The organism is Sphingobacterium sp. 40-24 (assembly GCF_001899705.1).
Classification (GTDB): Bacteria; Bacteroidota; Bacteroidia; order Sphingobacteriales; family Sphingobacteriaceae; genus Sphingobacterium; species Sphingobacterium multivorum.
Genome location: NZ_MKWH01000025.1, coordinates 57,672 through 164,539, shown reverse-complemented (window position 1 = coordinate 164,539; position 106,868 = coordinate 57,672). Strand labels below are relative to the sequence as shown.

Sequence of the window (106,868 nt, the reverse complement as noted above, 5' to 3'; positions counted from 1 at the left end):
TAATAATGAATAGAATAATGGTTTTTTTTGTGAAATTAGTGGGGGCATTCTGATGCGAACTAGTGGAGGCATTCTAATGCGAAGTGACAATATTTAAATCCTCTATTAAAAATCAGTAATTCATTATAAGTCTTTCTTGTATGAAGACGGCCTCCAACTTTGCAATGTCTTGAAATAGTTTTAATTTCAATATGCGGAATGTTTTGATACAATTCGCGAATTGAATCGTGGCTTGCATTAGTAAGCAAAAAATGCACTTTTCTTTCAACTAAATAGATAATTAAATCTCGAAGGACTATTTGATCTTCCCAAGAAAATAACTTCTGATTATATTCTATAAAGCCATTATTTTCATGGCTTACCGTATACGGTGGATCCAAGAATACAAAGTCATTTTCTTTTATATTTTTAATTATGTCATTAAATGGCATACATTCTATAGAAGTATCCTGTAGATGAGTACAAACGCTCTCCAAAAGGTCTTTTGCGACTATGTCGACATTATGCCTCTTACCATATGGTACATTATATTCTCCCTTACTATTAACTCGATAAATCCCATTAAATGATGTCCTATTCAAATAAATAAATTTAGCAGCTTGATTAACAGGTTTCCTTGGCTTATGATCTCTAACTTTATAATAGTAATCCGATGTATTTTTAAATTTCTTAAGTTTACTTATTAATGGTTCTAGATTACCCTTAATTTGATTATAAGCGTTTACTAAATCTTTATTTATGTCTGATAGATAGAAATTCCTATCATCTAATCCCAAATTTTTGATATAAAAATATACAGAACCACCACCTAAAAATGGCTCATGATAATTGTTAAATGCTTTAGGTATATAGTCATCAATTTCTTTCAATAACCATTTTTTTGATCCGGTCCATCTTAAAAAAGTGTAAACCTTAAACTTATCCTCTTTAGAAATTACTGTACCTATACTACTTGATTCTAAAACTTCAATTTCATTCATTTCTCTACGCTAGGGAAGTTGGTATATGGGTGCAAATTAAATATATTTTATGCCTAAAACAATACATGGCTTAAATTAGAGGGTTATATTTTCTGTCCAATTTTAAATTTGTAGTCTACCTATTTTGAATAGTCACATTTAATTTGAACCAAAAAAACATTAATATAGTATCGGTAAAAGTAGAATTCCGATATCTTAATTTGTATAAATATTAGTATGACTATTATAACATTTAATTCCTTCTGGCTCTAATTATATGTAAAAAAGATGAATTCTATCCTTTTTTAATGACCTTTAACTGTAATAATTTGTTTATGTGTCGTTGGAGAGCCTATTACAACGACTAATTCCCAATTCAATGGAAAATTTTTTGAATTCCAAGAAGTTTGAATTTGTTTTGTAGTAGCTAAAGAGCTGTCCTCAAGGTAAATGACTGCTATAAAGTTTTCATACGACCTATCTCCGACGTAATTATTAGCGTCAGTACGAACCTGGTCAATGAAATTATCTATATTGTCTGAAGCTTTACTTATAAATTTGTATTCGATGGCAGTTTTTAATTCCGGGATAAGAATATCCGGCTCATATGTTTTGAACTCTTGAATGAATGATGCCTTATTTTTTAGTCGACAAGTGGGATAGTATAGTCCTAGAACCCATTTGACTTGATTGTAAATATCCGCTTCTCTCACAACTTCGATATTGCAGTTTTTAATAATAAAATCAGTATTTTTTAAAATAGAAGTAAGTTTAACTACATTTTCTTCGTTTATACGCATGTGATCGAAATATTTGAAAGGGCTAAGAAAACTGCGAAATTCATTTGTAATTATTAGCTCATCATCTCCTTCAGGATGGAGAATTCCAGACAACAATATTTTTTTATCATTTGTTATGCTGTCTAGAAATTTCTTTTGGAAATTATTTAATAAAATTGGCATTTGCTTAGCTTCTAGATAAGCAGAAATCATGACGTATAATTCTTGAATACTTTTTTTTAACCACTCTGTTGTCCAGCCCGGATAGTCTTCGACATAATCCTCTTCTAATTCTTGCTGTTTAAAATGATTGTAATGGGTTTGTTCAATTATATTAAGTCTATTTTTTATTTTTTCAGACAAATAATTGATTTCCTCTTTTTCTAAAATTGACATTTTTTGTACCCTTTTAACATTTTATAAATAATTGACAATCAAAAACGATAAAGCAATATAATACTTAATTTAAATATTGCGAAGTTTGAATATTTGAAATATCTTTAAGAAATACTGATTATTAATTAAAATTTTATGAGTGGAGTAATGGAAGAGGCAGAAGAGCTATATGGTTATGGTCTTTTATTTGGACCTGACAAACAGGTCTGTAGCTTACATATCAATGATATCGCAGTTCGATCACACATAAGAAAATTCGGCAAAAAAGGATCCTGTAATTATTGTGGTAAAGATAAAATAATACTTCATTTGGAAGATCTCATGAAGTTTTTAATGCAAACCGTTGCCTATTTTTATAGTGATCCTGTGGAATTTTCAAGTTATAGTTCAGCAGAAGGGGGGTATCTCGTCCCATACTTAGACGCTTGGGAAATACTTCAGGACAACTTCGATTTGGAAATTGATTCTAATAAGCTTTTTGAAGATATGGAAAGTTGGATTGATTTCGGAAAGGTTTGGGCAGATGAAAAGATGATGCATGATTCCGGTCATTACTCCCGACCTTCATCATGGTCCCACTTCTGTTACCTTGTAAAACACAAAGCAAGGTATCTTTTTCACGCTTATAAAAATGAATATGATTTTGAGGCTGAGCGTGCGATAACTATACTCAAAGAAGCGGAAAAAATGATTATGAGATATGGATTAATCAGAACTTTGGATGAAGGAACTTCTCTTTTAAGGTGCAGGCAACACGATAAGAGCGAAATTATCGTGAACATAACGCAAATGTGCGCTCCTGAAATACAATACTGTAATAATCCAAATAGAATGAGTCCTGCCGGAATATCAATGTTTTATTGCGCATTTGAACCTGAAACGGCACTTAGAGAAACGCTAGATGTCAACTGGCGAGGATCGAAATATACGATTGCGAATTTCGTTACTAAAGATAAATTAAAAATTGTTGACCTAAGTAAATTACCATTGCTCCCCAGTTTATTTGACATAAATAAGCGAAGAAAGTATGAAGATCTAATATTCCTAAAGGATTTTATAAATGACCTTGCTAAGCCCATTGAAAGAGATGGAAAAGTTCATATAAACTATGTTCCTACGCAAATCGTAACCGAATATTTTAGATATATGGGAAAACAAAAAGTTGATGGTATAATTTACCCATCGTCTAAAAACCTAGGGTATAGTGCAATGGTGCTATTTTTTGATCATTATGCCAGCCAAGAAAAATTGCAATTTTTACCGAAATCCATTGAAACAAATAAAATTCAAACCTTTATAAAAAAATAATATTATATCGATATTACTGTTCGAAATTTCTCATCATAATAAACCTGATTATTTTGAAAATATGTATGTAATAAAAAATAAGGTAACGGATTAAGAACTCTATCTTTTTAGCAAAATATTGGAAAGTCAATTAAAAATGCTTTAAGCTGAACTGCAGTTAAGATCGTCCGGAGAGACGGTGAAGTTAAGCATTTGTTATATGTAATTTCAAAATACTCAAAAAAAATGCACAATTCATATATGAAAGAACTGAAAATTTAGAAAGTGAAATTCCAATTCTCTGTTGAGAAAGTTTATTCCATTTAAGAAAAGTATGAAGTTAAATTTCTTAGTATTTATTTTCATATACATCATGATTCCACAGCGAGATATGGTACATAAATTTTAGGACGCCAACATTATGGAAAGACAGATCGCGTAGCATTAGAAAAATTTGTATTTTGGTTTTGTATAGCAAATTGCAATGGATTTAAAAATTATACCGTACACCTCACAAAAAAGTAAGTCTGATACTCATCTGGTATTAAAGTTAACAAAGGCTGATTTCGAAAATATTCCTTTTCAAGATGGAAAAAGTACATTATCTTTTTTTAATTGTCTTTATGAAAAGGTGACAATTATTAATGAAGAAGAGATTCCCTTTCAACATATTTCTATCGCTTTTTTTAATTGTTTACTTCCTGAAATTGAAGTAGAGGTAATTAAATCTGAAAATATATCTATTGGATTTTACGGCTCCTTCATTTCGGGGGAAATTAATACCTCCAAATTACAAAGTGTTGATATAAATAATTGTATAACTAGTACGAGCCTATTTTTAATAGATATTCCTAAAGTACAAATTAACTTCACAAAGGAGAATTTTAGACCAGATCTATGGCAGGGTCTTTTTATTCAACATTACATTGAAAATAGCCAAATTCTTTTAGAAAATCCTATCAAGTTTTACATTTACAATCCCCAAACTATTAATCTGAGTTCCAATTTTGTACCGGAAGAGGAGTTTTTTTATCCGGAAATAGTTATTTCGTATAAAGATGGAGAACATCACACAGAAACAATATTTAAAGGTTTGTCTTTAAATGTATTGTCCATTACTGGAAATCCTGCAGGTAATGTATCGCTAGAAAATTCAAAAGTAAGAAGCTGGTATATCTCGGATTTTATACCAACAGGAACGGTTTCTATTTATTCAATCGAACCTATATCATTATCTGATCCTGACAATAGGATCGGCATTCATAACAGTAAGTTGGATGGGGTAGAGTTCGACAATGTATCTTTTAACAAATACCCAATTATTTCTTTTTATCGAACAAAATTCTCAAAGGCAATATTCACCTCCTGTGATTTCCCTGATGATTATAATACTTTCTCCAGTTTTGTACCCATAGAAAATGTACATTATCCAAATAGTAGGCCAAGTAATTATGCTAAAGCTCAGTATGAAATATTTCTTCAATTGAAAAAGGCACTTGAAGACCGTGGTAATTACTACGAGGCACAAAAGCTTCAAGCTATTTCTCATGAGGCATTAAGACAAATAAAAACTATCTCCCGTTATGATAGAGCAATATTGAATATTAACAACTTATCTAATAACCATGGCTTATCTATCAAAAGACCTTTGCTAGGATTTTTGATTATCTCAATACCGCTTTATATAATTTATCTACTGAGCGTTGGCCGGGTTTTTAATTCTTCGGATTTTGACCTATCATTAATCGGATATTACTTTTCCTTTATTGATATAACCCACAGGGCTGACTTTTTAGTGGACAAAAATGAGTTCTCCTGGTGGACGCTAATTATAGATTATATTGGCAAGATATCAGTAGGGTTTTTTATTTATCAGTTCATTGCTGCATTTAGGAAATATGGAAAACGTTAAGAGTATAAATTTTACTTTATACTCTTACTCCAATCTAGCTATTTAGATCTGATAGAACGATTATGCTATTGAATGTTTCTTCATTGACCGGTCGAACGCCATCGCGCCAATAATTTTGAAATTTTGAAGTAGGAATCTTCTCAATAAATTGACTATTTTGTTTAGCAAGTACAGGATAGGAGAAAGGCTTAAAATTTATAATTTCAGCATAGTAATCATTTTTCTCAGAATCATTATCCTGCTTAACTTCTCCAATTTCCGCGATCCCAAAATAATGAGGATCACGAGTCATTCGCTTTGAAGCGAATGAGGAATCCTTTATTCGACCTTTATAGTAAACGATAAAAGTTCCTTTTGTTAAATATTTTAAATAGCGTTTTGGGAAGTGATACTCTCTTCCTGTGTTATCCTTCAATTGGGAAACGTCATTTTCAGTAATGACAACGTAATTCATTAAATATTAAATAAACTTAAATAGTAGTGGGAGGAGTATTGTCGTCGCTAGGCTTAACGGATTTTATAATATCTCTTAAAATATCATTTTGCTCGCGTAAAGCCGCGGTGTGATCTCGTTTGGCGACGAGATATCTATCAAGAAGACTTGAAAGAACGAAGTACAGCCCGTAAAGACAAATTGCAATAAATCCTCCATATATGAGGTACATGAATAATCCGAATGAGAACATAATTTATAAGTTTAGTGGTTTAGAATTGTAAAAAATTATTACTAGGTAAAATCTATAGTACAGGTGTTACCATCGATTTTTACAACATTGTAAGGATCGTTATGTCTTAATCCAGCTGCGTAGGGAATTGCCATTTCTCTTAGCTTGAAAGGATCTATATGCTTTAAAACAATTGTTTTTTTCTCCCCCAATTCCATTTTTGATAACAATTCAAGAATGTCATCGCTCTCTTGCCAACTTGCAGGCTTATAAGCAATTTTAACAGGGCTTTTATTCTTATTGAACAAAAGTAGATCACCGCTTTCTACCTCAATGCCGCCGATACAAACACCCTGACTTGTATTGTAAAGGTAAATGGACTCAATCTTTTGACCTTCAAATGCTTCTTTTACCCAGTCGATCGCTTTTTTCATATTTGTACTTTTTTAGACTATATCCGTTAACCTAATTATCTTACCATCGTCAGAAAACTCAAAGATCGACTTCCCATCCAAGCTTATTTCTTCACCTTTTTTCAATCCATTTGGAAAATCCATCGCCGCGATTGCTCTATAGGTGATTGAGATATCGGTAGTACTATAATTATGAGTTATTGACTCAATGACTTGTTCTCTCTCGCTGAAATAGGAGAGCGCCTCAATAGCCTGTTTTTTAAATTCTTCAATACCTTGCAATTCCATCGTTTTCTCACCATTCATAACATTCTTGAAAATAATATCATCAGAAAATTCTGCTATCATATTTTTCGCATCCATCTGATTATAGGCCTCGACATATTTGAAAATCTTTTCCGTCCTTTTATTTAAGACGGATACGCTCATAAGTTTTGGTAGTTGGTTTCCCATTTATTTGCTAGTAGGTGTTTACACTTTTTCCGTATGCGCTTTTCTATTCTAAATCTGAAAATATAGATCCAAAGCGAGTATTAGCTCATCTCGCTGCCATCAAGGATTACACTTTTTTTTATTTGACTTTTCAATTTTGGCTCAATTTCATTCTGTATCATACCTATTCTGGATAAACCTACATGTCTCACCGAAAATGTTTGCTATACGTGCATAAATGATTCCTTTAAGCATATCAGGCCTATTCATTTCTTGGTGAATTTTATTGAATTCATATTGCACTATATCGAATTCATCATTGGTTAGCTTTATAACTGGAAATTGTTTCAAGAGATTAATGGAGGAAGAAGGCAGAAACGGTATCTGATTAATAATGCTTTTCCCAATTATCAATAATGCACAATAGTATTTTTCTTGAATTTCCATTGATGGGACTGTCCGGTAGAAGCAAAACAAAGCTGAAATTCAGATACTACGGAACCAGAAGAACGATCCTCTTTCTCTGAAGAAAATAGAAGAACATAACAAAAGTTGTCGATTTCATTATCTTCAACTACTATTTCGTCGGTTTCCCAAGTAACACTTGAAAATCCCTCTATTTGTCTATTTCCGAAAGCAATATGTCTAATACTTACGTCAGATATTTTCTTTGTCATTATTCTCAATTAGTTTGCTCGGAATTTTCATAGTAAAACATCACCATCTCCTTTACCTCCGTAAATTGTAGCGCGTTTGTTAGTTATTTCTTTTTTGTTTTTCAATTAAAGGCTCGAACAGTGCTAAGTCAACTTTTTTTAAAGCTTTATCAATAATTTCTGTAGGGATTGGTCCATTTAATGTGTAAAACACTTCTCCATGGTAGCGTTTGTCAGTTATATTAGGGTTTTTCTTATATTTTTTTGTATTAGTGACCAATCCTTTCAATAGCCCGCTTGTCCAATCAATAGATGTTAATTTGTTTAGAGGAGATGGTAAATGAGGTAATATATCTGAATTGGCAAACGACTTTTTGCTATTAAAATATTTAAGGTATATAATAACATAAGCGGCAAGGCTAAATTTTTTATTTAAGGAATCTTTTGGACTTGTCAGATTTGGTAATTGATTGTTTAAAAACTCTTGCAACTCTTTTGGGATAGCTTCTTTACTTACTAAAACACAATCTTTGTCGAGAAAATATTCAATGTCTTTTCCAAAAAGATTAGAAATTCGCTTAGCTAGATCTAGAGAAATAGTTTTATTAAGTTGGCTCTCTGTTCCGCTATAAACTAAATTATATTTTTGAAGCAAGATATCCATTACTGCCTCAGTAATTTTAAGCGATACTCTTAATTCTTTAATATTTGATATAAATATATTGCTAAAGTATTTATCCATAAAAATATCGTTTCTTATTTTATTGTACTTTTGTTTGAAAAAACGGAATCGATTGTTTATCTTTGTTTAATCGATGCGACAAATAGGGTAGAGAGATAAAACTCTACCTAAACGATGTCCTCTCGTTTTGGAAAAACGGTCAAATTTGCCCACGAGAGTCACCGTAAGGTCGCCCATTAATGCTGGATTATTATATCTTTGTAGATATTACCCAGTAGGGCGTGCCTTATGTCAGACTTTCTAGGGGCAACCCGAAAAACTCGAGTAGTTTTTTGGTTAGGTTTACTTGACCGTTTTCCTCAACTAGAAAGCATTAAGGTTCGCCTTATTGGTTTTTTGACCAATTCGCCTTCCCCAAGCTTTGAAAGGTTCATCGTTTAATAACCAACATGAATGATTATGAAACGATTAGAAAACACCCACCAAAAAACCACAGGTTACCTCCAGGAGGTAAGCCATCGGTTTGCACACACTATTCCCATAAAGAACGCTATCCGCGCGCCTGAATAGTTTATTAAATCATTAAAAACCGAAATAGGAGAGGGCTGCTATCGCCAATTTGTAATGAGCCGATAGGATACAAATAAGTACTCCCTTATTCAAGGTTTTCCGATCTGTCTGTTTTTACAACATTCCCTTTAGATCAGTTTAATAATAAATTTAAATGCTCTATTCAAGCGTCAACAACTTAAAATTAGCATTTAAAATTTATTGTTCCAAACAAAATAAAGGAATTTAAGCATAGATTTCTATTGCTTACAGATCGGTTTTTTATCTTTCCCGACAGTAAGCGCCATAATGTCCCCCTAATCAATGCTTTGTAATCGTCTCGGGGCGCTTTGCGGGATTTTGTTAATTCTTAATTTGTGAAACCTGCAAGGATCTAAAATTCCCTGCAATGACACCTCTTTGGAATGCAATTTTTTTGCTATGGGGGAAGCTATGCCTAATAAAAAGGAAAGGCCATAGCTAAGTCATCTTTATGAACCTTAAAAATGAATCAAAAATATTCAAGTGTGCTAGCTCTAGAACTGGCCATATATCAAGCACATGAACCTGCTTATGATCCGATTAAAAAGATCATCGAATTTTGGAACAAGTATGACATCAATACCATTCAGAATACGATCAATATACTATTAAAAAAATCAGCCGAGAGATCTTCTGGCGAGAATGTTCTGGACATCTGCCACAAGCAGGTATTTGCTGTGGAGGTGATGGCGCTGCTAATTGCCTACTTCCATATACACAAAGACTTTATGGACATTAGTAAAATTGATATTTCAGAAGCTGAAACAACATTATCCAGCTTGGATGAGCTCGAAATAACAAAACGGATCCATGAGTTTTTTGGACGAATTACAGACTAACCTTAACAATAAGCAGATGAAACACAGATCAAATCTGATGGCTGCCTTATTGGATAAGGTAGCATATCTTGCAGCGACAAAGTATGCCGCAAATTATAATTTAAAAAAAGTACCATTTACGTGGGGTAAAAAGCACCCCTTCGATTGTTTAGTATATAGCTTGAGGCAGATGAAGTCGGCATGTACCCTTATTCCGACGCCAAAGAGTGTAAAGGGAATGTTTAGCATAAGGACAATTCTAATCCTGTTCCTTATGATGTTCAGTTTTCATATGTTTAGTTTATCAGCTCAGACGCCCCGCAAGGACAGCGGGGCGGAAGGGCTGTTGTCTATCAGCGGTACTGTCATATCCTCCAGTGATGGAAAACCCATCCAAGGGGTGTCCATCCAGTTGCAAGGTGAAAAGGGTAAGGCTTCGTCCAAAAATGACGGTTCCTTTTCGTTAGCAGTTTCCAATCCTAAAGGTACAGTTTCATTCTCCCACATGGGATTCAAGCGATTAGAACTTCCTTATGTTGCTGGGGTATCATTGCAAGTGAAATTGATACCATTGGAGAATCAATTGGATGAGGTGGAAGTAGTCTCTACAGGGTACCAAAAGATTCCAAAAGAACGGGCGACGGGGAGTTTTGAACTGATCAATAATAAGATATTAAATAAGCGCGTTGGGGGTAATATATTAGACCGTCTAGAAAACGCTAGTGTCAGCCTCCGGATTGATAAAGATTATCAGTTTTCTGACCGATCACCATATAATGCTACACCGCCCAACAACCTTTTAATGCGTGGTAGATCTGCAATATCAGGTACATTTAAGCAGACAGTCGTATTGGACAATGCGATTTATGAAGGCGATGTACGTGATATCAATCCAAATGATATTGAGAGTGTCACGATCTTAAAAGATGCGGTAGCTTCGTCCATATGGGGTACGGCCGGCGGCGGTGGTGTCATCGTGCTGACAAGTAAAAGTGGAAGCTACAGCCAACCTAGAAGGGTAAATTTTACGTCTAATCTGACATTTGCAAGTAAGCCTGACATTTATAAGCTTCCATTTATGTCGAGTACTAATTTTATAGATTACGAAAGATATCTATTTGATAAAGGCTACTATGATTACTTTCTGAATGACAGGAATAGCTACAGTACAGTTAGTCCGGTTATTGAATTGCTTGGTGCGTTGAGAAGTGGAAATGCGGTACAAAAGGATGTCGACAACGCCATCGAAAATTTTAAGCGATATGACGTCCGTGATGATTACAGCAACTATTTTTATAGAAACTCATTTCTCCAACAGTATAATTTGGATGTATCAGGTGGTAATCAAAAAATCACTTATTTATTCTCTTTGGGAACTGATGTCAACAAAAATCAAAATATCGCCTCTAAAAATAATCGGTACACCTTCAGGTCCTCAGTAAAAGCCAAACCTATTGCTAACCTAGAGATCAATACGGATATAAGATATACAAAAGTACATGCTCGAGATCAAAGTATTTTACAGACTATTTCATACGGTGCATCGGATGCAAATGGAAGTGAGTGGCCTTACCTCAAGCTGGTAGATGATAATGGTCAGCCAGTAGATGTGGATATTGTGCCGATACGAAAGGTTTATAGGGACACGGCTGGAAACGGGAAGTTATTGGACTGGCATTTTAACCCACTAAAGGAAATAGACGCGAACCATCAATTGGCCAATCCAAAAGATCTACTGATCAATTTTTCGGCAAGCTACAGATTGATCGATAACCTCAATCTTAACCTGGCTTATATTTATCAGAATTTTCAAAATCCGGTAGAAGACTGGGTAGGAATTGACTCCTATGCGGCAAGAAATATGATCAATTTTTATTCCCAGTGGAATGATAATAGTGTATTAAAAAGACCAATTCCCATTGGCGATCGTATGAACTACATCAATGATAATACAGAAAGTCATACGCTACGTTTTCAGGGGAACTACAGCTGGCATTCACCTAACCAGTTGCATCGCATACAATTGTTGGGTGGCAGTGAGATAAGGGATAAGAAATACACTAGAAATGCAAATATCCTATATGGTTACAACCGCGAAAATCTCAATCACCTACCTGTAGATTATACTTCGGTTTTTCCGATTTTAAATAAAGGTTATGGTGGCAGTACGATTGAGGATGGGGTAGATCTGATGTTGCAGCAAAATCGCTTTGTATCTTTCTTTGCTAATGCTAATTACGAATTTAAAGAAAAGTATATCGTATCAGGTAGCCTGCGTCAGGATGCCTCCAACATATTTGGAATAGGAGCCAATAACAAATGGCAGCCACTATGGTCAGCAGGTGTTTCATGGCGAATGGATAAAGAATGGTTTGAGAAAAATGATCACATTGATCAGTTGAAACTTCGATTTACCTATGGATTCGCTGGTAGGGCCAATACATCGTATAGTGCCTATCCAATTATTTATTATAATGGAGCAGACTCTTATACAAATTTGCCGTATGGATCGCTAAGTTCGGCGCCTAATCCAAGTTTGACCTGGGAAAAGATACAGACCATGAACTTGGCCTTGGATTTTGGTCTTTTTCGGAACCGAATTTCTGGAACATTCGAATACTACAACAAGAATTCAAAAGATCTGATCACAAATGTTCCTATTGACCCTACCATGGGGTATGAATCGGTTACAAAGAACGGTGGTGAATTACGGGGGAAAGGTTTTGAGCTCACAATGATGAGCCAAAACATACGTCATGGAAATTTCAGCTGGAATAATAAGCTGCTATTGAGTAAAAATAGGACTAAAGTTGCCAGATATCCCTATAAATGGTCAAGCCCGGCGACATACGTCACTACCTCGGGTTCGGCAGGCGGTTTCCTGCGCGAAGGATTTGAAGAGGGTGCAGTTTTCGCTTTTGCTTCCGCAGGTCTTGATCCGCAGAACGGTGATCCGCGTGGATATCTTAATGGTGAAGTGTCTACAGACTATAACGGTATTTTATACGGTTCGCTAGACAACATGAAATATGTCGGACCTGGACGCCCCGTTTTTTACGGCTCGCTGGAAAACGAGTTTTCAATCGGCAACTTCTCCTTCGCTTTTAATATGCAGGCACGATGGGGGCACTATATGTTTCGCAAATCTTTTTTTGAAATGGACTTTGCGCTTAATCGTGTGGGGCACGATGATTATTTGAAAAGATGGCAGAACCCTGGTGACGAATTGGCAACGGTAGTTCCATCATTACAATATCCATTGAATTCGCTGCGAGATGAATTTTACAAAAAATCTGAAGTATTGGTCATCAAAGGAGATAATTTGCGTCTGCAGGACCTTTACTTATCCTATAGATTACCAAAGCCGGGTTTTTGTAAATCGCTTGCACTGACAGCCTTTGCTAAAAATATTAATTGGATTATTTGGAAAGCCAACAAACTCAACATAGATCCTGAATATAGGGATGCTATTCCGCTACCATTTACATTATCACTAGGTGCTAAGGTTGAATTGTAAGGTAACATTTTAAGAAGAGTTATGATGAAATTAAATAAGATTATTTTTATGCTAGCCTGCACTTTATTAACACTTGCAGGCTGTGATAAATATCTGGATATGAAACCAGATCAAAAGATGCTCGTACCGAAGACATTGGCAGACTGTGATGCCTTGCTCGATAATAGAAGTACGATGAACTCAAGTTTTTCTCCGATTCCGGATATTGCTTCTGATCACTATTACCTTAACGCGGCCAATTTTAACGCAATAGCAAATAGTGAAGATCGAAATGCTCATGTATGGAATCCAATGACTGAATTGGCCACAAATCATTGGCAGGCTCCATATAAAGTTGTCCTCATTGCTAATCAGGTACTGACCTTATTGAAAGATATAGATCGCAATGCCAACCCTACAGATTATGATCGCATTAAAGGCGAAGGTCTGTTTTTTAGGGCTTATTCCTGGATGCAGCTCCTGAATGTATTTACAGTGGGGTATGATGCCGCCAAAGCAAAGGATATCCTTGGCTTGGTATTACGGTTAAATCCGGACATCGACTATATTGAATCTCGGTCTTCGCTCGAGGATAGCTATCAGCAGATAAAAAAAGATCTAGAAGAGGCGGTACCATTACTTCCAGAAAAAAGTGTAATCAAAACGAGGCCAACAAAGGCCGCTGCTTTAGCAACCTTAGCCCGCTTGGGGTTAATGATGGGCGACTATGGGGTAGCTGAAAAGAGAGCAAGAGAAGCACTGGATCTTTATGCGGTTCTGATAGATTATAATACACTGAGTAAGACGGCATCCGCACCCTTTGTACGTTTTAACGATGAAGTGATTTTTCATGCAGTCACTTTTACAAATGCCTGTATTAATCCGACTATAGCAAAAATCGATTCCAATCTAATCAAATCCTATAAGAATAATGATCTGCGAAGGACGCTATATTTTAAAAGCAATAATAATGGTACATATGCCTTTAAGGGAAGATATGATGGCGCTGTTAACGCCTCGACATTTTGCGGGATAGCTACGGATGAGCTCTACTTAACCTTGTCGGAAGCGTTAGTGAGAAATAATAAGGTCACCGATGCTATTGGATACTTGAATAAATTATTAAGATCCAGATATGTCAAAAATACGTATCTGGATTTCAGTTCAGGTGATAGGGAATTAGTCTTGAAAGAAGTGCTGGACGAGCGTAATAAATCTTTGATCATGCGAAACTTAAGGTGGATGGATATGAAAAGATTAAATCACGATATAAGGTTTCAACAGACCTTTCGGCGACTAATCGACAATGTTGTCTATTCGATAGAACCAAATGATTTGCGCGATGCATTTCTAATCCCTAAAAAGGTAATAGAATTTAATCCATTAATACAACAAAATCAACGGTAGATGAAAATGAAAATAAATTTGCTTTCTCTAATAATCCTGTGTTTTTTTAATACTATATGCTTATATGCACAGGATCAAGACAATAACGCACTTCAAATTGGTGATAAATTTGAAGTTCAACACAAGGTGAAAACGATAACAGGTGAAATCAACTTTACAAGCTTGAAACCTGATTTGGTTATTCTAGATTTTTTTATGACCAACTGTACGGCCTGTATTGAAGCCTTTCCGAAAAATAATAGGCTGCAAGTAGCGTTTGGCAAAACAATAAAGATACTTCCGATATCACCGGAGAGTAGAGCTGTAGTAAGTAATTTCTTCAAAAAGAATGCATACACAAAAACTAACAAATTGGATGTCGTAGTTGAAGACAATACTTTTAAAAATTTATTTCCACATAAGGGTTATCCTCATGTGGTATGGATTTACAAAGGAAAAGTTATAGCTATTACTGCTGGCGATATGGTTACCAAAACGTCAATACAGGAGATTTTGGCGGGTAAAACCACAAAGCAATGGCCAATTAAGAATGATTTTGAGGAGCTCCAATTTTTTGATGGTAACGCAGATTTAACCTCTACATTGTCGGCTTACAAGAATGGCCTGCCGAGTACTTATCAAAGAGATACGATAGGAGAAAAGATCCGGTACAAAATGACTAATGTATCGCTTCTTCCGGCTTTGTACTACGCTTATTCCAGTGTGAGAAAGTTGCCCCTAATGAAAAAAGAAAGAGTGAAACTTATTGGTTTAGATGAAGCAGATTTTTTGGATTACCAAGCCGAATCAAAATCACAATGGTTAAAAGATCACGGATTTTGCTATGAATCTTTTTGGCCACTATCGTGGACTGAAGAACAGCGTATCAATGCGCTGGTAGCCGATATGACTAACAGGATGAGATTGAACGTGTCATTTGCTTTGGAAAGCAGTGAAATATGGTTGGTAACAAAACGGTCGGCAAATAATAGTAATAAACCTAGTGACGGAATGAGTATAAAAATGGCCTGTACATTGTTAGAAATAAACAATCTTGATTTTCCTCCTATTATTTTGGATGTCAAAGATACGAGTGAAAAAGTGAAGCTCGGTGCGGTTACAGACTATGTTTCTTTTAAAAACAGTATGCAGGCAATTGGATTTACAGTGTCACAAGAGGATCGAACGATTGAAAAAATTGTTGTTAAAAACTTAGCTAAATAAATGCAGAAAGGCCGAAGATATTTACTTCGGCCTTTAGAATATTAAACTTGGGAGCTTAAGCTTTCAGTTTAACGTTTGTCGTATTACTGTGCGTATTCAAAGCGGTAACCATTTCGCTTAATAGATTTTCATCTATTTCTGGTTGTCCCGCACCATTGTCATTTGCAGTAATTGTACAAATGCGTTGGTCGCCGACACAACTAGGAGTACCGGAAGCTAATGAATAGCTACTTTCGTCTGCTGGTGCGCTTTGATTGTTTAATTGAAATAGTGCCATGTTGCAAAATTTAATTAGTCAAATCTTGTTAATTAATCAGATACATCGTCAATATATCAGGTTTCACAGATTCTGCCGGGCTGACCGAAACACCGTACTGGGCCAGTCCTTTTTAAGTAATTGCTATACCGTACCGACACACGGGAATGTCGCAAACCGGCGTCCATGCCGGTCACGTACAGGGCCGGCACAGCAGCAGGTTGCTTGACGCAAAAGCTTTATCTTGGCCAAACCAGTATACGTTCCCTGCACCAGTTGTGAAGGCCATTGCCGATGCGGGGTTCTCAAATCCGCGGCAAATGGTTGCTCGTTTAAAGAATGCATCCTGACTCGTTCCGTACGTTGTATATGCTCTTGCTTGATCATACTTTTCTGTTTATAAATTCACCCAGTCCTAGGGGTATTTGGTTCACTGATTCAAAGCTAGATATAGCCGGAGTGCATAATTTGACACAAACCGTATCAGCATTTGACAAAATCCGTGAATCTACTCCCTAATTGCTGTCTTTTGCAGGGCGCATTTGATATTGGAACTTTTTTGGAGACAGTCCGCTCTCACTTTTGAAAAACCGGCTGAAACTTGAAATTTGGCCAAAGCCACATAAGTCTGACACAAGATGTACGCGTAAACCCTGACAAAGTAAGTGTTTTGCCTTTTTTAGCAATTCTCGATTACGGTGTTGCAACAGGGTTTCTCCATAGCGTTGCATATGGTATCTATTGAGTTGATCTTCTTGTATATGCAGGCTGTCAGCGATATCTTTTATCCATGTCATTTCCTCGGTTTCTGCAATGCGCTTACTGATCAGTTCCCTTGCCTGTTCGACCAAAAGATCTTGGTGGCTCAGCAACCCTGCGGCTTTCAATAGCTTATTTTTGCTCAAAAGGAGCAGATCCTGAATCGTATGGAGGATAATGCTTTTAGGGATCAGGGGCTTTTTATTGAGCTCTTCCGTAAGTTCGGAGAATATCCGTCGTGTTTGCTCCATAGCTGCAAAGTCAAGACTGACACGGTACTGTGCGAGTTTGCCTTTGTGTGCAGCGATCAGGCTGGAGAGATACTCAAAACCAGTTATACCACCGATGTGCAGCAGATCTAGCGGGAGGGTAAATCCTTGAATATGATACTTTCCCGGTTCGAATTTTAGCGCAATTATCGTCTCAGGGGCATAAAAAAATGCGCCATGTTGGGGGCGGAAAATAAATTCGGCATTGACCTGCGGCTGGCTGTAATGGATCGACGCACGCCCGGCGAGATGGTAGAGCAGATGGGTCTGTGGGCTGCATATTTCAAAGCGGATAGTTATTGGGCTGCTCACCTCCAGTTGGTAGCAATAGCTCGCCAGATTTCCTGTCTCCAGATACTCCTCAAAGATGCTAATTTGTTGATTGCAAAGCAGTCGGGTTCGGCTACCGGGTAACCGTTGATGAAAGGATTTTGTGAGCGTACTCTTGCTCACAAAATCCATTTCTGCTTCTACCAACTTGAATGATGCGGTTTGCATGTGGCTGTTGATTTTGGGGAATACTCCACGTTTGTTTCGGAGAAACGCGGATCAGCTTCCTGTCGCATTCCGGTAAACAATGCGGATAGAAAAATAACCTGTCGGCAACAAACTGTTTGCAACAGGTAGTTCACTGGATGAATTATATCGGGATAGGATGATATCCTTTGGTGTGTCTTCTTCTTCATCGACCGAACTGCTGTTCTTTTGGAAGGCAACGGCCAGTCCGTTGTTCCAGCTGTCGGCAATTCCAATGCTAAGCTCGGTTTTGAGTGCCGTAGACATATTGTTCAGATATTGGATCTGGCTGGGGCGCAGATCAAAATAGGCCAGCATAAAGCCAGCGAGGTCACTCATGACAAAGTTGATCATCGCAAGACGGTCGGCATGGGGTGTGGCCAATACAAACTGTTGCAGGTCGTTAACACCCGCTTGGTCAAATGTTCTTTTCATATTTTTGTTATTTCGTAAAACCACAAATAAATCGGCTAAAACCACGGAAAGCAAGTGTTTGGAACAGATATGACAGCTTTCCGTAAATTTTGACGGAATGTTTCAGAGAGAAAATAAGTGTTATTTAAAAGAAATTTTGTAAATTTGAGATAAGTATTTTTTTAAGCCAATCGCCTAACCAATTTGTAACCATTATGCCATCGGGTAAATTAAATAAAAATAAAAGGTTGTTTTCGTATTTATTAAAAATTGTGAGCGTCCGATGGATCCGAATATTCTATTATCCGCTTTACATTTTCTTTTGCTTTATCATTGCTTTGATCATAAATCTGGGTTCTGCTGGTAGTAAAGTGGTTGAACGTGTCCATAACAAACGCTTTATGGCTGTATGGATAGGTACGGTTTTGCTGCTGCTGGTCTACGCCTTGCTGATCAGCTATATGCATACAGTTCTGGTCCTTCGGAAACGGTTCAGTAGGAACGGTAAGCTTAATTTTATGATTTATCTGCTGTGCTCAATTTGCGTTGTACTGGCTCTTCACGGAGTTGTACTCGAAGTATTGCTACCGGATAGGCCGGGATTAATCGTGCTTTCGAGATGGTATCTGACAACCGATTTTTTGTTTTTCTTTCCGATAGTGATCGCATATATACTTTTTGTGTACCGTTTTCCGAAATGGGTATTGCTGGATTGGCAATCCCTTGCCCTGCTGACGGTTCATCTACCGGAGTCTAAAACTCGGCTCGATAGACGTCCATCACCACTTCTGTTAGACATCGGATCCGGAATGCGTGAAAATCTAGCTGTCCGTGAAAATACGACTGACCAGCTGGAAAAGAGCACACGGCAGCTCTCCTGGAATAACGCCCAAACAGCAACGATGGATCTCTCGTCTTTGACAAAAGCGGAATCACAGGCTGTGCTGCTCAGCCTATGGCAACGCAATCGGGATCGGTTGGCACTGATGGTATATCTCTTGCGCAAATGGGAGGGTGAAGAAACGATAGGAGGTAAAACGATAAAATGTCTGCACGCGGTAATCATCTGTAAAGAACAACGTACGGCAGATGTGTATCTGCATGATGGCAAGTTTTGTCGGATAGACGTGACGACCAAAGTGCTGCGGGAAAATCCATGGTTGGTCAAAATACGGGCAAAAGTGTATGTTAATATGCTCTTTTTTCGCGTGCCCGTAAATCGGCCCACCATGTTGGAGCTTAATGCTGAAATAAAACAGAAACTACATAGATTGTTGCCGGAGGAAAAACTCAAAATTCTGGTTACGCCTTCGCGTGAACTACGCAACAACATCAATAATTTTTGGGGAATAATAGATACGCTAGATGAAAATAAATTGGAAGAGGAATTTAATCTGGCTTAAAATGGATGTATTGTTTAAAGCTGTGGTGATGGAGCCCCTGCACAATGCCCATTGTGCAAAGCGGCTTGTTTCGGCGACCAGCATGTCTAATTGCATGGTTATGTTAAATTTACTGAATCGCATATGTGACCTTTTGGAGGTCATAACCTCCTTACTGAGAGCGATATTGAAGCATATAACGGAAGAAATGAATAAGATTCCCGCTGAAACATTGGATACAGCCGACGAACTGGATCATATGCTCGATATCGCTCATGTGCTCGATAAATTGGGTATTTCAGAATCGAAGTATTACCGGCTGGTCCGTGAAGGAAAGCTCAGGCCGAGGAAGCTGGGCAAGCGGCACTATTATTACCTGTCGGATTTACACCAGCAACTGGAAGAAAGCAGGCGGAAGGGGCGGATATAGCGAGTTGTCAAAGAGGGGCCTTTCGGCTCCTTTTTAATTTTCAGAGAGCCGGCAAACACAAGGTCTTTCACGTCGGTATGGTTCGGCAGAGGTTCGGGAACTTTGTGGCTGGCCTTCGGCTCTGCTCCGATACAGCTAGGGGACATGTTCGACGCTCCTTCGGGCGAGCTTCGGCAACTCTTCGACTGGGCTTCGACTCCCAGCCGAGCAGCACCCGAACAATACCCGAACAGCAGCCGAGGCTGTGTCGAAGCTGTCTGCAATCTGTGCCGAATACCTCCCGAAGGCAATCCCATAACTACCCAAAGGACAGCCGAGCATCTGCCTATTTGTTAAAGTTGACAGGCAATGACAGCACTGCCTGCCGTATAATATCATTCCCTGTACTTGTTCGCCTACAAAAAAAAGTCGCCTTAATTTAGCTCTCGCTAGCAAAACAAAGACTGCTCATGACAGTCGTAATTATTTATTAATCAAACATGTATAAACATGGCAAGATTCTTAAAAGGTATACACGGTGCCTACTCTGGGAAAGTGGGAAGTGTAATAGGAAGCAGTTGGAGAGGTGTGGATTATGTCCGCTCGCTCTCCAAGATTACAAACAAAAAAGCGAGTGAAGGACAGGTCGCACAGCGTACAAAATTCGCAACGGCGGTAGCTTTTCTTTCGCCCATCAAGGATTTACTCAACCTGGGCTATTCGGATAAATTGCAGGGCAAAGCAACGGGGTACAACAAGGCGCTGCAATATCTCATGAACTATGGTGGCATCAAAGGCACTTACCCAGCATGGGAAATAGATTATGGGAAGGTGCTTATATCCAAGGGCTCGTTGGCCAATCTGATGGGTGCCGAATGGTCAGAAGCTTTTCCGCAGGAGATCACGTTGACATGGGAGGCGGAGCTCAACAAGTTTAACGCTTTCGCTGGTGATTCGGTTATTCTGTTGATGTACAACAGCAACAAGAATTTCTTCAGTATCCTAGAGTCTGCGACTCGCGAAGAAGCAAGCCTGAGTTTCAAGCTACCTGCCAGCTACTCGGGTGACACGCTGGAAGGCTGGGTATTTACCGGTCATGAGGATGGTGTCAAGACCTCTCCGAGTTTCTATCTGGGCAAACTATCCATTAGCTAAATATGGCTATTCAACACACTCTGCTGCTCCAACGCAAATATGGAGCACAGGGAACCAACGGTACCATTACGTATCAGGGTGAAGAAATCTGTCATACCATCGAGCTGCCCGACAGAAATAACATTCCGCGGATAAGCTGTATTCCAGTAGGTCGGTACAAGCTGGAAAAACGGCGTTACCCCAAGCATGGTGAGCAGATCGGTATTCCGATGGTGCTCGGCCGTGAAGCAATTCTGATCCATGCGGCCAACGATGCGCTCCGAGAATTGCAGGGCTGCATTGCTCCGGTCAACACCTTAACGGGTGAAGGTCGAGGGGATTACAGCGGTAAAGCTTTAGCAAAACTTAAAGCGCTAGTGTATAGCCTGTGGGATATGGGGGATGAAGTGTATTTGAATATTCGATAAATGAAAAAAATCTTAAACAAAATAGGAAAGGTGCTGCAGGTGGTTCTTGCGGCTCCCGTTAAATGGCCCGGAAAGGCGGGTAACATTTTGAAATATATCGCTGTGGGACTGGGTATATTGGAAACAGTTATGGAAGAGGAAAAGCCTCCACCTGAAAATAATTCCGACCTGCCGATGTTGCCCAAGGAAAGGAGTGATGCTGATGAAAATCAATGATATCCGCATTTCTGCCCTCGGGGGAACGATCTGTTCCATCTGGGCCAGTATCTCCCTGGGCGATTTGCTGCAAACGGTGTTGACAGCTGCGCTGGGCACGGCTGTTAGCTTTGCGACGAGCAGGCTCTTAGGGCGTATGAATAAAAAGGCAGGTCATAGGAAACCTTAGCCAGCTTATTGAAGACGTCTCCCTTAACGGGGAGACGTTTTTTAGTCAAATCCCGAACTGCTTCGGTCATTCTGCTGATCATCTCCTGCGTTTCCAGTAGATCTCATCGGCTTGGCATCGGGATTTCATCGGGATAATCCCATCAGGTCCCGATGAAAATACGATCAAAAGCAGGTATTTGCCAGTAATGAATAGCCCGTTGTAGGTAATCAAGTGAATGATTTTATTTGACAGCTGTAACCTCTAGTTCAACCAGAAGTGTTTCGAAAAGATGTTTTACTTCCATCACAGTGGAGGCTTGCTGTAGCTGGTTCTTTTGAACCCATGTTTGAAATAGATCAAAATTTTGAAATAATTCGGCAGAAGATGTCGTGTAGATGTTCAAGCGTACGATATGGCGAATTTCATATCCTGCTTCTAAAATGACACGCTCCACATTGGCGATGGCGAGCGATAGCTGCGTACGCATATCAGCGTCACTTGAGATGCCGTTTTCGTCAATTGCGGTTTGTCCTGAAACATATAATGTTCCACTTACATCTTTTACCTCTACCGCTTGCACATAATTTCGTTGCTCTTGCCACTTCCAGGGATTGATTGTTCTCTTTTGCATAGTCATTGTTTTTTTAATGCCTACAAAGTTCGAGAGATACCTAAAAATAAACCTGTGACTGAAATCACTATTTGTAAATTCGGCTGAGCGTTTCTCTTGATACACCCAAATACTGCGCAAGAACCGTTTTGGAGATGCGCTGTACCAAAGCAGGATAAGAGCTTATAAAAAGTTCATAACGGGATTTTGGGCTGTCTGTCAACAAGGACAGGATTCTATGCTGATTGGCGATATGCCCATTGATTGATTTTTGTAAAAAGTAGTTCGACAGACTATACTGCTGAACGATACGCTGGTAGTCCGCATAAGATAAAGCATATAAGGCTGTAGGCTCTAAGCATTGTAAATAAAGTTTTGACCGGGTTTGGTGATAAAATGCCGAAAAATCCGTTTCCCACCAATCTTCGAAGGCAAATGATAAGATATGCTCCCTGCAATTTTCATCTTCGTAGGAGAGTTTGACCAATCCGGATTGTATCCAATACAGATTTTTTACCAGATCATTCGGTTGAATAATAAAAGCGGCTTTTCTGTAGGTTTTGTATTTAAAGTATTGTTGAATCGCTATGTGCTGCTCTAGCGGAATATGTCGAAAAATATCGTTTTCAAGGCTGATGTTATGATCCATAATCAATGAAGTTTAACCGGGTCTTTTTATCGATCCAGCTAATGGAATGCTATAAAATCCCGAGTTAATTGCTGCTGTATTTGCTATTATTTAGCAGTCAAATGTAGGCAATTTTGTGGTCAAAAAAAACTTCAGGTGAAATCAAATCAGGTCTGTAATCGGTCAGTTTTCCGATGCCTTTCGGTCAGCTGTCGGTCTAATATGTTTTGTGTATTTGTTGTTGATTTAAAGTGATTTATGTTTGTTGTGTCAATCAAAAATTCCGGTGTGAAAAAGGGTTGATTTTGGAACAATAGGGATCGAAAGTGATACTTGATGGCATGAATGATAAAAGCGCACTCCTGCAGTGCGCTTTTATCATGCGTATGGCTTTGGGATGAAACCAGGATAGTACGATTATCCTTCAGACATGGCTAAAGTGAGACTAGCCGTAAATTCTAGCCCTGTCGTTGTCAAGGCCTTTATGGTTATCTTGTAGCTGCCAGCTTTTAAACTGTCGCTCTTTTTCACGGAAACAACGCCTGTTTCGGCATTTACACTAAACAGCTTTTCGCTATTTGTAAATGCGAGTCCATCTTTTTGTATGGAAACCAGTTCAAAAGCAGATTTATATTTTTCAGGATACAGTGTTGGCGCTGCAGAGACATAACCATTTGAGAGTCCGATATGGATTAGACTAAAGTCTATGGTCAAGTTTAGATCGGGATAATATTGCCCAAACAAAAATTTAATTTGTGGAATCAGAATGACCCTGAAAGTCGTGGCGGCGACAGGAAAGCCATCTTTTATAAGCTCGGGAGTCAACTCGAAAGATTTTTCAGCTTTTTTTTCCGGATCTCCCACATCCTTTGCTAATTTGATATGCGTACCTGTTATTGAAGCAATGTTTTCTTGTCCATCCTTTTTAACCAACTGAAAGCTCGCGCCAGCAGTTGGCAGGCCCAGCGGATCGATTTCAAAATCAGTAGATTGGTCGCCATAAAGTACATATGAATAAGGCAACTCGTTGCCATTTTTTAAACCTTTGATGGCAATAGATCCAGCCGTTATCTTGAGCGAAAAACTTTCTTTCCCTACAACTTTGTCCTGAGATTCTTTGGCTATGACAGTGACTTTATAATCATCGGGAATCCGTGCGCTGCTCGATTGAGCTCCGTTTGGATAGAGTAGGGAGCTGTTGATCAGTATGCTTTGTTTTTCATTGTCAAATTTGATGGCCTGGTTCAATTTATCACTGAGTTTAATCCCGTTGCCTAAATTGATGTCTGTAATCTGGGAAAAGTCAAAGCTGAACGTAAGTCCTGCTTTTGCAGCTAGGTCTTTCGGCAGCTTAATTTCCTGTGTTTCGCCGTAGCGAAGGCTGACCTGCGATGGTAACGAAAGCGAGATCTCAGTGGGCGTAGGCGCTGTTTCCTTTTTACAGGATGATGCAGCTCCGAGCATCAGAATCAGTGCCGCCGCAACGGCGATTTTTGTGTTGATGTATTTCATGTGCTGTAAATTTTTGACGAAGGTAGCGATTGTAAATTATTAATGCAACCATATTGCATTTGTAATTTTCTTTTTTAATTTTGCAGCTCAAACAGGAATAGGCTACACGATGTTGAGGTATCAGAAAGAAGTTTTTTTAGCATCTCTAATGCTATTATCTATCGCACAAACAGTGCGATCACAGCGTAAACCAGCAATGGATACATTGCGAAGCTATACGCTTCCCACCGCGGAGACCACTGGCCTTGTACCGGCCCATGGGCAAAAGACGAGGCTGGATCGAAAGCAGCTCGATCGTATACAGGCACAAACGCTTGGTGAAACATTGAGCCATATCCCTGGGATACAAAATGCTTCTTTTGGCCCCAATTCTGGTATGCCGATGATACGGAGTCTAAGTGGTAGCAGGGTAAGTGTGCTATCCAACGGGCTTTCGATCAATGATTTGTCGGGGATCAGTCCAAACCTAAACCCCAATTTCGATATGGACAATCTACGCGAAATAGAATTGTACAAGGGTGCTGCGACTGTATTATTCGGAGGAAAGGCCATTGGTGGAGCGGTCAATGTGAAAGACAACACCATTCCGATGAATCGGCTGCCCAAGAAGATTGCAGGTCAGGCCAATGCGGAGTTAGGAACGAATAATGGCAACAGCCAATCGATGGCTTTCAATGCAAACATCGGAAAGTACTGGGTGGGACATATTGGCGCAATGAGGCTCAGGCACGGAAATCTCAAGATCCCGGGCAATACAAAAGCAGCCATTGCTTATGATCCAAAGATCGATCATTTGACCGCCGCAATGGCACAGGTAAATGTCGATCGGGAGACCATTCGAAATCTGACGCTATATCCCTATTTGAGCCAGTTCGTGATCGAGCATATGGGCGATCCAAAGTGGGGCTTATCGGAAGCCGATCTGTATACCTTTGAAAATTATTCCTTTATCAATGGATCAAAGGTGCTAAACCCTCAAAATGACAAATATGTCGCTGGGCAGGATCCCAACACGCCACTTTACACTGAAGTCGTTCATGGGATTACAGATTACGCACCGGTCAAGCCTGGCGTGATGCCCAATAGCCATGCCGAGCGAAATGCTGTCAATGCAGGTGTCAGCTATATCAGAGACAACTTTCAGCTAGGTCTGGGTCTTTACGCGCTTGAAAGCTATTATGGTATTCCCGGTTTTGCGCAGCGCAATAAGCCTGTCCATAGTCACACGACAGTTTGGACCCCGATATATGAACCGATCAATACGCGCAGCTATTCATATGTCTGGCAGGTAGAATCTGCTTTTAAGCCAAAAACACAGTTGATCTCGGCGGTTAAATTTAACTACCGCGGTGAGGTTTCGGACGATCGGGAGCTCTTGGGCAGGTACCGTGTCAATAAGTTCGATAGTGAGCGTCATGCACTTCGATCGGAGATAACGCAGCAGTTTAACCCTTTTTGGTCTGGGACGAGTGGGGTTGATTTTTCATTTGTGGCCTTAAGGGGAGAAGGCGATCGGCGTTATATCCCCAATAATCTGAGTCGGGAAGGAGGTATCTTTACCTTGCAGACAATAGAACTTAATCCAGTTGCCCTTCATGTAGGTTATCGGCATGACTGGGTTGCGCGGCGTACATTGAGCGATCCCACTTATCAGCGCAGCAGGGGGATGGCCGGAGGTAATCTTTCAGCCCGAGATTTTAGCTTAAACCATTTTTCGGGAGATATCAAGTATTCAATTTTTGACATGGCCTATGGACAAGCTACATTTTCACACGCAGAACGCGCACCAGGGGTCAATGAACTTTATGCCGGAAATGATCATTTTGCCATCCTGGTAGAAGAAAATGGAGATGATCGACTGAACAAGGAAAGCTCAAATTCTTATGAGTTATCTGCAGGGCTAAAATATGGTGGATTCAAATGGTCGGCGACACATTACCGCAGTTTTTTTAAAGATTACCTCTATTTGGCCCATACAGGCATTTCTCGTTCTGGAGGTTTTTTGGTCAAGGAATGGCGTGCTTCAGATACCGAAATTCAGGGCTGGGAGCTAGAGGGAGCCTATACCGATGCATGGGCAGCAGATTGTCATGTAGCGTTAAATGTTTTCGCTGATCTCGTCAAAAATATAAATACTTCGGATGACAACATGCGCAAATGGGCAGAAGGTGACTTTATGCCCAACCTACCAACCAGTAGGTATGGAATGTCGGTTGCACTTCAATATAAAAAGTTTTTTGGGAACGCCAATTTTGATCAGTATCTGAAACAGCGTTATTTGGGTAAAAACATCAATATTGAGCCGCCGATACCAGCTTATTCTTTGTTATCAGGACAATTAGGTTATAAGGTAAATATAAAGAGATATGAGTTTGTCTATTTTATTTCAGGCAATAATCTATTGAATGTAGAAGCACGTCCGCAAAATTCCATACTCAAATATCTTGCCCCCCTTCCGGGACGGAATATTTCCATTGGATTGAAGCTATTGCTCTGAAGAATTTGGTTTAATCGTCAAGCGTATGACATCTCTTCCCTCGGGAGCACGATCTGTTCCATCTGGGGCAGTAGCTCGCTGGGCGATTTGCTGCAGACGGTATGGACAGTTGCGCCGGGTATCCTCGTCAGTTTTCTGACAGGCCGCATCATCGGTAGATGGCACTGTCCGCCACCAGCTATTTTTTTATTCAAAAAAAATAAACGACATTTGGACATTTATTATTTAAGTCCAATTCGCCTTTCAATTCCGTCTATGATATTAAGAGAAGTCACACCACTATCCGATAAAGATTGTTTCATGGTATTTGCCAGAAAGAAGTCACGTTTTGATTTTCCAATTCATGTACATTCAGAATTTGAACTCAACTTCATTGAAAATGCTGCTGGCGCACAACGCATCGTAGGGGACAGTATAGAGGAAATCGATGAACTTGAATTAACACTGATCGCAAATGCGAATCTGGAGCACGGGTGGTTTGATCACAAATGTCAGTCTACCAATATTTCGGAGATCACCATACAGTTCCAGCCAGATTTATTTGGTGAAACACTGCTCAATAAAAATCAATTTCGTTCGATTAAACAATTGTTCGAAAAAGCGGTGTACGGCGTGACGTTCAGTATGCAAACAATTTTGGTTGTACAGGAAGCCATAAAAAAGCTCTCCCATGAAAAAGACGGTTTCTATTCTGTCGTTGGTTTGTATGATATCCTATTTAAGTTGTCGCAGGATGAAAATATGAGGGAACTCTGCAGCCGTTCTTTCCATAGTAGTACCGGAAAACACGATAGTCGTCGTGTCGAAAAAGTATTGCGTTACCTTTCTAAAAATTATCAGAAAGAAGTGTCTCTCGGTGAAGCGGCAGATCTGATTGGGATGACGGATGTGTCTTTAAGTCGATTTCTTAAACAACGTACGGGCAGAACTTTTGTCGATACCCTAAATGATATTCGCTTGGGACACGCCAGCCGCATGCTTGTCGATACAACACACAGTATTGCCGAAATCGCATTATTGTCGGGGTTTAACAATCTGTCCAATTTTAATCGGATCTTTATGAAGAAAAAGGGAGCAACTCCAACGGACTTCCGGAATAAATACCGAAATTCAAAATTCTATTTGTGAACAGCAGGCCATACATGCTGTTAAAAAAATATAGGCCATACCTCACTTTAAAAAGTCATGAAAGCCATTGTTGGTTGAAATAGCATAAGAAGAAGATAAAAAAGTATTATCCTTGAATATGCATTCTCCTTAGTTTTGGAATAAGTTAAAGCAATTTAAATAACCAATTTTAAGGGAACTCAAAAATGATCAAGAAAATCTTTTATGCCTGTATGGTTGCTGGCCTTACTCCGATGCTTACTTTTGCCCAGAAACTGCAGCTATCGGGACAGGTAATTAATCAACAAACCAATTTACCAATAGCCGGTGCGACAGTGCGCAGTGGCGCAGGAAAAACTGCGCTGACAGACGAGAAGGGAAATTACCAACTTGAGGTCAGTGTAGGGGATAATCTCTATGTATCGTTTCTAGGTATGGAGACTCGTACTTTAAAAGTCACCACTCGGGAGTCAATCAAAGTTTTTCTAAATCCGAAATCGGATGTCTTGGACGAGGTCGTCGTCGTAGGTTACGGCAAAGTGAAAAAAAGAGATCTATCCGGAGCCGTAAGCCAAGTGAAGGCTGCTGATATTTTGGCGGGAAATCCCGCTCCCAGTATCAACCAGGCACTACAGGGGCGTATGGCAGGCGTTACAGTCAACCAGAATGATGGCGCTCCTGGCGCAGGTGTTTCTATTACCATACGGGGAACGAACTCCTTCTCAACAAATTCACAGCCCCTCTATATTGTTGATGGAATTCCCTTTGACATGGCTTCTACACCAGCGAGCAGTGCCAATGAAAATAATAACCAAACCGCTAATGCGCTTGCATCGATCAATCCCAATGATATTGAATCGATCGAAGTGTTAAAAGACGCTTCCGCTACAGCTATCTATGGCTCAAGGGGCGCAAATGGGGTGGTATTGATTACAACAAAGCGAGGTGAAAATGGAAACGAAAAGGTTGAGCTAAATGCTAATTTTGGAATGGCCACACTTGGACGGAAAGTCAAAATGCTCGGACCTTTCGATTATGCATCTTATATTAACGAACAGGCTGTAAATAGTAAAAATTATGAAGGAGTGGATTATCAGCTATTACCTTATCCGGGCACCTGGTCCTATCCGACAATAAACGGCCAGCCGGTAACGACATCGGGAAAATATCAGCCCTCACCGGAAGATTTTTTAAATCAGGGGCTGCGTACCGATCAGTATGGTAATCAGACATTGGTGCAAGGGGCTGACTGGCAGGATGAAATTTATCAAAATGGATTTTCCCAAGAATATAATCTTAGTGTATCAGGTGGCAGTGAAAAAGGTTGGCACATGTTTTCAGGAAATTTTCTGAATCAGGGTGGAACTATAAAAAACTCAGATTACCAACGCGTTGCCCTACGTACTAATATCGGTCGAAAAGTGAGGTCTTGGCTTGAACTGGGTGCCAATATCAACTATACAAATGGACTCACGAATTTTGCGAAATCAAATGCATACGATTACGGGATTATTCGTTCGGCATTGATATTTCCTGTGACTTATGGCCCTGACATGAGTACCATAGAGTCGGATCAGCTGAACTGGTTGGCTTCCAACCCGGGCGTTTATGTCAATACAGCGAAGGATCAGCTGCGGGCTAACAATGTTTTCAGTTCGTCGTACGCAAGTGTCAAGCTATTACCATTCTTAACCTTCCGCCAGAACTTGGGATTTTCGTACTCCAATAATAACCGAAATACGTATTATAACCGCAATACGCAGGAGGGAAGAACGCCAAAAAATGGAAGTGCCGGACAGAGTGACAATTGGTACCAGAGTCTAACGAGTGAATCCTTGCTAACTTTTGATAAAACTTTTCAGCAAGTTCATAGCCTAAATGCGGTAGCAGGTTTTACCTATGAGCAGGCAAATTACTCGGCCAAATCCATGACAGCTACCAATTTTCCGAATGATATTACAGGCGAGTTTGATATGGCTGCGGGCTTAAATCCAGGCCCGTTGGTGAGTAGCCGTGGGCGGACGCAGCTGGCTTCTGTGTTAGCTAGGGCAAATTATTCATACAAAGGTAAGTACATCGCTACAGCATCTTTTCGCCGTGACGGTTCGAGTCGATTGACCGAAGGACAGAAATTTGCCAATTTTCTCTCCGGAGCACTGGCCTGGAGAATCTCTGAGGAGCAATTCGTGAAAAATCTTGGTGTTTTCAATGATCTAAAATTGCGTGCAAGTTATGGGCGTACGGGTAATCAGGGCGTCAATGCGTATCAGACAAGAGCTTATCTGGCCGTAGCCAACTATCCTTTGGGCGGAGCGCTGAGCAGTGGTTTTGCGGAGGTAGACTGGCGTGGTGCATTAAATAAAAATCTCAAATGGGAGACCACAGACCAGTATAACCTCGGATTGGACATGGCTTTTCTAAATAACCGTATCCAATTTACCATCGATGCATATTATAAAAAGACCAACGACCTGTTGCAGAATGTAAATATTGCTTCAAGCAACGGAATGAGAACACAGTGGGTCAATTCGGGATATGTCACCAATAAGGGGCTTGAGTTAACAGGTAAATTCGTTGCTGTTGACCGCGATGCCTTTAAATGGAATATCGATGCTAATATCTCATTCAATCGGAATGCAATCGGTGGCCTTGCAGCAGATCGCTTTGCCGAACGGTTATGGTACAATGCCGATAACATCTTTATCCAGCGAAATGGCATGCCGATAGGTTCTATGTTCGGTTATATCGAAGATGGCTTCTACGATAATGAAGCCGAAGTTCGTGCAGATCAGACTTATGCTAACGCCAGCAATGCCGTTGTGCGGTCCAAACTGGGCGAAATTAAATACCGCGACTTGAATGGTGATGGTCAAATTACAGCTAGTGACCGTACAATAATCGGAAATACAAATCCAGATTTCGTTTTTGGTCTGACCAATAATTTTAAATATAAGGATTTTACGCTCGGTTTCTTCTGGCAGGGATCTATCGGTAACGATATTTTCAATGGCAACCTGATCGATATGAAAATGGCCAATTTGGGTAATATCACACAGGATATTTATAACACGCGCTGGACGGAAGAAAACAAGGAAAACGCTTTATGGCCTAAAGCGGTCTCCACGTACAACCGTACCATGTTAACTTCGGATCGTTATGTTGAGAACGGCTCTTATGTTCGGCTAAAGAACGTCAATCTGGGTTATACATTTAAGACACCGTTTAAAGGGCTTAATTCGCTTTATCTCTATGCAAGTGCGACCAATCTTTTGACTATCACAGACTATAGCTGGTTCGACCCGGATGTAAATGCATTTGGTGGTGACGCTTCGCGGAAAGGGGTGGATATTTATTCTTATCCAAGTAGCAGAACTTTCTCACTGGGAATTAAAGCCGATTTTTAACCTAATTATGATGATCATGACTACTAAAAATTACAAACAATATATAAAATATGCCTTATTGGCATCGATCAGTCTTGCGGGATTAAGTTCATGTGAGAAAATGCTGGAAGAAAAAAAGTTTGATTTTATAGATCCGCAAGATATTCCGGATTCGGATGAAGGGGTCAACCAATGGGTTGTAGGAACTTATAGCAAACTGCTTGACGATATGTTTCGCTGGAACCTTTTTCCTCCAGCACTGGAATTTGACTGTGATTACATGACTGGACCGGATTGGTCATTTGGAACTTTGGGTGCAGGAAATTTTCAGAACAATGAATATACTTCTGCTATGTGGGAAAAGCCTTATGCCATTATTCATCGGGCAAACTTAGCGCTAGAAAATATCGAACCCATGACCAAAGCTTCGGAAGCAGCCAAAAACAACGGGATCGGTGAGCTCTATTTTCTAAAGGCTTATTCTTACTTTCTTTTGGTACGTGCCTTTGGCGAAGTGCCCATCCGTAATGCTTCCGTCAACTCCGGTGCTGATCTCAATCAGCCACGCCAGCCGATCAGTAAGGTGTATGAGCATATCATCGAATTGCTTACCAAGGCCGAAGGATTGCTCTATAAAAACACGGATAGCAAATTTCAGGAAGGGCGAGCTTCAGCAGGAGCGGCCGCGTCCTTATTGGCAAAAGTTTATGTTACCATGGCTTCAGGATCTTTGGCATCAGGCAACGTTACCGTAAGAGGAGGGCAGCCTTACAGCATGAATGGCAGTGAAAAGGTGTACACCAATCCTGTATCTTTTGTGGTTTCTAAAAAGGTAGTTGCCGGTTATGAAGGATTTAATGCAAAAGAGTATTTTGGTAAAGCACGTGACAAGGCGCTGCAGGTCATTAATGGGGAGTATGGCAATTATAGTTTGCTGAGCTATGATAACCTCTGGTCGCGCGCCAATAAAAATAAAACCGAACATATATGGACTTTACAGTCTATGTCTGCTGATGAAAAGTATGGGGTCACTTTTTCACAAGGTTATAATGGAACCTTCAATGATCAAGGTAACATACAGACCGGGCTATGGTGGGGCATGCGCGATCACTGGTATAAATTGTTTGAAAGTAAAGATTTGCGCGTGGTAAAAGGGGTGATTCACCGCTGGATCAGACAAGGAGATGATTCCAGCTGGGGTGGCGGATCGTATTACCCGAATAACGAAGAGTATACGAACAAAGCAAAGGGCTATACTGATGATAAGGGTAATTGGGTACCGCCGGTAGCACCGTTTAATGACGGCGCACAATACCGAAGTGAAAAATCACCGGCCTTTTTGGCTTATCTCACAAAATATAGTGATGTGAGCAACAATAAGCTGGAACGTACAGATGCACCATGGTATTTCCTTCGATTTGCGGATGTGTTACTCATCTATGCAGAGGCTGCCAATGAGGCAGACAACAGTACCGCAGCACGTACATTGGCCTTGGCAAAGCTCAATCAGGTACGCGAAAGAAGCAATGCGACGCCCCGTAGACTCACTGGAGATGGAAATATCGATAATCAAAGCGGATTCCGCTCTGCAGTGCTAGAGGAGAGGGCAATGGAATTTGCACTGGAAGGCGACCGCCGCTGGGATTTGATCCGTTGGGGGATTTACCTTGATGTGATGAATAAAATTGGTGGAACCGATGAGGTGGGGGTTGTGAAAATACGCACTGAAAAGCATTTGCTTTACCCAATCCCCAATTCTGAAGTGGGCGTCAATACCACAATCACTTCAAATAATCCCGGTTGGAACTAACGTAAACCTAAATTTGAATAACCATGAAATTATTAAATCAATCCATATTATTTACCATATTGTCAGGTTACCTTTCCCTAGGAATGATCTCCTGCCAGAAGGATATTGTTAACTATAACGACGGCTATGACGATCAGTTGAGCTCAGATGGCCCACCTGTTATCGAAAAAGTCTCAACAGCAGCAGATCTCAATGCGACAATTACCAGTGCAGCGCTTACAGATATGATCGTCTTACAGGGTAATAATCTTGCTGAGCTTAAGTCCATAAAATTAAACGATGTGGAGGTAGACCTAGCGACGGTCTATGCTGTCAGATCCCGTATTACGTTACCTATACCGCGTATCGTTCCGACTGAGGTAAATAATAAGGTAACTGTGGAGACGGCAAAAGGAATTACGGAATTTCCTTTTGAAGTAAAAATTCCCAATCTGGTGATTGAAGGGCTATACAATGAGTTTGTTGCTGCTGGAGATACGGCCATTCTCGTAGGTAAATATTTGGATCTCTATAAATTGGATGTATTGGAGGGAAAATTCTTACTTAATAACACTGAAATCAAACCTCTTCGCAGTGTCGCAGACTCTGTCTATTTTATTTTTCCTTCCAGTACGGCCGATGGTGCAACGCTATCGTTTTCAAGCCCACTGATTGAGGTGCCGAGACAAGTAAAATTTAGAGAGAAAGGAATTTCCATGCTGGATATCAAATCTTTGTCCGCCTACGTTACCGATGGAAAAGCAAGCGGTGACCCGGCCATTTTGCCCGGCTTTGATCGCTTTTTGCGGATCCGTCAATCTTTCGGTGCTTGGTCCTGGAACGGTATTTTCTGGTCAGGTTTTGATTTGAATGAAGCTGCGGTATTGGCCAATCCCAAAGATTACTATGTCAAATTTGAGATCAACACCAAAAGTACGGCTTCGATTAGCCAGGGGAATTTTATATTGGGCGGCGACAGACAGGAGACACGTTACAATCCTGCCGAGAATGGTGCCCTGAATACGTATGGCCAATGGAAGACGATGCGCGTTGATTTGACAGAATTTTATAAAGATGCCTCCCAGGGTAATGGGACCTATCTGAAAACGGGTTGGAATACCTTTGTTTTCTCTTACCAACCTACTGTCGATGTCAATGACGACTTCAGCGTGTGCAATTTCAGGATCGTTAAAAAATAGGAGCTCAGTTGAAAAGATATGGATACTACATACTGATGGTGACTATGTTGCTGACGGTGGCCTGTCGGTCTGCATGGATCAACACCAAGCCTAATTCCAAAACAGTTGTCGCCAGGCATGGTCAGCTCCGTGTATCGGGTACAGCGCTGGTCGATGCCCACGCCGATACGCTGGCGTTCCATGGTGTCAGCCTGGGCTGGCACAACTGGTGGCCGCGCTTTTATACTGCCGAGACCATCAATTGGCTTAAAAAAGACTGGAATGTTCGGGTGGTCCGTGCTGCTATCGGTGTAGAGCCTGACCAGGCTTACTTACAAAATCCTGAGGCAGCGCTCAAGCAATTATATGCCGTGGTCGATGCGGCAATAGCAGCGGGCGTATATGTGATTGTGGATTGGCATGCACACCATCTGCATACGCAGCAGGCAAAGGAATTCTTTCGCACTGTAGCGAGCAAGTACGGGCGTTATCCAAATGTCATCTATGAGATATTCAATGAACCCATGGAGACAAGCTGGGACGAAATTCAAGCCTATGCAAAGGAAGTGATCCCCGTTATTAGGGCCATAGACCCAGATAATATCATTTTGGTCGGATGCCCCAATTGGGATCAGGATATACACTTGGTCGCTGATAACCCTATCGAAGGATTCAGCAACCTGATGTATACAGTACACTTCTATGCAGGTACACATAAGCAGTTTCTACGTGACCGTGCTGATTATGCCCTGGCCAAAGGTATTCCGATTTTTGTGTCGGAATGTGCAGGGATGAATGCCGATGGTGACGGACCGATAGATCAAAAGGAATGGACAATCTGGAAGGAATGGATGGCTCAGCATCAAATCAGCTGGATAGCCTGGTCTATCGCTGATAAAAATGAAAGCTGCTCCATGATTGCGGATCAGCTGGTGCCGGCAAATGGCTGGTCTGACAAGCAGCTCAAGCCTTGGGGAAAAATGGTGAGACAAGATTTAAAAACGATCAATAAATGAGCAACTCTATAAAAACTGCCCTGTTAATGTCGCTGTGCGGAGCAGCATTCCTACTAGAATGTCACGCACAGATGCAGCCTAAAAATAGCGTAACACATGATTTTGGTACCGATTGGAGGTTTCATGCCGGTGAGGGAAGAGACAGCAGCTGGAACACGAAAGATTACCGGGATAAACACTGGGCAACGGTCGTATCCAACAAACCGCTCAAAGAACAGGGGAAATTGTTGGAACAGGGCTTTGGCTGGTATCGCAAGCAACTGGCTTTTCCTGCCCAGATGCAGCAGAAAATTGTCGAGGCTGAAGGTGTCGAAATTGATCTCGGTAAATTTGCCGCCTGTGAGGAGGTGTATATCAATGGTCATTTAGTTGGTAAAACGGGAGAATTTCCACATAATTTCGCTGGCTACTTTGATCATGAACGCCGGTATTTCGTCCCCTTGGAAGTGCTTGACCTTACCGGTGAAAATGTGATTGCTATCAAATTTTTTGATGGTTGGAGTGCCAATGGCGGCTTCTTAAATGCAGCGGTTATGCAGGTACAACCGGCCTCAACAGTGGATAAACTGAAGCTGAAAGTCAATGTCCTGGATGACGATTATATTTTCCTGGGCAAGGATAGTATCGCTATAGCGCCAACGATAGAAAATAGAGGTAAAAAATCACTGAAGGCAACCTTGAAAATTTCGTTGACGACGGATGCGTACAAACCGATCAAATCACAGGAATTGAAGGTCGATATTCCTGCGCATGCAACAGCTCCTTTGGGTACCTTTGGATTAAAGAATGTCGAACCGGGATTTTACCGCTATAAGGTGTCTGTGGAGATCGACGGTGGACACAAACTGGAAGAACAGGTCAATGTGGGCTATGAGCCTGAAAAGATTGCTTCGCCAAACGATGAGGCAGCAGATTTTGATAAATTCTGGAAAGCAAATAAAGCCCAGCTCGCTAACATAAAGCCTGATTATCAGTTGATGTTGATTCCGGAGCAGTCCAAGCTGGATTATGAAATGTACCATGTGTCCATGCGTTCGCTGGATAATGAGCTTATTATGGGCTACTACGCTAAACCTAAAAAGGCAGGAAAGCACCCGGTCATTGTCGAATATATGGGCTATGGATCAAAACCTTATTTTCCGAATCAGAGCTGGGATGGATTCGCCTATTTTGTACTTTCCATCCGGGGACAGGCATTGAATGAAAAATCAAATCATTTCGGTACTTGGTTTACCTATGGCATAGACAGTAAAGAAACGTATTACTATCGCGGGGCGTTTATGGATGTGCTGCGTGCACTGGATTTTGTCAGCTCAAGAGATGAAATTGATGGTGAACGTATTGCTGTGCGTGGATCGAGTCAGGGGGGTGCATTGTCGGTTGTTGCGGCATCGCTGGATTCACGTGTAAAAGCACTGGCAATTGGTATTCCTTTTCTATCGGATTTTCAGGATTATTTCAACATTGCACCCTGGCCAAAATCGGATGTAGATCACTACAGGGCTCAACACCCGGAACTGAGCTGGAAACAGGTGTACAAGACCCTTTCTTATTTTGATATTAAAAATCTGGCTTCCCGTATCCGGGTGCCATTGGTCATGGGAATCGGGGTGCAGGATAATGTTTGCCCGCCACATATCAATTTTGCAGCGTATAATCAGGTGAAAAGTGAAAAATCCTGGATGGCTTTTCCATTGCATGGACATAGCACCGGAAATGCATTTCATGTCGCGGGATTGGACCTCTTTAGACGTGTCCTCCATGTTGAACAATCAAGATAAATAAAACATAAAAAAGAACTTACTTTATATTTAATTCGAATCATGAGTACACTATTTGAACAACGTCTAAAAGATGTTGAAGCAGATCACTTTGCCCTATTAGAAAGAAAAAACCATCCTGTGAAGGAGCACAACGGTATTTACCAGCGCTATGAACATCCTGTCTTGACAGCAGCTCATACCCCGCTTTTCTGGCGGTATGATTTAAATGAGCAAAGCAATCCATTTTTGATGGAACGATTTGGTATTAACGGAACTTTTAATGCCGGTGCGATCAAGTGGAACGATAAATACGTATTGGTCGTACGGGTCGAAGGAAATGACCGTAAGTCCTTCTTTGCAATAGCTGAAAGCGCAAACGGAATTGACAATTTTAAGTTCTGGGATTTTCCGGTCGATCTTCCCGAGACGAATGATCCGGATACAAATGTCTATGATATGCGCCTGACGGCCCATGAAGATGGCTGGATTTATGGTATTTTCTGTACCGAACGGAAAGATCCGGCAGCGGCTTCCGGAGACCTTTCTTCGGCAGTGGCCGCAGCAGGAATCGTGCGTACAAAAGATCTAAAACACTGGGAAAGGCTACCGGATCTGAGATCCAAGAGCCAACAGCGAAATGTGGTTCTGCACCCCGAATTTGTCGACGGTAAATATGCCTTATATACCCGCCCGCAGGATGGATTTATCGATACCGGAAGTGGCGGCGGTATTGGCTGGGGCTTGGTAGATAGCATGGAGAATGCAATAGTATACGAGGAAAGAATCATAAACCATCGGTATTACCACACGATCAAAGAGCTGAAAAATGGAGAAGGGCCAGCACCTATCAAAACAGACAAAGGCTGGTTGCACCTCGCGCACGGCGTGCGCGCATGTGCTGCTGGACTGCGCTATGTCCTGTATGTCTATCTGACTGATCTTGCTGCGCCAGAAAAACTGATTGCCGAACCGGCAGGTCATCTGATGGCTCCAATGGGTGAGGAACGCGTTGGTGATGTCTCAAACGTGCTTTTTAGTAACGGCTGGATTGCAGATGATGATGGTACAGTTTATCTTTATTATGCCTCGAGTGATACCCGTATGCATGTGGCCGTATCTTCGGTTGAAAAACTGTTGGACTACTGCTTGTCTACAACTGGAGATGGCATGCGATCAAAAACATCGGTTGAAACACTTGTCGGGATTATTTCGAAGAACTTAGCACAATAAAATGTTTAAATTTATTGCAAAACGAGAATGATGAGTAAAACGGAGCGTATTACATTAAAGGAAAAAATCGGTTATGGACTAGGGGACGCTGCTTCGTCCATGTTCTGGAAATTGTTTGGCATGTATCTCATGTTCTTCTATACAGATATATTCGGGATGGAAGCAAAAGTGGTCGGCACCATGTTTCTGGTCACGCGCGTCTGGGATTCTTTGTTTGATCCTATTATTGGTGTACTGTCCGATCGTACACAATCGAAATGGGGTAAATTCAGACCTTACCTACTGTACGTTGCGGTACCATTTGGTGTAATTGGTGTGTTCACGTTTTATACCCCTGCACTCGCTGAAAGTGGAAAAGTTGTGTATGCTTATCTTACTTATTCGGTCATGATGATGGTTTATTCGGCTATTAATGTGCCCTATGCGTCTTTATTGGGGGTAATAAGTTCGTCGCCCAAAACCAGGAGTGTGCTGGCCACCTTCCGAATGAGCTTTGCATATCTTGGCAGTTTCGTAACGTTATTGCTCTTCAATCCAATGGTCAATTTTTTCAGTGGCCACAGGCAGGATATTCAGGCCCAGCAGCAGGGCTGGGTGATGGCAGTGGCTGTTATAGCGCTCTGTTCCGTCGTTCTATTTCTGCTCTGTTTTGCTTGGACACGCGAACGGGTCCAACCAGTAACGGATAGTAAAAGTAGTTTAAAGCAGGATGTCAGGGATCTGCTGAATAATAGTCCTTGGTGGATTTTATTGGGAGCGGGAGTCTCCACGTTGGTCTTCAATTCGGTAAGGGATGGCGCAGCACTGTACTATTTCAAATATTACGTACACGAAGAAAATTATGGCCAGATCGTACTTCTGAACATTCCATTTGTATTGAGTGGACTCTACCTAGCCCTGGGGCAGGCTGCCAATATTCTAGGTGTAATTTTGGCGGCCCCATTAAGTAATGGAATTGGCAAGAAAAACACCTTTATATTAACTATGCTTTTGGCTACTACAGGAAGTATACTTTTTTACTGGCTAGATAAAAGCCAGTTATGGGGAATTTTTGGCCTACAGGTTATGATCAGTATATGTGCTGGGGCTGTATTTCCACTTCTCTGGTCCATGTATGCTGACTGTGTAGATTATTCTGAGTTGAAAACGGGAAATAGGGCAACGGGGCTAATTTTTAGCTCTTCTTCCATGAGCCAAAAATTGGGCTGGGCACTTGGAACAGCGGTAACGGGCTGGCTCCTGGCTTATTTTGGTTTCCAGGCCAATCAACTACAGTCCGAGGAGACGCTTAGTGGTATAAAAATGTTTTTGAGCCTATTTCCGGCAATAGGAACACTCTTATCAATCCTGTTTATCAGCTTTTATCCGCTGACAGAAAAGAGGATGCAAAAGATTACTGCGGAGCTTGAGGAGCGTCGCAATTAATCTAAAGTGTAATGAAGAAAAGCAATGAAAGGATTTAAAGAAGAAATTGAAAATAATATCCTTCCGTATTGGATGGATAAAATGGTTGATACGGAGCATGGTGGTTTTTATGGCCGTATCGACGGTGACAATGTACTGGATAGGATGGCCAACAAAGGCGTCGTCATGCATGCCCGGATCCTGTGGACATTTGCTGCGTCCTACCGTGTGCTGGGCCACAGTGCCTACCGGCAGATCGCAGAACGCGCATACCTGTACCTCAGGGACTACTTTATGGATAAAGAATATGGCGGAGTATTTTGGGAACTTGATTTCCGAGGCCGCCCCGTAAACCGCAAAAAACAGACGTATGCACAAGGGTTTGCGCTCTATGCGTTTTCGGAATATTACCGTGCAACGGGCTGTACTGAAGCCCTGGACTATGCAAAGAAACAATTTTATCAGATCGAACGCTGTAAAGACGATGAATTGGGTGGTTACTGGGAGGCATTTACCGAGGATTGGCAGCCTATTGCCGATATGCGTCTCAGCGAGAAAGATGAAAACGAAGCTAAAACCATGAATACGCACCTGCATATTTTAGAACCTTATACCAACCTTCTTCGGGTATGGATCGATGCAGATTTGGTAAAGGCACATACTGATTTGATATCCTTATTCCTGGAACGTATATATAGTAAGGCTACCGGACACCTGCAGCTTTTCTTTGATGCAAAATGGCAGGTAAAAGGTCAGATGCAATCCTTTGGACATGATATTGAAGCTGCCTGGCTACTCTTGGAGGCGGTCAAAGTACTGGGTGATCCGGATCTGGAGGAAAAAGTGAAAACTGTCATTCCTCATATTGCTCATGCAGCATTGGAAGGGATCTTGCCCGATGGTAGTCTCGCTTATGAAAGAAACAATGCACATTGGGACCGCGAACGCCATTGGTGGGTACAGGCCGAAGCTGTGCTCGGATTTTCATACCTAGGGAAGCTGCTGAATGACAAGCTCTATCAGGAAAAGGCAGAAGGTATATGGGCCTATATCCGGTCGAATCTAATTGATAGCGAGGAGGGCGAGTGGTATTGGAGCAGGCTTGAGAACGGGGAAGTAAATAGAGCTGAAGATAAGGCAGGCTTCTGGAAGTGCCCTTATCATAATGGACGCATGTGTCTGGAAATGATCGAAAATTTTGGAATAAAATGATGAACAATAACGTTGTTTTCTACTTGGTCTTGGTAGCAATGCTCTTGAACTATAGTCTTTCGGCGCAGACCAATGTCCCTATTGACCGTATGGCCACTAGCGAAACTGTCGCATTGTACAAATACTTAAAATCAGTCCAATCGCAAGGAAAGGTTCTTTTAGGCCAGCAGGATGCGCTTTGCTATGGAAGGCATTGGAAGGGAGAGCCAGACCGTAGTGATATAAAAGAAGTGACAGGAAGTCACCCAGTAGTGCTGGGCCTCGATTTTCAGCCGTTGACTCATGAGGACAAGGTCTATCGGGAAAGTGAAACCAAAAGACTGGTCAATGTGGTCAAGGACATGTATCGTAGGGGGGGAATTATTACGTTCTCCTGGCACATGTCAAATCCTGTAAACGGTGGCTCCTATGAATGGAAAAATAACCCACAGCTCGCGGTGAGAGAAATTTTACCCGGAGGCAGGTCAAATGCTGCCTATCAGTCTTACCTACGTCGAATAGGTGCTTTCTTAGCGCAATGTAAAGGATCGAGGGGCGAGGCTATTCCGATTATTTTCAGACCTTTTCATGAGTTCGATGGTGATTGGTTCTGGTGGGGGAAGGGGCATGCCACTCCGGCGGAATTTATTCATTTATGGCGCTATACAGTTAATTATCTTCGGCAAGATCTGGGCATACACCAGTTGCTCTTTGCATTCTCTCCGGACTGTAAGTTTCGGGACCGGACGGAATATCTTGCGCAATTTCCGGGCGATGATTATGTCGATATTTTAGGTATGGACAATTATTGGGATTTTCGCCCCGATGGTGCAAATGATCCAGCAGCAGCAGCGTTCAAGATGGGAATTGTTTCGGCTATAGCCCAGGAAAAAAGTAAGATTGCGGCATTGACCGAAACGGGGCTCGAACGGATTACCGATCCAAACTGGTTTACACAGATTTTACAACCGATATTGGCAAAATGGCCACTGGCTTATTGCATGCTCTGGCGAAACGCAGACGATATTCCGACTCATTATTATGTACCTACCAAAGATCATCCGGCAGCAGCAGATTTTAAGAAATTTTGCCAGTCAGCGGATATCATTCTTTTAAACAACAATAAACTTATTTATAATGCAGCAGCAAAATGAGAAAGACTAAAATAAAAAGATATCTTGGACAGCTAATCCTATGTGGTATATTTACCGTAGCTGTATTCAGCCTCCGGGGGCAACAGCCGGCAGACCTTCATGCGACCGAAGAAACTAAAGATCTGTATCAAACAATCAATTCAAGGCGTGCAAAAGGGATTTCTGTAGGACATCAGGATGCGCTGGCCTATGGCCATGGCTGGTATAAAGTGAAAGGGCGCAGTGATCTGAAGGATGTGGCTGGTAAGCACCCCACTGTCATTGGCTGGGAAATAGGGGATATTGAACTTGGCAAACCGTACAATTTAGATTCCGTGTATTTTGATGACATGCGCCGCTACATCGTAGATACGCAAAAACGTGGCGGTATAACGAGCTTGAGCTGGCATGCCAATAACATCGTGTCAGGCAAAAACGCCTGGGATTGTGCGCAGGACACTGTCGTTCGCTCCATTCTTCCGGCAGGAAGCAACCACATAAAATACTTAAAATGGTTAGACCGGACCGCGGAGTTTTTGTTAAGTCTAAAGGATAATCAAGGGACTTTAATTCCGGTCGTGCTGAGACCTTATCACGAACATACCGGATCTTGGTTTTGGTGGGGGGCTAAACAGTGTACACCCGAGGAATATAAGGCGCTCTGGAAAATGACCGTCGATTACTTTCAGCAGAAACACGGTATCCATCACCTTCTTTACTGTTATTCGCCATCTGAAACCGAAAATGAAGCTGAGTTCTTAGCACGGTATCCCGGCGATGCTTATGTGGACCTGGTCGCATTTGACTGTTATGTACCCGGAGATGGTACGCCCAAAGATATTGAAAAATACAAAATTGCTATGGCAAAAAATATTGCCATTGTAACGGACTATGCCGCCAGATCCGGGAAAATTCCGACAATCGGAGAAACGGGGCTCGAAGGTGTCAAAGATCCGACTTATTTTACCCAGGTGGTTTACCCTTTGGTCAAAGATAAGGGCTTGGCCTGGATATTATTCTGGCGGAATGCTTATGAAAAGGATAAACCAAATCACTATTATGTGCCCTTCAAAGGTCACCCTGCTGCTGGGGATTTAAAGAAATTTACCAAGAAATCCGCGGTATTGTTTTAATGCCAAGAGGTGTACATTCAGTTGTATATGTTAATTTAGTATTTAATTAACATAATTTTAATCTAATTTACACTCCTTAATATTCATTAACACTTGTTGTTGTTAGCTTTGAAACAATAAAAGGTAAACTTATGTTAAGGAAAGTCATATTTTATGGAATGGTACTGATTGTGGGAGTTTCCATAGCTGCATGTTCAAAAGATGAAAAAACAGAATCAGAGTCAGGGGAGGTTATCGAAACCAGTACTGCGATAAACATTAGCTCGATTTCAAAAAGTGGTGCGGTTGAAGGTAGCCAGGAGACTGGAGCGGACGACGATGATCTTATAGCAAACTCCACTTTCAACAGTACCGTAAAAATAAACTACGATGGCAATTCGGCCACTATTGAAAATCCAGCTTCCGGGGTTACAGTCACTCAAACTGGAGCTGATGTCGTTGTAAACTCTTCTGCAAGCGGTGTTGCCTATGAGTTAACAGGCTCAACAACAAGTGGATCATTCAAGATCTATTCGGATAAGAAATTCAAGGTTATCTTAAATGCGGTCTCTATTACAAATAACGACGGCCCTGCAATCAATATTCAGTCTGGAAAGAGGGCATTTATCATACTTGCCGACGGGACGGAAAACAAACTTACAGATGCAGCTAGCTATGCAACATCTGCTGAAGATCAAAAAGGCACAATTTTTAGTGAAGGGCAATTGATATTTTCTGGGACCGGCACATTAACTATTTCTGGCAAAACGAAGCACGCCATAGCCAGTGATGATTATATACGCGTTGTGGAGGGTACGATCCAAGTTTCCGATGCTATTTCGGATGGCTTACACAGTAACGACGGTATTTATATTGATGGCGGGAAATTAAATATCGTGGCAAATTCTGATGGTATTGAAGCTGAAAAAGGTCGGATTATTGTCAATGGAGGGGAAATTACCTTAAAAGTTGCTGACGATGGTATTGTTGCGTCCTATGAGGATGGGGACGAAACTATAATACCCGATGTGATTATAAATGGCGGAAAAATAAATATCGAAACCACTGGATCAGGTGGGGAGGGAATTGAGAGCAAGGCGACCCTTAGCATCAATAATGGTGAAATTTACATCAAAGCTATTGATGATGCGATCAACGCCGGGAAAGCAATTTATATTAATGGAGGAACAATCGTAGCCTATAGTACCACAAACGATGGTATAGATTCCAATGGAACGATGACTATTACTGGAGGGCATATTTTTGCTATCGGTGCAAAGAGTCCAGAAGAAGGGTTCGATTGTGATAACAACACCTTTAAGATTACCGGAGGGCTTATGGTCGGCGTGGGAGGAGCCACAAGTTCTCCAACTGCAAGTGTTTCTACACAGCCCTCGGCAATTTTAAGTGGCGGTCAAGCTAGTCAGATCTATAGTGTTCTTGACAAGGACAACAATGAGGTCCTGACATTTAAATCGCCTGTTTCTTTTTCAACATTACTGATCTCCAATGCTAGCTTTTCAGTAGGTGCATCCTACAAGCTCGTAAATGTATCTTCAGTTGCGGAAGCCAATGCGTTTAACGGACTATACTTAAGTGGAACATTTAGCAATCCAACGGTTCTCTCATCGTTTACATTATCAGCTATGGTCAGTAATTTAGGAGGAAACCTAGGACCGGGTGGTGGAAGATAGAAAGGAATTAAAGTGACCTGCTGAAGCAGGAAACGGGCAAAACGGCCATGGAGCTGATCCATATTTTTATGGTCTCAGAAGCGACGAACTTATTCCTATTTTACCCGGCTTTTACGTATAAAATCATTTTTCGGAATGGATATGTTGCCGTAAACAGGCCGCCGTTCGCGAGACAGTATCTTTGAGCAAATCGGCAACGGTACCTGTGAACACCACATTTAACGATTTTTGTTTGTCGATAAGGCTATCCACATCAATGGTCTGCACAATGCCCAGTCCTTCACATGCCTTGCACATGCCCAAAGGATTATTGAATGAAAAAGCACTTGAATAGCCTACAAAGGGTGTTCCCATGCGCGAGAAAAGCAGGCGCAAGGAAGCATATATGTCGGTAGCCGTTCCTACAGTCGAGCGTGCATTACCGCCCAATCTTTTTTGATTGATAATAATAGGGACATTCAGGTTGTCGATTTTGTCCACATCCGGAACGCCGATGTGCTGCAGCCGGTTTCGGATAAAACTGCCCTTTGTTTCGCTGAACTGCCTTTGGGCTTCAGCAACTATGGTTTCAAAGACCAAAGACGACTTGCCCGATCCGGAGACTCCTGTAAAAACAGTGATCTTTTTCTTGGCGATCTGGAGAGAAATATTCTTGAGATTATTTTGTCGGGCATGTATAATGTGACTTGCGTTTCAAGTATAGTCCCTTTTATAGCGCTCCGTAGGTAAGGTATATTTTATGCTGTTTTAACTATTTCTTTTAACCACATCGACCATATGATCTAAATCAAAGGGTTTTTCAATAAAGTCGTCGGCTTTACATTCGGCGGCGGTTTTTGCAATATCGCTGGCTGTCGATGTCAGGACAGATGGAAGCTCTTCGGTATCTGGATCAGCTTTGAGTTCCTTGATCACCTCGGATCCTTTTTTACTTCCTTTAATATGGTCATCCACTATAAGAATGTCGGGATCAATAAGCAAGCTCTTCTATTGGTTCAGTCGTAAGCGATGGAATCACATCAAAACCCTCATCAACTAAGACCTCATCCATGATATTCAAGATATCTTCATTATCTTGAATAACTATAGCCTTCTTTTTCGTCATTTCTATTGAAATTTATCGCGTAAATATAGGAAAAAAGCGGATACAAAAAACAGGGGAACGCGCAATTTTCAGTTCGGAGAAACAGAACAAAAGTAAGGCTATCAGTGAGCTGATAGCAATGTAGGCTATTAGGGGGATTACGTCGTCGTTTTTGGCTAATTTTTTAACAAAAAAAAACAGATAACATGAATGTTATCTGCTGAACTTAACTTAAAGAAGTTTTTAAACTTCCTACTTAATTAATTATGCTATTCGCACATTAACTGCGTTAATGCCCTTTTTACCGTTTTCTAGATCGAATGTTACAGTATCGTTTTCACGTACATGATTGATTAAACCTGACGAGTGTACGAAAACATCTTGACCGCCATCTGTTGGTGTAATAAAACCAAAACCTTTGGTGTCATTAAAGAATTTTACTGTTCCTTGTTGTATTGTATATATGTATTAAATTATGTATTTATTAGAACGCTTTTGCAGCATACCTTTCCTTTAACCATACGCGTTAGTAAAGGATAAATCGATCTGTCAACAAAAAATGAAGTTTGCAATTTTTCGTATTGATACTATCAATCTGAAAAAGGCAATTGACTTTATATGTTGATAACAAAATAGCAGCTGGAAAAACGAAGACTGAGAAGAATGAGTAAACTCAAAAGTGTCAGAAGAAGTAATGGCAGAAGCCTGATTATTATTCAAATGTAGTTATAAATTATTGAAAAACAAAGTTTTTTATTTTCTTCTGCCAATGTCAGTAAGCGCTAGAGGGGAAAGAGTTGCCGCCGAGTGCGAAGCAGATGCTTTTCTGGCAGAGCCATTTGAACTTGATGATCGCCATGATTTAATAGAGAAAACGTTCTAAGCGTAGTTTTAGATTTTAAGGTTGAATCAGGCCACTAGGCGATTGAATGAGTTGGAAATGCAGAAATAGGAAGCGGACCAAACTTAAGGATAGTTTGGTCCGCTAGGTTAAAAAAAATATCATGCATTAATAATTCTTACGCATGTTTTTATTTTTATCCTGCTTTGTTATACGTTAGCTCAAAGGTATTTTGAAACAATGCATGCTATTGATTGCGCATGGGATTATACCTTGATCAAACGCTATGAATGGCTTAACTGTAATTTTCCGATAAAGGGACGATTATCAATCGTCAGAATAGCTTCTTTAAGGGAATAGCATAGCTGGTAGTTTTCGCTCAGTGCTTTTTTGCTCGCCTCTATTTTGTCGTTTTCAACCTTGTCGACAATCCAGGTTGGGTTTAACGGATCTGAATTAAATTTGGTGATTAATACGGTAAATCCTTCTTTCTGAGCACTGATTAAAGTGTCTTTTGTGATGTCTACTATTTTCATAGTGAGATAATATACGAAAAAAAAACGAAAGATGATGTACTAAGTTTAAATGATAACCTGGTCCACTTGCGGACAATTTTAATAGAAATGTAGCTTCTTTTATGGATCCGGCGCTAAAATTTAAAAGTTTAGAGCCGGGAATATCCGCTGTGATGCAGATTGCAAAAAAAAATAAATGTAACTAAACTTTTTATCTTATTCTTATTTTCCATTGAGATGGTCGCGCACAAAATTTAGCCAATTCAAAGGATCAATGGTTTTATCAATAAATACGTCAGGTTGTAATCCGATGTCGTCTACAGGGAAGTCTGGAATACGATAACTTTTAGATAATCCATAGTACAGTTCAATATCGCCACAGGGTGATGTAACGATATTTACATTAGAGATATCAAGCATTCCTTTGGTTGTTCTACCGTACAATTTTACCTTTTTACTTTGCATGGCGGTCAATAGAAATTGCTCTGTCGTGCTGCCGTTATTTTCATTGATAACGATCCCTATGTTTTTGGGATAAGGCTGAATGGTATCCATCTTGGTTATGTTTACTTTTTTATTGAATAAATCGACATACTCACCTTTATTGGCCTGCAATTTTTCGTAGTAGTTTTTGAACGTCTTTTTAGACTCCTCGTCAAAATCGGGGTTTTGACTCAGCTCCAACATGCGTTGATTATTTAAATCTGTCGAATAAAATAATGCACCTACGGTTCTAATCGGCTGCGTGTATAAGAAGGGGATAAGGCTACTATAACTCGCATCACTTCCGCCTGGATTATTTCTAACGTCAATAATAAAATTTTCGGTCGATAAGATGGTTGCTCGGTTGGCCAATATAAGGCTGTCAATTGCTTTTTTTTCGGATATTTCAAAATCAGGAATTCGGAGGTAAACCGTGTTTTCATTTATTTTTTCGAATAATGGCTTTGTGGAGTTTAATGGATTTAGGTCCTTTTCAATAGGCTGCTTATTTTGTTCGGTAACCTTTTCGCCTTTCTTTGTTTTTCCAATATAATTTACGCCGATATGTCCATTACGAAAGAAACGGATCCATTGATTGAGTAATGTAGCGCATTCCTGATTATTGGGCAAGTGTTTAACTTTTTCGAGATACATTTTATTGTGCAATTCATAGGCATCCTTGCCCTTCTTGCTGATGATGTATTGGAAACCGGCATCATTCTTTTCAAACGTTTTTTTTACCCACAAAAAATTGGATTCACAATTGCAGTTTTGAGCGAAATTTAGGATAGGTAAACTTAGCAATAGCCATAAAAATAGGACGCGTGTGTTCAGGTGCATAATCAAAATTGTTAATAATTGTCGATTGCACAAATATAGACTAAAAATGGAAAATACCCTCGTAACCGAACAAAAGATTATTCAGGATGTCAAGGCCCCATTTTTTAGCTACATTTACTTAAAATCTGATCCTAATGGATAAACTGAATTACTCGGGGCAGACACCATTTAATGAACACCACTGTTATACAGGAGTACTAAGTGCACCCGAATCCATCCATTATTTACATGGGATGGTAGGGTCATGTACAGATTGAAAGTTAACAGAGCTTGGAAAACGACAACATTGATCCTGGACAAAAAGGGGAACATCCGTTTTCGAAAGGGTGGGATTTGAAGGTGAGAAGCTACTGCAGAGCCTCGATGCCATGATCGAATACCTGAAAGAACTGGAGCACTAATTTGTTGGATTCCATGTAGCTGTTCGCAAATGTGCTGTTTCATTGAGATAGTAATACGACAACATCAATGAAACAGCAATTGCTTATATCATATCGATCACAACCCCATAAATTTAAAAGGTTGTACTTTTTTTAGGTGTTCATTGCTCAATCCAGTATAGTTTTTGTTTTGTTCCACATCAAGTTTAAGAACCTGACCTTTTTCGCTCAGATCCAGATCTTTTAGATTGATCCAAAAGGTACCCGGAGTGGTTACTGTTTCAAAATAGTAAACCAAATCTTTATGATCTGCTACAGAACGCCAACGTGTCGTCGAGATATTGGGTTCTTCCTTGGAGGAAATTCCATAAGGAACAGAACAGTTGCGAATTACGCTAAACACACTTGCAACGGATTTCCTCACGTCATCGGTCTGTGGAATTGCATCAATATAAAAGGAAGCACGCACAAATCGGTCTGCCGCACGGTTGGTACCAGGCAACATGATAGTACCTGGAATTCCCCGCCAATAATTATTGAGTGCCAGCTGCTCTTCAAAGATCGGCGAGTTTGTCATCACGACGTATTTCGGGTCGTGGTGTATCACAAGCTTTCCGTTGATGTATTCAAATATGGCGTTGTCGCCAGATTTATCGGATAATGATAAATGGAGTGTCGTAAACCGTTGTGTACCCGGGATATAGTCGCTGACTAAGACGAAAGGTTCGCTTTTAAGAGCATCTACGGCCTCTGCTACCGAAGCATAGTTATCTAATATATACTGTGCCCAAGCGGCAATGGTCAATCCGGGCTTCTGTCCTTTTGGATCGAATTTAGGATATTGGGATTCGGCTAGCCAAAGGACATTGGCTACAAGGCCAGCCTCATTCAAGCCATCTGTAGTGGCCATGTCCCAGGCACTCGCAATGACACTGCCATATTTTGAAGTCCATTTGACGGAAAGGGGACCCACTTCTCCATTTCGTTTCATCCCTTTTGGAAACACCCACAGATTAACGGGTATTTCATCCCGCCAGTCCATACTTCGGGCGGTAAGGACAGTTTGATTGGGCCCTTTATATACAACGCGTGTGCATGCATCGGTTTTGCGATAGACAAAACAAAAAACCAGTACTAAAACAATTAAGATTCTTTTCATTTTCTTAAATTTATATGATTAAAATGTATTCCTATGTTGGTCTATAATCCCGTAGCTCAATTCGCCTGCTGCTACATTTAACTTATTTAAGTCTATTTCTGTTAATTGGGATAATTATTATTGCCATAATAACTAATTTTCCCCTCTTTTGTTTGTCCTAAGCGTCAAATTTTGGGTAGCTTAATATTAAATTAACACTGGAGAATAATAATCTTCGTAATTGTACTCTTGGCTGCCATTCGCGACGATAATAGGGCATGCCGAAGAAAATATAATCCTTTATTCGCCCGCTACAGCTGAAGTATATTTATGTCATTTGGCTGGGCCTGAATGTGGGCACGTAAAAGGATAGAAAACAAGTTTGAAAAGTATTGTCTTGGTAGTCACTTTGTTAATTTAGCTTAATTTTTGTTAAATCGAATCTTCCTGTAGGCTAACATAGTTAAATAATTCGTTATTTAGGTATAAATGGAAACACGATGATGTCCGATTTTAAAAAAAATATGCACTTGGCAAATCGCGCCGGATTTGGGATGAGCCTACAGCAGATTACCGTTTTTGAACAGCAGTCTACCGCAGTCCTCTGGAAGCAATATGCTCAGGAACATGAATTTCATCCCATCAGTTTCAATACGGAGCAGACCAACGTCGACTACACGGCGCTTTCCAAGTTGAATGCAGCAGACAAAAAGCAGGTACAACAGCTCAATCGAAAGCGTAATATTGAGATCAACCTTAATTTCCTGAATGAAATGGTGCATAGCGAAGATCAGCTCAGGGAGAAGATGGCCTTTTTTTGGCACGGACATTTTGCTAGCCGGGTTATCAACGCCAATTTTAGCGCCCATATCCTCAACGAAATCAGAAAAAATGCGCTTGGAAATTTTCGGGATCTGCTGTTCGCCGTTTCCAAAGCTCCGGCTATGCTCAATTTCCTCAACAACCAGCAGAATAAAAAAGACCATCCCAATGAAAACTTTGCCCGGGAAGTGATGGAACTCTTTACGATGGGGCGTGGCAACTATACGGAATCGGATGTGAAGGAAGCTGCGCGTGCATTTACGGGCTGGTCATACGATAAGGATGGCCAGTTCTTGGTGCGTAAAAAGTTTCATGACTCCGGCAGCAAAACATTTTTGGGGAAAACCGGAAATTTCGACGGTAATGCTATCCTGGATATTATCTTGGAGCAGCCCGCTACGGCCCGTTTTATCACCGAAAAGCTCTACCGTTTTCTGGTCAACGAACAAGTGGATCAGGACATCGTCGACACGCTGAGTAAAGATTTCTTCGATTCAGGATATGATATCAGGCGGTTGCTAGACCGTGTATTTACGGCAGCCTGGTTTTACGACTCCAAAAATGTGAGCAACAAAATAAAGTCACCGGTGGAACTCATGGCTGGTATTATGCGTATGCTGCCCATGGAGATCGCGATTCCTGAAAACCTGATTGTTTATCAAAAGCTGTTGGGACAGATGCTCCTGTATCCGCCGAATGTAGCGGGATGGCCATCGGGAAAAGCCTGGATCGACAGCTCTACCTTATTGCTCCGGATGCAACTACCGCAGATATGGACCGGCCTGCGGCCGCTGGATCTTGACGCGCAGAATGACGATGACCTTGATATGGGGATGAAGCAGTCGCGGGCCATGGCTAAAGCCTATAAAAACCCAAAAATTTCCATTGACTGGGCTGGGGTCGAGGCTGTATTTGCCGATCGGGAGCCCTTTGAGCTCCTGCTGCAGCAGCAACCTTCCTTTGGTAAGGCACTGCGCGATAGCTACGCTGGGGGAAGCCGCCGTAGGACTATTATTGAAGTAATGAGTATCCCCGAATATCAACTCTGTTAATCGTAATAAGAAAGCCATGATCATCAAAAGACGCCAATTTCTCAAAGCAGGTTCACTTGCAACAGCATCACTGCTGCTGCCCAATTTCTTAAAAGCCATGTCTTTGCCCGAAGCGCTGGAAAGGGGGCAAAAGGTGTTGGTCATCTTGCAGCTTAGTGGCGGCAATGATGGGCTGAATACCATTGTTCCGATGCGCAATGATATCTATTTTCGGGAAAGGCAGACGATTGCGGTCGATAATGCACTAACGCTCACAGATGAAGCAGGTATTCATCCGGCTTTACCTTTTTTCAAGACACTTTATGATCGTGGCGAACTGGCCGTACTCAACAATGTCGGCTATCCTGATCCCAATAAATCGCATTTCCGCAGCATGGATATATGGCATAGTGCGAGCCGAAGCGACGAGTATCTGGAGAGCGGCTGGATAGGTCGCTACCTCGACCAGGCCTGTTACGACTGCGGTCATCCGACGCAGGCGCTCGAAGTGAATGATATGCTGAGCCTTGCCCTCAAGGGAAAACAGAAAAAAGCGTTTGCGTTTAAAGACCCCAAGAAGCTTTATCAGACCAGCCGTGAAGAGTACTTTAATGCACTCTATCAGGAACATCAGCATCAGCATGATGAGGAGACAGTCGCCTATCTGTATCAGACACTGGGCGATACGATCAATAATGCCGACTATATTTTTGAACAGAGTAAAGCCAGGAAGACCGCAGCAGCGTACCCCGATTCGGTGCTTGGAAAGGATCTGAAGACGATATCCTCGTTGATTAAATCAGATATCAATACACAGGTATATTATCTGCAGATCGGTAGTTTTGATACGCATATCAATCAGCAGCAGCGGCAGGAGAGCTTATTCCACACCATCAACGATGCCGTGGAGGCGTTTGTGGACGACCTCAAGAAAAATAGCCTTTTTCAGCATGTCATGCTGATGACCTTTTCGGAGTTTGGTCGCAGGGTGGCCCAAAATGCCAGCAATGGCACGGACCATGGTACGGCCAACCAACTTTTTTTTCTATCCGGAGGCTTGAAAAAACAGGGCCTGCTCAACGCGCTGCCCGACCTGACCCAGCTCAATGAGGGGGATCTCCAGTATACGGAAGATTTTCGAAAAGTATATGCTACACTATTGAAAAAATGGCTCGATGCAGATTCAGCCAAAATATTGGGTTGGAAAAATGGGATTTATGATTTTATTTAAAAAACACCTTCTTATGAGTAGGTATTTATACGCTTTTTTTTTCGATAAATAGTTTTATGCCTGAATTGTGTGATGGGCTTTGATTTACAGGATTTATTAGAGATATTAGTGCTATAAACTTAAAATTTGAGTCCATTACACAACCTTTCGGAAGAAACATTGATTCTTTTGCTTAAGAAAAAGAACCAGCAGGCCTTTAGCTATCTCTACGATAACTATGCGGACGCCTTGTATGGCGTAGTTTGCCGGATTGTAACTTCTGTTGAGCACGCAGAGGAAGTTATTCAGGATGTTTTTGTTAAGATCTGGAAACATGTTGATCATTTCGATGCAGAGAAGGGAAGGTTATATACATGGATGATCAATATTGCGCGTAACGCCGCTCTGGACTACCAGAAATCTAAGCGTGCAAAGAATGAATTGAAAAACCAACCGCTCTCCAATATCGTAAATAGAGAAGAGGAGCTAGATCGAAGTCAGAATGAACGGAATGCACGGGCAGATTTTATTGGATTTAAAAATGTTTTAGATAACTTAAAGCCCGAATGCCGTATTTTGATTGAAATGGCCTACTATGAAGGATATACCCAACAGGAAATCGCACAACAGCTCGATATTCCTTTGGGGACCATAAAAACACGGACTAAAGCTGCGTTTTTACATTTAAAAAATTTATTAAAAGAATATCGTTAATTTTGGATATCGAAGCTTACATATCATCTGGGATTATTGAATCGTATGTGTTAGGACTCGCTTCCGAAGAGGAAGTCAGTATCCTGAACTGTATTCGTAAAAATAATTCCGCAGTGGATGAAGCAGTAATCGAAGCTGAAAAAATGCTCGAGAACTTGGCTGAGATCCAAGCGGTGGCAATGCCTATTTCCCTGAAGGTAAAGATCTGGGCTAGGCTTGAAGATGAAAACCTCGTTGCGAAGAATGATTCAGCAGATCTTCCTCCCACGCTGATTACTTCATCGGATGAATATGATAAGTCACTAAAAAATTCCAGCACTGAAGAGCAGACGGCTCAGATCGTATCGCTAAGATCTTATGGGTGGGCAATCGCAGCAAGTGTTTTGCTTGCGCTTAGTGCTGGTGCAAATCTATTCTTTTATCAGCAGCAACAACAGGATAGACAGATGCTTGCTCAAACGAATACACAACTAAATTCGAAGCAAACTACCTTAGCTGTATTGCAGGACAAATGGGCACTCATTCAGAACCCGGCCATTAAAACGATTTCTTTAAAAGGGGTTGAGACCAAACCAGATTTGCACGCACTAGTTTACTGGGACCAGCATTCTAAAGCAGTTTACTTGAGTCTTGAGCATATGCCCGTTCCTCCCAAGGGTAAACAGTATCAGCTCTGGGCCATGGTAGACGGACAGCCGGTCAGTGCTGGTGTATTTCCGGTGGCTGCCAGCAATCAGATGGCCAGTAAAATGCTTGATGTTGCCAAAGCACAGGCCTTCGCCATTACGTTGGAGGATGAAGGTGGAAAACCTAGTCCTACGCTAACAGAGCTCTGCGTGATGGGAAATATTTAGCCCTTATTCTCTTAAATTTTTTACTGTCGGTCAGGATTTAATAGCACGAAAAAGCCCCAATTTGTAAACCAAACCGGGGCCGTTTTCACAGGTAGATTAAGACTTTTGTTAAGCTTTGATAAATAAACCTGCAATATTAAGTACAGCTTCTGCGGTTAATGGCTCATCAAAAGATTGTGTTGCTGCACTAGTTGAGATTTTCCCCATCGAGCCAGACAGCGAAGTTATGTCAACGCCTGCTTGCTTTACATTATCTTCACCTGCATAAATAGGATCTACGACGGCACCGATACCCGTATCGTTGGCTCCCGTAATCCAAGGCTTTTGATTTGCGGCACCACCGCCGCGTGCGCGGTGCATCTGCCGGATATGGGAGGCATGCCTAGCTTCGACAGAGTGGATCTGTAATGCAGCAGTAAGAACAACGCGGTTGCCAAGCAAGATGCCTGCCTGTCCCTTATATGCGCGCACTCCGGTATCTTCAAATGCCTGAGCAACCGCTAAAAATGTATCATAATCGCTAAAGACATTTCCAAATGTGCCGCCAGCGGTGAAATCAAATGTCGGCTTTGAAACAGCCTTACTGCCCAATACTTGTTTCAGAAAATTCACGTGAGCTACCTCATGATCCCGTATGGTGGTAATGGCTCCAAGCGGTTTGCCCGAGGGGATAAGTCCAGCTTTGGCAACTCCCATGGTATAATATTCTGCTTCTAAATATTCGAGGGTCAATGCATAATTTAGGACACCATTTACGTCCGTTGGAGCTGTGGCACCATAAGCTTTTTTGAAAAGTTCACTAACGAAAAAGGGTAGTGCTGCCAGCGTTACTTTTTTACTCATGGAAGCTAGATTTTTAATTGCTTCGCGACGTGGGCTGATGCGATCGCTGAACTCAGGATCTACAGCATTTATTTGTTCAAAAACGTTTAAAAGATTCATGATAATTGAGTTTTGGGTGATTAATAAGTGGGTAGATCCGATACATCGATTTTCGATTTGATAAACGGTGCTGCAGCACTCAGTACGACACTAGGGCTTTTTGCAACATCAAGACCATTGGAATCCACAACTTCCATATTGGCAAAACTGCCATTGTCTATCATGTCACGTACCCAAGCAGCATGCCGCGCTTCAACCGAAACGATCTTGCCTGCCAATAACAGGTAATTAGGATCTTTAATAAGCCATCCTGCACCGTTATATGCTGAAACGCCCAGATCCTCAAATGTTTTGGCCGTTGCCAGGACATTTTCCCGACTACTGAAATTAATACCCGAAAGATTTAAATCAAGGCTGGAGATTGCTTTGGCACCCAGTGCAACTTTAAAAAATTCGCGATGGGCAATCTCATGATCACGGATATCTGTAAAGAATGCCTTTTCCATATCGGTCATTCCCGTGTAGGGGTTATTGACCAATTGAATGTAAAAGGCGGCTTCAAGCTGTTCGAGCGCGTATGCGTAGTTGAGAATAGCAATATCGCCACTACCAAAATATAGACCCTTACCACCATTATCCATACCGTCATCATGATCTTTTTTACAACTGGACATACCCAGGATGGCTAATGATGCAGCACTAGCGCCTGCAAATTTTAGGAAATCCCTTCTGCGAAGATCCCTTTTTTCAATTTCGCTATTGGAATGAAATAGCGAATCATTGTGGGGCTTTGTTGTCTTTTCCATAACAAAAGTCTTTAAGTTTTATAATTTTCTGTACTTATAACCATTTACGACTTTTTGGATAGCTTGGATTTAATAATTCTATTTTTTTTAATTTTTTTTTGATGTAGGTTTTAGCTGTTGTAAATAACGATCGTTTTACATGTAAGCGGATCGCTTATTACGGTACTTCTCGGGATAGCAGCGCACAAAAAAACTGATGCAGACTTGCATCAGTTTTTCGCTAAGAGCTATTTATGCTATACCATTTACTTCTTGGCTAGCAAGGGCAAGTATTTTGCATAACCCTTGGCTTTCATTTCTTCTTTAGGCACAAATTGGAGAGATGCACTATTGATGCAATAGCGTAGCCCGCCTTTGTCAGCAGGGCCGTCATCGAAGACATGTCCTAGGTGAGCGTCGCCAGTTTTGCTACGTACTTCCGTGCGGCGCATGCCGTGAGAATTATCCGCTAATTCTTCGACTAAGTCTGGATTGATCGGTTTGAAAAAGCTGGGCCATCCACAACCTGATTCAAACTTGTCGGTCGAGACAAATAGTGGTTCACCGGTAGTAATATCTACATAAATGCCATCTCTGAACTCATCATTGTATGCATTATCGAATGCACGCTCGGTTGCCTGATGCTGCGTTACATCATATTGCAGTGGTGTAAGTTCTTTTTTTAATGTGCTTTGGTCTTTCCTTTTATAAGCTTGCTGCGCGGATGAATCTTTGGCGGGAGAAGGATTGGCTTTTCGTGCCAACTCGAATAATTCCGGATCAATATGGCAGTAGCCACCTGGGTTTTTGTCGAGATATTTTTGATGGTATGTCTCAGCGTCGTAGTAATTTTGTAAGGGTTCCAGTTCAACAACTATTTTTGCCGGATATTTTTTGGCCAGTTCGGCAAGGCTTTCCTTGATAACCGGAACGGCTGAATCGCTTGTATAGTATATGCCGGTACGATATTGTGTTCCGATATCGTTTCCTTGCTTATTGAGCGAGGTCGGGTCAATAGTCTTTAGGAATAAATCTACGAGCAGCTTTAAGTCAACGACTTGTGGATCGTAAGTGACTTTGACAGTCTCCGCAAAGCCTGTTTTTCCTGTGGAAACCTGCTCATAGCTTGGGTTTTTTAGATTGCCATTGGCATAACCAACTTCGGTAGCGGTCACCCCGCGAACCTGCTTAAAAAAATGCTCCGTACCCCAAAAACATCCCCCTGCAAAATAAATAACCTGCTCGTTCTCACCAGTAGGGTTCATAGCTTGTTTTTTAATTGTTTTGGAATCATTAGTTTTCTGTGAAAAACCAAATTTGCTGAGCATAAATAAGCCTAATCCTAGTAATAATAATAAAAATACCTGTTTCATAGCGTTTCTCCATTCTTGTTTTTTAATATACGATGTAAAGATCCAGATCGGTTTTAATCAATTTAAAAATTGGGATTCTTTGCTTCGTTATTGGTAAGATATATCTAGTTATGAAATTCCATAAAGATCGATAGAGCGTTTTAGGATGATGGTACTTTTTTTACCTGAAGCAGACAATACGATACAGTTACCGATAGAAATCTATAGTTGAGTTGCTAAAAGTTGACGGATAGTGCTTCCCATTTTTAAACTTAAATGGATGTTTATTGTTTCCTATTCGAGATAATGCCCCTGGCGGATTAGCAATGCCCGATATTTATTAAACACACTTGATTTTGACACAAAACCCATATACTTATTCTCAAGTCCGAGCACAGGTAGGATCCAGGTATCTTCTTTATTCATTTTGTTCATCACGGATTCCATATTTTCATTTATCAGCACAATATCATTGGGTTTCTGGGCGAGTTTTTCAAAGGTACTTTCCAGTCCTTCCAATTCGCCAAGTAGAATCGAGAATAGATATTCGCTGTTGACCAGCCCGATGAATTTGCCATCATGGCTCACAATAGGAAATATATTTCGTTTGCTATGAATAATATCGTGCTGCCTAGATTTAGGGGTTTCATCGGGACGTAAAATCACAAAGTTGGTTTCCAGAACGTATTTGATGCGCATCATGCTTAATACGGAACGGTCTTTATCTTCATAAGATATTAGGTCTCCCGATTCTGCGAGCACTTTGGTATAGATCGAATGTTTGAGCACTGTTCTATTGATAAGGTAAGATATTGAACATACAAGCATCAAAGGAACCATCAATGTATAGCCTCCGGTCACCTCTGCAATAAGGAACATGCCGGTTAAAGGTGCATGCATGATGCCGCTCAGGGCACCGGCCATGCCAGCTACGACAAAATTAGGAACGTTCAGCTCTGCAAACCCTGTCAGATTGATTCCATAAGAAAATGCAAAGCCCATTAGTCCACCCATAACCAGACTTGGGCCGAATACGCCACCATTGCCACCACCATTCAGGGTAAAAAGTGCGGCAAATGATTTTCCGAAGAGCGTCAATAGGGTATAACCGAATACTACGAAACCCATATTGTGGTATTCGGAGAATAAACTATTCTTGACAATTGCGTTGAACTGCCCATTCAAAATTTGCTGTATGGTCAGATAGCCCTCGCCGTATAGCGCAGGAAATACCAGGATCATAAGACCCAGCGCAACACCGCTCACCCATACCTTGTTATAAGGGTTTTTGATTTTCCGAAACCATTGGTTGACAACGATAGATACGCGCGCAAAATATACGGTGTATAAGCCTATCAGTACAGCCATTAGCAGGTAGAAGAATAAGGCGGATACCTGCCAGTAGGAATTAAAGTTCGTAAATAGGGGTTCACTGTAGAGCAGCCGCGAAACCACCGATGCCATTGCAGAGGAAATTAGCAGTGGAATAAACACAGGGATGGAAAATTCGGGTAGCAGAATTTCAATGGCAAAGATCATTCCTGCCAAAGGACTATTAAATGCGCCAGCAATACCTGCAGCTGCGCCGCAGGCCAGTAGCATGGTCACTTCTTTATATTGTAATCCAAAAAAACGCGCAATGTTTGAACCAATAGAAGATCCGCCCAAGGCAACGGGAGCCTCCAAACCACAGGAACCTCCAAATCCGACAGTGATTGCTGAAGTCACCACCTGTGAATAAATATTACTGGGATCCAGTCGGCTTCCTTTTCGGCTGATAGCGTAGATAATGGGTGTTATGCCATGTTCTATCTTTTTGCCTTTGATAAATTTTCGGACAAATAATACACTCAGCAGAATACCGATCAACGGAAAAACCAGATACAAAGAATACTTTAATTTCCAGTCAATATCGTTCTGAATACTGGTCGCAATAAAATGAGTCAGTCTTTTTAAAACGGATGCCATGAGTCCGCCAACAATACCTACCAAAAAGGCCAAGATGATGATAAAGTTCCGATTAGAAACTTTTCTCATACGCCATTGGTTGATATGGTCTATTTTTTTATAGAAGGTCTTTTTAAAATTTGCCATTTTTGAAATATTCAGCACACTAACTTACGGACAGCTGAAGTAGCGTGCGCCAATATAGTCATTATTGGAAGCAAATAGTTTGTATCGTCTTATAGTATGTATTAATACTAACGTATTGTTACATACACAGGCTTATACACTACTCTTTTTGCCGAACACCGACAATACCATATAACCTAAAATTCCCGCCAGCAGGGAGGTCAGCAGAATCGATAACTTCGCTTCATTGATATGCAGCGCATCGCTGAAGGACAGGATGGAAATAAATATAGACATGGTAAAGCCAATTCCAGCCAATAAACCCACACCCAGGATATGTTTGAATGAGCTTCCTTCCGGTAGACTACTAATCCCAAGTTTAGAGCAGACAAAAGTCATGATTAAAATGCCCAACGGCTTGCCCAGTAATAAGCCAAGGCTAATACCTAGCCCCATCGGCGCGACCAATCCTGTAAGCATTTCACTTTCAATGCTGATATTGGTATTGGCAAATGCAAATAAGGGGATAATCAAAAAATTGACAGGCTTGACAAGCGCATGCTCCAGACGTTCTAAGGGCGACTCAAGGTCTGTATCATTGGTCGGGATAGTCATCGCCACCATCACACCAGCAATAGTAGCATGTATACCCGAATGATGAATAAAATACCAGATAAATACACCTGGTATCAGATACAGATAGGGGTTTTGTATATTCATGCGGTTCATGACAAACAGAATAACCATACCGATCCCGGCATACAGTAAGTAGGTGGTTTCAATACCTGAAGAATAGAAAAAAGCAATCACCAAAATGGCGATCAGATCGTCCACGATAGCCAAAGCGGCCAAAAATACCTTTAAACTTGCTGGAATCCGGTTACCTAGCATACCGATTACGGCTAATGCAAAGGCGATATCTGTCGCCATGGGTATACCCCAGCCACCTGCTGTCGCCTGCCCTGAATTGAAGCTTAAAAAGATGAGCGCCGGAACAATGGCTCCGCCAATAGCGCAGAGGATTGGGAGGGATGCCTGTTTGGGCGAGGAGAGTTCCCCTTCCACGATCTCGCGCTTGATCTCCAGTCCCACGAGCAGAAAAAAGATAGCCATTAATCCATCATTGATCCAAAGCAGTATGCTATATTTTAAATGTACGGTGTCAGTATCGAAACCAATAGGTGTATCTAAAAATGACTGCAGCCCAGGACCAGCAGCAGTATTGGCGACGATGAGGGATAAAATGACGCAGATAAATAATAAAATGCCGCCAGCGTTACTTGACTTGAAAAAATTTTTAAATACGGTAAGATTAATCAATTGGCTCATGGTGTTGCATGTTGTTTTTGGACCATAGGTCCATGTTCGGAAACTGAAATTTGGAATTGTCGAATACAGGGTCTTTCTTGGACTTCTGCTGCTCGCGATAGTCTGCATAAATAGCGACAACTTTTTTGTGAAGCAGGAGTATTGCAATCAGGTTGAGCCAAGCCATAAGCCCGACACCAATGTCGCCCAGTGTCCAGGCAGATTTGGCTGTACTGATACATCCGACATAGGTGGATACTAATATAAGCAGTCGCAGAATCCAGATAAGCACGGTTTTATGTTGTTTTTTTCGGCTAACAAAGCTGATGTTGGTTTCGGCGATATAGTAATAAGCCATAATGGTCGTGAACGCAAAAAAGGCCAGCGCCAACGCGACGAAAGCATTTCCAATGCTGGGGAAATGATGTGAAACGGCCTGTTGGGTAAAGGCGGGTCCCATTTCCGTCGCCGGAAGATGTTGGACGAGAAATCCTCCGGCTGGATTTTCAACATTATATTGCCCTGTAAAGAGAATCATCAAAGCTGTTGCGGTGCACACAAACATGGTGTCGACGTAAACAGAAAACCCCTGTACCAGGCCTTGCTTGATCGGATGGGATACCTCGGCTGCTGCCGCCGCATGTGGTGCTGTGCCCTGTCCGGCCTCGTTGCTATAGATACCCCGTTTAACACCCCATGAAATTGCCATGCCGGCAATTGCGCCAAAGGTAGCTTCCATGTTCAAGGCAGATTTTACTATCAGGGCGATAACGCCGGGGATCTCCGTAAAATTGAGGGCAATAATAACTAGAGCCATAAGAATATAGGCGCTCGCCATAAACGGTACAACGTATTCGGCAACGGTGCTGATCCGCTTTACTCCACCGATGATAATAATCGCCAATAGTCCGGCAATAGCCAATCCGGTGATACTCGGCGACACATGGAAAGCGGACTCGACTGCTGCGCTGATACTGTTGCTCTGCACACCAGGCAATAAAAATCCGGTACTGATGATCGTCACGATTGCAAAGGTCCAGGCAAAAGTCTTGGATCGTAATCCTTTCAGGATGTAGAATGCAGGTCCGCCCCGGTATTCGCCATCGTTTACCTCCTTGTACATCTGACCAAGGGTAGCTTCGACAATAGCCGAGGCGCTGCCTAAAAACGCAATTACCCACATCCAAAAAATAGCGCCCGGCCCGCCCATGGCGATTGCTGTGGCAACACCAGCAATATTACCGGTACCTACCCGGCCTGAAATAGCAAGCGAAAAGGCCTGAAAGGAGGAAATACCTTTGTCGGAACTGTTGCCATTAAAAAGCAGACGGATCATTTCCCGTATTTGCATCAGCTGCGGGCAGCGGAAGCGTGCGGTAAAATATATCCCCGTTAGCAGGCAAAGGTACACCAGAGCGTCGCTCCAGATGATATCATAAATTTTATTGATTATTACGTCCATGTTGTATCATTGAATTCATAGGCCGCCTAAAAGTAGGGAAAACCAGCCAAGGCTGCTTTAAATATTGAATAGATTTTGTTTATGTATTTTAAATATCTAATACGTATAATTTATATGTGTCCTTTGCCGCATCTACAAGGAGTATTTTTGCTATTGAAAATTTTTATATCGTTGCGGGCTTGCACCGGATAATTTATTTTTTTTAATTTTACCGGTATACCTTAAAATATTTTGATCAAAAAACGATTCTATAATCCGGCGCAATTGTTCATCTTTAGTTTCTTGGCATTGATTGTTATAGGTACTATGTTGTTGAAACTTCCCATTGCCCTTAATAAACCAATCTCCTGGACTGATTCGCTTTTCACTGCAACGAGTGCAGTTTGTGTTACAGGGCTTGTTGTTGTTGACACAGCTACCCATTTCACTGGCTGGGGCCAAGTCTTTATTTTATTGCTGATTCAAGCTGGTGGAATAGGCATACTATCTTTTGCTGGTCTTTTCACCTATTTTTTAAAAGGGGGAAGCAGTTATGAAAATCAGCTTGCCATACGGGATTTCTCGAACACGCAACGACTGGGTGAAGTATTTACTTTACTCAAGCGCACGATCGCAATTACATTCGGAATAGAAGCTGTCGGTGCTGCCGTCATCTTTTGGACTATGGATGGTTTTAACGGGGCAGGTACTGCCGAACGCATTTTTATTGCTGTATTTCATTCGGTGTCTTCGTTCTGCAACGCTGGTTTTTCGACGTTGTCAAATGGCCTGATGCATCAACAGGTTTATTATAATTATGGGTTCCAACTGGCGGTAGCCAGTATATATATATTTGGCGGTTTAGGATTTCCAATTGTTATAAATGTACTTAAATATATCAAACACTTGATAAATAGGTTGTTCCATAAATGGACAACGAAGGAAAATTATTACCGTCCTTGGGTAATGACCATTAACAGCAAGCTCAACCTGATCACGACGTCTTGTATCACTGCGTTTGCGACTTTGGTGCTCTTTATCTCCGAATATAATCATGTTTTTGCTGATCATAGTGGTATAGGAAAATGGGTAGTAGCTTTCGCAACGGCGACAACACCGCGAACGGCAGGCTTCAACAGTATTGATTTTGCACAGCTGCATTTTTCAAGCATTTTGTTTATTATGCTATTAATGTGGATAGGAGCATCGCCAAACTCCACAGGCGGGGGGATAAAAACGAGTACATTTGCGCTCGCCATACTGAATGCGATCAGCTTGGCAAAAGGGAAAGACCGAACTGAAATATTTAGACGCGAAATAGCAGGGATCTCAATTCAGCGTGCTTTTGCTACGATGTTTCTCTCGCTTATAATTATAGGGATGGGAGTATACGCAATTTCATTTTTTGAGCGCAATCGGCCTTTGTTAGAGATCGCATTTGAATGTTTTTCGGCATACAGTACCGTTGGCCTTTCTTTGGGAGTTACAGGTGATCTGGCGGAAGGAAGCAAAGTCATATTAATTCTTTTGATGTTTATTGGACGAGTAACCATGCTATCGGTATTAATCGCTTTTATCAAAAAGGCGCGCTATACGCACTATCGATATGCTGAAGAAGAATTGACAATATATTAGGTAAAGGTTCCCGTATTAGTTTTAATAACTATAGGAAGGGATGTACGTATAATTTGTAAAGAACATACAAGAATGAAATTTATCATTTTAGGATTGGGGAATTTTGGAGCTTCTCTGGCAGAAAAGCTCACTGCACAAGGCAATGAAGTAATAGGTGTTGATCGTCAGATCGCTAAAGTGACGGCATTGAAGGAAAAGATTACACATACGATTTGTTTGGACGCAACCGACGAAACGGCTTTTCACTCTTTACCGTTAAAAAATACGGATGTTGTGGTCGTCGCGATCGGTGAGGATGAAGGTGCCAATATTATGGTCAGTGCTTTGTGTAAAGAGGCTAACGTGAAACGCCTGATCAGTAGGGCCGTAAACAGACTGCATGAAAAAGTACTAGGTGCGCTAGGGGTGTCAGAGATAGCTCATCCGGAAGAAGAGTCTGCAGAACGGTGGTCCAAGCGCTTGTGTATGACCGGGTTTGTAGATTCTTTTGAACTTAATAGTAATTATTCGATTGTAGAAGCCATCGTCCCTAAAAAATATGTGGGACAAACGATTCAGGAGATCGGTTTCCGAGAAAAGTATGAACTATTAGTGCTTACGATATTAAAAAATACGGAAAAAAAGACTTCATTTGGAAAAAGTGTTGTAACCACAGTACTCCATGGTATTCCTCGTCCGGATACGCGATTGCGGGAGGGCGATATTTTGGTGATTTACGGTTATAACGATCATATCAAATCGTTTCTTTAGTTTTATCTTCTAATAATTTCAATACTGTCTTTTGGAAAGTGGTTCTTCAGCCAATCATGCAATTTATTTTGCTGTACGGCTGTCAATGGTGTAGGGGCCGTATAAATAAATGCAATTAGATTAGCCACGCTATCGGCCTTGGCATAATGCTGCTGCATACCCATACTGTAAGTACTGACTTCAGGGAAAAGAACCTTGATATCGCGGTTGAGCTCGGGATTGACAACCTGGTATTTGGTCAATTCATTGTTGAGGGCGCGGATCGTTAAGTCTTTCTCGCTGACAGCTGCGGTACGTTTGTCGATTTCGCTGAGGATGGTCGATTTTAGATCTAGGCTATCTTGATGAATAATCAGCCGCGTATTGTCAATTCCAAAGGTTTGCATGGTTTGCTCCAAAGATTTTATTTCCTGGCTGCTGAATTTTTTTGCCAAAAAGGCCAATTCCAGCTTTTTCGGTCTACTGTTGAGCTGCATTTTTTCATAAATGACAGTATAACCTTTATTGGTTAACTCCTGCTGTACAAATTGCTTCACTTTGTTGCTGTATTTTTTTTCTTGCAGCAAATTGTAAGCAAAGTAAATACTTGGTATGACAAGCGCAAGGGTGATGATTGTAATACTTTGCGTAATCCTTTTTTCACGTTGCTGATCCACATAATGTGTTTTAGGATAGCGTAAATATTTTACAATGACAAAGGTCGCAATACAAATAAATACGCAGTTAATGATATACAGAAATAGGGCACCCGCAAAATAACTGAGATTGCCGATGGCAAGACCATATCCCGCTGTACATAAGGGCGGCATAAGGGCTGTCGCAATCGCTACCCCGGGGATCGGATTGCCTTTGTCGACCCGCGTGATGGCGATGACGCCAACAAGTCCGCCAAATATGGCGATCATGACGTCGTATATATTAGGAGACGTGCGCGCAAGCAGTTCGGACTGAGCTTCTTTAAATGGACTGAGTAGGAAGTAAATGAAAGATACCACAAGACTGATGACCGTTGCAATAAGCAGATTTTTAATGGATTTTTTTAGCAGCGGAAAATCAAATGTTCCCAATGCAAATCCTGCGCCCACAATTGGGCCCATAAGCGGGGAAATCAACATCGCTCCAATAATGACAGCGGTGGAGTTTACATTTAAACCCACAGATGCTACGACTATAGCACATGCTAAGATCCAGGCGTTGGAACCGCGGAAGGAAATATTGGCAACAACGTTTTCCAATACGGTTTCTTTTTTTTCTTCCCCTTGATGTAGGTCGAAAAAGCTCAAAATTTTGTTCATATACTTTTCATCTTTGATTTTAGCTAATATAGTAAACATCTTTTGGCTAGCGATGGATATAGCTGGCTTATTTATCCCCGAGTGGCCTATTGGCTACAGTTTTATGTTTATTAAAAGCTGGGTTATGAATTTGGTTGTTTTTGGAAACAATTGGGCCGGTTTACTTGTTGAAGGTATTATTAATAAAATATAATTAATAGAGATGTCTTTTGCGATTATATCAATATTTCACTATATTATGCCTTCTTCCTTACATTTTTAATAAAATATGAGCACTATGAACAATTTTGAAATGGATGACGTACAGGCGCATTGGAATAATTTTATTTCCTCTGCCGTAGCCTGGGCGCCACGTATTATTACTGCCGTAATTTCAGCTTTACTGATATATTTAATTGGATCATGGATCATTCGCCTGGTTAAGCGGATGATCGATAAGGCGTTCGAGCGGCGGCAAATGGATATCTCCTTGCAGCGCTTTTTAAGTAACCTAATTAGCTGGATTTTAAATATACTCTTGTTTATTGTCGTCGTGACACAGCTCGGCGTGCAGACTTCCGCATTTGTCGCTATTATTGGTGCGGCAGGTTTGGCGATAGGTTTGGCCCTGCAGGGTTCTTTATCCAATTTTGCGGGTGGAATACTGATCTTGTTATTGAAACCTTTCCGGGTAGGGGATTATATCACGTCCAGTGCAAATGTATCGGGTACGGTTACCGAAATTGATATTTTTAATACCAAATTAAATACGCCGCAAAATCAGCAAGTCGTTGTTCCCAACGGTGTTTTGTCGAATAGTAGTATTACCAATTATACCCAGTTGGGCACCCGCCGTACTTGGTTTGATATCGGTGTCGCCTACAACGCTGACTTAAAACAGGCCAAAGAAATCCTTCTGAATGTCGTGCGCAACAATGAATATGCCTTTAAGGAACCAGCACCGCAGGTGGTTGTTACTGAACTGGGCGATAGTGCGATCAATTTGTCGGTGCGTGCAACGACTTCAAACGAAAACTTCTGGACCATGCAGGAGCAATTGATCATCGATTGTAAAGAGGCGCTAGATCAAGCCGGTATTGAAATTCCATTTCCACAACGCGATGTACATATTCGCAGCAATTCATAATATTAGATAAAAACTGGTCTTGAGATGAAGACCGTATTGTAAACAAAAATTAGTAAAGTGATCTTGTCAAAATCGACATTTAATAAGGGAATCGTTATTCCCAGCCTGCTCTTTATCATAGGGGTTTGCCTGTTGTCGGTATTTTTTCCGACTTTGGCTGTCAGTATTTTAGGTGTTGTCAAACAATTTATATTTATCAATCTCAATTGGGTGTACGTCTGGGCTGTTACACTTTTTGTCATATTCCTCGTTTACCTCATGTTTAGTAAATTTGGTAACATCAAGCTTGGAAGTAACGACAGTAAGCCCGAGTATTCTTTCTTTTCGTGGATCTCCATGTTGTTTGCCGCGGGAATGGGAATTGGTCTGATGTATTTCAGTGTCGCTGAGCCGATGCAGCATTTTTCGACAGAAGCTTTTGCGGGTAATCATTATATCAATCGAGCGAAAAATGCGCAGTTATATACCTTTTTCCACTGGGGTATCCATGCTTGGGCAATATATGGTGTTGTCGGACTGGCGCTCTCGTATTTTGCTTACCGCTATCGGCTTCCGCTTTCGCTTAGAAGTTGCTTCTATCCCTTGTTGAAAAATAAGATCAATGGAAAGTGGGGCAATGCAATTGACGTATTTGCGCTTTGTAGTACCTTCTTCGGGATAACCACAACACTGGGTTTTGGTGTGGTGCAGGTAAATGCAGGCTTGCAAACCTTGGGATTGGTGCCAGAGAATAGTTTCACTTACCAGATCATTATTGTGGGGGTATTGACGCTGTTAGCTATCTTATCGGCTACTTCGGGCGTGGATAAAGGGGTCAAGCTGTTAAGTAATATTAACATTATCACCGTGGTGGTCCTTTTGTTGTTTGTGCTGTTTCTGGGTCCTACGGTTTATCTGATAGGCAGTTTTACAGAGGGAATCGGCAATTACGTAAACAATTTCTTTAGCTTGACTTTTGATACGCATGTGTACGACGAAGCTACATTGCCCTGGTTTTATAATTGGACAATACTTTACTGGGCCTGGTGGATATCATGGTCACCTTATGTCGGGCTATTTATTGCGAAGATATCCAAGGGGCGGACGATTCGAGAATTTATTGCTGCAGTCCTTATAATCCCAACCTTATTTAATTTTATTTGGATGTCGGTCTTCGGTAATAGCGCCATCTGGTTTGACGTCAATCTGGCTAAAGGTGCATTGAGCGCCCTGGCTGATAATCCTGACGCCTTGATGTTCCGCTTCCTGGAATACCTGCCTTTATCAGAATTGGTCAGCTACCTGGTTATTCTGATCATCATTATCTTTTTTGTGACCTCTGCAGATTCGGGCATCTATGTGATGAATAATATTGCAAGCAAGAATGCCGAAAAATCGCCAAAATGGCAAATGATATTCTGGGGCGCCCTGTTGGCTATCTTGGCACTCATGCTATTGAATGCCGGTGGGCTGGAGGCTTTACAAACCATGACGCTCATCACAGCATTGCCATTTTCAATCATCATGCTGCTTTTTTGTGTCAGCCTAGTTAAAGCATTGACCATAGACCGAAGTTACTATGAACGTGATTTTTCAGTGAGTACGGTACCCTGGTCGGGCGAATTTTGGAAAGATCGCCTGCAGCAGATTGTCTCATTCAAAAGCCGACAATCTGTCGATGATTTTATGCTAGGTACCGTGAAGATGGCTTTTGAAGAGCTTCAGTCCGAATTTAAGCATAATGGTATTGAAGCAAAGATTCAGCAGTTGGATAATCCCAATCGGATACAGATCGAAATCCGCCACGATGTGATCAATAATTTCATATATGGGGTAAAAAACCAGGTTAAAGTTGTATCCGATTATGTGGTCGAGGAAGAAAATCTTCCAGACCTAGACGACAAGAAAACCTACTTTCCAAAATCTTACTTCGGCGATGCACGGGAGGGCTATGATGTTCAGTACTTTACAAAAAATGAGTTAATCAGTGATGTACTGAAACATTATGAACGCTTTCTCGAAATTATTTCGGAAGAGAAAAATGAAATATTTATCAGTAGCAATGCCAACAAAAATCTCAGGTGATCAGCTGAGATTTTTGTTGGCATTGCTCAATATGCGGGATAGCTTGTGCTTAACCTATCAAAGCTGATTACCACCGACACAATAGTTTAGCATTGGCCGAATTCGATTTCCTGTTAACACCACACATCTTTTCGTTGATGCATCGTATAGAATTGTTTTCTGTTGGGAATGCCGTTTTTATTCCGCATTATGATATCCATTATTGGAGAAGGATTTTATGAGTGAGCTCGAAAATCGGGCCGGCAGTAGCTATTTAGTTCGTTTTTCTTCAGGTTTAAAGTGAAAGATGCACATTTCGATAGGTCAAAATATTTTACTAATTTAGTGACATATGATAGTATTGATGGAGTATAGTACTGTTGATTTTACCATATTTTTATTTAATAGATCAGTAACTTTATGCGTGAAATCAATTGTCATGAGGAAAAAATTCACCTTTGTGGAAATATACAGTCTTTTGGGTATTTATTTATCTTTGAAGACGATAAGTGTATTGCGGTAAGTGAAAACTGTGCAGCTATTGCAGGTGAAGAATACTCCGAAATGCTCGGCATGACAGTGGACGATGTTCTTCATCGGATTGTTCCATCTTTTGAACTTCGTGGAGAGAGCATAGAACATGCTATTTCAGACAGCATGTTTGCCAGGTATGCCGATCGTGTAGCTATCCATGCTAACGATTATTTTTTAAGTCTCTATAGGTATGATGGCAAAATTTATCTTGAAATAGAGGCCTGCAATCCGCTTGCTGTCAAAACCACTAAATTATATTATTATGCCAAGCATTTAGATGACCGTAGCGGGGGCAACTCTTGCTGGCAGGCATTGACTGAATTGATTAAGGACATCATCCACTATGATAGAGTGATGGTGTATCGCTTTTTGGAAGATAATAGTGGACAAGTTATTGCAGAGAGCAAGACGGCGGATCTGGAATCGTTGATGAATTACCGTTATCCGGAATTCGATATTCCGGCACAGGCGCGCGAGCTTTACCGTATTTTTCATGCCCGCCATACGGCGAATGTCAATGAGGAAGCGATCCCGCTAATGGGGCGGAGCGCCGATGCTCTCGATCTTACACGCTGCAGCCTTCGGGCACTTTCAACCATGCATTTGCAATACCTTAAAAATGCCGGCGTAAAGGCGAGTGCAAGTTTTAGCATTATCGTGGACGATGAGCTTTGGGGGCTTGTAGCCTGTCAGAACCGGGAGCCAATGCATGTCGATCTTTCACAGCGCCATCTATGTACCTTTCTTACACAATACGCTGTGAACAATTATTTGGCAGATTTTCAGAAGAAACAGGTAAAACTTCAGAAAAATCTATCGCAGCTGAAGCATGATCTAAAAAGTGATTTGTTGGTCAAGCGCGACTTGTATGACGTGTTGGAAAAGTATGCCGTGCGTATTATGGAGGTAATGAACGGGCAGGGGCTAATCATTAAACGTGACCGCGCAATCATGATGGTGGGTGAGGTGCCTGATAAAAAAATGCTCCGAGAAATTGATAAACAAATAGCCAATGCAGAGTTTTTTGCGACAGATAGATTTAAGTGTGATGGTCCTTCCAAAGATGTTGAGATGTATCCTGGTGTATTGCGCATCAGTATTCTGCCCGCAAATAACTGGTACTTATATGTCTTTAGAAAAGAACGTCTGATAGAAGAGACCTGGGCAGGGAAGCCGGAAAAAGTGATGCAGGTTGACGAAGATCGAAAGATCACCTTTCCTTCGCCACGTTCTTCTTTCGAGGCATGGAAAAAGATTACGAAGGGAAAAGCCGAAAAATGGCAATCTTCTGAACTCGCTTTTATTGAAGATATAACACATATTATTCAGCAAGCAGTGGCACAACGTGGTGGAGAGATTGATGAATTGAACAAGAAACTGGTGCGCTCTAATAATGCGCTTGATACTTTTGGCTACACATTGACCCATGATCTTAAAAATCCGCTGACGACGATACAGCTCACTGCACAAATGTTGCTCCATAAAAAAGACATCTCTGAGGAACTGCTTGCAAAGTCAATGAAAAATATCTTGGATGGGACGCAACTGATGCGGGATATGATGGATAAAGTCTATCAAATGTCAAAGGTAAATCATGTAGACTTTGTGTTTGAACCAATTAATCCACAGTCCAAGATTGTCAATATCGTGGAAAATTGCAAACAACAATACAAGGTTCCTCATTTAGAATTTATAATGGGCGAAACACTACCTGTTTTGGGAGAGAGAACATTGGTCTATCAATTATTTTTGAACCTTGTTGGCAATGCCATAAAATACAGCAGCAAAAGGCAAAACCCGCAAGTGTCCGTTAAGAGCATGCGGCAAGGAAATACGGTCCGGTATGATATCAAGGATAATGGAATCGGAATTGATTTGAAGGAGGGCGACAAAATTTTTGAAATCTTTGCCCGAATGGCCAATTCAGAAGGCTTTGAGGGTTCGGGGGTTGGCCTGTCCATTGTTAAACAAATTGCGAGTAAGCTCAACGCAACTATTCATGTAGAAAGCGAATTAGATGTCGGTACTACATTTTCAGTCGTCTTCAAAGATGTGCCTGAAGCAGATCGTATGCATTTAGTATCTTAAACGATAGAGGGTAGATTTTTTAGAAGGTGATATAGTGGTTTTTATCCAATAAATTGTCTATCTTGTGGTATCTCAAAGAAAGATTATATAAACGGTTTGGTAACCAACTATCTGCCCAGCTTAGGTCTATATTTTAAATTCCTCCCACAAGACCATATTTTCAATCATTGCGGTGTTTTTAAACAATCAAAAAATGAAAAAGAAAATTGTTGTTTGTGATGACGAAACCGTCATCCTTAACGTTTTAGAGCTGGCTTTAAAGAATGAATTTAGAGAAGTCTATTTAGTTTCAAAAAGCAGAGAACTTATTGCATCTGTCGAAGAAATTGAGCCTGATATTATATTATTGGATATTGAAATGCCATGGCTGTCAGGTGACGATATCCTTCGTGAACTCCGGAGTTCGGAAAAACATCGAAATATTCCAGTGATCATGATGTCTGCAAGCTCGCGTGGAAAGCAGATTGCTTCTGAGAGTGGAGCTGACGCCTTTTTGGCCAAACCATTTGAACTGGACGATCTTTTACTTCTCGTGGATAAATTAGGTTAGGCGTAAGCGTTTGTCTTAGGATGATCCCATCAGCTGCATAAAAGCACTTTTTAAAGAAAAAGTGCTTTTATGTGTATTTAGTCACCATGTACTTGCCAGCTAGTTGCTCAGTATGCTATTAAGTTTATCTGTGATATCTGTTAAATCAAAAGGTTTGGCGATAAAGCCATTTGCGCCTAAATTTCCTGCGATTTCAGGTCCATCGACGCTTGCTGATAGCACGATGATAGGAGTTTCTTTAATTTCGGGTGTGCTGCGGATAATTTTAATCAACTGGTCACCAGAAATTATTGGCATCCAGAGATCCAGCAGCAAGAGGTCTGGCTTATGGGAAATTAATTGCTTCGTCAGGTGGGTGCTATTTATTTCGCATATAACATCAAATCCTTCTAGTTCTAAAAAAAGCTCAAGCATCTCGAGTATTCCTCGGTCGTCATCACAGATCATTATCTTTTTAGGCTGCATATTCTTTATTTGTTGATTACGATGGGTAATGTAAAATTAAATGTGGATCCCTCTCCCGGCTCGCTTTCGACCCACAGTGTTCCTTTGTGGTTTAAGATAATCTCATGCGAAACATAGAGCCCAATACCTAAGCCCGGAAACTTCTTCTGTATATGGCTGACACGGAAAAATCGTTCGAAAATTTTTAGTCTATCCTGATAGCTTATGCCCATGCCATAATCCCGTACCGAGATTTTAACAAAATTAGCTACCCTGTGGATGCTAACTTCAACTTTTTTCGACTCGGGTGAATATTTAATTGCATTGGATAGCAGATTGTTTAGCACTTGGATAATCTGTAGCTCGTCGCCTTCTACGATAATGCCCGTACTTCCTGTAAGGTGGATGTCAGAATCAGGTGCCGCCAATCGCATGCTTTCAACGGCATCTTGGATTGTCTTATCGATCTCAAATGGCTCCATGTGCAATTCAAGATTTCCAGATTGAATTTTAGACGTATCTAAGAGTTTTGCTATCAATATGTTCAAGCGATCGATATATGCTGTGATTTTATCTAAAGTTGAGACATATTTCGGATCGGTGTTTTCGGTGCCCAATCGCTGCAAGATCTGGAAGAGACCCTTGATTGTTGTGAGGGGTGTCTTCAGTTCGTGGCTCGCAATCGAAAGGAAATCATCTTTACGCCGATCCTGCTCCTTCTTTTCAGTAATATCTTCGATGGCGATTAGGATCCTATCTTTATACTGGCCCTCGAACTCAATACGATAAGCATTTAGCAGCATGACTTTTCGGCCAATATGAGGAAAGATATGATCTACCTCATAATCGATAACCGGATTATTGGTTGGCAATATCTGAGTGAGCATCTCTTTTAACGAAGAAATATCCCACTGCTGATTACCGAGGTCAAATAATAATTTTCCTACCGTTTCTTCTGTGGTGACTTTAAATGAGTTTAAAAAATGCCTATTGGCGCTCAGGACGATATATTTGGCATCGAGTACCAAGAGACTTTCTCGTACTGTTTCAATAATACTGGACAGAAAGCTTTCTTTATCTTGTAGCTCCTTGGTTCTTTGCTGTATTTTGAGCTCCACATGGGACTTCTCTTCACGAAGATCATGCTCCGCTTTTTTTCGATCACTGATATCATTTTGAACACCAATAAAATGAGTTACCTGACGTTCTTCATTCTTCACTGGTGAAATAAAAAGTTCGTTCCAAAAAAGCGTTCCATCCTTACGATAATTTCGAATTTCAATTTTACATTCTTCGCCACGCTCAATGGATTCTTTAATAATCTTACGTTCGGCTTGCGAACGGTCCTGAGCCTGTAAAAATCGGCAATTGTGGCCAATAATTTCATCGTGGGCATAACCACTGATGGTTTCGAAAGCTTTATTGCAATAAATGATGGGATTATCATACTGCAGATTGTCTGTAATTATAATACCCGAATAGGCAGAATTCAATGCTTTTAGATAAAGATCTAAATCATTGTTCTTGTTTTCAATACGTTGCTTTAAATTTTTTATGCCGGAAGCATTTTTTTTCATATATTTTAAACTCCCAAATTAATTAAGGTGTCCTAATTTAGTCGATAATTTTGAAATTGAAGCGGATTTTGGGATGTCTAAATTAAAAAACCGTATAAATTCCTACTGAAAAAATAATCCATGCGAACATGCGGGACGACTATTATGATCTGACCTGTACCGCTGAGAACAAAACTCTAGTTAATATATTCTTTACCTGTCCTTAATACTGTAGTTGTATTAAAGCATGATCTTTACAGCCGACGAAGAATTATTGATCTAGAGAGTATGCTTGTGAAAACGATAGACGCCGTGCTATTGGCACGTCTGGTAAATGCAGATTACAGTGCTTTTGATGAGATTTATGAACATCATTGGAGTCACCTGCTTCAAATTGCCATCAAGAAGGTCGGCGACCTGGACGTTGCCATGGATCTCGTTCAGGATCTCTTTGTAGACCTCTGGCAAAGACGTCACACAATCAATATCCACAGTGGACTGCGGGCTTACCTCATTTCGGCCTTGTACCACAAACTGTTTCAGCATTTCAGGAAAAAGGGGGTGTATGAAAAACATATCGAGCAATATAGTATACTGTTGCAAGATGGTTTACATGACCTATTTCCAATAGATGGTTATGAGGAAAACTATACGGATGTGCTGGTCGCTATCGAACAGTCGGTCGTTGAAATGCCCGACCGTATGCGTATGGTGTTTAATCTGAAATACCAACGGAGCCTCAGTAATCACGAAATTGCGGAACACTTAGGCATATCCCTTCAGACTGTAAAAAATCAATTGAGCAAAGCATTGCACCTTGTGCGCCAGCACATGCAGCTGCAACAGCTAAATCCCAGTGTATTTCTGTCCTTATCTTTTTTTCTTTTCTTTTAGCCTAATGTCCGATCGCTGCCGCCGTCATTTTTTCTTAAACTAAGCTTTATACAAACTTAACCTATTTGGGATGGTACGATCATCCCATTGCTGCAACTATAAGGTGTATGCAGGGTAAAAAAAGAGAACTGGAAAATTTGATTGAACGATATTCCACAGGAAAGCTGACAGACACAGAGCGTGCGCATCTGATGCAATGGATGCTGGAGCTCGACGTAAATAAAGCTGAGCAGGTGGATATGGATCTGGCGAGCAATCGTATGAAAGAAAAGATTGATGCACGTTTGCTCCCTGCCGAAACTGAGGTGGAAAGCCAACAGCTGTCTTGGCAATTTTTCGCTAAACTTGCAGCTTTAGTTCTTTTTTGTTTTTCTTTCAGCTGGTATCTTATGGAGTGGGATCCGGTAGATAGGTCGCAACAAAGACAATTCACTAAAGCTGCGGAAATTGCGGTGAAATCTACACGGATGACTTGCAGCGTTTCGCAAGATAGCCTGATCTACTTGGAAGATGGGAGCAGAGTCCGCCTTTTGGCGCATTCCAGCCTGACATGGGTGCAGCCTTTCCCCAAGGGACAGCGTACCATTCAATTGGAGGGAAAGGCATTTTTTGAAGTGGCGCATGATCCTTCCCGACCATTTACCGTATTGGCAGGCAATATCCTGACCACAGCCTTGGGAACATCTTTCTGGGTAACGCAGGAAACCAAATACGCCACACCAAGGGTGCGCCTGATCTCCGGAAAAGTTTCCATTAAAGAGCGTAGTGAAAATGGCAGTGAAAGGCTGTTAGCCTATCTGAGCCCCGGACAAATCTGGCGGGCACCGACTGCGCAGCCCAAAAAGGAACCTGTGGCAAAATCCGAAAAACCACCGGAGCGGGTCCTACCAACACTGTTGACATTTCAGCATAAGCCGCTTAAAGAAGTGTTGCCTGCACTGGCTTCCTTCTACCGTACAAGCATTCTGTTTTCTGAAGAGGAAGTCGCAGAATTATCCTTATATGGTACGTATACGCAGGAAAATGATATTGCGCAGATTTTGCAGACAATCTGTATTGCAAATGATCTTAGATTGGAGTTTAACGCCGAAAAAAATACCTATAGGATCGTAAAAAGCAGGTTATAAAAAATAAAAAAAATTAAATAAATGCACCCCAAAATCGGGGAGCCTTGGACAACTATGCACAATTATTAAGTAAAAATATGCAATTATCTTTATCTAAAAAACGGCCTGCCAAAGGGGCTTTATTACTGCTATTAGCGATTGCTTGTGGCCAAAAGGGCTTTGCCCAGCAAGGAGGGCAACTCGTTGTCATCGTGCAGGATGCAAAGTCGAAGGGCCTGGCCAATGCTACAGTGACCATAAAAAATAAGGTCAGCAACTTGAAGCGCTCTGGTCAGGCTGATCAGCAGGGAAAAGCAGTGTTTAACAATCTGCCAGTGGATAGCAACTACTGTATTCTGGTGACGTATACCGGCTTATCGCCAAAAGAGGAATGTCAGTATATCGTTACGTCGGGCAAACGTTCGAGTGTGGTTTTTCAGTTGACAGATGCCGCGGCAAATCAGATGGATGAGGTGGTCGTGGTGGGCTACGGTACGCAGAAAAGGACCAATCTCTCCGGGGCTGTGGATCAGATCAGCGGAGAGGTGCTCGAAAGCCGCCCCATATCCAATGCGGCTCAAGGACTTCAAGGGATTTCACCCAATTTGAATATACAGTTCAATTCAGGCGAACCTGGGGTCGCTCCTAAAATTAATATTCGTGGTATTACCTCGATCAACGGCGGCGATCCCTTAATCCTGGTCGACAACGTGCCGATTTCGGCAGCGGAATTAATTCGCATCGCACCACAGGATATTGAATCATTTACCGTCATCAAAGATGCTTCTGCCGCTGCAATTTATGGTGCACGTGCCTCGTTTGGTGTACTTATTATCACGACTAAAACCGGAAAAGGGGATGTAAAGGTGAACTATTCCAATAATTTTACCTGGAATACGCCGACGGTAATGCCTGATAAAATAACAGATCCTTATGTGTTTTCGCGATTACTGGAAACCTCAACAGACAATACGCCTTGGGACAATGTCAATTACTCGGATCAGTTTTACCAATATGCAAAGGAGCGCTCGGATAATCCTACTATCGCCGGGGTGCGGGTTAATCCTTCGGATTCCAAAGTCTGGGAATATATGGGAAATAGGGACTGGACGCGTTACTTCCTATCTGACTGGAATGCAACTCAAACGCATGACCTGTCGATCTCGGGTTCCAATGAGAAGGTACAATATTATATCAGCGGCAGCTACAACCGACAAAATTCGCCCGTTAAGCTTACAGAAGACTACTTTGACCGTTACAATTTGCGCTCGAAAGTGAATTATAGACTTTCAGATTTTATTTCATTTGGCAATAATACAGTGATTGGAAGCATACGCCGACTTGCACCATCGCAGATGAGCCTGGCGGATATCTACAATATTTTTCCAACGTCATTTGATAAAAATCCAGATGGCACATGGGCCAATTCTTCGGCAGGTATCATCGCAGCGCAAATGGTCGATGGTGGAAAAAGTGACCGTAAGCGACTTGATGTGCAATCAACTTTCAATACGGAACTTCGCTTTTTCAGCAATAAATTTAAAGTCAATGCCGATTACACCTTTCAGCGCAATTCCTTGAACCGCAATTGGTATACCAAGCAATATGAGATTGGTTACGGTCCGGATGATATCCGAAAAGAAGGGACCACAGGCGCATACCGTGAAGCAGGGTTTTCCTACTACAACGTGTACAATATCTACGGAACCTATATGCAGTCCTTTAACAGGCATCAGGTCAACGCGGTATTGGGCTTCAACCAGGAAGATTACCGCTATGAAGTTATCAGTGCCGAACGCGCGGGTTTGATTTCGGAATCTTTTCCGACGATTCAGTTTGCAACGGGGACTATGAAAATGGGCGAGGCAATTGATACCTATGCACTACGCGGAGCCTTCTACCGTTTGAACTACACCTATGACGATAAGTATATTGTCGAGTTCAATGGCCGTTACGACGGTTCGTCCCGCTTTCCAAAAAACAAACGTTTTGGCTTTTTCCCTTCGGGTTCGGCGGCATGGCGCATCGATCGTGAAAATTTTATGTCAGGAGTTTCAGGACTGGATCTCTTGAAACTGAGAGCCTCTTATGGCCAGCTGGGTAATCAGTCTGTGTCAAACTACGGCTACCTCCCTTCGATGGAAAAAAAAGATTCGGAATATTTATTCGGCAGTGAACGCGGTATCTTTATTCAGGTGCCTTCCTTAGTGTCGCCAAACTATACCTGGGAGAAGGTCAATACTGTGAATGTGGGTATGGATGTAGCTGTACTGAAAAATAAGCTTTCAGCTAGTTTTGATTATTATTCGAGACGTACCTTGGGGATGCTGACGCTGGGCAAAGATCTACCCAATATTTTGGGGGCAGATGAGCCCCGCGAGAATGCCGCCGATCTAAAGACCAATGGGTGGGAGCTGACCATCAATTTTCAGGACCATTTTGAATTGGCCAATGCACCATTGCGTTTCAATGCCAAGTTATTGCTGTCTGACTCACAGTCTAAGATTACACGCTTTGACAACCCCAATAAAAGCATCCTGCAGTATTACGAGGGCATGCAGATGGGAGAGATCTGGGGGCTGCAGAGCAATGGGCTTTTTAAAGATGAAGCTGAGATTGCCAAGTTAGACCAGACTTCGATTATTCCTTGGGGAGCCTTGTCCATCGTACCGGGATGGCCTACTTATGTGGATCAGGATGGTAACGGGAAGATTGAAAAAGGATATAATCTAGGGGATACCAAAGACCTCAAAATTATCGGTAACTCAACACCGCGCTATCAGTTTGGTGTGGATCTTTCTGCTGACTGGAAGGGGTTTGACTTGCGTGCATTTTTTCAGGGAATTGGCAAGCGCGATTATTATCCGCTGGATTACCTCTATTGGGGGACTTACCAACAACCTTATGGTAATTTCTATGGGCACTTGCTCGATTTCTACCGTCCGGAAGGTGATTCGGATATCGACCGTGCCAAGCATTCGCAGGCTTACCTGAATCTTGGGCTTGCAGATCAGAATCTCGATGCGGCCTATCCGATATTGCAGTCCTGGCTCGCCGACCGCAACCTGGGAACCCGTATTGACCAGGCTCAGGGACTGGCTATTCCACAAACCAACTATTTGCTGAATGCTGCTTATCTGCGCCTGAAAAATCTGACCATTGGCTATACCTTGCCAAAATCAATAGTCTCCCGTGCGAAGATCAGCAATCTGCGCGTGTATCTCAGTGGCGAGAATATCATCGAATGGTCGGCGGTAAAACGCTATTTTGACCCGGAGACGTTGAATGAAAATACCTATACCAATCCTACAATCGGTTCAGATCGTGTCGGGAATGGATTGACTTATCCCTTTCAACGGAGTTTTTCAGCTGGTATTCAAGTGACTTTTTAATTGCCTATCATGATAAATAAATATATAAAAATAGCTTTAGTGGGTTCAGTAATTTCCCTGCTTGGAAGCTGTAACGACAACTATTTGGATCGTGTTCCTGAAACTGCGATCAATAACGAAAATTTCTTTAATACAGCCACGGATCTGGAATTGTATATCAATGGATTGTATAATTTCTCAGGACTTGGTATCTATCAGGCTGATGCTACCTCGGACAATGCAAGTACAACGGGCAATACCGAAATCAAGACCATTATGGCTGGTAACGCCTCTGCCGCAACGATCTCGGGCGGCTGGGACTGGGTGCAGCTCCGCAAAATAAATTTCTTTTTGCAGCACATGGGAAAAGCGAATATCAGTGATAGTGAGAAAGCGCATTATGAGGGATTGGCCCGTTATTTTAGGGCACGGTTCTATGCGGAGAAAGTACAGCGTTTTTCAGATGTGCCCTGGGTAGATAAAACGCTCGAGGTTGGTGATAATGACTATTTATTTGCCAAACGTGATCCGCGTGCCACAGTCGTAGAAAAAATCATGGAAGATTTTGAGTTTGCTGCCCAAAACGTACAGCCCCGCATCAAACTCGGTACCGTTAATAAATGGGTGGTGCTGCAGGAATATGGCCGCTTTGCACTGTATGAAGGAACTTATCGGAAATACCACAGTGAGCTTGAATTGAAAAGTTCGGCAAATGACTTTTTGACCAAGGCACAGCTCCTGAGTGATGAGCAGATGCGTGAGGGTGGTTTTACCATCTATAATACCGGCAGACCTGATGTGGACTATGGGTCTTTATTTTTCAGTGAAAATCTCGAAAATAACAAGGAGGTGGTGCTGGGACGCTTTTATGCCAACAATGTGCTCAATGCGGACTCCTGGCCAGGGATGTTTGGTAATTACGAGTATTATCCGCTCCGTGATCTTGTGCAGGCCTATCTCATGAAAGATGGCTCATTTTATACAGCACAGCCAGGCTATGCGAAAAATACATTTGTCAAAGAATTTGAAAACCGCGATCCGCGCCTGTCACAGACCTATGCGTATCCGGGATGGGAGTTGATCTATTCCCATACTTATGCCCAGGGTGCCGGATTATATGTGCAGCAGCTGGCCAAAAACTTCTCGGGCTATCACCAGATCAAAGGATTTCAAAATACACTCAGTCTGGAAGCGCGCAACAACCTGGACATTCCGCTGTACCGCTATGCCGAAGTATTATTAAATTTTGCTGAAGCGAAAGCAGAGCTGGGACAACTTACACAGGCTGATCTTGATCGTAGTATCAATTTGCTACGCAGAAGGGCTGGTATGCCTGATATGACCGTCAGCGAACGTATAGATCCGGTTATGGCAGCACGCTATGCCAATGTCGAAAGTAGCCAGCGCAACCTGGTACTGGAGATCCGGAGGGAACGTCGGGTCGAACTTGCTTTTGAAGGCTTTCGCTTTACCGACCTCATGCGCTGGAATGTGGGCGAACTGTTGAAAAACAAACGTGAAGGCATCTATTTCAATGGATTGGGACAACATGATATGACCGGCGATGGCATTCCGGATATGGTGTTATTAGCTGCCTCATCGTCTATTCCCGCAGTAAAAGAGAAAAACAGCTTGGGCAGAGAACTGCAGTATTATCGTGTGGGACGATTTGGACAGGATGTGGGTGTGTTTTTATCGGATGGAAACAGTGGAACTGTCGAAACGATCGAAAATACTGGGAATTTTGAAGCGCCCAAATTTTATTATCGCCCTATACCGCAAGGCGAAATACTTTTAAATGATAATCTTAAACAAATATTCGGATGGTAATGCGTCGTGTAACAACAGCTATTTTATTTTTTCTTTTTCTTGTGTTATCTGGTGTGGAGGCCGCCTGTGCACAAGAATTCAAGTTTGCATTTTTAACGGATATGCATGTACACAGTGATTCGACACTTGGTCAGGTGGAGCGAAGATTAAAATCCTTGCCCCCTCAGGTCGAGCTGCTGCTAAGCGGCGGCGATAATGTCGATATTGACAATTTAAAAACAACTGACTTATCGGCGGGCGAGCAGCGCCTCAGGTCCTTAAAGAGCCTTTTCGACCTTACAAAAAAGCCATACCATATGGCGATTGGCAATCACGACCGCTTGCCGCGCGATCTTCGGAATGGCAAGAATGACTTTGAGCTCTTTGAAAAGACTTTTGGCCAGACGTATTACAGTTTTGAATATAAGGGCTGGAAGTTTATTGTGCTAAATAGTGTGGAAACCAAAGATAACCAATATGTCATTGGGGATACGCAGCTCGCATGGCTGCAGGATCTGGTGAAAAATACAGCCCAAGATCAACCTCTAGTGATTATTTCACATGTGCCTTTTTTGTCGGTTTATTATCCGGTGTTGGAGGGGCGCTATACGGCTACCGACACCTTTGCAAACCAAAAACAGGTATTCGATCTCTTTAAGGAACATAGCCTAAAGCTGGTGTTGCAGGGCCATATGCATTTGTACGAAGAGATTAAAGTAAAGGGCGTGCAGTTTATCACAGCAGGAGCGGTTTCGGGCAATTGGTGGCATGGAACATTCGAAGGTACGACACCCGGACATCTTGAAGTGCAAGTCCAGGGAAAAGAGTTTAGCTGGAAATATGTGAAGTAATTTCTTAGCCGGCCAATCGCATGAGCACAGTGTAGTTCAAGGGAAATATACAAATCAGCTAACCGCCAAAAGGATATAAACTTTTGGCGGTTTTTTTGGGGAAAATAGAATAGAGTTAATCTTAAGAGCAATGGTCTGTTGCATTATTCTACTGGTTTGTGTATAAATCCATCATAAATTGACTTTCCTAAAAATAAAACCTAATTTTGATTCATCAACAATAACTGAACCAGCAGATGAGTGTCACACATGTCCGACAATTGTTTACCCAGCTTTACGAAGAAAATTGGGTGAAGTTGTATGTGCATGTTTTCCGCATGTTGGACGATCGTGATGAAGCCCGTGATATTGTGCAGGAAATATTTGCCAATCTCTGGGACCGCATGGAACGACTGGAAATTGAGCATTCCTATCAGGCTTACCTGTTTCGTTCGGCCCGAAACCTGGTGATCAACCGCATCGCCAGCCAGGATGTCGGACGTAAATATGAACATTACCTGGAGCATGCCGCCCCCAGCCTTGAAATTATGCCCGACGAATTGCTGCGGGAGAAAGAATTGGCCGCGCAGATCGATCAGGCGATTGAAAAGCTACCCCGCAAAATGGCTTTGATCTTCAAAAAAAGCCGTTTCGAACAACGTAGTTATCGGGAGATTGCCGCGGAATTGGAGATCTCGGAGCAGACCGTCAAAAAGCAGATATCCAATGCGTTGACGGTTTTAAGAAAAAAAATACGAACTATTTTCATTTTTTTCTACCACTAAAGGGCCGCCATCCTGTCTTCTAATCAATAAACAGGATAGCACCTATGAAACCACCCTTATCGAAACAATTATTGCAGCGCTACCAACAAGGTCTGTGCAATGCCGAGGAAACGGCACTTGTCGAAAGTTGGTACAATCAGCTCAGCAAGACAAATAACGAAAAAGATATACCTGAACTTGATCTGGCGGCCGAAGACCGGTATTTCCAACAGCATATTTTTGGACCCGTTTTGCGGGGGCATCGCCAACGACGTGCCTATCTGAAGGTGGCTGCCAGTCTGGTATTCTTTTTGATGGCAGGCGCCGCTATATATTTCTTTTCCAAGCCCCAACGAGCACCGCAACCTTTGCCTTTTAGTGTCGGTCAATTCCAGGCGGATCTGCTGATCGGCAACGAAGTGGTCAGCCTCGACGACAAGAAGCCGTTTAGCCCCGCCTATATGGCGCAGGAAAAAGGGGCGAAGGTGGCTGTCAAAACCAAAAAGGGGCAAGAATTCAAAATGGAGCTTCCGGATGGTACCATCGTCTGGCTAAATGCCGACAGCAAGCTGGAAATCGGATCGGGATATAACCTACAGGAACGCGCGGTATTCCTGACGGGTGAAGCTTATTTCAAGGTGGCAAAAAATAAAGCGAAACCTTTTATTGTTCATGTCGGCAACACCAGCATCGAGGCCTTGGGAACGGCTTTTAACGTGAAGTTATACGCAAACGACAGTCAGCTGTTGACCACACAGCTGGATGAGGGAAAAATACGGGTCAGCAATGCGGGTCTTCAGCAGGTATTGCTGCCGGGGCAGTCGATCGAACTGAATGTACAGAACGGCGCCTTCGAGCTGCTGCAGGACAACAGCGCACAGGATGCTGCCAATTGGAAAGACGGTTACTTTGAATTTGACCAGACCCCGCTGCCGGAGATTTTGGCCGATCTCGCCCGTTGGTACAATTTTACCTATAGCCTGTCACCCGTTTATAATAATAAAGTGCTGAGCGGAAAAATCAGCAAAAAAGAGTCCTTTGCCGAAGTGCTTAAAATATTGCGATTTGCCGGCATAAATTATACCATCGACAAGGACCGACTCGTCCTTGTGCCCTAACCAAGCCCAAAACAAACGAATATTCAATCTAAATACCCTATGAAACAATCCGTAAAAACACTGCTATTGATGCTGATGCATGTCAATGGCTATGCCTTTAGCCAGCAGGCAGACAAGGCAGCTGACCATGTTCAACTCAAACAACTCGTCAAAGCCATTGAGCAGCGAAGCGATTATCGCTTTGTTTACGACCCCCATGAAATTAACCCCGATCTGCCTTTCAATGTCAATTTAAATAATGCCAATATCCCCGAACTGCTTCGGCAGGCATTCGCGGCGAAGGGGATCCGTTATCAAATTGTCAAAAACACCATTGTGCTCCAGGGAAAAGGGGCTAGCAAATCTTTGCAGGCCACCATCTCTGGACGGGTCAGCAATGCTTCGGGTGCCGCGCTGGAAGGGGTAAGCGTCCGTGTTAAAAACAAGATCGCCAGCACGGTTACCGATGCCAGCGGCCGCTTTAGTTTAAGTGGGCTGCAGCAGGAGGATATATTGCTCTTGAGTTATATCGGCTACCGAAGCAAGGAAGTGAAGGCCGCAGGCAACGGCCCCCTGGAAATAAGCCTTGAGGTCGATCCGGGCAACCTGGATGAAGTGGTGGTTATCGGTTACGGCACGTCTTCGGTACGCAAAAATACCGGTTCGGTATCCAGCGTGACCAGCAAGGAGATCGAAACACAACCGGTACTGGATCCCCTGGCAGCCTTGCAGGGCCGCGTTGCGGGACTTAATATCGCTTCCAATTCGGGCTTGCCGGGCAGCTCCTTTCAGGTGCAGCTGCGCGGGGTCAACTCCTTGACCAATGGCAGCAGTCCGCTTTACATTATCGACGGTATCCCATTTTCGGACGAAAGCATGAATCAGTTTACCGCAGCCAATGGCAATCAAAGCCCGCTGAGCCTGATCAATCCCAAGGATATTGAACGCATCGATGTGCTTAAGGATGCCGATGCGACAGCCATTTATGGCTCCCGGGGTGGGAATGGTGTGATCTTGATCACAACAAAAAAGGGCAATAAGGGCGGGCTTAAAATAGACTTTAATGCCAATGTGGGCTCCAGTAAAGCCATCCGCAACCTGAAGATGCTGAACACGCAGCAATACCTGGACATCCGGAAAGAGGGCTTTAAAAACGATAACTGGACGGCAACGGCAGATAATGCGCCAGATCTGCTTACTTGGGATCAGTCTGCCTACAGTGACTGGCAAAAGCAGTTTTATGGTGCATCGGCTCCTTTCTCCACCTACCAGCTGTCTTTTTCCGGTGGCAACGAAAATACGCAGTACCTGGCGAGTGCCAATTTCAACCGTCAGGGTGATCCCTTGCCCGGTAATAAAAACTATCAGCGTGGCGGTGCACTGTTGAACCTGTCTACACAGTCCAAAGACCAGCGATTTAAACTCAACAGCAGTTTCAACCTCAACCTCGACCGCAACAATACGGTCCCCACAGATATTGCACAGTTTTATAACCTGGCGCCAAATTATCCTTTATACGATGAAAATGGCAACTACTACTGGTTTCAGCAGACCTTACAGAATCCTGCAGCCTACATGGAGCGCTCGAGTATTTCTAAAGCTAAATCCCTGCTGGCCAATTTTTCTGCCGAATACGCCATCTTACCTGAATTGGTCGCGAAAGTCAATGTGGGCTATAACCTCAAAAGTATGGACCAGACGCGCTTGCTACCCAACGCGGGATTTAATCCATTGACGAGTACGGGATCAATGGCCTCTTACGGGAATTCGGATTATCAGTCCTATATCATTGAGCCGCAATTAAACTACAGCAAAACAATTGGTAAACATGATTTCAAGTTGCTTTTGGGTGGCACCTGGCAGCAAAGGGTCACCGAAGGGAAATACTTCGATGGCAGCAGCTACCCGAGTGATTCGCAGCTGGATAATATAGCTGCAGCAGGCATCCTCGCAATCCGCAACAATCAGTATGCCGACTACCGCTACCAATCTGCATTTGGACGTATCAATTATGCCTATGCCGACAAATACCTATTGAATTTCAGCTACCGAAGGGATGGTTCTTCGCGCTTTGGACCCAACAATAAGTACGGTAATTTTGGGTCGATCGGTGCAGCCTGGGTATTCAGCAGCGAAGAGTTTTTCCAGGATCAGTCTATACTGAGCTTCGGTAAGCTACGTGGCAGCTGGGGGGTGACGGGCAATGACCAGATCGGCGATTACCAGTATCTCGATACCTGGGGCACAGGTTTTGCCTACCAGAGCATCACGGGGCTTTATCCGACGCGGGTGTTCAATCCCAATTTTGGCTGGGAAGAAATCAAAAAGAAAGAACTGGGCCTCGACCTTGGTTTTTTCAGGGACCGTATTTTCCTGACGGCCAATTATTACAACAATAGATCGGATAATCAGCTGATCAATATCGTGCTCGCACCGCAGACAGGCTATAATTCTTATTTTGGTAATACCCCCGCACTGATCGAAAATAAGGGCCTTGAGTTTGAGCTGAGCAGCGTGAATATCCAAAAGGAAAAGTTCAGCTGGAAAACCAATTTCAATATGACTTTTCCTTCCAATACCCTGCTGGACTATCCTAATCTTGAAAGTAGCAGCGATGTAAGGCGATACGTCATTGGCGAGTCTACCCGTATTGTGCGTGGATTTCAGTTTACGGGAGTGGATCCGCAAACGGGTATCGCTCAATTCCTGGATGTGAATGGTGATGGGAAAATCACCGAATTCAATGACTATGTGACCCTGGGTTCACTGCTGCCGAAGTTTTATGGCGGGATCAACAACAACCTGAGTTATGGCCATGTGAGCCTTGGACTGCTGTTTCAGTTTGTCAAACAGGAGGGACCCTCCATTGGTTATGGCCCGCAGGCCACGACCATCGGCGCACTGGGCAATCTGGATGAATATGTATTGCGCCGCTGGCAGCAGCCGGGCGATGTGACGGATGTACCGCGTGCAACCGCCAACAGCGCCAACGATGCCAACCTGGCGTACCGCAATTACTACCGTTATTCATCGGCGGTATGGGATGATGCCTCTTTTATCCGTTTAAAAAATGTATCCCTCAGTTACGACATCTCCAAATGGGCGCAGAAGATCAATATAAACCGTGCTGTGCTGCAGTTCAATGCACAGAACCTCTTTACCTGGACAAGCTTTAGAGGTATGGATCCCGAGATGCCTGGTTTTGACCGTACCTATGTTTCGGATGTAAATCCTTTTGGTTCGGTGCGGAGCAGCGCTACACCATCGCTACGTACCTATACCTTCGCGGTTCAGCTCACTTTTTAATGATCATAAAACTAAAGATTTACACCATGAACAAATATATCATCTACAGCCTTTTTGCAACATCCCTGTTGAACCTCTCCTGCAACAAATTTCTGGCGGTGGATCCCCCCAAGACAGAAGTAGCGGCAGCCTCGGCCTTCAGTGACGAAAAAACGGCCACAGCAACCGTGGGCGGACTCTATACCAGTATGAACAACTACAATAACCAGTTTGCCAGTGGACTGATGAGCATCGTGCTGTCCAGCCTGGCCGACGATTACAACTCGGCCTTTACAAGCTACGATGAGTACAAATACAATCGGCTGAGTCCCGCAACCTCGTACCTCGATCGGCTGTGGTCGCAACCCTATAGCTATATCAATCACAGCAATAAGATAATCGAGGGACTTGAAGCTTCGGCACTCAGCGCCAAGGTAAAAGCGCAGCTCTCGGCAGAAGCGCGTTTTACGCGGGTATTCAATTATTTTTACCTGAGCAACCTCTTCCAAAAAGTGCCCCTGATCACAGACACCAAAGATCTGGAAGCCAACAACCAAAAAGGGCCAGCGTCCCGGGAAGAGCTCTATGCTTTTATGCTGGGCGATCTGAAGCAGGCTGCTGTGGATATTTCGGATACCTACCAGGGCAATGAGCGTACCCGCCCCAATAGAAAAGCGGTTGATGCACTATTGGCCCGGGTATACCTGTACCATGGGGACTGGGCCGATGCGGAAGCGACCGCCGACAAAGTCATCGGGGATAACCGGTACGAACTGTCGCGCGACCTCAATACGGTCTTTTTGAAGACGAGCAAAGAGGCCATCTGGCAGTTGCAGACGGTCAATCTTTCGACGGCAGGTGTCAACACCTGGGAGGGATTCAGCATCGTTCCGGCCGTAGCGACGGCACGGAGTTACTATCAGCTGTATGATGCGACCGTGGCAGCTTATGAGGAGAACGACCTGCGTAAATCACAATGGTTAAAATCGTATGTGGTAAACAATAAAACACTTTATATGCCGTACAAGTATAAGTTGCGCACAGCGACACCGGTTGCCGAATACAATACCGTGCTGCGCCTGGCCGAGCAGTATCTGATCCGTGCCGAAGCGCGGCTCAACCAAAATAAGCTGCAAGCGGCACTACAGGATATCAATCAGATCCGCGAGCGTGCAGGCCTCGCTGCGCTGCCACAAACGCTGGACAAAGCAGCTATCGCCCTGGCCCTCGAAAAGGAACGGCAGCTGGAGCTGCTTGGCGAATGGGGCCACCGCTGGTTTGACCTGGTCCGCACAAACCGGGCCCTGCCTGTACTTTCGAAGGTGAAAACAGATTTTAGTCAAAGCGATACCAAAATACCGATCGCCAGTGCTATTTTATTAACCAATGGTAATCTCCAACAGAATGATTAAGCTATATAAACAGGCCTTGCTACTGCTTAGACAGGCCTTGCTGCTGCTGTTACTGCCAGCAACCCTGGGAGTGCAGGCGCAAGTCAGCATCCTACCGGAAAAAGCAGCCGCCGGTGATACCGTGACCATCAGCTTTGATCCCGGTAAATCTACCGCTGCTCCTGGCGCAGGGCCGTTTTTCGTGGATTTCAACTACTCCAATTTTTACGAATTTCCGAGCCGCATGCCCATGCAGAGCGAAGGCGGACAGTGGCGTGTACGTTTTAAACTGCCGCCCTACGCCAACTTTTCCTGCTTTACGATCGCGGACAAGGACAAGAAATTTGTGCAGCGGGCAAGCGACAGCAGTCAGTATGAGATCTACGTCTATAAACAGGGGAAACTGATCGCCGGTAATTACCTGGGTAAATCGTACAGCATACCCGTCCAGGATAAAACATCGGATCGCATCGTGGAGAAACAGGAGCATTACCTCAAAAAAGAGCTGAGCTTGTATCCCGACAACTACGAGGCCCAGCTCCGGCTGATCGTCCTCGAGATGAAGAAAAGTAACCCCGCCCAGCAGGCCCGGCTCCTGAAAAAGGGCTTGGGCGTGATTGAAAAGAAATTCCGCAGCAACCCGCTTTTTGAAGGGAACCTCAATAAGGTGACCATGGGGTATTTGATACTCGGTCAAAATCAAAAAGTAGATTCGATCCGCCAGGTTGTGATCAAGGAGTTTCCCAACAAGAAGATCGGCATAGCCTATCGGCTCAATAAACTGTTTCGCGAGCCGGATTCCACGGCGGTGGTCGCCAAGATCGGGCAGCTTCTTGCCCTTAAAACCGCCGATAATGAGGCGGCCTATGGCAGCGCTTACGACTATCTTTTTACCTACTATGTGCGGCATGGCGACAGCGTACAGGCCAAGAAATACCTGCCTCTGATTACCCGATGGGAGCAAGATCCATACAAATGGCGCGCCTACAATCAATATGTGCAGCTGCTGTTGGATCATAAGCTGCTGCTCAACGATGCATCCAAGCTCAATCTATACCTGTTGGACAGTGTGGCGGCCTATCCGGTGAGCTTAATACGCTATTTCCCCGAAACAGGTTATCTGGTGGCGCATGACCCCGCCAAGGCTGATAAAATCGCTGCGGTGAAAGCAGAACTTATGGCCAATCAGGGGCTTATCGCTGCTCAGTTAAATCAGACTGAAGTAGCGCAGGACTGGTTTGCCAAAAGCATCCCTACGCTCAAATCGGCGGCACTGCTCCGGACCATTGCCCTGCAGTATCAAGCGTGGAATGAGCCAGAGCATGCGATACCCGTACTGGAGGCAGCCTATGGCTATGCGCCTTTTGATCCACAGATCCGGCAGCTGCTCGACAGCGCGCTCGATAAAAAGGGGATAGGCGATGCCGCCGAGCGGCAGGCTTATTTTAGGCAGCTCGACAAGCAATGGAAGCAGGGCTATTACGCGGAGTTTCAGAAGATCATCGGCAGTACACCTCTTCCAGAAGACCTCAGCATCGTTGATATGGACAAAAAGCCCTTGCTTAAGGCGGAACTTGCGGGCAAGATTGTTGTCATTGATTTTTGGGCAACCTGGTGCAAACCCTGCATAGCCTCTTTTCCTTATCTACATCAGGTGTACAAAAAATATGCGGATGACCCGCAGGTGAAGTTCGTTGTGCTCAATTCGGGCAGTGGAAATAGCTGGGACGACGCCTACAAATGGGCGCAGGCCAATCCCGAATTTGACTTTCCATTTTATTACAACCAAGATAAAAAGCTGAGCAGTAAACTGGAAATAACCTCCATTCCGACAACGTTGATCTTGGATAAAAAAGGGAACATCCGTTTCCGAAAGGTGGGCTTCGAAGGTGAAAAGTTGCTGCAGAGCCTCGATGCCATGATCGAATACCTGAAAGAACTGGATAGATAGCTATAAGATAATAGGATAGCAATAAGGTAGTTATACAACTACCTTATTGATGTCTATTACCTTTGTGGTAATACGAAATGTTTTTGTTGATCCCTTGCGCCGCATCATTTCTTTCGGGCGATACCGTTGCGGGAGCGTATTGCAATGACACAATATCGCTGCTGTCGATGTCGGGCATTTTAAGTGGGCGGTACCACGAAGGTGGGTTTGTTAGATTGCCCGTCTGCTTGCGATCTGTTGTTTCGGTTGATTCTTGTACCGAACGCTGTTTCCAGCGTTTGTATACCAGCAGTGCTGCTCCAGCGACTGCCGTGATAACGAGTCCGATTTGTGCTTTCATGCTTTCTTCTTTACGAATTGAAAAAAATTCCTTTCAAATTGAACAAAGCTCCTTTCAAAAAGTTCAATAAAAATCAAATCAGCTTTTTGGTCTAGCGTAAAAAGGTCTTCTAACAGTACATTCGAACGTTAGTCCACCAGTGTCACCAGCATATCAGCCAATTTTGTAGGTGCTGTGAGCATGGCATCGTGGCCCGTCGCGATCTCCCGATAGTGCCAGTTGAGCTTGTGGTCGGCGCGCACCTTTTCGCTCATCTCCTTCATAATGGGCAGCTGTGGATCGGTACATGCGATATAGGCCAAGGGTAATCCATTGCCATACTTGTTTTTTAAGTGCAGCCGCTGTGCAAATGTGCCAAAGGGTTGTGCGCTGAGTCTTTCCTTGACCCAGGAAACCATGCCGGGGGCTGTAACACCAAATAGTGCAACATCAAAAGGCGCAAAATTCTCTTTGCGCTGAATGTTTTTGAGCTGAATTTCTTGCACTGCCTTGGGTTGCAATGAAATGGGGCTCTGGCCATCTTCAATAATCATGGCGTCGAGAAAAATCAACTTGTGTAATCGTGAGGGAATGCGATCGGCAACTCCGGCAATCACAGCACCGGCATAGCTGTGCCCAACGAGATACACATCGTGCAGATCTTCCATCTCGATCAGGTTGACGATGTCCTGGATATGGGTGTTGATGTCGACCGAAGGCTCGATCAGGTGTTTACGTTCACCAAGCCCCGTCAGCGTCGGGGTGTATACCCTGTAGTGAGCATCGGTGAGCTGCTGTGCGACGGCCTGCCAGCACCAGCCGCCATGCCAGGCCCCGTGAACCAGCACATAGGTAGGCCGATGATCTTGGTGTTGAGCGTATCCACTTAACATACCGCAGCTTAGCAGGACAAGCAGAAATAAAGTTCGCAGTTGTTTCATTTTTTTATAATTTTATACTGTTTTTAATACCTGACAAAGGTATAGGCAAGCTTTTGTTCGCACAATAACTCATCCTGAAGTGAGTGGCTATAACTCGATATTTAAAATGGCAACACCCCGAAAAAAACAATCCACCAACACGGAGAATCTACAGACTTTGGCACAGGCATGTGATGTGAACGAAGTACTGGCGCAAATAGCGTTGCGTTGGAAAATGCAGATTCTATACTGTATTGCAGCGGATGTATCGCAATTCAGCACCTTAAAAAAAATGTTTCCGACACTTTCAGATCAGGTACTGAGCAAACGTTTAAAGGAGCTGAAAGAAGAATCGCTTGTCGTTACCGAAGAAATTGAAAACACCGTACCGCCTCAGATACGCTATAGCCCAACAGAAAAGGGTAAGGAACTGTTGAAGATTATCCTGAATCTGCATCACTGGGGACTAAAATGGAAAACTACAGGCAATAACTATTGCCAAGTGCATTCGGAAAGCGATCAGGATCGCGTTTTTTAACCCTATTTAAATTTTATGGATTCACTCTTTCGCGCCTGGCAAACAAGCCGCATGGCTTACCTTAAGTTCTTCGACAATTATTCTTTGGAACAGCTTAACCGCATTCCCGAAGGCTTTAGCAACAACCTGATCTGGAATATCGGGCACATCATTGCCACACAGCATAAATTAATTTATATCGGATCTGGGGTAGCGGGACATATCCCCGAGGAAGTGTTTGTGAATTATCAGTCCGGCACAAGACCGACAGCAGCGGTATCGCAACAGGAAGCCGATCTGCTTAAAAGATTACTCCTCGAGCAGATTGAGCCGACCATCGGTGATTTTAATAACAAAAAGTTTGTCCACTATCAAGAACGTACAACCGGAACGGGCTTTCATCTCACTTCAATAGCGGATGCCTTCGAATGGAATAATTTTCATGAAGGGCTGCATTTGGGTTATATGATGAGTATTAGAAAGTTTGTTGTTGACCGACAATAATCTAGGGGGGGATTTTCAATGGTTTGTACGTGCAGTACGAAAGGTTAAATAGGTAAATACGAATGATTTTTAAAGCTCTTCGGTCTAATATGGATGTCGATGACAGTGTATTTGATGATATATACCCGTCCAAAATAAAACAATTGGCTGAACGCCACTGGACACCTGTTCATGTCGCAAAAATGGCTGCCGAGTACCTGGTTGAATCTCCCATGGACAAAGTCCTGGATATTGGTGCCGGAGCAGGGAAATTTTGCCTTGTTGGCGCTTCTTGCACCCAGGGAATGTTTTATGGTGTGGAACAGCGCGAATCGCTGGTGGAGCTTTCCAATGGATTGGCCGAGAAACATCAGGTGCACAATGTAGCCTTTATTCATGGCAATATTGACGAGATCTGTTTTTCCGACTATGACGCATTTTATTTCTATAACTCCTTCTATGAAAATATAGACACATCGAGTCCAATAGATTACTCCATAGCGCCTGATCCAAAACTTTATCATGCCTACACCGCGGCTCTTCGGAATCAGCTTGCGCTGCTGCCTATTGGTACGCGTGTCGTTTCCTATTGGAGTGGCTGGGAAGAGATTCCTAGTAATTTTGATTTGGAGTATACGGCATGTGACGGTTTTCTCAATTTCTGGCGGAAGCTGGGTTAAGGGAAAGGAAGCAGGACAGCCCTGCTTCCTTTTTTTGACGACCTTAATCTAAGTAGAAGAAAAGCCGGCTGAATATTTGATTCGGTACTTTTGGCGCAATAAAATAAGGCTGAACCTTGCCTTTATCGTTCAATTTTGGCAAAAAGAATCCTTCGGCACCCATTTTACTTTTTGTTTCGTCGCCGTCAAAAGCCCATTCATTTTCCGTATTGGCCTTGGTGAAATTGACCGTGGCACTCCGCAGATCAGCGCCTTTGTCAAAATCCTTCGGTGGTAGATAGTCTACATAGACCCACCTTCCGGGAAGTACATTTTTTGCAATGTACTCCTTACGGACATCACCCGTCGCTGCATTGACCTTCTGTAAAGAAATATCAATCGGGAAATCAATGCTTTTATCATAAATATAAAAGCCCAGTTTATTGACATTGGGCTCCGCAGCAGGTGGGGTCACTTCCTGCACCTTGCCATCAAAATAGACGTAGTTGAAATTGACTTTAATCGTGTTTTCAGGCAATTCGGCACTGTAAACCACTTTCTTTGTCTCCGTATCGGTTAAGGTAACCAGTCTTTTTTTTGGTATTTTGTAACTGTACGCCGTCGCAAAATGGATATTGTGCTGCGGTTGGATGATAAAAGCACCATCTTTATGATCAAATACGGTCGTATCAATGGCGATCTGCAATGGATGGTCACTGCCATTATAGCCATTGATCAGGATATGCATCGCGCGTTCCACCTCCGCAGCGTCCTTGTTGCAGGCACTGAACAGGAAGGGAATGCCGATCAGAAGGAGCGCAGTGACCAGGGGATACAGCTTTGTTGACAAATTTTTCATACTTTATAATTCTAAAACCTTATTAAACCGCATCATGGTGTTGATGGGTGCTTCATTGATAATAAACAACTTGGAAATGGCTTTTGTGGGCGAGGGCACCGGTGCACCTGAGGTCAGCTGGCTGAATTCAAAAGACGATCCTTCGGTATAGGGAATATTTGTCCCAGCTTTATAAATATAGGCCCGAAATAAGACCGAGGTCTTCTCTCCCTTATAATCCTGGATGCCTAAGGGAAAGGGATCGAAAACGAGGGGCTGAGAGAACGTATTGGTTTTTAGATTTTTGATCCGTACGACCTCTTCAAACACTTTGGGGGTAAAATAGTATTTTCCAAATACAATGTCCACGGGCTCCCGGTAATTTAAGATGTTGGACTGGAGCATATAGATCAACTGTACTTTGCCCTCCACAGGTGCCGGCACTTTTGGGAAATCGGCTACTTTTCCGTCCATGTAAATAACATTGAGGTCTATTATAGCCGCTGTATCGTTGGCTTTGATTTCCCGTTCCAGCAGAATTTTATCGGTCGCCTTAGACTTCATGGTAAATTTTAAACGCTGCTTGGCCGGGTCATTGAAATTATAATTCGCAGCAAATGCGATGCGGCTAAAGGCTGGTGTTACCGTAGCGCTAAAGGTGTCCAATTGCAGGATAAGTTCCTCGTTGCTGTTGTTGTAACCACTTAAATTGATCATATGCACATTGGAATGATACAGCAGCTGGTCGCCACCTTTATCGCATGAAAGGAAGGTGGATAGCAGAAAAAAGGTGATCGCCGTGGCTATTAAGATTATTTTTGTTTTCATAGCGGTTGATTTAAAAGGTATATCCAATGGAAAGGCTAAAGGAACTGCCCACTTTCCGGTTAAAAGTTTCTTTGTCGCCTATACGCATCTTTTTTGTCCCGTCTTCGGAGGTCTCGTAATAACCTTCCTCATATTTCTGGGAAAAACCAAACTTCCATTCGTAGATCTCTTCCCATTCCTGTGTGGGCCATTCGGAGTTTGATAGACCTTTCCAACGATCCTGTACTTTGTACGTCTCGGGTCTATTCACATAGAAGCGGAACGGACTGTTCAACAGGTTGCTCAGGTTCAGTTTAAGATCGAGGTTTTTGTTTTTCAGGAATTTGTAGCTCAGCTGTGCGTCGAGCTGGTTGCGTGGGCGTTCGTATTCAATCAGATCTTCGCTCATGGCTGTCATAAAGGTTTTATGGCCCATATGGTTGAAGGCTACGTTGGCTCCAAAGCGGTCTCCGGCGTATTGGATAGCCGCATTATAAACGACGGGGATCTGTCCATAAAGCGGGCGTTTGCTTTTCAGGAATTGCTTTTCACGGTATTCAAAGGTATTTCCGTATTTATCGGTGCCGATGCTCTTTGCCATAAATTCGGCCGACTGCACTTCGGAGCTTTGAAGCGTCATGTTTCCACTGACATTGAAATCCTCCAGCAGGGAACCGGGCGCCATAAAGCCCAGGTTTTTACGGATATCAAACTCCAGTCCCTTTACTTTGGCCCATTCCGAGTTATTGGTGGTCACATAGATGCGGTGCGACGAATCCATCATCTGCCGGTACAATTCGATGGGGTTCTGAAAATATTTATAGAAAAACCCGATGGAAATAACTTCGGCAATGGAAGGGTACCATTCAAAACGCATATCATAATGGTCAATTAAGGTCGACAGCACACCTTCATTCCGACGGTAAGCACCACCCAATGCGGGATCCTGCCGCACCATCTTGGAGTTTTCAATCAATGCCGGCCGCACCACAGACTGTGAGTAAGCCATGCGGATGTTGAAATCGGGTATGGGCGTCAATGTTAGGCTCACCGACGGCAGGTAGCGCCAGGTTTTCTCTTCGGTTTCTGGATCCGCCGTCATGCCCACCAGTTTGCCCGTTTTGGGATCGACAAAGCGTTGCTTGCGCATGGCAATGGTTCTGGCATCCATCTGCAGGTCATTATCGCCATTTTGCAGGCTTTTATACTTGAAGTATTCGGCTCGTACACCCCAGACCAGTCGGATCCACGAGTTGAAGCGGTTGTCGAGTAGACCATAGACGGCCTGGTTTATATTTTTCCCTTCATAAGCACTGACGGAGAATGCTGCCGGATAGTAAAACATGCCATGTAAGGGATCTGTGAACTCGAGGTATTTCGACCAGGTGTTGACAGGCGTAAAGGTATTGGCACCGACAGAGACGATAGGCAGCGAAACCCATTCGAACAAGCCATGCCGATCCATATATTGGTATCCGGCTTTGAACGTCTGCTTTTGCCCGAGCCAATTCGTCTGGTAGCTCAATGCACCTTCCGCAATTTTGTTGGTCTCCGTATAATGGTACTCGGAGCGTGTAAATGTTCCGTCACCGGCATTAGCGTAGTGCGAAGGAATGACATTATAAAGGGTATCATTTAAGAAACCGATCGGAGCGAGCCAGGCTTCGGTGGCATCTTTCTCACGGTTGTTCAGCTGGTTACGGGCAATATTCCACTCGAGTTTTAAATTGCCGAACCGATGTTCGCCATCCAGTTTATTCTGCAGCATATCGATAAATTTAGGACGGTCATATTCGCGGATTGCTGGCCTCGAATCGTAGCCAATATCATTTCCCCAGCCTTCGATTACGGAAAACTGATTGTTGAACATCCGGGAATAGAAATTCCGCGAGGTCACCTTGTGATTTTTACTGTTCCAGCCCAGGTTGACCAAAGCGCCTAAGCTCGAATTGAAGTTATACTGTGCCGAGGTCGTCGGATGGATTTGTTTGCCCGTGCTGACATCGAAAGTTGCCCCGTCTACCTTTTGCCAATTGCCGCGCTCAAAATTGGAGATGTGATCAATAGATTGCTCATTTCGGTAACTGAGTGAGCCGACAAATCCAAAGACGCCCTTTGTACCACTATAACTCCGCCCCAGGCTGAACTGGTAGTTTTGTCCGGGTAGTGCGGTGTATTTTCGGGTACCCAAACGCTCCAGTCCGCCGATACGCTTGTTCTGTGCAGCGATCATTTCCGGTGTAAAAGGTTTCACGCCTTCAGGCACGGGTTTATAGGGATTGGCAGGGTCGTAATTGATCCCGTCGAAAACGGTCAGATCGCGCGGGAAATTGCCCCTTGTACCATCGTCAAAGGCCAGGTAATCTAAGCTGCCGCGGCCATAGCCCAGGAAATCTTTACCCGTTGAGCCATTGATGTATTTGCTTCCCACCGAAAAGGACGTGAAATTTTTGACCGGAATGGCCAGGGTGTTGATCTGTACCAGTCCACCACCAAAACCAAAGCTCAGGTCGGGCGACGAAGTTTTGTGAATGATGACATTGTCGATCAGGTTGCTGGGGACAATATCAAATTCGAAGTCCCGCACCTGCACGTCTGTACTGGGGAGGGTGGCGCCATCCATCATGGCCAGGTTGTAACGCTCGGCAATACCGCGGACCACCACCCGACGGTTGTCGTTGGTACTGACACCGGAGATGCGTTTCAGGGTCTCACCGACGTTTTTATCCGGTAAAACGGCTATCTGCTCCCGGCTGATCCCGTTGGAGATGGTGGCTTCATTCTTCTGTTTGGCATATAAGGAAGCCACACTTTCCTGTTTGTAACTTCCTGTCACGACCACCTGCTCCAGGCTTTTCACCACGCTCTTCAAAACGATGTTGAGATTGGTCTGTTTGCCGGACTGCACCACGATGTCGGTGATCCTTTTTGTCTGATGGGAAATGTAGCTGACTTCGATGGTATAGGTGCCTGGTGCGAGGTTCAAGTTGTAGCTGCCATCGGCTTTACTTTTTAAGGATTGGCGGCTTTGGAGCAGCGTAATGCTTGCATCGGCAAGGGCTTCACCATTTTCATTGATGATTCGTCCGCTGATATTTCCCTGCTGTTGGGTGGCACTGTTGCCCATGCTAGCGGATAGCGAAACGGGGATAGCGGCCATGCTTTTTGCCGAAACGATCACAGACTGGTCCTTCAGCACAAAGCTGAGTGGCTGGTTTTTGAAAATTTCGGCCAATACAAGATTGATGTCGGTATTGCTGATTTCTATCGTAACGGGTCTGGCAATGCGCAGCAGGCTGCCTTCGACCAGAAATCCATACCCCGTCTGCGTACTTATCTTTTTGAATACTTTGGCCAGGGAGCTGTTCTTCTCGGAGAGACTGATGTTTTGTCCTATTGCTCCGAAGCTGATCTGTAGCATGCCAAAGAGTGTCATGAAGGTGCTTAGCTTCATTTTCAATAGTATTTTTGTATTTTTTTTATACATTTGTTAAGCTGAAATATGTGTTCATTGGATCGAGAAATTCATTGGCCTATTCCGGCTTTTTGGCCAGTAGTGTTGCGACCACTATTGGCTTTTTTTGGAATTGGGCATGCGGTATAATGTTCTATCAGGCGCTGTCCTAAGGCAGTCACCGATGTCAGTGCTTGTCTTATTTTGTTTCTACGATAAGCCTCCTTCCTTGCATCTCGACCTGGATGCTTTTAAATGTTTTTAATAGATTCAGTACTTTTTCAAAAGACCAGGACCGCGGGATTCTTCCGGTAAAGGTTTCGCTCGTTGGGGTACCCCGATACTGGATGTCCACATTGTACCAGCGGCCAAGTTCGTCCACAACACTGCCGATATCGGCATCTGTAAAATCAAAGTAACCCTCTTTCCAGGCGATCACTTCTGCGGGCTCCACATTTTTGATGGACAGGGATTCTCCAGCGACAATACCCTGTTCACCAGGCTTGAGGACAACGCGCTGATGTGCATTGGCCAAGGCAATGGAACCGCTCAGGAGGGTTGTTTTGGTCCTGGATCTGGATGTGTAGGTATTAACATTAAAATGAGTTCCCAGTACTTCGATCACTTGATTTTCGGAGCGCACCCGGAAAGGCATAGCCGCATTGTGTGCCACTTCAAAATACACCTCACCGCTGATGCTCACCTCGCGCGACGAGCCCCGGAAGGCTGAAGGATAGCTGATCGACGACTGTGCGTTGAGCCAAACTTGCGTACCGTCGGCTAATGTCAATTGGTAGCGGCCACCCCGCGGGGTAGTAAGCGTATTGACATGTACCTTATCGACGTTCTTGCCGGCCGTATACACCAGATTACGGGGTTTCAGTTTGTTGATATGAATATTTCCTTCGCTGCTGAGCTCGCCATTTTTGGACTCGTCCAGCAGGATTTTTTCACCATTGCCAAGGGTTAAGATGGCTTTATCCGTTGCGGGATGAATGCTGCTGCTTTGCTTTTCAGCAGGGATAGGTGACTGGTCAGCCTGCTGCTTGAAGATGTAAAACGAGACCGCACAAAGGAAGACGAGGGATGCTGCTGCTTGCCAAAGCCTATTTCCCGGATGGAGGAAGAATCGCTTCTTTGGAAGAGGGGTCGATGCGGCTATCTTCGCGTCGATCTGATCGAAGATCTTTTCCTGCAGGTGGCTTTTCCGGCGTAAACGCTCTTCGGCGCTTAACCTGTCGATGAGATTCGGATTGGCTTCAAAGGAAGCGTACCAATTTTCAAGAACCTGGAGCTCGTCCTCCGTTATTGTGCCGGCTTCGTATTTAGCGAGTATATCACGTATCTGTTGATGTTGATCGTCCATTTCCTGTGCTTTATACTAAGGAGTACCCGAAGTCTGCAAAAGCGGGAACGGAAATCTGAAAAAAAATACTTTGCCTATTTTTTGTGCGTGTAGAGCAGCAGGACCAGGTAGAAAATATCCATTTGATGTGCTTTGATTTCCGAGCGCATGATCTTCATGGATTTTGTGATGTGCTTGCGCACCATAGCCACCGAAATGTTGAGCTGGTCGGCGATATCCTGATTGGAGCGCTTTTCGAAGCGGCTCAATAGAAAGACCTCTTTGCAGGTCGCGGGCATTTTTTCGGTGATCTGAATAATCTCTGCGTGGATTTGCTTGGCTTCGAGCAGCGTGTCGGGCTGAATCGGAGCGGTATAGCCGAGCTGGGCGGCGGTTTGGATATATTTATCCTCCACTTGTTGCGCCCGATAGGTTTTAAAGACCTGAAATTTAATCGCCGTTTTTAAATAGGCCGAAAGGGAGTGGCTGAGTGTGATCTCCTTCCGCCGCAGATAAAAATCGACAAAAATAGCTTGCACGATCTCTTCGGCCATGGCCAAGGAGCCTGTCCGTTTACCGGCATGATTAATCAAAGTTTCCCAATAGCGGTTATAAAGTTCGGAAAATGCGGCTTTATGGTCTTTTAGTTGAACCAATTCCACCAGCTCCTGATCCGAAAGCGTTTTCAATTCACAATTAGCCATTCTAGTTAAGCAAAGACCAAATGTAAAGAGGCAATTAAACCTGAGCGTTTTACGAATATTAATAAATTATTAATATTGGTTTGGCCTGTTGCTGCCCCGGGGGTCGCCGGCAAATAAGCGCTCGGTCCATCAAAAAAGCCGCTTTCCTTCTGTAGAAAACGGCTTTTTTGATGGAGTTTATCACTGGGCTTGCTAACCCGACGTATTTAAACCTGATTACCTGGCAATTCAACTATAACGCCCCGGGTATTCGGGAAATATTTGTTGAGGTCTTCAAATTTATTTGAAGATCTCGGTAGGAGCAATTCCCGACCAGGATTTTGGTAGATTTTTCAGTCCAAATAGGCGGGCCAATATCCACGAGGTATTTCTATTGCTATTGAAGAAGGCATTGGTCATGCCTAGATTTTTGATTTTTTTGCCCGTAATGCCAAAAGGGATCTGCATCTCGTTCATGCTCGTGCCGCCGTGACCCTTCTTGATGCCACCATGGTCGGTCAGTAATAGGAAATAGCAGTCCTCATAGAGATTTTGTGCTTTCAATGTCTGTATAAAATTCCCGATGGCAACATCTGCTTCTTCGATTGATGCTATATATTCCGGTGACATCCAGCCGTGGCCATGTCCGGCATGATCGGTATGCACACTGTATAGAAATACCAACATTGGATTGTCTTTATTGTCACCGATAAATTTTAAGGCTTTTGCATAGTTGTTCTCGTACTTATCGTCCTGCTCAAAGGAGACTTCATCCAGGTATTTTTTGTTGATGGGATTGATAAGCTCAGCCCAATTATAGTAGAAAGCGGTTTTTGCATTCGGTTTCTGCTCCTTCACTAGTTTGAATATGGATGGCGAATAACCCTCTTGATCCATCTCCAAAGCTTGCAGGGGGCGGTTGTCCAGCGTCCAGTTATTGGCCGTGATACCGTGTTCTTCAGGACCCTGTCCCGTGAGATGGCTCGTCCAGTTGGGGAGTGTGACTGATGGAAGGACGGGTCTGCTGGATAGTGTCAGTAATCCTTTTTCAAACAGCTTGTCGATATTTGGATGTTTTGAACCCCTAAATCCTTCGGAACTAAAACCGTCCAGACCGATGATAACAATACGTTGTGCGTTTACAGGACCACATACAGCGATAAATAATAAAATCAATAGGGTTTTCATGCGCCTTATCGCATAACGACAGACGCCAGAAAGTGGACTGCTGCCACGATTCCAGTGATAGGTTGGTGAATTTTTCATTAATATAAATATACATAAGTTTTGTAATACTAAACAAAGTTTATTTATACTGTATTTTCAGGCAGTTAAATTTACGTGAAATCATAAAAATAAGCAATAAGCGTCGGTCGTCTTTCCCATGCTTAGTGTAGTAATAAGAAAGCTATTGCTTTATTTTCTAAGTAGTAAAGTGGAAATAACAATTTTAACTCCTGACTATTGTTGTTTAATAGTCAGAAGTTTTTTATATTTACGGCACGTTAGCGAACCTTGGGCCGATAATCTGAAAAATCTGGCTTTATGATCGCAATGGCAATGATTAAAAACTTATTAGAATATGAAATATTACTTACTGACCTTTTCTGTTTCTGCTCAGGTGCTCACCAAACGCGCTGAACTGATCAACTACCTTAGCCGGCATATTGCTGATCTGAAATACATTTCGGCCGATCTTCAGGATAAACTTTGTACCATTACCATCCGGACCTTACGACGTGACGAAGGCGTTGTTCTTAATTTATTGGCCCTAAGGGGGTTCAAGGCATCTTTTCTATCAGCGACTGAAGGTTCTTAATGTTACTAGCTGAAAAAATGGTCGTGACAACTCTGGTAAAAAGCTTAGCAGAATGCACTTTAGGATCAGTGACTTAGCGTGGGACGTAGTGAACTGCTGCGGTCCTGCTTATTGGACGCGCTTAAAATTACCGGTTCAAAACGTTTGTCCGTTCGATTACAGCAATTTCCTCTTTCGCGGCGATCTGCTGTTTTTTGAAGTTCTACAGTAGGTATACTGTCGTGAACGGCTAAAGCCACGGGGTAAGACTGTCCGCTCCAGATAACCCTCCGCTACATATTTACGCAATAGTGAAGCAATTCGTTCACTTTTAAAAGTAATCTGATAGGTTTTTTCAATAGCAGCGATAACCTGTTCAATGGTGCGGGGATGCTGAAAATAATCCGAGTCAAAAATCAGCTGCATGACAGATTCCCGCTGATAACGGTGATCCAGATTTTGCATCCTTTGGAGTTGGTTTTTGTCAGTGACCTCATCGGTAAAGAACTTTTTGCCTAAGGGGAAGAATTTGGTCTTAAATAGATCGACAAAGTATAAAGGTGTTTTTGACAGTAATATGTTTATTTTGAAATCTTAGCAAAGGCGAAGGGAATTTGGAGGCTGTCGCCCGCCACATTTGCTTTCAGCTTTTCACCGTCCCGCCAGTAGGTAATTTTTTTAGGAAAGGGGAGCGAGTCATTCGTACATTCAAACAGACCGTTCTTCATCATGGTCATCTCAAAAGTGATAAAATCTTTTTCATCGGGTGTTTTAACCTTTAAATTCCAGTTACCGTCGGATTTTGATAACTGCATTTTTTCCTGATGTATGGTATCCAGGTTATGTAGGGTAAAAGCAAAACCGACATATTCAGCGTCTTTGATTTTCTTCCAATATTCAAAGGTCCTTTTATCCTTGGCTTCGTTGGTACGCTGCCATTTTCCCACGAGCCAATCGAAATTTTCAGATGGCTCATTTTGAAGCTCTGAACATCGTACCAAAACGAGTAGAATCAATAGGGGAACTCCAACTTTGATTAATTTTGCCATCTTCTGTTTTGTTTTAAAGGTTGAGCAGCCAGCATAGGCGCTGCTGAGACGGGCCCAAATGTTGACAGGAGGCTCTGTTGCCCCTATGCGATTAAATTTAATAAAAAAAACGGAGTTTGAAAAGTATCGGTCTGGTCATTATTCTGTCAATTGCTGCAGTTTACCGTCGTCCTCTGCAGGCCTGTGTTTTTTCGCGTAAAATAGGTTATATTTACCTGATGGAGCTTGTACTTGCTATCGTAATTGCCACTATTTTTATTTTTTTGGCTTTGCTGCATATTTTTTGGCTGTTTGGCGGCCAATGGGGAATGAACGCTGCCGTTCCGACCGACTTGAGTGGAAGAAGGATATTTAATCCCACCAGGGTAGGTACTTTATTGGTGGCCATCGGATTATTGATTTTTGCGTGGGTAAATCTATGTGCCATCGGGGTTTTGGATGTTCCGATAGACGCAAAGTATATTCGCTATGGGATGTATATAGTCAGTGGTATTTTCCTGCTTCGATTTATTGGCGATATGAAGTTTGTCGGCATTTTTAAGAAGTATAGGAAGACTCCTTTTGCCCGAAAAGATACGTATTTTTATAGTCCATTATGTCTCTTTTTGGCACTATCCAATGGCTTTTTGGCACTTGTATTATGAGAAAAAACGACTCCTATTGCTGCCCTGCGTAGCGTGCATGATCTGACTGGTAATTGTCTGTATTCAAATGTACATATTCCCGCCCGCTCTTCTACATTGATTGACTCTATTTTTGGTCAGGAAAATGATTGTTGAAAATAAAGTCTACTAATATTATAGAATTTATTTTATGTTTACTATATTTGTTTTATCAACCTAGGAGATAAGCCTGTCTTGCGTACAAGCCGTATCTTCCGCACGTAATGATCACAATTTTTTACTTAATTCATTATTTATGAACGGCAAATTTTATCTAAATCCTTTCCAACCGAGCGCAGGTCTGCGCAATGGTACATCCTTTTGTTCTGATTTCAATAAGCGAATGTGTAGCTGCGGTTAAAGGGAAGTACTTCTTTCCATAAAAAGCAGCTTTTCTGACAAGTAATCAATTGGCGTTGGCACTTGTAAATATTCACTGTTAAAATTTTACCTATGAAAAATAGCGTATGGAAGTACGCCGTGACAATTTTTTTGTCACATGGTTTGCTATTGCCTGCATTTTCGCAGCAAGCTGAGCCCCTTATTAACGCTACCTTAAAAGGTGTTGTATTGGATTCGATTACCAATCGACCTATTGAAGGCGTTACCATAAAGCTCGAAGGCGTGACGCACCAAGTAAAGACCGATGCGTCGGGAAGATTTCAGTTTGTCACGGGGCAACGGCTTCCGTTGACATTCTCCACTTCATTTTTGGGATATAAAGGTCGGAAGATTACCGCACGGGAGGCGCAGATTCAGATCTTGCTTCAACCGAGCGTTTCTGACCTGGATGAAGTGGTTGTTGTGGGCTACGGTGTACAAAAACGAAGAAGCCTAACGGGCGCAGTTGCCAAGATCGACGCTGCCGAAGTCAACAAAATTCCGGTAGCCAGTTTTGATGCCCAGTTGCAGGGTAAACTCTCCGGAGTGCAGGTTTCCACCAACTCGGGAGTCCCCGGCGAAAGTATCTTTCTGCGGGTTCGCGGAACAACATCCATCAACTCCAGTAGTGATCCCTTATATATTATCGATGGGGTATTCTTAAACAATACCTCGCTTCAGAATATCGGGCTCGGTGGACGGACCAGTTCGCCGCTCACAGATATCAACCCGGCAGATATCGAGTCGATTGAAGTGTTGAAGGATGCTTCGGCAACGGCAATCTATGGCTCCCGGGGTGCCAATGGTGTGATTATCATTACCACCAAAAAGGGGAGCTATGGTAGCCGGACCAAAATTGACCTCAACCTGCAGGGAGGCTGGGCTGAAGCCAATAAATCCCTGTTGCCCAAACTGGCTACAGGTCCCGAAACGGCAACCCTCGCCAACGAGTGGTGGATAAACTCTGGATTGGACAATCCGGCATTGAAACAGACTTTCGCCAACAGGCCTTACCGTCCTGTCTCGGAAGGCGGGAAAGGAAATCCCGAAGATCAGCCTACTTACGATCGCCTTGGTTTCCTCTTGCGCCACGGGAAGCTGCAGGATTATAACATCGGCATCCAAGGGGGCGGAGACAAATCGCGTTTTTATATTGGTGCGGGCTATACGGGCCAGGAAGCTTTTATCAAGGTGATCGACTTCTCACGTACTAATCTCAAGTTTAATTTTGACCATCAGCTCAGCAGCCGTGTGAAGATCGGCCTGACCAATAATTTTTCCAGAACCTACCGCAATCAGGCACGTACAGGCGATGGCCCACAGGTAAGCCTGTTTAATTCGGCCGTTTCTTCGGCAACGAATGTGCCGATATTCAATACCGATGGATCAATCAATGGTACCGATAACACCTATACCCTGGTCGACAACTACGATGTCAATACCACAAGCCTACGTTATATAGGAAGTGCCTTTGCGGAAATCGATCTACTGAAGGGACTGAAATTCAAATCCAGCTTTAGTGCCGACTATAACCTCTACGACGAATCACAATACTGGAACAGCAAAACCAGTATCGGTATCGCAAATAACAATCAGGCGACGTCGGGAATATCGCGAAATGCAACCTGGATCAATGAGCAAACCCTGACCTACCAGCATACATTCGGCAAGCATAGCCTCAATGCTATTTTGGGAAATACCTTGCAGAGCAATGTACTTGATTACAAATATTTGGAGGGGAATGGTTTTGCCAATGATTCCTTTAAACAGATTTCCTCGGCAGCCAATATCATTGCCGCCGACA

At 42.7% G+C, this 106,868-nt stretch carries 91 protein-coding genes (1 of these 91 only partly in view); 51 read left to right on the top strand and 40 right to left on the bottom strand.

Features of this window, described 5'->3' with window-relative positions:
* Positions 1-59: 59 nt before the first annotated feature.
* Positions 60-980 (bottom strand): DNA adenine methylase, encoded by a 921-nt coding sequence (locus BGP15_RS10215; RefSeq protein ID WP_286769441.1) that lies wholly within the window; start codon positions 978-980, stop codon positions 60-62.
* A 284-nt stretch (positions 981-1,264) separates the two neighbouring features.
* Positions 1,265-2,134 (bottom strand): PD-(D/E)XK nuclease domain-containing protein, encoded by an 870-nt coding sequence (locus BGP15_RS10210; protein WP_070566637.1) that lies wholly within the window; start codon positions 2,132-2,134, stop codon positions 1,265-1,267.
* 135 nt (positions 2,135-2,269) lie between these two features.
* On the opposite strand from BGP15_RS10210, the gene BGP15_RS10205 reads away from it, so the two are divergent.
* Both BGP15_RS10205 and BGP15_RS10200 read left to right on the top strand, forming a co-directional pair.
* Positions 2,270-3,442 (top strand): HEPN-associated N-terminal domain-containing protein, encoded by a 1,173-nt coding sequence (locus BGP15_RS10205; RefSeq protein ID WP_070566635.1) that lies wholly within the window; start codon positions 2,270-2,272, stop codon positions 3,440-3,442.
* Positions 3,443-3,905: 463 nt separating this feature from the next.
* Positions 3,906-5,333, top strand: coding sequence for a hypothetical protein (locus tag BGP15_RS10200; protein WP_070566633.1), 1,428 nt, complete (start codon positions 3,906-3,908; stop codon positions 5,331-5,333).
* 34 nt (positions 5,334-5,367) lie between these two features.
* Here BGP15_RS10200 and BGP15_RS10195 read toward each other — a convergent pair whose 3' ends face one another.
* The 5 genes from BGP15_RS10195 to BGP15_RS10175 form a co-directional block, all read right to left on the bottom strand.
* The gene (locus tag BGP15_RS10195; protein ID WP_070566631.1) at positions 5,368-5,787 is read right to left on the bottom strand and encodes a hypothetical protein; all 420 of its coding nucleotides are present in this window, start codon (positions 5,785-5,787) and stop codon (positions 5,368-5,370) included.
* A 273-nt stretch (positions 5,788-6,060) separates the two neighbouring features.
* On the bottom strand, positions 6,061-6,432 hold the full coding sequence (locus BGP15_RS10190; protein WP_070566626.1) for a PDZ domain-containing protein: 372 nt from the start codon (positions 6,430-6,432) through the stop codon (positions 6,061-6,063).
* Between the two features lie 12 nt (positions 6,433-6,444).
* Positions 6,445-6,840 (bottom strand): nuclear transport factor 2 family protein, encoded by a 396-nt coding sequence (locus BGP15_RS10185; RefSeq protein WP_070567108.1) that lies wholly within the window; start codon positions 6,838-6,840, stop codon positions 6,445-6,447.
* A gap of 413 nt (positions 6,841-7,253) precedes the next feature.
* Complete coding sequence (locus BGP15_RS10180; RefSeq protein ID WP_070566622.1) at positions 7,254-7,520, bottom strand: hypothetical protein; 267 nt, start codon at positions 7,518-7,520, stop codon at positions 7,254-7,256.
* A gap of 79 nt (positions 7,521-7,599) precedes the next feature.
* Positions 7,600-8,241: a hypothetical protein gene (locus tag BGP15_RS10175; protein ID WP_070566620.1), complete on the bottom strand. Its 642-nt coding sequence runs from the start codon at positions 8,239-8,241 to the stop codon at positions 7,600-7,602.
* A 995-nt stretch (positions 8,242-9,236) separates the two neighbouring features.
* Between BGP15_RS10175 and BGP15_RS10170 the strand changes: the two genes are divergently transcribed.
* The 4 genes from BGP15_RS10170 to BGP15_RS10155 are packed head-to-tail and all read left to right on the top strand — an operon-like array spanning position 9,237 to position 15,696.
* Positions 9,237-9,611, top strand: a complete 375-nt coding sequence (locus BGP15_RS10170) for a hypothetical protein (protein WP_070566618.1) — start codon at positions 9,237-9,239, stop codon at positions 9,609-9,611.
* A gap of 16 nt (positions 9,612-9,627) precedes the next feature.
* A complete protein-coding gene (locus BGP15_RS10165) occupies positions 9,628-13,107 on the top strand; it encodes a SusC/RagA family TonB-linked outer membrane protein (protein WP_286769440.1) in 3,480 nt (1,159 codons plus the stop codon).
* Between the two features lie 21 nt (positions 13,108-13,128).
* Positions 13,129-14,493, top strand: coding sequence for a RagB/SusD family nutrient uptake outer membrane protein (locus tag BGP15_RS10160; protein WP_286769439.1), 1,365 nt, complete (start codon positions 13,129-13,131; stop codon positions 14,491-14,493).
* Positions 14,494-15,696 (top strand): TlpA family protein disulfide reductase, encoded by a 1,203-nt coding sequence (locus BGP15_RS10155; protein WP_286769438.1) that lies wholly within the window; start codon positions 14,494-14,496, stop codon positions 15,694-15,696.
* A 55-nt stretch (positions 15,697-15,751) separates the two neighbouring features.
* Here BGP15_RS10155 and BGP15_RS10150 read toward each other — a convergent pair whose 3' ends face one another.
* The 3 genes from BGP15_RS10150 to BGP15_RS10140 all read right to left on the bottom strand — a co-directional run bounded on the left by BGP15_RS10150 (position 15,752) and on the right by BGP15_RS10140 (position 17,931).
* Complete coding sequence (locus tag BGP15_RS10150; protein ID WP_145328470.1) at positions 15,752-15,973, bottom strand: hypothetical protein; 222 nt, start codon at positions 15,971-15,973, stop codon at positions 15,752-15,754.
* Between the two features lie 494 nt (positions 15,974-16,467).
* Positions 16,468-17,478 carry a helix-turn-helix domain-containing protein gene (locus BGP15_RS10145; protein WP_286769437.1) on the bottom strand — a complete coding sequence of 337 codons (1,011 nt, stop codon included), beginning with the start codon at positions 17,476-17,478 and terminating at the stop codon, positions 16,468-16,470.
* Between the two features lie 51 nt (positions 17,479-17,529).
* Positions 17,530-17,931 (bottom strand): hypothetical protein, encoded by a 402-nt coding sequence (locus tag BGP15_RS10140; protein ID WP_286769436.1) that lies wholly within the window; start codon positions 17,929-17,931, stop codon positions 17,530-17,532.
* Between the two features lie 251 nt (positions 17,932-18,182).
* On the opposite strand from BGP15_RS10140, the gene BGP15_RS10135 reads away from it, so the two are divergent.
* The 5 genes from BGP15_RS10135 to BGP15_RS10115 all read left to right on the top strand — a co-directional run bounded on the left by BGP15_RS10135 (position 18,183) and on the right by BGP15_RS10115 (position 21,479).
* Positions 18,183-19,313: a hypothetical protein gene (locus tag BGP15_RS10135; RefSeq protein ID WP_286769435.1), complete on the top strand. Its 1,131-nt coding sequence runs from the start codon at positions 18,183-18,185 to the stop codon at positions 19,311-19,313.
* Position 19,314: 1 nt separating this feature from the next.
* Positions 19,315-19,722 carry a helix-turn-helix transcriptional regulator gene (locus tag BGP15_RS10130; RefSeq protein ID WP_286769434.1) on the top strand — a complete coding sequence of 136 codons (408 nt, stop codon included), beginning with the start codon at positions 19,315-19,317 and terminating at the stop codon, positions 19,720-19,722.
* Positions 19,723-20,211: 489 nt separating this feature from the next.
* A complete protein-coding gene (locus BGP15_RS10125; RefSeq protein WP_088161345.1) occupies positions 20,212-20,856 on the top strand; it encodes a DUF6266 family protein in 645 nt (214 codons plus the stop codon).
* Between the two features lie 2 nt (positions 20,857-20,858).
* A complete protein-coding gene (locus tag BGP15_RS10120; RefSeq protein WP_286769433.1) occupies positions 20,859-21,263 on the top strand; it encodes a DUF5675 family protein in 405 nt (134 codons plus the stop codon).
* On the top strand, positions 21,264-21,479 hold the full coding sequence (locus BGP15_RS10115) for a hypothetical protein (RefSeq protein WP_145328457.1): 216 nt from the start codon (positions 21,264-21,266) through the stop codon (positions 21,477-21,479).
* A gap of 392 nt (positions 21,480-21,871) precedes the next feature.
* On the opposite strand, the gene BGP15_RS10110 is transcribed toward BGP15_RS10115, so the two are convergent.
* The 3 genes from BGP15_RS10110 to BGP15_RS10100 all read right to left on the bottom strand — a co-directional run bounded on the left by BGP15_RS10110 (position 21,872) and on the right by BGP15_RS10100 (position 24,380).
* Positions 21,872-22,261, bottom strand: a complete 390-nt coding sequence (locus BGP15_RS10110) for a RidA family protein (protein ID WP_286769432.1) — start codon at positions 22,259-22,261, stop codon at positions 21,872-21,874.
* A 67-nt stretch (positions 22,262-22,328) separates the two neighbouring features.
* A complete protein-coding gene (locus tag BGP15_RS10105) occupies positions 22,329-22,889 on the bottom strand; it encodes a Crp/Fnr family transcriptional regulator (protein WP_145328455.1) in 561 nt (186 codons plus the stop codon).
* Positions 22,890-23,285: 396 nt separating this feature from the next.
* Positions 23,286-24,380: a surface glycan-binding family protein gene (locus tag BGP15_RS10100; protein WP_286769431.1), complete on the bottom strand. Its 1,095-nt coding sequence runs from the start codon at positions 24,378-24,380 to the stop codon at positions 23,286-23,288.
* A 148-nt stretch (positions 24,381-24,528) separates the two neighbouring features.
* Between BGP15_RS10100 and BGP15_RS10095 the strand changes: the two genes are divergently transcribed.
* Positions 24,529-26,877 carry a TonB-dependent receptor gene (locus BGP15_RS10095; protein ID WP_286769430.1) on the top strand — a complete coding sequence of 783 codons (2,349 nt, stop codon included), beginning with the start codon at positions 24,529-24,531 and terminating at the stop codon, positions 26,875-26,877.
* Here the strand turns inward: BGP15_RS10095 and BGP15_RS10090 are convergent.
* Positions 26,866-27,042 carry a hypothetical protein gene (locus BGP15_RS10090; RefSeq protein WP_286769429.1) on the bottom strand — a complete coding sequence of 59 codons (177 nt, stop codon included), beginning with the start codon at positions 27,040-27,042 and terminating at the stop codon, positions 26,866-26,868. The genes BGP15_RS10095 and BGP15_RS10090 overlap by 12 nt on opposite strands.
* A 90-nt stretch (positions 27,043-27,132) precedes the next feature.
* On the opposite strand from BGP15_RS10090, the gene BGP15_RS10085 reads away from it, so the two are divergent.
* The 12 genes from BGP15_RS10085 (at position 27,133) to BGP15_RS10030 (ending at position 44,877) form a co-directional block, all read left to right on the top strand.
* Positions 27,133-28,005, top strand: a complete 873-nt coding sequence (locus BGP15_RS10085; protein WP_112374614.1) for a helix-turn-helix domain-containing protein — start codon at positions 27,133-27,135, stop codon at positions 28,003-28,005.
* 185 nt (positions 28,006-28,190) lie between these two features.
* Positions 28,191-31,388: a SusC/RagA family TonB-linked outer membrane protein gene (locus BGP15_RS10080; protein ID WP_286769428.1), complete on the top strand. Its 3,198-nt coding sequence runs from the start codon at positions 28,191-28,193 to the stop codon at positions 31,386-31,388.
* A 16-nt stretch (positions 31,389-31,404) separates the two neighbouring features.
* Positions 31,405-33,177 (top strand): RagB/SusD family nutrient uptake outer membrane protein, encoded by a 1,773-nt coding sequence (locus BGP15_RS10075; protein WP_286769427.1) that lies wholly within the window; start codon positions 31,405-31,407, stop codon positions 33,175-33,177.
* Positions 33,178-33,200: 23 nt separating this feature from the next.
* A complete protein-coding gene (locus BGP15_RS10070; protein ID WP_286769426.1) occupies positions 33,201-34,355 on the top strand; it encodes a glycan-binding surface protein in 1,155 nt (384 codons plus the stop codon).
* 8 nt (positions 34,356-34,363) lie between these two features.
* Positions 34,364-35,350, top strand: coding sequence for a glycoside hydrolase family 5 protein (locus tag BGP15_RS10065; RefSeq protein ID WP_286769425.1), 987 nt, complete (start codon positions 34,364-34,366; stop codon positions 35,348-35,350).
* Entirely contained in the window at positions 35,347-37,131 is a 1,785-nt protein-coding gene (locus BGP15_RS10060; protein ID WP_286769424.1) for an acetylxylan esterase, read from the top strand. The genes BGP15_RS10065 and BGP15_RS10060 overlap by 4 nt, the downstream gene beginning before the upstream one ends.
* A gap of 42 nt (positions 37,132-37,173) precedes the next feature.
* Positions 37,174-38,343 carry a glycoside hydrolase family 130 protein gene (locus BGP15_RS10055; RefSeq protein WP_112374618.1) on the top strand — a complete coding sequence of 390 codons (1,170 nt, stop codon included), beginning with the start codon at positions 37,174-37,176 and terminating at the stop codon, positions 38,341-38,343.
* Positions 38,344-38,370: 27 nt separating this feature from the next.
* Positions 38,371-39,768, top strand: a complete 1,398-nt coding sequence (locus tag BGP15_RS10050; RefSeq protein WP_286769423.1) for an MFS transporter — start codon at positions 38,371-38,373, stop codon at positions 39,766-39,768.
* A 24-nt stretch (positions 39,769-39,792) separates the two neighbouring features.
* Positions 39,793-40,959, top strand: coding sequence for an AGE family epimerase/isomerase (locus BGP15_RS10045; protein WP_204991190.1), 1,167 nt, complete (start codon positions 39,793-39,795; stop codon positions 40,957-40,959).
* Positions 40,956-42,092 (top strand): glycoside hydrolase family 26 protein, encoded by a 1,137-nt coding sequence (locus BGP15_RS10040; RefSeq protein ID WP_286769422.1) that lies wholly within the window; start codon positions 40,956-40,958, stop codon positions 42,090-42,092. The genes BGP15_RS10045 and BGP15_RS10040 overlap by 4 nt, the downstream gene beginning before the upstream one ends.
* Entirely contained in the window at positions 42,089-43,204 is a 1,116-nt protein-coding gene (locus BGP15_RS10035) for a glycoside hydrolase family 26 protein (RefSeq protein WP_286769421.1), read from the top strand. The genes BGP15_RS10040 and BGP15_RS10035 overlap by 4 nt, the downstream gene beginning before the upstream one ends.
* A gap of 131 nt (positions 43,205-43,335) precedes the next feature.
* Positions 43,336-44,877 carry a carbohydrate-binding domain-containing protein gene (locus tag BGP15_RS10030; protein ID WP_286769420.1) on the top strand — a complete coding sequence of 514 codons (1,542 nt, stop codon included), beginning with the start codon at positions 43,336-43,338 and terminating at the stop codon, positions 44,875-44,877.
* A 123-nt stretch (positions 44,878-45,000) separates the two neighbouring features.
* Here BGP15_RS10030 and BGP15_RS10025 read toward each other — a convergent pair whose 3' ends face one another.
* From BGP15_RS10025 to BGP15_RS10000, 6 genes are all read right to left on the bottom strand, one after another.
* The gene (locus BGP15_RS10025) at positions 45,001-45,456 is read right to left on the bottom strand and encodes a P-loop NTPase family protein (protein ID WP_286769419.1); all 456 of its coding nucleotides are present in this window, start codon (positions 45,454-45,456) and stop codon (positions 45,001-45,003) included.
* Between the two features lie 168 nt (positions 45,457-45,624).
* Complete coding sequence (locus BGP15_RS10020) at positions 45,625-45,858, bottom strand: response regulator (protein ID WP_112374621.1); 234 nt, start codon at positions 45,856-45,858, stop codon at positions 45,625-45,627.
* The gene (locus tag BGP15_RS10015) at positions 45,848-45,982 is read right to left on the bottom strand and encodes a hypothetical protein (RefSeq protein ID WP_256603326.1); all 135 of its coding nucleotides are present in this window, start codon (positions 45,980-45,982) and stop codon (positions 45,848-45,850) included. The genes BGP15_RS10020 and BGP15_RS10015 overlap by 11 nt, the downstream gene beginning before the upstream one ends.
* Before the next feature lie 243 nt (positions 45,983-46,225).
* Entirely contained in the window at positions 46,226-46,417 is a 192-nt protein-coding gene (locus BGP15_RS10010) for a cold-shock protein (protein WP_070566563.1), read from the bottom strand.
* Between the two features lie 669 nt (positions 46,418-47,086).
* Entirely contained in the window at positions 47,087-47,338 is a 252-nt protein-coding gene (locus BGP15_RS10005) for a hypothetical protein (protein WP_286769418.1), read from the bottom strand.
* A 201-nt stretch (positions 47,339-47,539) separates the two neighbouring features.
* Positions 47,540-48,640 carry a S41 family peptidase gene (locus BGP15_RS10000; protein WP_286769417.1) on the bottom strand — a complete coding sequence of 367 codons (1,101 nt, stop codon included), beginning with the start codon at positions 48,638-48,640 and terminating at the stop codon, positions 47,540-47,542.
* Positions 48,641-48,774: 134 nt separating this feature from the next.
* Between BGP15_RS10000 and BGP15_RS09995 the strand changes: the two genes are divergently transcribed.
* Positions 48,775-48,897, top strand: a complete 123-nt coding sequence (locus tag BGP15_RS09995; protein WP_286769416.1) for a hypothetical protein — start codon at positions 48,775-48,777, stop codon at positions 48,895-48,897.
* A gap of 241 nt (positions 48,898-49,138) precedes the next feature.
* Here BGP15_RS09995 and BGP15_RS09990 read toward each other — a convergent pair whose 3' ends face one another.
* On the bottom strand, positions 49,139-50,179 hold the full coding sequence (locus BGP15_RS09990; protein ID WP_286769415.1) for a linear amide C-N hydrolase: 1,041 nt from the start codon (positions 50,177-50,179) through the stop codon (positions 49,139-49,141).
* Positions 50,180-50,658: 479 nt separating this feature from the next.
* Between BGP15_RS09990 and BGP15_RS09985 the strand changes: the two genes are divergently transcribed.
* The 4 genes from BGP15_RS09985 (at position 50,659) to BGP15_RS09970 (ending at position 54,789) form a co-directional block, all read left to right on the top strand.
* A complete protein-coding gene (locus BGP15_RS09985) occupies positions 50,659-52,032 on the top strand; it encodes a DUF1800 domain-containing protein (RefSeq protein WP_286769414.1) in 1,374 nt (457 codons plus the stop codon).
* 16 nt (positions 52,033-52,048) lie between these two features.
* On the top strand, positions 52,049-53,242 hold the full coding sequence (locus BGP15_RS09980; RefSeq protein WP_286769413.1) for a DUF1501 domain-containing protein: 1,194 nt from the start codon (positions 52,049-52,051) through the stop codon (positions 53,240-53,242).
* A gap of 126 nt (positions 53,243-53,368) precedes the next feature.
* Positions 53,369-53,935 carry an RNA polymerase sigma factor gene (locus tag BGP15_RS09975; protein ID WP_286769412.1) on the top strand — a complete coding sequence of 189 codons (567 nt, stop codon included), beginning with the start codon at positions 53,369-53,371 and terminating at the stop codon, positions 53,933-53,935.
* Positions 53,936-53,937: 2 nt separating this feature from the next.
* Positions 53,938-54,789 carry an anti-sigma factor gene (locus tag BGP15_RS09970; protein WP_088161364.1) on the top strand — a complete coding sequence of 284 codons (852 nt, stop codon included), beginning with the start codon at positions 53,938-53,940 and terminating at the stop codon, positions 54,787-54,789.
* 108 nt (positions 54,790-54,897) lie between these two features.
* Here BGP15_RS09970 and BGP15_RS09965 read toward each other — a convergent pair whose 3' ends face one another.
* From BGP15_RS09965 to BGP15_RS09940, 6 genes are all read right to left on the bottom strand, one after another.
* Positions 54,898-55,731, bottom strand: coding sequence for a ferritin-like domain-containing protein (locus tag BGP15_RS09965; protein ID WP_286769411.1), 834 nt, complete (start codon positions 55,729-55,731; stop codon positions 54,898-54,900).
* 20 nt (positions 55,732-55,751) lie between these two features.
* Positions 55,752-56,477: a ferritin-like domain-containing protein gene (locus BGP15_RS09960; protein ID WP_088161365.1), complete on the bottom strand. Its 726-nt coding sequence runs from the start codon at positions 56,475-56,477 to the stop codon at positions 55,752-55,754.
* Between the two features lie 245 nt (positions 56,478-56,722).
* Positions 56,723-57,721, bottom strand: a complete 999-nt coding sequence (gene msrB / locus BGP15_RS27070; RefSeq protein WP_286769410.1) for a peptide-methionine (R)-S-oxide reductase MsrB — start codon at positions 57,719-57,721, stop codon at positions 56,723-56,725.
* Positions 57,722-58,102: 381 nt separating this feature from the next.
* Positions 58,103-59,902 carry a chloride channel protein gene (locus BGP15_RS09950; RefSeq protein ID WP_286769409.1) on the bottom strand — a complete coding sequence of 600 codons (1,800 nt, stop codon included), beginning with the start codon at positions 59,900-59,902 and terminating at the stop codon, positions 58,103-58,105.
* A 132-nt stretch (positions 59,903-60,034) separates the two neighbouring features.
* Complete coding sequence (gene nhaA, locus BGP15_RS09945; protein ID WP_112374627.1) at positions 60,035-61,210, bottom strand: Na+/H+ antiporter NhaA; 1,176 nt, start codon at positions 61,208-61,210, stop codon at positions 60,035-60,037.
* Positions 61,194-62,651, bottom strand: a complete 1,458-nt coding sequence (locus tag BGP15_RS09940; protein WP_286769408.1) for an alanine/glycine:cation symporter family protein — start codon at positions 62,649-62,651, stop codon at positions 61,194-61,196. The genes nhaA and BGP15_RS09940 overlap by 17 nt, the downstream gene beginning before the upstream one ends.
* A gap of 231 nt (positions 62,652-62,882) precedes the next feature.
* On the opposite strand from BGP15_RS09940, the gene BGP15_RS09935 reads away from it, so the two are divergent.
* Both BGP15_RS09935 and BGP15_RS09930 read left to right on the top strand, forming a co-directional pair.
* Positions 62,883-64,265, top strand: a complete 1,383-nt coding sequence (locus BGP15_RS09935; protein ID WP_286769407.1) for a TrkH family potassium uptake protein — start codon at positions 62,883-62,885, stop codon at positions 64,263-64,265.
* A 72-nt stretch (positions 64,266-64,337) separates the two neighbouring features.
* A complete protein-coding gene (locus tag BGP15_RS09930) occupies positions 64,338-65,015 on the top strand; it encodes a potassium channel family protein (RefSeq protein WP_286769406.1) in 678 nt (225 codons plus the stop codon).
* Between the two features lie 2 nt (positions 65,016-65,017).
* Here the strand turns inward: BGP15_RS09930 and BGP15_RS09925 are convergent, their stop codons facing one another.
* The gene (locus BGP15_RS09925; RefSeq protein ID WP_286769405.1) at positions 65,018-66,310 is read right to left on the bottom strand and encodes a TIGR00341 family protein; all 1,293 of its coding nucleotides are present in this window, start codon (positions 66,308-66,310) and stop codon (positions 65,018-65,020) included.
* Between the two features lie 277 nt (positions 66,311-66,587).
* On the opposite strand from BGP15_RS09925, the gene BGP15_RS09920 reads away from it, so the two are divergent.
* The 4 genes from BGP15_RS09920 to BGP15_RS09905 all read left to right on the top strand — a co-directional run bounded on the left by BGP15_RS09920 (position 66,588) and on the right by BGP15_RS09905 (position 72,651).
* On the top strand, positions 66,588-67,436 hold the full coding sequence (locus tag BGP15_RS09920; RefSeq protein WP_286769404.1) for a mechanosensitive ion channel family protein: 849 nt from the start codon (positions 66,588-66,590) through the stop codon (positions 67,434-67,436).
* Between the two features lie 57 nt (positions 67,437-67,493).
* The gene (locus BGP15_RS09915) at positions 67,494-69,500 is read left to right on the top strand and encodes a BCCT family transporter (RefSeq protein ID WP_286769403.1); all 2,007 of its coding nucleotides are present in this window, start codon (positions 67,494-67,496) and stop codon (positions 69,498-69,500) included.
* A gap of 399 nt (positions 69,501-69,899) precedes the next feature.
* Positions 69,900-72,101 carry an ATP-binding protein gene (locus BGP15_RS09910; RefSeq protein WP_286769402.1) on the top strand — a complete coding sequence of 734 codons (2,202 nt, stop codon included), beginning with the start codon at positions 69,900-69,902 and terminating at the stop codon, positions 72,099-72,101.
* A 193-nt stretch (positions 72,102-72,294) separates the two neighbouring features.
* On the top strand, positions 72,295-72,651 hold the full coding sequence (locus tag BGP15_RS09905) for a response regulator (RefSeq protein ID WP_286769401.1): 357 nt from the start codon (positions 72,295-72,297) through the stop codon (positions 72,649-72,651).
* Between the two features lie 99 nt (positions 72,652-72,750).
* Here the strand turns inward: BGP15_RS09905 and BGP15_RS09900 are convergent, their stop codons facing one another.
* Together BGP15_RS09900 and BGP15_RS09895 are read right to left on the bottom strand one after the other, a co-directional pair.
* The gene (locus BGP15_RS09900) at positions 72,751-73,116 is read right to left on the bottom strand and encodes a response regulator (protein ID WP_286769400.1); all 366 of its coding nucleotides are present in this window, start codon (positions 73,114-73,116) and stop codon (positions 72,751-72,753) included.
* 5 nt (positions 73,117-73,121) lie between these two features.
* Positions 73,122-74,672 (bottom strand): PAS domain-containing sensor histidine kinase, encoded by a 1,551-nt coding sequence (locus tag BGP15_RS09895; protein WP_286769399.1) that lies wholly within the window; start codon positions 74,670-74,672, stop codon positions 73,122-73,124.
* A 273-nt stretch (positions 74,673-74,945) separates the two neighbouring features.
* Between BGP15_RS09895 and BGP15_RS09890 the strand changes: the two genes are divergently transcribed.
* From BGP15_RS09890 to BGP15_RS09845, 10 genes are all read left to right on the top strand, one after another.
* Positions 74,946-75,545, top strand: coding sequence for an RNA polymerase sigma factor (locus BGP15_RS09890; RefSeq protein ID WP_286754641.1), 600 nt, complete (start codon positions 74,946-74,948; stop codon positions 75,543-75,545).
* 107 nt (positions 75,546-75,652) lie between these two features.
* Positions 75,653-76,672 (top strand): FecR family protein, encoded by a 1,020-nt coding sequence (locus BGP15_RS09885; RefSeq protein ID WP_286769398.1) that lies wholly within the window; start codon positions 75,653-75,655, stop codon positions 76,670-76,672.
* A gap of 77 nt (positions 76,673-76,749) precedes the next feature.
* Positions 76,750-80,043, top strand: a complete 3,294-nt coding sequence (locus BGP15_RS09880) for a SusC/RagA family TonB-linked outer membrane protein (protein WP_286769397.1) — start codon at positions 76,750-76,752, stop codon at positions 80,041-80,043.
* A gap of 9 nt (positions 80,044-80,052) precedes the next feature.
* Positions 80,053-81,852 (top strand): RagB/SusD family nutrient uptake outer membrane protein, encoded by a 1,800-nt coding sequence (locus tag BGP15_RS09875; RefSeq protein WP_286769396.1) that lies wholly within the window; start codon positions 80,053-80,055, stop codon positions 81,850-81,852.
* Complete coding sequence (locus BGP15_RS09870; RefSeq protein ID WP_286769395.1) at positions 81,852-82,682, top strand: metallophosphoesterase family protein; 831 nt, start codon at positions 81,852-81,854, stop codon at positions 82,680-82,682. The genes BGP15_RS09875 and BGP15_RS09870 overlap by 1 nt, the downstream gene beginning before the upstream one ends.
* A 236-nt stretch (positions 82,683-82,918) precedes the next feature.
* The gene (locus tag BGP15_RS09865; RefSeq protein ID WP_046676041.1) at positions 82,919-83,446 is read left to right on the top strand and encodes an RNA polymerase sigma-70 factor; all 528 of its coding nucleotides are present in this window, start codon (positions 82,919-82,921) and stop codon (positions 83,444-83,446) included.
* Positions 83,447-83,490: 44 nt separating this feature from the next.
* Positions 83,491-84,543, top strand: a complete 1,053-nt coding sequence (locus BGP15_RS09860) for a FecR family protein (protein ID WP_286769394.1) — start codon at positions 83,491-83,493, stop codon at positions 84,541-84,543.
* A 39-nt stretch (positions 84,544-84,582) separates the two neighbouring features.
* On the top strand, positions 84,583-87,828 hold the full coding sequence (locus BGP15_RS09855; RefSeq protein ID WP_286769393.1) for a TonB-dependent receptor: 3,246 nt from the start codon (positions 84,583-84,585) through the stop codon (positions 87,826-87,828).
* 26 nt (positions 87,829-87,854) lie between these two features.
* Complete coding sequence (locus BGP15_RS09850; RefSeq protein WP_286769392.1) at positions 87,855-89,219, top strand: RagB/SusD family nutrient uptake outer membrane protein; 1,365 nt, start codon at positions 87,855-87,857, stop codon at positions 89,217-89,219.
* Positions 89,212-91,149: a TlpA family protein disulfide reductase gene (locus BGP15_RS09845; protein WP_286769391.1), complete on the top strand. Its 1,938-nt coding sequence runs from the start codon at positions 89,212-89,214 to the stop codon at positions 91,147-91,149. The genes BGP15_RS09850 and BGP15_RS09845 overlap by 8 nt, the downstream gene beginning before the upstream one ends.
* Positions 91,150-91,192: 43 nt before the next feature.
* Here BGP15_RS09845 and BGP15_RS09840 read toward each other — a convergent pair whose 3' ends face one another.
* Together BGP15_RS09840 and BGP15_RS09835 are read right to left on the bottom strand one after the other, a co-directional pair.
* Complete coding sequence (locus BGP15_RS09840) at positions 91,193-91,489, bottom strand: hypothetical protein (RefSeq protein ID WP_286769390.1); 297 nt, start codon at positions 91,487-91,489, stop codon at positions 91,193-91,195.
* 128 nt (positions 91,490-91,617) lie between these two features.
* Complete coding sequence (locus BGP15_RS09835) at positions 91,618-92,409, bottom strand: alpha/beta hydrolase (RefSeq protein WP_286769389.1); 792 nt, start codon at positions 92,407-92,409, stop codon at positions 91,618-91,620.
* A gap of 106 nt (positions 92,410-92,515) precedes the next feature.
* Between BGP15_RS09835 and BGP15_RS09830 the strand changes: the two genes are divergently transcribed.
* From BGP15_RS09830 to BGP15_RS09820, 3 genes are all read left to right on the top strand, one after another.
* The gene (locus BGP15_RS09830; protein WP_112374635.1) at positions 92,516-92,926 is read left to right on the top strand and encodes a winged helix-turn-helix transcriptional regulator; all 411 of its coding nucleotides are present in this window, start codon (positions 92,516-92,518) and stop codon (positions 92,924-92,926) included.
* A 15-nt stretch (positions 92,927-92,941) separates the two neighbouring features.
* The gene (locus BGP15_RS09825; RefSeq protein WP_286769388.1) at positions 92,942-93,409 is read left to right on the top strand and encodes a DinB family protein; all 468 of its coding nucleotides are present in this window, start codon (positions 92,942-92,944) and stop codon (positions 93,407-93,409) included.
* Positions 93,410-93,471: 62 nt separating this feature from the next.
* Positions 93,472-94,068: a methyltransferase domain-containing protein gene (locus BGP15_RS09820; protein ID WP_286769387.1), complete on the top strand. Its 597-nt coding sequence runs from the start codon at positions 93,472-93,474 to the stop codon at positions 94,066-94,068.
* 43 nt (positions 94,069-94,111) lie between these two features.
* Here the strand turns inward: BGP15_RS09820 and BGP15_RS09815 are convergent, their stop codons facing one another.
* The 6 genes from BGP15_RS09815 to BGP15_RS09790 form a co-directional block, all read right to left on the bottom strand.
* Positions 94,112-94,906, bottom strand: a complete 795-nt coding sequence (locus BGP15_RS09815; RefSeq protein WP_286769386.1) for a hypothetical protein — start codon at positions 94,904-94,906, stop codon at positions 94,112-94,114.
* 3 nt (positions 94,907-94,909) lie between these two features.
* The gene (locus tag BGP15_RS09810) at positions 94,910-95,713 is read right to left on the bottom strand and encodes a hypothetical protein (protein ID WP_286769385.1); all 804 of its coding nucleotides are present in this window, start codon (positions 95,711-95,713) and stop codon (positions 94,910-94,912) included.
* Positions 95,714-95,723: 10 nt separating this feature from the next.
* Complete coding sequence (locus BGP15_RS09805; protein ID WP_286769442.1) at positions 95,724-99,113, bottom strand: carboxypeptidase regulatory-like domain-containing protein; 3,390 nt, start codon at positions 99,111-99,113, stop codon at positions 95,724-95,726.
* Between the two features lie 232 nt (positions 99,114-99,345).
* Positions 99,346-100,512, bottom strand: a complete 1,167-nt coding sequence (locus BGP15_RS09800) for a FecR family protein (protein WP_286769384.1) — start codon at positions 100,510-100,512, stop codon at positions 99,346-99,348.
* Positions 100,513-100,586: 74 nt separating this feature from the next.
* Complete coding sequence (locus BGP15_RS09795; RefSeq protein WP_286769383.1) at positions 100,587-101,195, bottom strand: RNA polymerase sigma factor; 609 nt, start codon at positions 101,193-101,195, stop codon at positions 100,587-100,589.
* A gap of 279 nt (positions 101,196-101,474) precedes the next feature.
* On the bottom strand, positions 101,475-102,440 hold the full coding sequence (locus tag BGP15_RS09790; RefSeq protein ID WP_286769382.1) for an alkaline phosphatase family protein: 966 nt from the start codon (positions 102,438-102,440) through the stop codon (positions 101,475-101,477).
* A gap of 316 nt (positions 102,441-102,756) precedes the next feature.
* Between BGP15_RS09790 and BGP15_RS09785 the strand changes: the two genes are divergently transcribed.
* Positions 102,757-102,993 carry a hypothetical protein gene (locus BGP15_RS09785; protein WP_286754659.1) on the top strand — a complete coding sequence of 79 codons (237 nt, stop codon included), beginning with the start codon at positions 102,757-102,759 and terminating at the stop codon, positions 102,991-102,993.
* A gap of 156 nt (positions 102,994-103,149) precedes the next feature.
* On the opposite strand, the gene BGP15_RS09780 is transcribed toward BGP15_RS09785, so the two are convergent.
* Together BGP15_RS09780 and BGP15_RS09775 are read right to left on the bottom strand one after the other, a co-directional pair.
* Positions 103,150-103,437, bottom strand: coding sequence for a hypothetical protein (locus BGP15_RS09780; protein WP_286769381.1), 288 nt, complete (start codon positions 103,435-103,437; stop codon positions 103,150-103,152).
* 116 nt (positions 103,438-103,553) lie between these two features.
* Positions 103,554-104,021, bottom strand: coding sequence for a DUF6265 family protein (locus BGP15_RS09775; RefSeq protein WP_286769380.1), 468 nt, complete (start codon positions 104,019-104,021; stop codon positions 103,554-103,556).
* Positions 104,022-104,137: 116 nt separating this feature from the next.
* On the opposite strand from BGP15_RS09775, the gene BGP15_RS09770 reads away from it, so the two are divergent.
* Together BGP15_RS09770 and BGP15_RS09765 are read left to right on the top strand one after the other, a co-directional pair.
* Positions 104,138-104,665 (top strand): DUF3995 domain-containing protein, encoded by a 528-nt coding sequence (locus BGP15_RS09770; protein WP_286769379.1) that lies wholly within the window; start codon positions 104,138-104,140, stop codon positions 104,663-104,665.
* 471 nt (positions 104,666-105,136) lie between these two features.
* Positions 105,137-106,868 carry the 5' portion of a SusC/RagA family TonB-linked outer membrane protein gene (locus BGP15_RS09765; RefSeq protein WP_286769378.1) on the top strand. It continues 1,322 nt past the right edge of the window, so only the first 1,732 of its 3,054 coding nucleotides appear in the window; it begins with the start codon at positions 105,137-105,139; its stop codon lies off the right edge, out of view.

What these genes read in the sequence shown, in the direction of transcription:
- BGP15_RS10215 (WP_286769441.1), bottom strand. Translation starts at nt 980, where the DNA reads ATGAATGAAATTGAAGTTTTAGAATCAAGTAGTATAGGTACAGTAATT.
- BGP15_RS10210 (WP_070566637.1), bottom strand. Translation starts at nt 2,134, where the DNA reads ATGTCAATTTTAGAAAAAGAGGAAATCAATTATTTGTCTGAAAAAATA.
- BGP15_RS10205 (WP_070566635.1), top strand. Translation starts at nt 2,270, where the DNA reads ATGAGTGGAGTAATGGAAGAGGCAGAAGAGCTATATGGTTATGGTCTT.
- BGP15_RS10200 (WP_070566633.1), top strand. Translation starts at nt 3,906, where the DNA reads ATGGATTTAAAAATTATACCGTACACCTCACAAAAAAGTAAGTCTGAT.
- BGP15_RS10195 (WP_070566631.1), bottom strand. Translation starts at nt 5,787, where the DNA reads ATGAATTACGTTGTCATTACTGAAAATGACGTTTCCCAATTGAAGGAT.
- BGP15_RS10190 (WP_070566626.1), bottom strand. Translation starts at nt 6,432, where the DNA reads ATGAAAAAAGCGATCGACTGGGTAAAAGAAGCATTTGAAGGTCAAAAG.
- BGP15_RS10185 (WP_070567108.1), bottom strand. Translation starts at nt 6,840, where the DNA reads ATGAGCGTATCCGTCTTAAATAAAAGGACGGAAAAGATTTTCAAATAT.
- BGP15_RS10180 (WP_070566622.1), bottom strand. Translation starts at nt 7,520, where the DNA reads ATGACAAAGAAAATATCTGACGTAAGTATTAGACATATTGCTTTCGGA.
- BGP15_RS10175 (WP_070566620.1), bottom strand. Translation starts at nt 8,241, where the DNA reads ATGGATAAATACTTTAGCAATATATTTATATCAAATATTAAAGAATTA.
- BGP15_RS10170 (WP_070566618.1), top strand. Translation starts at nt 9,237, where the DNA reads ATGAATCAAAAATATTCAAGTGTGCTAGCTCTAGAACTGGCCATATAT.
- BGP15_RS10165 (WP_286769440.1), top strand. Translation starts at nt 9,628, where the DNA reads ATGAAACACAGATCAAATCTGATGGCTGCCTTATTGGATAAGGTAGCA.
- BGP15_RS10160 (WP_286769439.1), top strand. Translation starts at nt 13,129, where the DNA reads ATGATGAAATTAAATAAGATTATTTTTATGCTAGCCTGCACTTTATTA.
- BGP15_RS10155 (WP_286769438.1), top strand. Translation starts at nt 14,494, where the DNA reads ATGAAAATGAAAATAAATTTGCTTTCTCTAATAATCCTGTGTTTTTTT.
- BGP15_RS10150 (WP_145328470.1), bottom strand. Translation starts at nt 15,973, where the DNA reads ATGGCACTATTTCAATTAAACAATCAAAGCGCACCAGCAGACGAAAGT.
- BGP15_RS10145 (WP_286769437.1), bottom strand. Translation starts at nt 17,478, where the DNA reads ATGCAAACCGCATCATTCAAGTTGGTAGAAGCAGAAATGGATTTTGTG.
- BGP15_RS10140 (WP_286769436.1), bottom strand. Translation starts at nt 17,931, where the DNA reads ATGAAAAGAACATTTGACCAAGCGGGTGTTAACGACCTGCAACAGTTT.
- BGP15_RS10130 (WP_286769434.1), top strand. Translation starts at nt 19,315, where the DNA reads ATGGATGTATTGTTTAAAGCTGTGGTGATGGAGCCCCTGCACAATGCC.
- BGP15_RS10125 (WP_088161345.1), top strand. Translation starts at nt 20,212, where the DNA reads ATGGCAAGATTCTTAAAAGGTATACACGGTGCCTACTCTGGGAAAGTG.
- BGP15_RS10120 (WP_286769433.1), top strand. Translation starts at nt 20,859, where the DNA reads ATGGCTATTCAACACACTCTGCTGCTCCAACGCAAATATGGAGCACAG.
- BGP15_RS10115 (WP_145328457.1), top strand. Translation starts at nt 21,264, where the DNA reads ATGAAAAAAATCTTAAACAAAATAGGAAAGGTGCTGCAGGTGGTTCTT.
- BGP15_RS10110 (WP_286769432.1), bottom strand. Translation starts at nt 22,261, where the DNA reads ATGCAAAAGAGAACAATCAATCCCTGGAAGTGGCAAGAGCAACGAAAT.
- BGP15_RS10105 (WP_145328455.1), bottom strand. Translation starts at nt 22,889, where the DNA reads ATGGATCATAACATCAGCCTTGAAAACGATATTTTTCGACATATTCCG.
- BGP15_RS10100 (WP_286769431.1), bottom strand. Translation starts at nt 24,380, where the DNA reads ATGAAATACATCAACACAAAAATCGCCGTTGCGGCGGCACTGATTCTG.
- BGP15_RS10095 (WP_286769430.1), top strand. Translation starts at nt 24,529, where the DNA reads ATGCTATTATCTATCGCACAAACAGTGCGATCACAGCGTAAACCAGCA.
- BGP15_RS10085 (WP_112374614.1), top strand. Translation starts at nt 27,133, where the DNA reads ATGATATTAAGAGAAGTCACACCACTATCCGATAAAGATTGTTTCATG.
- BGP15_RS10080 (WP_286769428.1), top strand. Translation starts at nt 28,191, where the DNA reads ATGATCAAGAAAATCTTTTATGCCTGTATGGTTGCTGGCCTTACTCCG.
- BGP15_RS10075 (WP_286769427.1), top strand. Translation starts at nt 31,405, where the DNA reads ATGACTACTAAAAATTACAAACAATATATAAAATATGCCTTATTGGCA.
- BGP15_RS10070 (WP_286769426.1), top strand. Translation starts at nt 33,201, where the DNA reads ATGAAATTATTAAATCAATCCATATTATTTACCATATTGTCAGGTTAC.
- BGP15_RS10060 (WP_286769424.1), top strand. Translation starts at nt 35,347, where the DNA reads ATGAGCAACTCTATAAAAACTGCCCTGTTAATGTCGCTGTGCGGAGCA.
- BGP15_RS10055 (WP_112374618.1), top strand. Translation starts at nt 37,174, where the DNA reads ATGAGTACACTATTTGAACAACGTCTAAAAGATGTTGAAGCAGATCAC.
- BGP15_RS10050 (WP_286769423.1), top strand. Translation starts at nt 38,371, where the DNA reads ATGATGAGTAAAACGGAGCGTATTACATTAAAGGAAAAAATCGGTTAT.
- BGP15_RS10045 (WP_204991190.1), top strand. Translation starts at nt 39,793, where the DNA reads ATGAAAGGATTTAAAGAAGAAATTGAAAATAATATCCTTCCGTATTGG.
- BGP15_RS10040 (WP_286769422.1), top strand. Translation starts at nt 40,956, where the DNA reads ATGATGAACAATAACGTTGTTTTCTACTTGGTCTTGGTAGCAATGCTC.
- BGP15_RS10035 (WP_286769421.1), top strand. Translation starts at nt 42,089, where the DNA reads ATGAGAAAGACTAAAATAAAAAGATATCTTGGACAGCTAATCCTATGT.
- BGP15_RS10030 (WP_286769420.1), top strand. Translation starts at nt 43,336, where the DNA reads ATGTTAAGGAAAGTCATATTTTATGGAATGGTACTGATTGTGGGAGTT.
- BGP15_RS10015 (WP_256603326.1), bottom strand. Translation starts at nt 45,982, where the DNA reads ATGACGAAAAAGAAGGCTATAGTTATTCAAGATAATGAAGATATCTTG.
- BGP15_RS10005 (WP_286769418.1), bottom strand. Translation starts at nt 47,338, where the DNA reads ATGAAAATAGTAGACATCACAAAAGACACTTTAATCAGTGCTCAGAAA.
- BGP15_RS10000 (WP_286769417.1), bottom strand. Translation starts at nt 48,640, where the DNA reads ATGCACCTGAACACACGCGTCCTATTTTTATGGCTATTGCTAAGTTTA.
- BGP15_RS09995 (WP_286769416.1), top strand. Translation starts at nt 48,775, where the DNA reads ATGGATAAACTGAATTACTCGGGGCAGACACCATTTAATGAACACCAC.
- BGP15_RS09990 (WP_286769415.1), bottom strand. Translation starts at nt 50,179, where the DNA reads ATGAAAAGAATCTTAATTGTTTTAGTACTGGTTTTTTGTTTTGTCTAT.
- BGP15_RS09985 (WP_286769414.1), top strand. Translation starts at nt 50,659, where the DNA reads ATGATGTCCGATTTTAAAAAAAATATGCACTTGGCAAATCGCGCCGGA.
- BGP15_RS09980 (WP_286769413.1), top strand. Translation starts at nt 52,049, where the DNA reads ATGATCATCAAAAGACGCCAATTTCTCAAAGCAGGTTCACTTGCAACA.
- BGP15_RS09965 (WP_286769411.1), bottom strand. Translation starts at nt 55,731, where the DNA reads ATGAATCTTTTAAACGTTTTTGAACAAATAAATGCTGTAGATCCTGAG.
- BGP15_RS09960 (WP_088161365.1), bottom strand. Translation starts at nt 56,477, where the DNA reads ATGGAAAAGACAACAAAGCCCCACAATGATTCGCTATTTCATTCCAAT.
- msrB (WP_286769410.1), bottom strand. Translation starts at nt 57,721, where the DNA reads ATGAACCCTACTGGTGAGAACGAGCAGGTTATTTATTTTGCAGGGGGA.
- BGP15_RS09950 (WP_286769409.1), bottom strand. Translation starts at nt 59,902, where the DNA reads ATGGCAAATTTTAAAAAGACCTTCTATAAAAAAATAGACCATATCAAC.
- nhaA (WP_112374627.1), bottom strand. Translation starts at nt 61,210, where the DNA reads ATGAGCCAATTGATTAATCTTACCGTATTTAAAAATTTTTTCAAGTCA.
- BGP15_RS09940 (WP_286769408.1), bottom strand. Translation starts at nt 62,651, where the DNA reads ATGGACGTAATAATCAATAAAATTTATGATATCATCTGGAGCGACGCT.
- BGP15_RS09930 (WP_286769406.1), top strand. Translation starts at nt 64,338, where the DNA reads ATGAAATTTATCATTTTAGGATTGGGGAATTTTGGAGCTTCTCTGGCA.
- BGP15_RS09925 (WP_286769405.1), bottom strand. Translation starts at nt 66,310, where the DNA reads ATGAACAAAATTTTGAGCTTTTTCGACCTACATCAAGGGGAAGAAAAA.
- BGP15_RS09920 (WP_286769404.1), top strand. Translation starts at nt 66,588, where the DNA reads ATGAACAATTTTGAAATGGATGACGTACAGGCGCATTGGAATAATTTT.
- BGP15_RS09910 (WP_286769402.1), top strand. Translation starts at nt 69,900, where the DNA reads ATGCGTGAAATCAATTGTCATGAGGAAAAAATTCACCTTTGTGGAAAT.
- BGP15_RS09905 (WP_286769401.1), top strand. Translation starts at nt 72,295, where the DNA reads ATGAAAAAGAAAATTGTTGTTTGTGATGACGAAACCGTCATCCTTAAC.
- BGP15_RS09900 (WP_286769400.1), bottom strand. Translation starts at nt 73,116, where the DNA reads ATGCAGCCTAAAAAGATAATGATCTGTGATGACGACCGAGGAATACTC.
- BGP15_RS09895 (WP_286769399.1), bottom strand. Translation starts at nt 74,672, where the DNA reads ATGAAAAAAAATGCTTCCGGCATAAAAAATTTAAAGCAACGTATTGAA.
- BGP15_RS09885 (WP_286769398.1), top strand. Translation starts at nt 75,653, where the DNA reads ATGCAGGGTAAAAAAAGAGAACTGGAAAATTTGATTGAACGATATTCC.
- BGP15_RS09880 (WP_286769397.1), top strand. Translation starts at nt 76,750, where the DNA reads ATGCAATTATCTTTATCTAAAAAACGGCCTGCCAAAGGGGCTTTATTA.
- BGP15_RS09875 (WP_286769396.1), top strand. Translation starts at nt 80,053, where the DNA reads ATGATAAATAAATATATAAAAATAGCTTTAGTGGGTTCAGTAATTTCC.
- BGP15_RS09870 (WP_286769395.1), top strand. Translation starts at nt 81,852, where the DNA reads ATGCGTCGTGTAACAACAGCTATTTTATTTTTTCTTTTTCTTGTGTTA.
- BGP15_RS09865 (WP_046676041.1), top strand. Translation starts at nt 82,919, where the DNA reads ATGAGTGTCACACATGTCCGACAATTGTTTACCCAGCTTTACGAAGAA.
- BGP15_RS09860 (WP_286769394.1), top strand. Translation starts at nt 83,491, where the DNA reads ATGAAACCACCCTTATCGAAACAATTATTGCAGCGCTACCAACAAGGT.
- BGP15_RS09855 (WP_286769393.1), top strand. Translation starts at nt 84,583, where the DNA reads ATGAAACAATCCGTAAAAACACTGCTATTGATGCTGATGCATGTCAAT.
- BGP15_RS09850 (WP_286769392.1), top strand. Translation starts at nt 87,855, where the DNA reads ATGAACAAATATATCATCTACAGCCTTTTTGCAACATCCCTGTTGAAC.
- BGP15_RS09845 (WP_286769391.1), top strand. Translation starts at nt 89,212, where the DNA reads ATGATTAAGCTATATAAACAGGCCTTGCTACTGCTTAGACAGGCCTTG.
- BGP15_RS09840 (WP_286769390.1), bottom strand. Translation starts at nt 91,489, where the DNA reads ATGAAAGCACAAATCGGACTCGTTATCACGGCAGTCGCTGGAGCAGCA.
- BGP15_RS09835 (WP_286769389.1), bottom strand. Translation starts at nt 92,409, where the DNA reads ATGAAACAACTGCGAACTTTATTTCTGCTTGTCCTGCTAAGCTGCGGT.
- BGP15_RS09830 (WP_112374635.1), top strand. Translation starts at nt 92,516, where the DNA reads ATGGCAACACCCCGAAAAAAACAATCCACCAACACGGAGAATCTACAG.
- BGP15_RS09825 (WP_286769388.1), top strand. Translation starts at nt 92,942, where the DNA reads ATGGATTCACTCTTTCGCGCCTGGCAAACAAGCCGCATGGCTTACCTT.
- BGP15_RS09820 (WP_286769387.1), top strand. Translation starts at nt 93,472, where the DNA reads ATGATTTTTAAAGCTCTTCGGTCTAATATGGATGTCGATGACAGTGTA.
- BGP15_RS09815 (WP_286769386.1), bottom strand. Translation starts at nt 94,906, where the DNA reads ATGAAAAATTTGTCAACAAAGCTGTATCCCCTGGTCACTGCGCTCCTT.
- BGP15_RS09810 (WP_286769385.1), bottom strand. Translation starts at nt 95,713, where the DNA reads ATGAAAACAAAAATAATCTTAATAGCCACGGCGATCACCTTTTTTCTG.
- BGP15_RS09805 (WP_286769442.1), bottom strand. Translation starts at nt 99,113, where the DNA reads ATGCTACAGATCAGCTTCGGAGCAATAGGACAAAACATCAGTCTCTCC.
- BGP15_RS09800 (WP_286769384.1), bottom strand. Translation starts at nt 100,512, where the DNA reads ATGGACGATCAACATCAACAGATACGTGATATACTCGCTAAATACGAA.
- BGP15_RS09795 (WP_286769383.1), bottom strand. Translation starts at nt 101,195, where the DNA reads ATGGCTAATTGTGAATTGAAAACGCTTTCGGATCAGGAGCTGGTGGAA.
- BGP15_RS09790 (WP_286769382.1), bottom strand. Translation starts at nt 102,440, where the DNA reads ATGAAAAATTCACCAACCTATCACTGGAATCGTGGCAGCAGTCCACTT.
- BGP15_RS09785 (WP_286754659.1), top strand. Translation starts at nt 102,757, where the DNA reads ATGAAATATTACTTACTGACCTTTTCTGTTTCTGCTCAGGTGCTCACC.
- BGP15_RS09780 (WP_286769381.1), bottom strand. Translation starts at nt 103,437, where the DNA reads ATGCAAAATCTGGATCACCGTTATCAGCGGGAATCTGTCATGCAGCTG.
- BGP15_RS09775 (WP_286769380.1), bottom strand. Translation starts at nt 104,021, where the DNA reads ATGGCAAAATTAATCAAAGTTGGAGTTCCCCTATTGATTCTACTCGTT.